A 115343-nucleotide genomic window follows, 5' to 3' on the forward strand; every position below is an offset into this window, starting at 1 on the left:
ACGATGGTGCTGGTACCGACACGTTCAATCGTGTATTCCTCCAGCACACCGTTGTCCAGCAGCGCCACGCGGTTCTCCAACTTTTCACAGTTGATGACCAGGCGGGTGCCGCTTTTGATGTCTTTTTTTCCGGTGATGAACTCTTTGATTCGTTGCACAATTCCAAGGGGCATAAAGATAAGTCGGTTGAAGATAAAAGTTTTCTACTGGCGGAATAGCCGACGGAAAAAACCACCACCGGGGGATGATGGAGAAGATTCGTCCGTGCTGTTTCCACGGTTAAAAAGCGGGGCTCTGCGAACAGGCTCGGCTTTTTTGACCGCACGGTTGGAACTGGCACTGGACGTCCCTTGCTGGTCGGCCTCCCTACGAATGCTTGGCGCACTGCGGATGCGGGGCGCCTCGTCAGTAGATGCATTGGCGGGCTCGTCGGTGCCCGTGTCTCCATCTTCGTCCGCCGCAGCAACAAGCGGGACGCCGATGTCAGAATAAGTGATTCCCTCGATGAGTTTGAAGTTCCCCTCCACCTCTCCGAGCGGCTCCGGGGTGACCTGGTAGCCGTTTTCCAGGGCCAGCGCCTGCTCCATCACACGATGGGCCACCGGGGCGGCAGTGCCGCCTCCGGATTTGCCACCCTGCACGAGGATGCAGATGGCATATTTGGGATTAACGTAGGGGGCAAAGGTGATGAACAGGGTGTGGTTGTCCACCACGCGGACATTTTTCTCATTGCGGCGCCAGTTCTGCGCGGTGCCGGTTTTACCAGCGACCTCCACACCCGGGATGCGCGCGCCACGGGCGGTGCCGCCTGAATCATTGACTACTTTCCACATGCCTTTGCGCACCATTTCCAGGGCCTTGGGCTCGAAGTGCTGGGAGAGGTCCGAACGCAGGACGGGCTTGTGCTCCATCACCAGTTCCTCATGATCCATGACGCGGTGCAGAAGATGAGGGACGAAAGATTTGCCGGAGGCGACGGCAGCGGTCACCGAGGCCATCTGCAGTGGGGAGGCTTCAACCGAACCCTGGCCAATGGAAGTATTGGCGGTGTAGCCGGAACTCCAGCGGTCCCTCGGACTGGTCATCCGCAGCCAGGCCGGGTTGGGAAGAATGCCGGGCATGTCCTCCTCCAGCTCAATCCCTGTCCGCTCACCGAGGCCGAGCAGCTTGCCCACCTTGGTGATGTTATCAATGCCGGCGCTGTTGCCATACTGGTAAAAGAAGCAGTTGCATGAGCGCATGAGCGCATCACTCAGGTTCAGCGATCCATGGGAGCCGCCGCTCTGGCGCTTGATCCAGCATTGCATGGCCTTGCTGCCATAAGTGACACTGCCGCTGCAATTGAAGTTCCGGTTCTGAATCCCGGCCAGGCAGCCGGCCAGGGCGATGGGCACCTTGTAGGTGGAGCCTGGCACATAAGGACGGGTGGCCCGGTTCATCAGGGGCACGGTGAGATTGTTTGTCAGCACATCCCAGTCTGCCTGGCGGATGCTGGGGATGAAACGGTTGGGATCGTAACTAGGTACGGAGGCCATCGCCAGCACATCTCCGGTCTGTGGCTGGATGACCACCACGGAACCCCGTCCGACATTGCCGTCACGCAGCGCTTTTTCCGCGATGTACTGGATGCGGGCATCCAGGGTGAGATAAACATCATTGCCTTTGCGCGGCTCTTCAAAGCTGAGCTCGCCAACGATGCGTCCGCGCTCGTTCACCTGCATGGTGCGCACGCCGGGCTTGCCACGCATGTACTTATCGAAGCTCTTTTCCACGCCAGCACCGCCGTAATCATCCGGCAGGTAGTAGTCCCAGCCTTTGCGCTCCTCCACCGAGACGCGCTGGTCGTCAGGAAGACGGACATAACCCATGATGTGACAGGCCATAGCGCCAAAGGGGTACACCCGGCTGCCGCGCTCTGCCACGGTCACTCCAGGCAGGCCCAGATTGTGCTCGGCAAACTGGCTGAATTCCGAAAAGGACAGACTGTCCTGGTAAACCCAGGGAATGACGCCGCCGAAACTGCGGTAATGAATGCGCAGGGCATCTGAATAATTGGGTGCGGGGAGGCCCATCTCCTCCAGCCGTGCGATGATGAGCTCCTGAAACATGCGGACGATGTCCGGCTCCTGCTTTTTACGCGGCAGGCCGCGATCCATGTATTCAAAAGGGACGGTGGGGATGTCCAACTTCTTGACGCGGCACTGGCGTGCATACTCCTCATACACCTCGCGCAGGTTCACACGCACTTCGAAGCTGGCCTTGTTGGTGGCCAGTACGATGCCGTTGCGGTCCTTGATCTCGCCGCGCACACCCGGGATGCGGGCGCGGAGCTGCTTGGCCTCAGGAACTTTGTTCACGAACTCTTCATGCCGGACGATCTGGAGAGTCCAGAGGCGGTACATGAGAAGGCTGAACCCGCACATCATGGCGAGGGTCAGCAAGTAGAGACGGAAGCGGTATTTAACGACCATCGAATGAGTACCTCAGGCCTTCGTATTTAATTTCGTATCGTGACAGACCCGCCAGGGAATACAGCAAAAGAAAAATCAGGGGGGCTGCCAGCATGGCCAGCAGGGTGTCAGTGATCATCTTGGTCCAGACCATCTGGGGAAAATAGATGCTCCCGCGCAGGAAGGTCATGACGAGATATTCAATGAGCAGCCAGGCAAAGGTGGTGAAGCCCACGAGCAGCACGGGCAGCTCCAGACGCCCGCGCTTGAACAGCGGCCGCACGCCCTGCATAAAGGTGCCCAGCAGCCCGAACAGAAGGATGGAGAGGCCAAAGCCAAAACCACCGCCAGCCATGTCCAGTTCGGGCAGATGAGAGCCCGAACTGATGAATGAATGAACTGCCTGCCCCTGCGGCTCGAAAACGCCTGGCACATACCTGGCATCCCAGATGAAACCTGTGACGAAGGCCATGAACAGCATGACCGGAAACGGTACGGCCACTGAGGCGGCGAAGAAAAACACCGGCGGCAGGAACAGCGTGGCATACTGGGCCATCGGTATCCCCGGAATGAACTCCTGCACCGCAAAGGTGAGCAGCAGCAAAAGGAATGTGACGGGATAAAAAATCATGGCCTCGGGTGATGACGAACCAGACCCGCCGCAGAAGCGGCACAAGCCGCTCCTGGCTGCAGGATCATGTCAGTCTCCAGGTTCATTTTAAACACATCATTGGTTCGGCACAGCCGCCTGCGGTGCGGTTTCAACGGTTGCCTCCGGCTCCGTCACCGGCTGCATCTCCACGACAAAGACATGCTCCAGAAGCGCAAAGTCCACGGCCGGCTCCACAATGGCCTCGCCGGAAAGATCCCGGTTTTCAAAGCGCTTCACACGTCCGATGAGAAGACCGGCCGGGAAAACGCCGCCTTCACCTGTGGACACGACATTGGCGCCGGGATTGAGAAGGATGTTCTTGCTCAGAAACCGGAGGCGCAGATCAGGACGCATGTCCAGCCCGGCCCGCTCACCGGCCAAAATGCCCTGCTCATGGCTGCCTTCAATTTTGGCCGACACCCGGCACATTTCATCCGTCAGCAGAATGATCTCCGCCATGTGCGGAGCCAGCTTGCCGGTCTTGCCGATGAGGCCGGCTGCACTGATGACCGGACTGTCGGTCGCCAGGCCGTCCAGCGCCCCCTTGTCAATGATCATGCTGTTCCACCAGGTAGAAGAGACGCGCTTGATCACCCGTGCGGCGGTCATCTTGAAGGGGGCCGCCTCCTGGAACTGCAACTGGCTGCGCAGTTTGTTATTCTCCTCAAGAGTCTGCGCATACTTTTGGGAGATGATGCGCAGCCGTTCCACCTCGATCTGCAGGCGCTCGTTTTCACGTGCCAGCTCACGAGGGTCCTCCACCGTTGCTGAGGAACCGGTGACACTCTGCTCCACCGCCGCACTCGAATGAATGAAGGGTGAGAGCACGGTCATGGTGCGGCTCTGAATGTCCCGTGTGACCGGGGTGTCCAGAGTAAACACAGATACCACCGCCGCGATGAAGAGCAGCAGCGCCAGGATGTTGAGCTTTTTCATGGTTCAGCCTTTTCCTCCCGTTCAGCCTAACAATGGATTGAACAAGATCAGGTTTGCGCTTCCATCAGTCATCACACTTCCGTGGTGCTCACCTTGCGCAGGAACTCCAGCTCGCTGAGCACACGTCCGGTGCCTTCGCCCACGGCGCTGAGAGGATCCTCGGCCACGTGCACCGGCAGTGCGGTCTCCTCTTGAAGCAGCTTGTCCAGACCGCGCAGCAGCGCACCGCCGCCGGCCAGCATGATGCCGCGGTCCACAAGGTCGGCGGAGAGCTCCGGCGGGCAGCGCTCCAGCGTGGTGCGGACTGCATCAATGATGGCATTCAAAGGTTCAAGCATCGCCTCACGCACTTCCTGGCTGGTGATGGTGATGGTCTTCGGCAGGCCGGCGACCATGTCGCGTCCCTTCACTTCCATGGTGGTTTCCTTGCCCAGAGGAAACGCGGAGCCGATGCGCAGTTTGATCTCCTCCGCCGTGCGCTCACCGATCATGAGGTTGTAGGCACGTTTCATGTAATTGATGATGGCCTCGTCCAGCTCATCACCGGCCACCCGTACGCTGCGGCTGTAAACGATGCCGCTGAGGGAGATGATGGCCACCTCCGTGGTGCCGCCGCCAATGTCCACGATCATGTTGCCGGCCGCTTCCTGCACGGGCAGGCCCACGCCGATGGCAGCAGCCATGGGTTCTTCGATGAGGTAAACCTCACGCGCTCCGGCCTGCTCGGCACTTTCTTTAACGGCGCGCTTTTCCACTTCGGTAATGCCGGAAGGCACGGCGATGACCACACGCGGACCGCGCATGGCGCGGCGGTTGTTATGCACTTTACGGATAAAGTGGCGCAGCATGGCCTCCGTCACACGGAAGTCTGCAATGACACCATCTTTCAAAGGACGGATGGCGGTGATGCCGCCAGGGGTTCTCCCCAACATGCGTTTTGCATCATCGCCCACGGCGACGACTTCATTGGTGCCTGTTTTTACGGCGACCACAGAGGGCTCGCGGAGCACGATGCCATGATCTTTGACGTAAACGAGGGTGTTTGCAGTTCCGAGGTCAATACCGATATCGTTGGCGACGAAGCCAAAAAGTTTGCCGAGCATGATGAGCTGTAGAAATTGTTGAGATTGAAAATGAGCTGCGGACCCTGTGCGGTAGTGGAAGAGATCCCGCTTTTTTCAGTTCACAAAAGCAGCGCCACCCACGGGCTCCTGACAGGCGGCGAGTTTAAGGGCGGCGTTTTTTAGGGTCAAGGAGAGATTCCCCACGGTGGAAAAGAGGTAAACAGCCTGTGAAAGAGGCTTGAATCCAGGCTTTAAGCGCCAAAGAGGATGTCGGGATGACGAATTCCACTCAATTGAACACATGCATTAACTTTGCAGCAATGACCACGGCGCTGTGATCAAAAACTGTGAAAATGGTTACTCCACCAGCTGCACCTTCGCGGCCTCCACCTCATACACCTGCCCAGTCATGACATCCCCCTGCGCCCAGTCCAGATTCGTGGTGGTGATGACCTTCTGGGTGCCTGCCGGAAGAAGCCGCAGGAGGGAGCGGCGGCGATGGGCATCCAGCTCGCCAAAGACATCGTCCAGCAGCAGCAACGGAGGTGTCCCGGCGGCATGTTCCAGGGCGTGCGCCTGGGCGATTTTTAAAGCCAGCGCCAGGCTGCGCTGCTGGCCCTCGGAGGCGTAGGAGGTGGCATCCAGATCATTCAGCATCAGCGTCAGGTCATCCCGATGCGGCCCGGCGGCGGTCTGCCGGTTCCGCTGCTCGTCCTCGCGCAGCTCATTTAGGCGGTCGTGCAGGCTGCCCTCTGCCAGGCTGGGGGCATAGTTCAAAAGCGCCTGCTCACTGCCGCCGCTCAGCTCCCCATGGAGGCGGGACACGTGCGGCTGCAGCATCCCAACCAGCTCACTGCGCCGGGCGATGATGACTTGGGCAAATTCATCCATGACTTTTGCAAAGGCATCCGCCTGCCGCCAGGGGATGACCGCATCCCGCTTCAGCACATGATTCCGCCCGCGTAGCGCCCGGTCATAACCGCGGAGCGCCTTCAGATATTCCGGGAACATCTGGCTGGCAGCAAAGTCCAGGTACCGCCGCCGGTGCTCCGCACTGCCGCGCAGCAGGTTCATGTCCCGGTGGTCCATCCACACCACCCGCCCGCTATGGCTGAGATACTCCGCAGACCGGCCGCACACGCTGCCGTCAATGGCCAGCCGCCTTATCGTGGCCGACTGTGCACAGCGGAGTTTTTTTTCGCCGAGGGTTCCCTCAATGAGCATCGTCTTGGCCCCCAGGCGGATGACTTCCGCCCGGTTGCTGGTGCGCGGCGACTGCAACCGCAGAAGCACGCACACTGCCTCCATGAGGGAGGTCTTTCCCTGGGCATTGCGACCGGTAAACACCGTCATCTCCGGATGCAGCTTGACGCGGCATTCGTCAAAGCAGCGAAAATTTCGAAGCAACAGATCCGTCAGCATGAGTCATGGGACATCGCCTCCGGCCTGAATTTTGGTTGAATTCATTGTGCAGGGGGCCATGTGTCCGCCCTTCTAATGGCCTCCTTCCGCACCGTCAAAGGCTTTCGCGACTTCTTCCCCGAGGAGTGTGCGTTGCGCAATTATATCTTCGACACCTGGCGCTCTGTCGCGCGCCGCTATGGGTTTGTCGAATACGAAGCTCCTGTCGTGGAGTCCACCGACCTGTACCGCAAAAAAAGCGGCGACGAGATCACCAGCCAGCTCTTCTGCTTTTTGGACAAGGCTGAGCGGGAAATCTCCCTGCGGCCCGAGGTCACCCCTTCCCTGGCCCGTATGGCCACGACCCGTCATCGCGACTTTAAAAAGCCGATGAAGTGGTTTCAGATCGGCTCCTGCTTCCGCTATGAGGAACCGCAGGAAGGCCGCTCCCGCGAGTTCATCCAGTTCAATGCCGACATCCTGGGCGATGCCAGCCAGGGCACCGATGCGGAACTGGTGGCGCTGGCCATTGATGTGATGCTGGCCTTCGGCATCCAGGCGGAGGATTTCATCATCCGCCTCAGCAACCGCCAGATCTGGACCACCTTCCTGGCGGACAACAACATCGCCGAAGAGCATACCAGCTCCTTCCTCCAGATCATTGACAAGATCGAGCGGGCGAAGCATGAAGACACGTCTAAAAAACTGGAGGCTATCGGTCTCAGCCTTGATGTGGTGCGCGCCTTCATGGCGGCCACCGACGGCGAGCACCCTGCCTTCGCCACGCTGCGGGCGGACCTCAGTGCCCGAGGCCTCTGGCAGTATGTCAAAATTGACGCCAGCATCGTGCGCGGCCTCGCCTATTACACGGGCACCGTTTTTGAAGTCTTCGACCTGAAACACGGCCTGCGTGCCGTCGCAGGTGGCGGACGTTATGACAAGCTGTGCGCGCTGATGAGCGACGGCAGCGTGGACATGCCCGCCGCCGGTTTTGCCATGGGGGATGTGGTGCTCGGCATCCTGCTTTCCAAGACTCCTGGAGCGCAGCTTGGCATCACGGATTATCTCAATGCCCAGCAGGGCGTAGAGGCCTACGTGGTCATCGCCGATGAAGCCCAGCGGCCGCATGCACTGGCTACTGTGCAGGCCCTGCGCAGCGCCGGTGCGCGGGTGGACTTCAGCTTCAATGCGCAAAAAGTGAACAAGCAGTTTCAAGCGGCCGAAAACCAGAAGGCACGCCTGGCCATCGTCTTCGGCCAGGAGTATCCGCAAGTGGCCCTGAAGAACCTCGTCAGCCGCAGCCAGGAACTTGTCCCGGCTGAGCAGGTGGTGAGCCTGGTGTTGGAGGAACTGAAGAAGCCCATTCAGGGCAAAATGATCGCCTGATACAAAGTCAGGATCGGAATCGGCAAAGCTGCCTGGCTTTGCCGATTCTTGTTTTTAAGCCCGGTTACCGGACGCGCTTCAGCATCTCCAATGTCTGAGCGGTGATCTTGACAGATGCCTCGCGCTCCACGCGGTTGGTTCCGAGCCAGGTTTCATAACCTCCCAAGTCAATGTGCGCAGGAGTGGGAAGGTAACCAAAGCTGCCATTGGCCAGCTCAATGGTGAAGGTGTTGGGAAAAGGGCTCCGGTCTTTGATCTCCAGGCCGATCTCGGTAAAGACCTCAAACGGGATGGCCGCGATGCCGAGTTCACCAATGCTGAAAGCCTGCGTCACGGTCTGGATGCGGTCCGGTTTGTAATCACGTGCAGCCAGAGTCCGCTCCGCGTAGGCCAGTTCGTGGCGATGAACCGGCGTTGTCTCTTTGGGCCGGGCCAGGACAGCTTCAGCGCGCGCAACCATCTCTGGTGTGGGCCGCCGCACCACGAGCTCCAGCTCATCTGCCGCCGCTTTCAAGGGCACCCAGTCCTGATGCTTCAGCGACTTCTGGACCTTGACGACTTCTTTCGCCAGGTCATTGGCCACCAGCTTGATCTTTTCATAGGGACCGTATTTCACTGCGGGGCTCTTGCCGCTGTAGTCATTGTTGTTCACATCTCCACAAGGGCCGTTCGCCAGCAGGCCGACAAACGGAGGCTCCTGCCGCTCCACTTCCAGCAAGTACTCCACCTGACGGCAAAACTCACCAAAATAGTCTGCCGACAGATGCTCACGTGGCACCCCGCCAACATAGTGCAGCCAGTAATTCGCCATCAGGGCAAGTTGCCTGCCATCCAGCGCCTGGACGGATAGGCAATACACCTCTGGATTGGTAGGGCCAGCAGGCTTGAGCAGGCGGGACCGGATCAGACCACCCGGATTCATCACGGCACGATCCTTTTCACCGAAAGGATTCGTCTCTGTCACGCCCTCTTTCAGCAGCCAGCGGCGGTTAAAGACATGCTGGGGCATCTGACCAGAACCCCACGCGATCCGCGCCGGCTCCAGATTCGTCACCGCACGCATGACTCCATCCACAATGCGGCTAATGATGAACTTCCGGTAGTCCAGCGATGTATTGGTATGGGATCCGGAAGAAACGCTGGAATGCGTATGCGTGGCCGAAAACATCATGTTGCTGGTGGGAATGCCTGTGGCGGCCTCAATCTTGGCCTTGGCCTCGTCCCAGTTTTCACGCGGCATGGAAATATTATCCGCCACCGCAAACGCCAGCCGGGTGGTCCCATCATCCAGCACCAGGCAGCGCACATGCAGTTCATCATGCACGTGGCTGGCGATCGGCCGTGGGGCGAAGTTTCCGACAATCTCCAGCCCCAATGGCGGAGTGATATTGCTGGTCGCCGCACCTGCTTTGAACACGCGTGCCGCCCCCGCATCCTGGGCTCTTCCCACGCCTGACCAACCCATCAGCAAAACAGAAACCCAAACATAAGCCGTTATTTTCATCTGACGAATACGCCGGCCCGGAAAAGGATCATTCGGCAAATGTATCCGTCGCTCGCGAAGTTCTGGAAACCTCGCCCACCACGGAATAATGGACGCTTTCACCGCTCTCACTCACGTGTCTTCCGCTCCCCCCATCGCGTCCAAAATCATCCCCTCTTCATTAGGCCGCATCGCCATCATCGGTGCCGGGGCCGTCGGCTGTTATTATGGTGGCAGGCTGGCCCAGCATGGGCATGACGTGCATTTCCTGATGCGCAGTGATTATGAAACGGTGGTCCGTGACGGCCTCCGCATCACCAGCCCTCAAGGGGATGCGCGCATCCAAGTCAATGCCCACCGCACAACCGCTGAAATTGGCCCCTGCGACCTCATTATCATCGCCATGAAGGTCACGTCCAATGCCGCCCTGCTGGATCTCATCCCGCCGCTGCTGCATGAAAACACCGTCCTGCTGACACTACAGAACGGCCTCGGCAATGAGGAGTTTCTGGCGCAGAACTTTGGTATCGAGCGTGTGCTCGGCGGCCTCTGTTTCGTCTGCATCAACCGCATCGCGCCGGGTGTCATTCACCACATTGCCCAGGGCCGCATCAACATGGGTGAGCACACCCGTACTCCCCTGCCCCGGACGCATCAAATCGCCGCTGAGTTTCAGCGCAGCCTCATTGATGCCCATGTCGTGGAAAGCCTGGCCGCCGCCCGCTGGCAAAAACTCGTCTGGAACATTCCCTTCAACGGCCTCTCCATCGCCGCCGGAAGCATTGATACCGAGACCATCCTTGCGGCCCCTGCCCTCGAAGCCCGCGTCCGCGCCCTCATGGCGGAGATCATCCAAACCGCCACCGCCCTGGGCCACACCCTGCCGGACAACCTCATCGAGACCATGGTCGCCAACACCCGGACCATGGCCGCCTATAAACCCTCCTCACTCATTGATTTCCTGGAAGGTCGCGAAGTCGAATTGGAGGCCATCTGGGGCGAACCCATCCGCCAGGCTGCCGGTGCAGGCCTGGAGATGCCGCTGGTGCAAAGTCTGTATCATGAACTGAAGGCACGACTGGGCTGAAAATCATACCTCCATGCAAGACTCTACCCCCGCCCCCAAGATCGCTTTCGACGAAGCCCACGCGGCTGCGTATGACACCAACTTTGCCAAGCTGGCCCCCATCCGCGATACGCTGCATCTGCTCACCGATGCCGTTTTTTCACCTCTGCCTGCCAATGCCCGCATCCTCTGCGCCGGTGCCGGAACCGGAGCGGAGATCATGCATCTGGCGCAAAAAAATCCCGGCTGGCATTTCACCGCCGTGGAGCCCTCCGCTCCCATGCTGGCCGTCTTCCGCCGCAAGGCGGAGGAAGGTGGCATCGCGGCACGTTGCACCTTCCATGAGGGATATCTGGAAAGCCTTCCGCCCATGGACGCCTTTGATGCCGCCACCTCTCTGCTCGTTTCCCATTTCATTCTCTCCCGCACAGACCGTGTTGGTTATTTCCGGGAAATCTCCATTCGTCTCCGCCCCGGCGGCCTGCTGGTCAGCGCCGACCTCGCCTATGACATGACTTCACCTGCTTATCCAGGCCTCCTGGATGTGTGGATGCGAATGATGACCGGTGCCGACGTACCTGAAGAAAAGCTGGAGTCCATGCGGGCTGCCTATGGCCGGGATGTGGCCATGCTGCCTATGGAGGAAGTCAGCGCGATCCTGGTCGCCGGGGGCTTTGAAAATCCCACGCTCGTGATGCAGGCCGGCCTCATCCACTCCTGGTACGCAGCCACCTCACATTGAGGAAGATTTGCATTTCGGTCTGCCAGGGACATTGATCCGCCATGTCCATCGCCGCCCTGGAAAAAGCCTGCCCGGAAACTGCCATCGTGCTCGGCTCCGGCCTGGGAAGCGTGGCGGAGGCTTGGGGCATCGAAGCGGAGGTTGCCTATGCAGACATTCCTGGCCTTAGCGCCTCCACCGTGCCCGGTCATGCAGGCCGTTTTGTCCTCAGCCGGGTTCATGGAAAACCGGTTCTCATCGCCCAGGGACGGCGTCATTTGTATGAGGGGCTTACGGCACACGAAGTGACCGCCGGCATCCGCTTCATGCACACATTTGGTGTTAAGCGCATCATCCTCACCAATGCCGCCGGGGCCATCAATGCCAGCTTCGCCGTCGGTGACCTCATGCTCATCACGGATCATCTGAACCTCCTGGGCAGCACGCCTCTGCTCGGCGGACCGCATTTTCATGACATGAGCGAGGTCTATTCCGCCCCCTGGCGCGCGCGTTTCATTGAGGCCGCCAGCCAGCTCCGCCTGCCGCTGCACCAGGGCGTTTATGCCGCCACGCTCGGACCGCAATATGAAACCCCCGCCGAGATCCGCATGATGCGCACCCTCGGTGCTGACGCTGTCGGCATGTCCACCGTGCCGGAGGCCATCCAGGCTCGCGCGCTCGGCATGGAAGTAGCCGGCATCTCCATGCTCACGAATTGGGCTGCCGGGCTCAAAGCGCAGACCTTGGACCACTCGGAAGTCGTCAGCACCGGCCGAGCGTCCTCCGCAAATCTGGCGGCGTTGTTGAAATCAGTGTTGTGATTTGCCCGCAAATCGCCTGAACTGCGCGCATGAATTTCCACTGGCGTATCCACGGGCTGGACCATGACCTCACCCATCGCGGCCTGGTCATGGGCATCGTCAATGTCACCCCGGACTCCTTTTCCGATGGCGGACGTTACCTGGATACCGGCCGTGCCGTCGAGCACGCTCTGACCCTCGTATCCGAAGGGGCCGACATCCTCGACATCGGCGGCGAATCCACCCGCCCTGGTGCCGATCCTGTGGAAGAGGCCGAAGAGCTAAAGCGTGTGCTGCCCGTCATCCGCGCCGTCCGTTCGCAGACCAAGACCCTCATCTCCATTGATACGATGAAGGCCAGCGTCGCCCGCGCCGCGCTGGAAGCCGGGGCCGACATCATCAACGACGTCACCGGTCTGCGTGGAGATCCCCTCATGCTGCGCATGGCCGCCGATAGCGAAGCCGGGCTCGTCGTCATGCACATGATCGGCACCCCACGCACCATGCAAAAGCAGCCCGAATACCGCGATGTTGTGGCCGAGGTTCAAGATTACTTCACCCAACGCCTGCGAATCCTGGCCGATCTCGGCATAGCCTCCGAGCGTGTCGTGCTGGACCCCGGCTTCGGTTTTGGCAAAACGCTGGAACACAACATTTCCCTCATGCAGTCACTGCCGGACCTCACCGTCCAGGGCCGCCCCGTCCTGGTGGGCGTCTCCCGCAAAAGCATGATCAGCAAGCTGCTGGAAACGGAGGATGTGGAAGACCGCGACTGGCCTACGGTTGCTCTCACCGCCCACTCCCGCGAGCTCGGCGCCCGCATCGTCCGCGTGCATGATGTAAAACCCAATGTCCACGCCATGCGCATGACCGAAGCGATCTTGGGCAACAAGGAGTGAGGCCATCCTGGCCTCAAATTGAGGGCGGGACGCCCTCACGCCTTGCCCTCTACCTCCCCCGCGCCCCAAAAATGGCACTGCCCACGCGCACAATGGTGGCCCCTTCCTCAATGGCCACTTCGAAGTCATGGCTCATGCCCATGGAAAGCACCGGCAATGGCGCTCCTCCCAACTTTTCCAGCTCATCCCGGATCTCCCGAAGCTGGCGGAAATAACGGCGGCTTTTCTCCGCATTGGGATCAAAAGGCGGGATGCACATCACTCCCTGGATATAAAGCCGGTCCAGCTCATACAGTGCCTCCAGTTGCGCCCGGATGGCAGATGGCGTGAAGCCATGCTTGGAGGATTCCGCCGCCAGGTTGATCTCAATGAGCACCTTTGGATGCAGCCCCAGTTCCCCTCCGATGCGGTTGATGTCCTTCGCGATGTCCACCGAATCCACCGCATGGATCATCTGCACCAACGGCAGGACCTTGCGCACCTTGTTGGACTGCAAAGGGCCGATGAGATGCCACTGCAATTTTCCCGGAAGTTGCGGCTGCTTCAGCAGGATTTCCTGCACCCGGTTTTCGCCAAACAGAAGCTGCCCCGCGTCCACTGCTTCATGGATCGTTTCCACCGGATACGTCTTGGAGACGGCCAGCAGATCCACATCGCCCGCCTTGCGGCCTGATCGTTCGGCAGATTTAGTTAGGCGGTCACGGATTTCCTGGAGACGGTCAGCGATGTCAGACATGCCTCGCATCTGAGCGAAGACCCGTCGGGCCGCAAGCGGTCACTTCGCCCCAGGCTTGAGATGTTTGTCAAAAAAGGCCAGCACCAGAGGACGGAGATCTTTCTGTTTCGGCTGCAAATGAAAGGTGTGCGGCGCTTCCGGAATGATCTCCAGATGATGCTCGATACCCTTCTCCGCCAGGGCTTTGGCCAGAATCTCCGACTGACTCACATCTACGGTTTTGTCCGCTGTGCCATGGAGGATCAGAAAAGGCGGATCATTTTTATCCAGGTAGGTGGTGACAGAGAAGGCTTTATAAAGCGCCGGATTCTCCGCCAGGGTGGCGCGCAGCACAGAGAGATCCTTACCTCGTTGCACCAGATCCGTGGGGCCATACATGTCCACCACGCAGCTCACCTGGCAGGAGTATTCCCCATACGGACCCGCCGGATCCAGACCATCCCTGGCTTGTGTCACGCCCACCATGCTGACCAGGTGACCGCCGGCGGAACCGCCAATCACGCCGATGTGATCCGGGTCCACCTTCAGCCGTTCCGCATTGGCCCGCAGCCAGCGCACCGCTGTCTTGCAATCATGCAGGTTCTGCGGCCATGCTGGCTTTTCGCTCTTCGTGGAATGCAGCAGGTAGTCAATGCTCATGCAGACATAGCCATGCCCTGCCAGGGTCGTACCAATGTTGATCTCCCGCTTGGCATCCTTGATCCCGCCCGCCCAACCACCGCCATGGATGATCACCACAGCAGGATGCTTTTTCCCTTCCTGTGCTGCTGGCAGATAAAGATCCGCCTTTTCCGTACGGCCTTCCGCCAGATATGCGATGTCTTTTTCAATGCGGACCTCCGGTTCTGCTGCCGCGACGAGCAGAGTGCCGATGAGGATGGAGAGAATGGTGCTACGAAAAAACATGATTCCAGGAAACGTCACGACGGCTGTTTTTATCTCCTCCGAAATGGAGGAGTGCCGACTTTTTACACGGTCAGTCCCTGCTTACGCGCCCACGCTTCCAGGTCAGCCTCCAGCCGGTCATGGGCCAGATGATGATAGTGATGCACGTCAAAGCCGAGCTTCTGCGCCGTGGCGATGTTTGGCTCCAGATCATCAATGTAAAACGTCTGCGACGGGTCCAGATCCAGTTCCTGAATGGTCACCCGAAAGATCTCCTCCCCCGGCTTGCTGCATTTGGCGGAGTAAGAGTACACCCCGCCGCTGAAGGGACGGAAGATGTCAAACGTGCGCAAAAGGTAGTCCTTGTGCAGGCCGCTGGTATTGGAGAGCAGCTTCATCGGCACCTTTCCCACCAGCGGGGCCAGCGAGCGTTTCATCGCCTCATTCTCCGTGAAAATATCGCACCAGATCGCTTCAAATTCCGCCGCCGTTCCTTCAAACTCCAGCGCCTGGATGGCCGCCCGCACAAAGGTGTCATCATCCATGTCCCCATTTTCAAAAGGCCCCTTGATGTCCTCCAGCCTTTCCGAAAGTGCCTCTGGCGGAAACGGGCAGCGCTCCGACACCCTCAGTGCGGCGACGCTGAAATCAAAGAAAGTGAGCACGTTGCCGATATCAGAAAGGAGGACGGGGGAAGGCATAAAGGCTCTATGGCAAGCCTTGGCCAAAGTTGCAAGCAGCAGGACCGTCACCTCCGCCGCGCCCGTTTACCAATCCCCCTCCTCTCCCCGCGATTCCTCTTGCCTCCCCCCACCGTCTTCATTAACGCTGGTGCTACATGGAATCCGCAGCCCAACCCTTCCGCATCGGCGTCGCCGGTGTCGGTGCCATCGGTAAAAATCATGCCCGCATCATGGCGGAGATCGCCAGCCGCAGTGAAGGCACCGTCACCTTTGCCGCTGTTTATGATGCCGACCCCGCACGCGCCGCCGACTTCGCCGCCCAATATGGCACCCAGGCCGCGAGTGATCTGGCCGACTTCGCCGCCCGTGTGGATGCTGCCACCGTCGCCGTTCCCACCATCTATCACCGTCGCGTCGCCGAGCCGCTCATGGAAAAGGGCGTCCATGTCATGGTGGAAAAGCCCATCAGCGAATCTTATGACGAGGCTCAAGCACTGATCGGGCTGGCCCAGACCAAAAACGTCATCCTCCAGGTCGGTCACATCGAGCGCTTCAACCCTGTGCTGCGCCAGCTCGAAGACCGCATGGACCACCCACGGTTCATTGAGGTCCACCGCCTTTCCCCCTTCCCCAACCGCAGCATGGACATCGGTGTTGTCCTGGACGTCATGATCCATGACATCGAAATCGTTCTCCACTTGGTCAAGTCTCCACTTGTACAGATTGACGCCGTGGGCATCCCCGTGCTGACCAAGCGCGAGGACATCGCCAACGCCCGCTTTAAATTCGCCAACGGCTGCATCGCCAACCTGACCGCCAGCCGCATCAGCCCGGAGAAGATGCGCAAAATCCGCGTTTTCCAGCAGGATTCATATCTTTCGCTCGACTATCAGGAACAAAGCGGGTGGATCTATAAAAAGGACGGCATGCAGATCGTCCGCGAAGCCGTGGAAGTGGAGAAGGACGAACCTTTGAAGCTGGAGATCGCCGCCTTCGTTGAATGCGCCCGCCATGGCAAGCGCCCCGTCGTCACCGGCCAGGAAGGTGCCGAGGCCGTCCGCATCGCCCTGGAAATCACTGACCAGATTGAGAAAAACGCGGCGCTGGGAGAGAAGTGACTCTCCTGATACAACTGGTTGACCACACTTGGGTTACCGATACTTTTTAATCATGACCATAACCGCCAAAGGCCAAGTGACGATTCCTCAATTTCTGAGAAATCGCTACCGTCTGCGCCCAGGAAGTCATGTTGATATTATCCCGCAGGAAGACGGCCTGCATTTGGTCCCGCAAAAAACGCTTCCCACCCAGGGAGAAGTCAATGACTGGCTCTCCAAAGCAACGGGATCGGCTGCAACCACATTGACTACGGACGAACTCATGACGCTCACACGCGGGGAGGATTGATCCATGGTGCTTGTGGATACGAACATCCTGATTGATATCGCCACCAAGGATCTGCAATGGTACGCTTGGTCCAGTGCTCAACTGGCCAGTTTGGTCAGCCAGGGAAAGGCGGCCATCAATCCAATCATCTACGCAGAACTCGCACCGGCATTTGCCAATGAAACGGAACTCGATTCCAAATTGCTGCCGCCGGATCTGATCATCCGTTTGCCCCTTCCCTATTCCGCAGCATTCTCCGCCGCACGCGCGTTCATGAGCTACAGGAAGTCAGGGGGCATTAAAACATCTCCCCTTCCCGATTTTTACATTGGAGCTCACGCCGAGGCCGAAAGCCTCACATTGCTGACACGTGACCCGGTCCGTTACCGCACCTATTTCCCCCAAGTCCAACTCATCACCCCATGACCTCCTTTTACATCATCGCCGGTGAAGTCAGCGGAGACACCCATGGGGCAGGCTTGCTGAAGGAACTGCGGCTGCTGGCGCCGGAGATCAAGGTCGCCGGTCTGGGCGGTCCGAGGATGAAAGAAGCCTCAGGTGCCGGCATTGAGGACTGGGTGGAGACGGCGGGAGTGGTGGGTTTGTGGGAGGTGCTGAAAATGTATGGCTACTTTAAGCAGAAGTTCAATGCCACGCTCACCGCCATTCTGGAGCAGCAGCCCGCTGCGGTGATCCTGGTGGATTACCCGGGCTTCAACCTGCGCGTGGCCAAGGCCCTGCGGGAAAAAGGCTACAAAAGCAAAATATTGTATTACATCAGCCCCCAGGTTTGGGCCTGGAAAAAGGGCCGAGTGAAGACCATGGCCAAGGTGCTGGACCTGATGATCTGCATCTTCCCATTCGAAAAAGAGTTCTATGAAAAAAGCGGCCTGCCCACCGAATTCAGCGGCCATCCCATGGTGGACCGCGTGGTCACCCTGCGTCGCAATTGGGAGCGCGAGCGCGGCCTCGTCGGCTGGTTTCCCGGCAGCCGCCTGAATGAGGTGAAGCGGCTTTTTCCCATCATGCTCCAGGCCGCCCTGGCCATCCGCATGGTGCATCCGCAGGCACGCTTTGCCGTCTCAGCGGCCAATGAAACCCTGGCCGGCCACATGCGCCAGATGGCCGATGCTGCGGGCATGCCCGAGGCCCGGCAGTGGATCGAAACCGGCACCGTCTATGACCTCATGCAGCGCGCCCAGGTCGGTGCCGTGGCCAGCGGCACCGCCACCCTGGAAGCCGCCTGTTTTGGCCTGCCGTATGCCCTGGTTTATCAGGTCAATGGACTCACCTACGCGGTGGCCAAAGCCGTCGTCCGCATCAAGCACATCGGCATCATCAACGTCCTGGCCAAAAGGGAGGTCGTCAAAGAGCTTGTCCAGGGAAGCCTCAATCCCGATGTCCTGGCCGCCGAAATGGTGGACCTGCTGACCAATGATATACGCCGCCGTGATCTGCAAAACGACCTCGCAGAAGTCGTCGCCACGCTGGGCCAGGGCGGGGCTTATCACCGCGCCGCCCAGGCCGTCCTGAACAGCCTCCATCCGTAGCTATGGCCTTTCGGGCTTGCTTTTCCCGCATTTACGCCTAAAACCCTCGCTCTCTATGGCATCAACCCCAGTCATCAACCTCCGCAAGGGCCACGCGGTTCGTTATAACAACGAAGTCTGTCTCGTGTCCGATTTCGAACTCAAGACCCCTCCGCGCATGGCCTCCTATGTGCAGATGTCCGTCCGCACGCTCAGCACGGGCAAGGTTTACAACCTGCGCATGACCTCCAACGAATCCCTTGAGGCCGTGAACCTGAACCGTGAGCCCCATGAGTACAGCTACAAGGACGGCGAAGACTACCACTTCATGCACCCTGAGACGTTCGAAGACGTGGTCCTCATGGAAAGCCAGGTCAAAAACGCCAAGGACTATCTCATCGAAGGCCAGAAGTACACCGTCCAGTTTGCCGACGACATCGTCATCGGCATCGAGCTGCCACCTTCCGTCGTGATGACCGTCACCGAATCCCCTGAGGGCGTCAAAGGCGACTCCGCCAACAACGTTTACAAAGCTGCCAAGCTGGAAACCGGCCTCGTCGTCCAGGTTCCCCTCTTCATCGGCCCAGGCGACAAAATCAGCGTCAAAACCGAAGACAACAGCTATCTCGGCCGCTCCAACTAAGCCGCCTCGCAGCCTCAATTTTCAACCTTTCAAAGCCCCGGTGCAAACCGGGGCTTTTTTTGTTTCATGAAAGGATGCAGTTCACTCCAGAGAAGCCAGCGCCAGCACATTCATCACCGCTTTCGGCACAAAGGTGTCCACCTCCACATACTCCGGCAGCTTGCTGCCATCCGCCGACCGTTCGGAACAATGCGCGTTTCCCCCGCTTGGCCCCATGGCATCCAGGGTCGGTGCCAGGGAGCACAGGTAGTTGGCATCGCTGAGGCCACCGCGGGCCATGCGCAGCACCGGCAGTTGCATGGCCGCCCCTGCCTTTTCCCAGGCATTGAAAAGCGCCTCCGTCTCCGCTCCGCCCGGCCAGGCCTCCGTGCTGCCCAGGCACTCCACCACAATCTTCGCTCCGGCTTCCGTCGGACCCGCCATCGCTTCCAGCGCCGCAGCGGCATCCGCCAGCACCTGCGGTTCAAAGGCCCGCATTTCCAGCTTCACCACCGCCTGATGAGGAACCCTGTTCAGCACCGTGCCGCCATTAAAGCTTGCCACATTCACGGTTAGGCCGCGTTCAGGATCGCTCAGTGCATGAATGCGCGGCAGGATGCGGGCCATTTCCACCACGGCATTGATGCCAAGCGCATGATTGCTCCCCGCATGCGCGCCGCGCCCCTCGCAGGTGATTTTGTACTCCAGCCGTCCTTTTCGCGAAGTCACCACGTGATAACCGGCCGCATCTCGTGGACCGCCTTCAAAAACCAGAACCCCGCGCGCCCCCGCCGGACAGCGCTCCGCCGTGCACCGGGCAAAGTCTGAGCCGATCACCTCCTCCGCAGAATTAGCCGCGATGAGCCAGTGAGTCTTTTCAAACAGTTCCGGCAGCACCTCCTGCATCGCCTTCAGCATCAGCCACATCATTACCGTACCGCCCTTGTTATCCACCGTACCCGGTCCGTAAATCCGCTCTCCGTCCACCTGCCAGCCGAAGTTGTTTCTCTTCTCTTCCTCAGGCGGAAAAACCGTGTCCAGATGCGTCACCAGCACCACCGGCTTATCGGTAGAATCCATGCCCCGCCGACGCAAAAACAAATGCGGCCCGTGCTCCAGATGCTGCGCCGGTACATAGTCCGCCTCGAAACCCAGCTCCGAAAAACACTCCGCCGTCACCCGCCCCACGGATTCGATGCCCTCCAGGTTCGTGGTGAAGCTGTTGATCTCCACCATCCGCCGCAGCCAGTGCAGCGCTTCTGGAAGATAATGCTGAGCACGGGCAGTGAGGTCTTCGATCATATAAATAGGATTACGTTCGCGGACGTGCTCCGATACCACATCTCTGCGGCATGACAACGCGGCCTTGCTCATCAAAAGTGATACCCGTATAATCATCATCCGTCAGATACAGGTGCCCGTCCAGGTCCACAAAATCCGCCCATGGAGCCAGATGCGCTGCCGCCGTTGTGCCCAGGCTGCTCTCGATCATGCAGCCCAAAAGAACGCCCATCCCCAGCCTGCGCGCCTCCGCAATCATCTCAATCCCCCCGCCAAAGGAAGCGCACTTTAGCAGCTTCACATTCACCCCGTCCGCCAGCCCGGCCAGACGCTGCACATCCTCAGCGTTCTGTGCGCTTTCATCTGCATACAGCGGCAGCGCGCCCGCTGGCAGCTTCGCCTTCAGTTCCTTCCAGGCTTCGATGCCCTGTCCATGATGCACCGGCTGCTCGATCATCACCAGCCCATACCTCTTCAGCCGCTCCATCATAAGAACCGTCTCATCCACCGACCAGCCGCCGTTTACATCTGCAAACATCGTCGCTCCAGGTGCCGCCGCACGTGCTGTCGAAACAATGCCTTCGTCATGATCCAGGTCACCGCTGCCCAGCTTCAGCTTCAACACCCGGAACTGCCGCGACGTCTCCCGCACCTTTTCCTCAAAGACCTCCAAGTCAGTCGGGATGCCGAGTGACCGGCACGCATAAACCTCCTCCCAGGGTTTGCCTTTCCCCAAGATCTTCTCCACACTCTGCCACAACGGCTCTGCCTGCTGATCCCAATGACAAAGATCCCGCGCCAGCTGGCCCGCCTTGCTCCCCCCTCCCTCCCTTTCGCCTTTCAGCCAGGACACAGTCTCCTCCGCGTTCTCCCTGTAATAGTACACAATCGGAGCTTCACCCGCCGCCCCACTTTCATGGACCCTCACCACCTGCCGGGTAGAGCTGACCCCATGAGCAATGCGAAACGGCTCTGTCAAATGCAGCGTTTTCAATTCGATTTCTGGCATGATCCGTCAATTTGACCGCGGATTCTGTGCATTGAGAAGTGAAATTTCCGAATCCTGTGCTTATGGTGCCGGTTCCAGCCGAACCGTCATGCCCATGCCCCGTCCCTACCCTTCCCGTTACCCCTCCAATGCCCCCAAGCCGCCACCGCCTGGCAGCGAATCCTGGGTGCGGCCATGGGCACAGATGAAGTACTACTCGTATCACCCCGCCATCTTCCCCAATATGGTCGGCGCGATTTCCAACGACGCAGGCGCAGGCGATCTGGTGAACGTCTATGACAAAGAAGGCCAGCCCTTCGGTGCGGGCTTCCTCAACCCCAAAGCCCGCGTCCCCCTGCGTGTCATCCACCATGGCCTGGCCCCTTTTGGTGAAGCCGAGCTCGATGCCCGCCTCATCCAGGCCGTGCGCCTGCGCAAAGAAACGCTGAAGCTGGACGCCAGCACCGATGCCTATCGTGTCATCCATTCCGATGCCGACGGTATCAGCGGCCTTATTGTGGACCGTTACGATGACACCCTCTCCATCCTCGTCACCACCCTCGGCGTCTGGCGCCGCATCCGCCGCTGGCTGCCTTTGTTGCACAAGGAGTTAGGCACCATCAACCATGTCATCCAAACGGATCCCGACATCTCCCTCATCGAGAGCATGCGCATCAGCGACGTGCCGGAGATTGACGATCCCGCCCCGCCCGTCGTCCGCATCCGTGAAAACGGCGTCCGTTACCTCGTCAACTTTGAGGACGGTCACAAGACCGGCTTCTTCTGCGACCAGCGTGACAACCGCCTGAAGTTCGGCCAGCTCGCCCGTGGCCGTGTGCTTGACCTTTGCACCTACACCGGCGGTTTTGCCCTTGCAGCCAAGCTCATTGGCAAGTGTGAAGACGTCACCGGTGTGGACCTCGATGAAAAAGCCATCGCCCAGGCCAAGCTGAACGCCAACCTCAACCAGACCAAGCTCACCTGGACTCAGGGCGATGCCTTCGGCTGGTCACGCCAGATGATCAAAAATGGCGAGCTTTGGGACACCGTCGTGCTGGACCCGCCCAAGTTTATCCACCACCGCGATACGCAGGAAGAGGGCATCTTCAAATATCGAGACCTTAACGGCCTCGCCATCCAGCTCGTCAAGCGCGGCGGCCTTTTTGTGAGCTGCTCCTGCTCCGGCCTCATCAGCACCGAGGAGTTTGAGGAGCTCGTCATCGGCGTCGCCCACCGCCACGGCCGCAAGCTCCAAATTCTCGATCGTACCGGCCCCGGCATGGACCACCCCGTCATGTCCAACTGCCCCGAAAGCCGCTACCTCAAAGTCATCTGGGCGGTTGTCGTGTGAGGCCGTAGCCCAGTTGCGCCGCAACTGGGCTTTGCACCTTGCCTCAGAACCCGTTGCAGCGCAACGGCTCTACTTTCAGGGTGCCTGCCGGCCAAACTTCCGCTCCAGTTCATTGATGGACATCTGGATCAGCGTCGGTCGGCCATGAGGGCAGCAGTAGGGCATCTCACAGGCAAAGAGATCCTCCAGCAGCGCCTGGATCTCCGGGGTTGCAAGACGGTCGTTCGCCTTCACGGAATGCCGGCACACGGTCGTTGCAATCATGTCCTCACCCAGCCGCAGAGATGAACTTTTGGAGCTGAGGCTTTGCAGTTCCTCAATCACCTGGTCCAACCAGGCCAGCGGATCATCCGTCTTCAAAAACGTCGGCAGCGCCTCCACCTTGAAGGTGTTCGGACCAAAGGGCTCCGCCTCGATGCCCAGTCGCGACAACGCCTCCAGATTCCGCGTCAGCACATCGGCATCACGCGGACTGGTTTGAAGCGTCAGCGGCATCAGCAGCCGTTGCGAGGGCACTCCGCCCTGCTCCATGGCCCGGCGCATTTTTTCAAAGTTCACCCGTTCATGTGCGGCATGCTGGTCCATCAGCACCAGCCCTTCCGTGCTCTCCATCAGCACATAGAGCTTGTGCAGCACACCGATGATCCGGAAGTGCGGCATCGTCTTTTTCACCGGTGCTTCGGCTGGCTGTTCAGCGGACACTTGCGGCATGGCCGGGGCCACTTCATCCGCTTTGGCTGGAGCTGTAAACGTGCGCTCCGCCACAGGCACCGGCATCCGCCTTGCCTCTACCCGCTCCGGCAACGGCGAAAGTGCCGGACCAATGATACCAGGCTCCGCCGGCCGCTCTGGCTGCATCATTCGCGGAGCGGCGGGAGACGCCGGTATAACCAATTCTGCTTGCGTGCTGGCGGGCAGGCTTGCGGGCGCCCTTGGCACATGTCCGGTGGGCAGCTTGCTGCCTGTCTCCAGCGCCTGCTTCACCGCGCGCGCCACCGCTTCGCGGACAGCAAAGCCGTCATGAAAACGCACTTCCTTTTTGGCCGGATGCACATTGATGTCAAAGGACTGCGCCTCCATCTCCAGGAACAGAAACGTCACCGGATACTGCCCCTTCATCAGCGCATTGTGAAAGCCTTCCTTCAGCCCATAGTTGATGGATGGGCTTTCAATCGGCCGCCCGTTCAGAAACGTAATTTGCTGCTGCCTGTTAGACCGGCTCAGCCCCGGTCCGCCGATGTATCCGGACACGCTGATCCCCAGATGCTCCACCTCCGGCAGCCGGATCAGCCTTGACGTCAGCTCTTCCCCCACCAGCCCGCGAATGCGCTCAAGCATGTCACCTGTGGCCGGCAGATGAAACATCACCGCACCATCACGGATGAGCGTGAAAGCCGCCTGCGCATTGGCGATCGCATGCATGCGGAACTGCTGCTCAATGTGCGCATACTCCGTGGCCTCCGTGCGCAGAAACTTGCGCCGTGCTGGAACATTAAAAAACAGCGACCTCACCTCGATGACTGTGCCGTGGTTGCCGCCGTGGTCCTTCACCGCCGTCAGCTTGCCGCCCATGATCTCGATCTCAGTGCCACTCAGCGCCTCCCTTTCCCGTGTAGCCAGGCGGAAGCGTGACACACTGGCAATGCTGGGCAGCGCCTCGCCTCGAAAGCCAAAGGTGCGGATGGCCGCCAGGTCCTCCTTGGTCCGGATCTTGCTCGTCGCGTGCCGCTCCATGCACAGCATCGCATCCTCCCGGTCCATCCCGCACCCGTCATCGGTGATGCGGATCAGCGCCGCGCCGCCTCTCTGTACCTCCACCGTCACGTGCCTGGCTCCCGCATCCAGACTGTTCTCCACCAGCTCCCGAATGACGGCCGCCGGGCGTTCCACCACTTCCCCGGCTGCCACTTGGCTGGCAAGAGAATCAGAAAGAATACGAATTTTTGACATAAGACTGCAAATAGTGCAGGACGAACGCACGTAACCCAATCATGTGACATCATCACACCAGAATGCGACTCCTGGTTTTTTTGATTTTCATCTTAATTTCATACCCTCCATGATTCAAATCACTCCAAATGCGGTCACCGAGCTGTCCAATATGCTTTTGGCACATCAAGCTGAGGAAGGCAGCGGCCTTCGCATCGGCATTGAAAAGGGCGGTTGTGCGGGATTGCAATACGCCATGCGCATTGCCCAGCCTGACCCTTCTGATCATCTTTTTATAAATAACGGCGTCACGGTTATTGTTGATAGTGCCAGTTTGGCATTTCTCGATGGTAGCACAATTGACTACATTGATGCATTGAATGATTCTGGATTCCGTGTAATCAATCCCAATGCCACCCGCAGTTGCGGCTGTGGAACGTCCTTCGAACCAAAGGAAACAGCTTGAGGAACATTTTTTTTAGCTTATTCACAGAAATTGCTTTTCTTTTTGGTTTGAACCAGTAAAATTTTAGCAGTGAATTTTTCCAGTATTTAACAATTTTCTCATATTTGATATGCAAGTCCGATTTCTGAGCGACGGTAGCGAGTACCGCTCTTATGGCGGAGGCAGCCTTTCCCAAAAGAAAGAAGGGGGTGGCATTTTTTGGTGGGCCATCCTTATCACACTCCTTATGGGAGTTGCGACATTCTGTTGGTTTTTCAGCATCATGATCTTTTCCCACCCGGAAAAGCCTTTCCATTATAAGATGCTGGCCAAGTTCAAAAAACTTACGCCGCTTCGTCCATACACGATCTACACCGCGCCAGCCGGCAAGTCATTCGGTCCAAGAGACATCCTGGCCGAATTCTACCCTTACAACCGCGAGCAGCTCGGAGTTCGTAATGATCTGTTCAAACGTTCTTATCTGAAAAACTATCAGCACGAGCAGCCTGTCTATCTGTTGGGCAGCTTTCGTGTTCTAAGTGTGCGCCAGCTCGCCGCCAGTGACGTGTTTACCCGTGGCTGGATCGTCAGGGCACGCTCCAGCGAGCTTGAGGATGTGGACGTTGAACTGGTCATGCCGGGCCTGTCCAAAGATGTGGCCCCATTTGCTTCGGGTGACACCTTCAACCTTCAGAAGCGCAGCTATGCCTCCGCCCTGCATGTGCAGCGGATGGATGAAGACCGCATTTGCATCACCGTTGTTCCTCTGGCCTACCAGGCTGTGGCCAAAGCCGGTGAAGAGGTCCTGACACTCACCCCTCCGGAAATGCTCAACATGGAGGCCTACTGGCCAATCACCCGCGATCCGGGCTCCGAGTTCGCCCTGGAAAACAAGGAAACTGTGGACGTCGCCGTTGCCAAACCATAAGTTTGTCAAAAAACCATTCCTCATCCTTAGTTAGGCACTCTCCCCCGGCATTTTCAAAGACCGCATCTGGAAACGGATGCGGTCTTTTTTGTTAGACTGGCATTCCGCCACATGCCACCAGCTCCACACCCATTGATAACACAAAGTTTGTTAGGCCGGACACTTCCGTGGAAGACCGGCACTGAACGGGTCCGGCTCCTCGGCCCTGTCAGCCGTGCTTGCGGTTAAAGCTGGACACCACTTTTTGAGTCTCCCTCTTCACGGCTTTTTCTTTGAGATCCTCGCGCTGGTCCCCTTTGGTCTTGCCCTTGCCGACGCCGATCTCGATCTTGACCCGGGATTCCTTCCAGTAGGCACGCAGCACCGGCAGCGCCAGCCCCTTCTGCTGGGTGTGGGCAAAGAGCTTCAGGATCTCCCGCTTGTGCAGCAGCAGGCGGCGTGTGCGGCGCGGCTCATGCTGGCTGAAGCTGGCCTTCTCATAGATCTGGATGTCCATGTTGTAGAGCCAGACCTGCCCGCGCTCCACGCGGGCGAAGGCGTCACTGATGTTCAGCTTGCCGAGGCGGATGGATTTCACCTCCGTGCCCCGGAGTTCCACACCCGCTTCATAACGCTCCAGAATGTGAAAATCCCGGAGCGCTTTGCGGTTGGTGGCAATTTCATCGGTCATGTACCTTGACGGCCGGGAAAACCCGCCGACGGAAAAACATTAGGCGTCAGCAGCCACGTGATACTCAGCCTTGATCTTGCCCTGGATGATTTCCAGCAGGGCAGTATCGGCTTCGCGCTGACCGGGACGGCGCTCGACGAGCGGTGCACGGCCGGAGGTCAGCTGCTTGACACGCTTGGAGACCATGTTGATCAGGATCGGAGGATCTTTGACAACGGCGAGGGCTTGTTCAACGAGTTCAGCTTTCATCAGAAATTACAGGGGTTGCCCCCTCGCTCTGTTGAGCAGAAGGGGGAAAATGAATTTAGGGGATGTTTACCGTCTGGCAAGGGGAATTTCAGCCCTCCAGATGCTCAGCTCATCGCTGCACGGAGCTCTTCCAGCGCCTGTTTCGTGCGCTTGATCCCCTCGATTTCGGTATGTTTCACCCCTTCGTATTCAATTCCAATGTAACCTTTGTAGCCGGCTTTGACCACGATCTCGATCAGCCTCTGGTAGTCCAGGGTCATCTCGCGGCCTTCACGCCTGTCCTCGGTGTAATGCTTCCCGGCCCCGGTGTCCCAGTCATAGGCCTTGGCGCTCATGCCTTTTTTCACCCAGGGCATGAACTCACGCAGCCCCTTGTAGGGATTGTACAACTCACCTTTGTTGCGGTCGGTGTAAAAATTGCCGAAGTCGGGAAGAATGCCCACACGAGCGTGATCCGCCAGCTTCATCACCCCCGTCAGCCAGAGGCCGTTGCTGGAAAGTCCGCCATGGTTCTCGACCACGACATAAAGTCCGCGTTTGTCAGCCTCCAGACACAGCGCATGCAGACCGGCGGCCGCGTGCTTCATCTGCTCATCATACGCCAGCTTGGGGTCGCTGGCGGCGTTCACGCGGATGCTATGGCAGCCCAGCAGGGCCGCAGCATCCAGCCACTTCAGATGATTTTCCACGGTCTTCGCCTGCTTGGCTTCATCAGGATCTCCCAGGTTTCCTTCACGGTCCACCATGATGAGCAGCCCCTTCACGCCTTCATCATCCTGGCGTTTTTTCATGTCCTCCAGATAGGCCAGGTCCCCTGCCTTGTCGGCAAACATCTGGTTCACATACTCCACCCCGTCAATGCCAAGGCTGCGGGCGATTTTGCAGAAATCCAGATGCTCCAGCGGTTCGGCACCCTCACGCTTGAACATGCCTTTGTTCAGCGACCACTCCGCCAGCGAGATCTTAAATAGCGGTTCTGCGTCTGCGGCGCGCAGTCCGGTGGCGGAGGCTGCCAGAGCTGCGGTGGCAATCTGGAGGAAATGTCGGCGTGAGTGCGGGGCTGAGGTCATATTAGACCAACACTTCAAACGAAACGGGACCGGCTGGCAATCACTTTCCTTCTGAATGGCCGCCCTCCGGCATTCTCATAGGCAATTCGTCTTTGGCGTGAAACCCTGCCGCCATGGCAGACGTTCTGTCAGCCCATGAAAGTTTTATCCACGCTTCTCGCTCTCGCCGCCTGTGTCACCACAGCCACCGCCGCCACCCTTTACGATGTCCCTCTCAAAGACATTGACGGCAAGGAAACCACACTCAAACCTTACAAAGGCAAGGTGATGCTCATCGTCAACGTCGCCTCCAAGTGCGGCAACACCAAGCAGTACAAAGAGCTCCAGGCCCTCCATCAGGAGTTTGAAAAAGAAGGCCTGGCCGTGCTCGGTTTTCCCAGCAACGACTTCGGCGGACAGGAACCCGGCACCAATAAGCAGATCAAAGAATTCTGCTCCACCAAGTACAATGTCAGCTTCCCCATGTTCGACAAAGTGGTGGTCAAAGGAGAGAGCAAGCACCCGCTTTACCAGGAGCTCAGCGGCAAAGAATCCCCCTTCCCTGGCGATGTGAAGTGGAACTTCGGCAAGTTCCTGGTGGGTCGCGATGGCAAAATCATCGCCCGCTTTGAGCCTAAAACCAAGCCTGACGACATCAAGGTGACCACGGCCATCAAAGAAGCACTGGCCAAGAAGTAAGCTGGAACACAGAAAAAGGGCGCACGGCCAATGCGGCGGTGCGCCCACGAAGCCCGGCCATCCGGTCACACATCAGGCCCCAAAAGGGAAGACCGGGTTATGAGGTCTGCTGGATGACGACCTCCGGTAAGTACCAGAAGGACCCCTGCCGACACGATCCCGGTCATAACGGTCACGGTCATTATCCCGGCGGTCCCGGTCATGATCGTGGCCACGATGATTATAGCCGCCTCTGTTATTGTTGTAAGGCCCGCCCGCTGGCGTGACATAGCAGGAGGTCAAAAAAAGCGCCGGCACCAGGGCCAGCAGTAAGGTGGTTGTTTTCATGAGAAGAGTAAACCGGTTGCTCTGTAACCTTCGTTTGCCACAGACTTGTTGGACTCATTGCATTCTGTTGTATTCACTGATTCCCTCCAGACGTAGAAAGGGACGGGCCGCAGCTTTCGTTTGACTGCTCCCCGGTCCGACCTCTTTTCTCTCCCACCATCATGACCCCCGAAGAAGCCCAAGCCCAACTCGACCAGCAAGTCCGTGAAACCATCCAGTGGCATTTCAGCCCCGAAACCGGCTGCCCTTTCTGGCTTGACTGGGCCAAAAAGAACTTTGACCCCCGCGACAGCGTCAACAGCTTTGCCGACCTGATCGCCAAGTTCGACCACTTCCAGGACGAAAACCTCCGCGATCTCCAGCCTGAAGTCTGGGTGCCTGCAGCTTTCAAAGGCAAGCCTTTCAATATCTTCGAAACCGGCGGCACCACCGGCATGCCCAAGCAGCGCATTGGCTGGAACGACTACAAGACCGATTACGAAGAGTTCAGCGGCAAGATCAGCGACGACCACTTCCCGCCTGGCGGTGCCTGGCTCATGGTCGGCCCCACCGGCCCGCGCCGCCTGCGCCTGGCCATTGAACACCTGGCCAATTTCCGTGGCAGTTCCTGCTACTTCATTGACCTGGATCCCCGCTTCGTGAAAAAGCTGATCTCCAACAAGCAGTTCGATGTCGCCCGCCAGTACATGGACCACGTGGTGGACCAGGCCACGCTCATTCTGAAAAACCGCAAGGTCACCGGCCTCTTCACCACGCCAAAACTTCTGGAAGCCCTGGCTGAAAAAGTGGACCTCTATGATGCCGGCATCCGCGGTGCCTTCGTCGGCGGCACCACCATGACCCCGCAATACGTGCGCTTCATGATTGAGGAAGTGCTGGAAGGCCGCATCGGCTTTTACCCCACCTATGGTAACACCCTCATGGGCCTGGCCGCAAGCGTGCCGATCACGGCCGAAGACCAGTTCTCCGTCACCTATTATGCACCCCAGCCCCGCGCCGTGCTGCGTGTGGTGGACCCGAAAAACACCTCCGCCGTGGTGGACTATGACTCCTGGGGCCGGGTGGAACTGACCACCCTCACCAAGGAGTTCTTCATGCCCCGCTTTCTGGAGCGTGATGAAGCCATGCGCCGCCGCCCGCGTGCCCCTTATGCCTGGGATGGCGTGGCCGATGTGCGCCCCTTCGGTGCCATGGAGAAGACCATCGTCGAAGGCGTGTATTAAGTCAGTGGCCGCGCTCGCCAGAGCGTGGTTCCCCGCCGAAACTCGGGTTCCCATCATTCCACCAAATCAGGCCGAGGGCACTTCAGCCCTTGGCCTTTTTTGCGGCTTTTCTCTGCGCGGGCACTGGCTCGGATACATCCAGTTCCTCCAGCTCCTGTTTAAGCTCAGCCGCACGCGCCTCCAGCGCCGCCAGTTTCTCCTTCTTGGCCTCACGTGCTTTCAAGATGCGCCGCAGCTTCGGCCACAGCTCTTCATCCAGGATGTAGCCAATGCATCTCGGCTTGCCGCAGCGGCAGGGATGGTCTTCCCAGGTATCCATGCCGAAGCCGTAATTGAAAGACAGCTCCTCCCCGGCAGGGATGTCGTGCTTGGCATAAATCCAGATGCGCCCCCGGCTGATGAAGGCCTCGCAGTTAGGCTCACAGGAGTGATTGATCAACCGGGCGGTGTTGGAGGCAGTGCTGCCGTCCAGGTCATGGGTCTTGTTCAGCGTGAAGATATACACCGCCGCCCCCCCCGTCTTCGCGGCGCGCGCGGCCAGCGCATTGCCGCGCCGCTCGCTCTCCGCCTTGGTGATCTTCTCACCCGTGTATTCAATGATGGGTGTTCCTTTGGGGATGTCCGCCCTGGCGAAGATGCCGCGCTGATGAATGGCGGAGCGGCGGACGATCCACCATTTTTGAGGAGTAGTTTCGGGCATGGCGTTGTTTGCAGCGGATGTGATGCCGATGCCACCAGGAAAGTCAAGCCAGGCTCATTAAGCCCCAGCTAAACAATTTATGACGCAGCACCTGCCCCTGGCTGCGCCGCCAAGGCCGCCGCAGCGCGTGCTTTGGCCACTTCGGATTTGCGCAGAATCTCATCCGGGCTGGGCAGGGAGGCCAGCACATCCATAGGGATGAAGCCGTCGTTCACCAGTTTGGTGAGGCATTTTTTTCGCTCATCCAGCGCCTTGTCCGGACTGCGCTCCTTACTGAACCGGCTCTTGGCGGCCGCACTGCGGTCCTTCAGTGCTGAGTAGATGTCGCCGCCGAGGAGGGAGGAAATGTCCACTTTCATCTTTTCACGGCCATGATCCGCAGCACTCACGTCATCGCCATTGATCGGCCCGGCCTGATACTTGGGAAACATGATGGCCACCTCCGGGCACACACGGGAGCAGGCCGGGCAGTTGGTCTTGCAGTTGTCATTATTCTGCACCTGGATCTTGTTCTCCTCGCTCACGCCATAAACATCGAAGAGGCAGAAACTCAGGCACTGCATGCAGTTGGTGCAGCGGGAGTAGTCAATCACCGGGAACCATGGCTTCCATTTGCCCGGCTCGTTCATCGGCTTTTCACCGCGCGTCTTGTCCACCAGCGCCACGATGCTTTCCGCATCCAGATCCGTGATGTCCCGCGCCTCGATCTTCACACGCCCCGTCACATCCTCCAGCGCCGGAGCCTGGCGCTCAGGAAAAGACCCCAGCAGCAGCAGCGTATGGTCATCCTGCGGAGGCGAGGTCTGCGTACCCGTGGCCGTGACCCGCGCCACGGCATAGCCCTTGTCCAAAAGCGCCGTCATCACCTTCAACCTCGCCTCGGCGGGCAAAGCGATGGCACCTTTTCCCTCATACAGGACGACTTTTAGCGGACGGGCAGTGTGGGTGATCATAACGTCAGAATTTCAGATTAAAGCATCAGGCATTCGCAACCGCAGGCGCGGCCTCATCTTCCGTGCGCAGCATCTGCTGGGCGATTTCATCCGCCGTCAGGCTGCGCATGTTCAGGATTTCCGTCCCTTCTGGCAACGGAGCCCCCGCCTGTTGAAACAGACCGGTGACCGCGCGTGGATAACAGGCCGCAATGCGCAGTTTCCCGCACTGCGCCAGCTCCTGCAGCCGGGGATCCCGGTGTGCCGTCATCTCACAGAGGTCGGAGACGGTTTCAAAACTGGCCCCGGAATCACATAACTGCTGTAGCACGGCATTCTTTACCCCGGATGGAACAACCTGGGCGTAGGCGCAGCGGCAATAGAGGAGGGTCGGGGTCTCAGGCATCTTAAGGGGGGACAAAGGTAACGCAGGAAATCGCAGAATATAGCCTTCATTCTTGCCCATTTGCACCCGGTCCCGCAACCCTCCATTCATCCAGGCCTCCGGTTTAAAACCGGATCGTCGCCCCGGCCACCAGGCCAAAGCCCGGTTCATTGCTCCCGGACCCGGCGTAGCGATATTCTTCATCCAGCAGGTTTTCCAGGGCCAGCGTCACGCCAATGTTTTCGGTGATCTGCCAGCCGCCACGCAGGGTGACGATGTTAAAGCTCGGATTGCCATCCGCAGGCACCCGCTGAGTGTCGCGTTTGTCGCCGGAAGTCAGATTGTCATACTGGGAGTGCGACAGGCTAACCAGCTCCGCCCAGACCCGGCGGTTGCTGCTGTTCCAGCGGATGCCTGCACGGCCCATCCAGGGCACCACACGGCTGGCGGGTTCACGGCGCACCGTGGGGTCATTGGCGCGCGGAAACTGGTCCACCTCCCCTTCCGTCCAGGTCACGTGGCCAAAGACAGACCAGTTGTCGTTGAAGCGGACTTCACCCGCCAGTTCAACGCCGTGGATGAACCCTTCCCCTGCATTGGACTTGATCGCCGCATTTCCCCCGATGGGACGCCGGATGATCATGTCATCAATCTGGGTGTAGAAATAGCTCAGGCTGCCGCTGAAGTGCCGGGTGTCCGCCTTCAGCCCCATTTCATAATTAATGAACTGCTCAGGATCGAGGCCCGGAGAGGGCAGTTCCGTCTCGCCACTCAGGGCAGTGTCCAGGCGTGAAAGATCAGACAGGTTGGGCGCACGGAACCCTTGGGAAACACCGGCAAAAACCTTGAACTGGTCCTTCGTATCCAGATCCACCACGATACGGCCACTGGCGGAGAAGTTGCTCCAGCTGTCGTCGTATGAATCCACCCTCTGCGGTGTGGATGGGTCTGCGTAGCGGCCTATGTCAGCCGCAGCATACGTTTGCCGTGCACCCAGGAAGAGGTGAAAGCGTGAGCCCAGATCAACCTCGTAGTTCAGATAGGCCCCGAGGAGATCATAGCTGGAGTCATCGCCCACGGGTCCTTGGACACCGATGGAGTTCAGCGTGCCATTCACATTATATCGCTGGCTGCCGCTGCTGACGTCATCCCGATAGTAGTCCACCCCATAGAGGAATCGCCCCAAGGGGGTCTGGCTTTCGAACTGCAGATCGAAGCCAAGCGTCCGCAGCTCGACCTGAGAATAGTCAGTCCGGTTGGTGCGGATGCGGTGTTCATACTCATTGGCACTCTGCAGGGAGACGGTGAAACTCGCGGCATCAATAAAGCCCAGGAGATTGTCCAGATCCTGCCCTTCCAGGCGGACATAGGAAAGACTGCGCTCCTGGTCATAGGCACGCTTGAGATCTGTCCCCACCGTAGTGCCATGCCAGGACACGCCTTTGACGGTCTGGTGAGTGCGCCAGGCATCATTCTGGCGGAGCTGCTGGTGGACGGCGGTGAGGGTCCAGTTGGCATCCAGGGCGACATCCAGGCGCATATCATAGGCCCACTCATCATACCCCGTTTCCGGCTGGTCACCCAGGCCGGCAGCGTGCACATCGCCAAAGGATTTCAGGCTGGCCCCCAGATGCAGCCCCCAGCGGCCGCCTTCACCAAACTGGAACTCCTGACGCCCGATGTTGCTCTCCTCAGCGGTGGCGCCGCGGTAGGCGCTCAGCCCATGGAAGAAGAAACCCGCAGCTTCATCACGGAAGCCGGAGCTTTTGGTGAAGAGGTTCAGCGTGCCGCCGATGGCATCGCTCCCGTAAAGCACAGACCCCTGCCCCGGCACCAGTTCAATGCGGTCAATGGCATAGGAATCAATCGTGTTCCAATATTGGTTAGGCCCCTCCCTGAACGTGGAGTTGTTAAAACGGATGCCGTCAATGAGGGCCAGGTTGCGGAAGCCGGTGAAACCGCGGATGTAAGGAGACCCCTGGGCATTGGCCGTTTTTTGCACATGCACACCCGGCAGTTCCTTCAATGCCTCCGGCAGGGTGCGCACCTGCCGCTCTTGAAGTTCCACCCGGCTAAGCTGGCGGACCTGGGACGGCACCTTGATGGCTTCCGTCGCACTGCGTGTTGCCGTCACGACCACCTCTGGCAGGACGGGCGGGTCATTGTTTTGTGATGCAGCGTTTTCAGCTCCAAGTGGCAGCGAGGGGGCGGCTGGAGCCGGTTCTGCTGCCTGCAAATGCAGAAGTCCGGCAAGAAGCAAAAGCGAGGTTGCAAAAAATGTCTTTTCCATAGGGCGGGAGGCTTTCAAAAAATGAAATCCTCCTGCCCTTGTCACCCTTCTCCAGACTCTTTTCCCGCCCCAAAAAAGACCTTGGACAAATGTTGGCCGCTCATGTGCCTCAAGGAACCCTTTTGAAGCATCAGACGCTGCCCCAAAGCCTGTCAGCCATTACAGCGGACGGTCGTAGATCTTTTCAAACACCGCATCCACACCGTCGGCGAAGCGGTTTGGGTCCACAATGGTGATGCCATCATCACCGAAGCGTGCCGTCACTGTGGCTCCCTTCCCTTCGTTCAGATACTTAAAGTTCAGATCACGCACTTTCGCCGCCGCATCCACCAGGGCACAAGTGATGCGCGCTTCTTCCGCAGTCGGATAAAGTTCCGCCACCGCATCGCGGCTCTCACCCGCAAACTTGATCCGGCTGATCGCCACCAGGCCGACGGTGAGGCTGTCCACGCCATAACCGATGTAGCCCTTGCTGCCGTCCGGGCGGGTCACATCACGGGTGAAGTGGTTGTTGCTCGTCCGGGAGCCGCCGCCCTGGTTCCACCAGCGGAAGCCGCGGTACTGCTGGTCGCTTTCCACCTTACCATCGGCTCCCACGATCTCATGGCCCTGGTTCACCGGGCCTTCAAAGTCCGCCGGCGTGATCCAGTTGTTGTTGAAGCAGATGCTCATGCCGTTTTCAAAGTCCACCCGCACCTGCACCGCATCATAAGCATTGATGCCGTCGCGGATCAGACGCTTCTTCTGCCCAACAGCGGTCAGGCTCACAGGCTTGGATTTATAATAGGACCAGATCAGGTCCGTCCAGTGCGGGCCCACATAGCTGAAAGGATCGGAGGACTCCACCCACTTAAACGTGCTCGTGCTCACCTCCAGCGGCTCTTCCAGATAGGCGGTGCCATAAAGCGGCTCGCCAATGCGGTTTTGGATGTCATCACGGATGCGCAGATGATCCGGGTCATAGCGCTTGTGCATGTCCACCGCCACCACGCAGTTCTTCTCCTTCGCCGCCGCGATGATCTCATCGGATTCCTGGATGCTCAGGCACATCGGCTTCTCCGTCAGCACATGCACTCCCTTGGCCAGCGCGGCCAGGATCGGCTGCGTATGCAGATGGTCCGGGGTGGCTACCGCCAGCACATCCAGATCTGGAAAGTCCCGCAAGATATCGTCCCAGGGAGCATCGCCAAAGTACGCCTTGGGTTCATGCCCCGTCCATTCTTTAAAGGCCGCCGCCGATTTATGCGCCGATTTCTCAGACCGGGTGGCCACCGCCACCAGGTCAAATTTCACTGGAGCCAGATCACGCGCATGCTTGTCCAGTCCCACCCGCGCCAGCTGCCCGGCGATGCCGAAGCGTTGCAAATCAGCGTAAGCACGTAAATGGACATCTCCGCCGAACATACCGGCACCGACGAGGGCAATCTGAATGGTTGGTTGCATCCGGCAGAGTCAAAGCAGGCAAAGGCTCTCTGCAAGAGAGGACCTCAGTATCGAAATGACCAACATCCGCGCTCGGGTGACCCTCCCCAGAAGGCATTCTGCCTGACTCAAGCCTTAAAATCGGACTCTGAATGTCACAATTGGGTCATTTATCATAAAAAATGTCAGCAATTTGTGAAAAATATAAAAATTCAGATTGCCGAGTTTTTATGAATGAATTATAAATACCATATTCCAAGCGCGAATTTCTCCGGAAGTTCAGATGGAAGACAACGAAATCCAACAGCCCAAACAAGAAACAACAGCACTATGAAAAACGTCAATCTGAAATCCTCCCTCAAGGCTGGCTTCTCCCTCGTGGAAATGCTCGTCGTGATCGCCATCATCGGCATCATCGCCGCAATCGCCATCCCGAACATCGGTTCCATCAACGACAGCGCCAAGCAGGCCACCGCCCAGCGTAACGCCCAGTCCGTTGCTTCGATCATGAACGCCGCCATCGCTGCCGGTTATGACCCTTCCAGCCTCACCACCCCAGCCAGCGTCGTCAGCGCCGCTGTCACCGGTGTTGAGCCGCCTAGCGGCCCCTTCAAAGGCAAGAAGTTCATCGTCCCAAACATCTCTGCTGAAGACCAGACCGCCGCTGCCGTGTACCTCGAGTACAATGACGCAGACAAGGCAGTTCTCTACAAGGCTGACGCTCTGGCGGAATAAAGAATCCTGCCGCCCCCGCGTTTGCCCGGGAGACAGTGTATTCCTGAATACCTGACTCCCAGTTAAGCAATCCAGATCCGTCGGGGATTCGATTCCCCGGCGGATTTTTTTAGCCTCCTCTATGAAATTCAGGTCTTCCCACTCCCGGAATATCGGCTTCACTCTTGTGGAAGCTATATTTACCATCGCTATTATTGGCATCATGGCATCTCTTGCGATCAGTGCCATTTCAAATGGAGCCCGGGATTCCTTTCGCATTGTCGCCCGGCAACAGCAGGCTGCGGTGCAAGAAGCCCTCAATGCCTGGGTGATGTCGCAATCGCGAGTCACCGTCAACGGAGTAGAAACCGCCCAGGTGCAATCCCTGGAATCCATCCGCAACACTTACAATTCCCTTAAAGTCACCTCTGCCCGCTTTGATAAAATCAAACAAGCAGGCTTCCTGGATCCAGCCACCATCGAACATTTTGATGTGTATAGCAAAGACCAGGGAACTGACCGTCTCAAAACAGCAGCTCTGGAAGGTTCCAGACAATATCTGTCCATGCCCGACTGGCAGCCCAATGCCGAACCACGTGTGGAATTGATTGATGAATAATCCCCTGCCCTTCTTCTCATGACCACCTGCCTTTCAACTCATGTGAACCGCACCTGGAAAAAGCTCTGGGGCGGTTTTTCTTTGGTGGAGATGATGGCCTGCGTTTCCATCATCGGCATCATTGCCTTCATGGCCATTCCGTCCATTACCCGGATGAGGTCGGATGGTGAGCGCAATCTGGCCATCACCCGGGCTGAAGCCCTCAACCTCGCCCAGTCCACTTTCATTCAGGTCAAGGGCCGCACTGAGGCGGCCGCGCTCTGGAACAGCGCCAATAATGAAGCCCGCTATAACATGCTCCGGGACTACATGAGCTATGCCGAGCCCAGCCTGACCCAATACCTGCCTTCCGGTTACACGCTGACTTTTTCTCCCAATATCACCTCCATGCAGAAAGCTGCTTTAAACGGACCCTCCGGCAAAATCGCCTACTGAGGAAAAATCATGAGTCAATCTGGGAACATCGCAGGCCAGAGTCTGGCTGCCCCCTCGCTCTTTGTCAATGGAGCCGGGCAGGCGGTCATGCCCTTCTACAGGCTTTCGCGTGTTTCCAAGGGCGGACAAGAAATGCCCCGCCGTCATTCTTATGATGCCAGAGGCTTCTCAGTAACCGAACTGGTCATCACGATCGCCATTCTTGGGGTCCTCGCTGGAGTCGTCATTGTCAGCATGACCGGCACCTTTGGCGCCAGCCAGGAGACCCTGGCCAAAGCCCGTGTGGAAATGCTGAACTCCGCCCTCCACCGCTGGGCCATGGCCTACCCGGAGATGTATTTCCCGGCCAGTGCAGGCAGTATCAATGACGAGCTGTATGTCCTGCGGGCGCTCCAGTTCCGGGACCCGGATGAGAACAAGGCCGCTATCGGATCCCCCTTCATGCCGCCGGAATACAACCCGCGCGATTCGTCCTCCACGGAGGATTACCGTATCCGTTGGAACGGCCGCATCTTTGAACTGCTGCGCCCCGGCCAGCAGGGCACCGGCCTGCTCATGGTCTTTGATGCTTCTGACATCACAGATCCGGTCACCTTTGCTGAGGATTACAAACCTGGCAGTTTCTAACTGCTGCGCCGCCTATGTCTGCCCATCTTCTAACACCGCAAGAACCAGCTTCCCAATCCTTTGGAGAAGCAAGTAATCTGACTAGCACGACAATCGACGCCAGGCTGGCAGCGATCATCTCCATCGAAGGCATGGCTCTGCAGCACAATATGCTGCCGGTGAACCTGCTGCGGGAGAGCTGCTCTCCGGAAGCCGAGCGCATCGTCAGAAAACTCGGCCGCGTCCCCTATGTGGCGGACCCCTGGCTGCCGGTCACCATGGTCGGCCCACTTCTGGTGATGGCCCACCACAACCCGCGCGCAGGGGATACCTGGGGCGTGCCAGGCTTCCTGACCCTGCGCATCCTCATCACCCCGGAGCAGTATCAGAAGACCCGGAAAGACCTCGTTCAGCGCTTCGGCCAGCTCCCCATTGCGCAACAAAACGCCCTGGAAAATGTCCAGCCGCCCCGCTTTCCAGAGCTTGGTCTGGAAGGCACTTTTGAATGGCTGCTGGAGCATTATCCTTTTGATCCGGCGGAGGTGACGAAGATGCGCGGCTTTTACGAAAGCCAGAAGGAAAAAACCGCCACGCTTGAGGCCTCCCACTTCAACTCCATTCAGCGGAACCTTGGCCCCGCCCTTCAATACATGGTCAGCGGCGGCCGCAGCCTTTGCTTTGCCGCCAGTGAAGCACAGCGCCAGACCTTTTTCCCGCTCCCTCTGCTGGAGCGCCACACGGTTTATCCCCTGTACATCGGCAAAAACGCCGTGTTCCTGCTCTCCGAACACACGGATTGTTATTCCTTTGAAGATGAGTGGCTGTCCATGGGAAATGCCGCCGTCAAGATCATCCCCGTGCTGGCTGATCCTGCAGCCATCCGCGATGCCATCAACCGGGCAGGCGCCACCTTTGATCCCAGCGGCGTGGTCAAGATGGACAAGACCACTCTCACCGCCTCCGTCACGGGGAATGAGAACGTTGTGGACATCATGGCCGAGGACATGGCCCGCATCAATCCGTCCAACCCCAACCACACCGCAGAAGAGCTCGTCCAGTGGGCGCTCTTCACCGCCATCCGCTGCCGCGCCTCAGATCTTCACCTGGAGAAGTTTTACAACCTCGCCCGGTTCCGTGCGCGCATGGACGGCAACATGAAAACGATCCTGACGGCACCGGAAACCCAGCTTAACCGCTTCGTTGCCCTGCTGAAAAACTATGCCGGCATGAACCAGAACCGGCAGGAATGCCAGGATGGCCGCTTCGGCCTCAGCATCGGCCGCCGCCGGGTGGACGTGCGTGTTGCAGCCGTTCCCACACGCCGGGAATTTCAAAAGGTCATCATGCGCTTTTTGGACAAGCAGGACGGCGTCAAACGGCTGGCCGATTTCAACCTCGGTCAACGCCAGATTGACATCCTCACCCGCACCATGACGCGTGACCAGGGCCTCATTCTCGTCACCGGTCCCACCGGATCCGGTAAAACCACCACCCTCTACGCCCTCCTCAACAGCGTCAATGATGACAGTGTCAACATCCAGACGATTGAGGACCCCATCGAATACGAAGTGGAAGGCATCAACCAGACCCAGACTAACTCCCATGTCGGACTGGACTTTGCCAACGGCCTCCGCTCCCTCCTCCGTGCTGACCCGGACATCATCCTCATCGGTGAATCACGGGATGCCGAGACTGCCAATGCAGCGGTCAATGCCGCCCTCACCGGCCACCTTGTTCTCACCACCCTCCACGCCAATGACAGTCTGCGGGCGGTCTCACGGCTCATGAGCATGGGTGTGGAAAAATACCTGCTTGCAGATTCACTGGCCCTTTCCCAGGCCCAGCGCCTTGTGCGCCGCCTCTGCACATTTTGCAAACGTCCGATGGCCGTCCCCCCGGATGTCCAGGATCTGCTGGCCAAGCAAAACGTCATCACCCATCCTCTCACCCAGCCCATTTACAGCCCTGTCGGCTGCCAGGAATGCCATGGAACAGGTTATTCGGGCCGGGTCGCCCTCATGGAACTTTGTGAAATCAGCACTGAGCTGCGCGACCTCATTGAAGAGGCTGCTCCCATGTCCGCCATGCGCTCATGTGCTTTCAAACACGGTTTTTTCTCCCTTTATCAAGAAGGTCTCATGCAGGTCATCGCCGGCAATACCAGCCTGGATGAGATCAAATGCCTGGCCTACACCGCCGCCTGACAACCGATTGTATTCCCGTTATGTTCCCTTCTTCACCTGCCCAAACCCACCGCGCCCATGGCCGCATCCTGGTCGTGGATGACGAGCACCAGATGCTCGCCGTCACCAAGGCCATTCTCAATGCCCACGGCATGGAAGTCGTCGTCACTGACTCGGGGGCACAGGCCCTTCAGCTCTTTGCAGACTGTCTGCCCAGCCCTGAACGGTTTTCTGTCGTCGTGCTGGATCTCACCATGCCCGGCGGCCTTTCCGGGTTCGAGGTCATGGAACAGCTCCATAAGCTGGACCCTGACATCTGTGTCATCGCCTGCAGCGGCTTTTTTCAGGAGGATGCCCGTGATCTCTGCCAGGCCATCGGATTTACCGATGTACTGCAAAAACCCTATACCCTGGAACATCTGGTAGCCACCGTGAGGCGGGGCCTCGCACGTGACCGTGCCATGCATGACACCCTGGCATGAACATGCGCTTTCCCATCGCCACCCGTTTCATGCTGCTGGGTGTCCTCGCAGTGCTCATCGGCGTTTTGGTCACCGCTACGGCGTTTCTCTGGCAGGATTTCCAGATCCTGCGCATGGTCCAGCGTTCCTACCTGGGATCGGTCGTTCAGGCTGCCCAGTCAGAGCTGCGCGCCCAGGGCCACTCCCCGGAGACCCTCGTCAGCCGGACTGACCACAGCCGCGAATCCATCATTCATTTGAAGATGCGCCTCCAGATCGTGGATGTGCCCCCTCATGTGCAGGACCTGGGACTGCGCGTAGAAATTGTCGGCCCCAATGCCGCCCAGGGTCTGCCGCCAACCCATAAATCCCCTTTTGTCATCGTGCATGACACCCCTGTGGAGCTTCTCCCCACTGAGCCGGACGATGCCCAGCTTCAGGACATCGTTTACCGCGTTATGGCTGGCTCTGCCGTCGTCATTGGCCAGTCTCCCGTTTCCATCAAAACCAGCCTGGACGAGCCGGCCGGATGGCTGATGGCCGGTGCCCCGCTGATGAATGAAGAAGGCCGCATCGCGGGTGTCGTCATTGCACGCCAGCCTCTCGTCCAGTTCCGCCATTTGCTCAATGTTCCCCGCCTCATGGTCCCCATTCTGGGCACATGCATCGGCCTGCTCCCCGCCATCCTTGGTTTCTACCTGGTTGGCCGCAGCATCAGCCGCAAGACCGCCGCCCTGAAAGACGGTTTTGACGCACTCCGCCAGGGCCACCTGAATTACCGCCTGCCCGCCGGCGGCATGGATGACCTGGACGCCCTGCACCGGCAGTTTAACGAAGCCATCACCGGCTTCCAGCAGGAGGAATCCCGCCGCCAGCAGCTCGTCGGTGAATTCCAGGCCGCCCGCAAACAGGCAGAAGTCGCCACGGCCGCGAAAGGTGATTTCCTGGCCAACATGAGCCATGAGATCCGCACCCCCATGAACGGCATCATCGGCACCACCTCCCTCCTCATTGAGATGGGCCTGGATAACGAGCAGGAGGAGCTCGTCCGCATGATTCGCAGCAGTGGCGAATCCCTCCTCCACCTCATCAATGACATCCTCGATTTCTCCAAAATCGAATCCGCCAAAATGGAGATCGAGGACATGCCTGTGGAGATGGAAAAGCTTCTTGCTGAAGTGGCGGATGTCTTTTCCTACCGCGCCGCCGAAAAGAACGTCGAGATCAATTTTCACATGGATCCGGCCCTCCCACGCATGTTTCGTGGTGATTTCCAGCGCATCAAACAGGTCCTCGTCAACCTTGTCGGCAATGCCATCAAGTTTACCGAGCAAGGGGAGATCCTCATCCTCGCCCGGCAGGTCAGCCGCAAGACCCCGCAGGGTGACATTCCCCACCTCCACTTTTCCGTGCGCGATACCGGCATCGGCATCTCTCCGGACAAGATCGGCAGCCTGTTCCAGGCTTTCACCCAGGCAGACAGCTCCACCACACGCAAATATGGCGGCACCGGTCTCGGACTCGCCATTTGCCGCAAGCTGTGCCGCCTCATGGGCGGGGAGATCAGCGTCATCAGCGAAGAAGGCCATGGCTCCGACTTCTTCTTTGAACTGCCTCTCCGCATCGCCCAGGATGAGGCCGGACGTGAGGAGGAAATCGGCTGGCAGGACACCATCCGGAACTCCCGCATTGTTTATCACAGCCCTCACACCACCACCCAGCAGATCCTCAGCCAGACCCTCCAGCAATGGGCCGTCTCTGCCATTGCCCTGCCGCAGCTTCCTGAGCCCCCTTCCGCCCTTTCCCGTGAGCTGGATGACGCCCCAGTGTTTATTTTCGATGCAAGCGCCCACACGCCCGAATCCGCTGCGCCCTTGATGAAAGCGGCCACCGGGCAGGGCACCGGCATTCTGGTTCTGCTTCCGCTCACGCTCTGGAAACTGCGCGACCAGTTTGCCCCGCCAGGATATGCCCGGTTCATCAAATTGAGCAAACCGGCCAAACGCCGTGAGCTTCTCCGCAGCCTGGCGGAGCTGGTGAAAATGCCCCGGGTGCTCCCTGCTCCACCGACGCCGCCCGTGCTGCAGCAGCCCACTCTGCGCCCCCCCACACATCCCTTTTCAGCGCCCCTCGCCTGGGGTGCACCGCCCGCCAGTCCACCCCTCACTGCCACCCAGCCTGCCATGTCACTGCCAAACTCCGATCCTGTCTGGTTGCAGCCGGCACCGCCTGCTCCCCCCACACCTCCATCCCTCACCAGCGTGTTCCAGCCGCCAGAACCTGCCCCCTTTAACAGCCGTGCTGGCGAGGCCGGGCATGATGCCCACATTTCCAAAGAAACTAACCGCGCCATCTCCGCCGCCGCCAATGCCAATGGGGACAGCTTTGCCAAGCTCAATCCCGCCCGCATTCTCCTTGTCGAAGACCAGCCGCTGAACCAAAAGATCGCCACCATGTTGCTTCAGCGCCTGGGTTATGCCCAGGTGGATGTCGCCAACAACGGACAGGAGGCAGTGGAAATGGTCTCCACTGGCAGCTACGACCTTGTCTTCATGGACTTGCAGATGCCGGTGATGGGCGGCATTGACGCCGCACGCGCCATCCGCACCAACTTCCACCTCAAGAACCAGCCTGCCATCATCGCCATGACCGGCCATGCCCTCACTGGCGTCAAGGAGGAGTGCAAAGAAGTTGGCATGAACGCCTTCCTGACCAAGCCTGTCAGCCTGGATGACTTCCGCAAGGCCATCCCTCCCTGCCTGGAAAAAGAAGCCGCCCTCCGTCCCATGGTCATGTAACCGCCTGCGCAAGCAGGTGGTCATAGGGATAGATTCTGGTTCACCCAAACATCAGCCGGCCTAAAATCACCGACATCATCAGCCCCACCACGTCAGCCGTCAGCCCTGCCGCCAGGGCATGCCGGGTATTGCGGATGCTGACGGACCCAAAATACACCGCCAGCACATAAAACGTCGTCTCGGTGGAGCCAAACATGATGGCAGCCGTGTACTTCAGGTATTCCAGGATGTCATTGCGCACCAGAAGCTCATTCAGGATCCCCAGGGAACCGCTGCCGCTCAGCGGCCTCATCAGCGCCATAGGCAGCAGTTCCACCGGAAACGAAACCAGATTCAGGAGCGGCGTCAGCACATGCTCCAGCAGCAGCAGAGCGCCTGAGCTGCGAAAGATGGCCAGCGCCGCCAGCATCGCCACCAGGAAGGGCATGATGCGCGTGGCCACCGCAAATCCCTCTTTGGCCCCTTCCACAAACTCCTCATAAACCTTCACGCGGCGCGCCAGGGCAATGCCCATGGTGATGACCAGCAGCAGCGGGATGGCCACGCCGGAGGCTCCGTTCATCAGGCGGCGGATCAGCCCCGCCGCCGCATCCGGCTCCTCTTCCCCCGCTGCCTGGGCGGTCGCTTTAGCCTCGGCTGCACGGGCGTCCGCAGCCTCCAGCACCTGCGTCATCCCCGTCGCATCCAGCACTCCCTGGCGCACGCTGGGCGCGGCCAGCTCCAGCACCACCCCGCCGGCGAAAAGGACCAGCAGCACCGTCAGCAGCAGCTTCGCGCGTGAGGTCATCCTTGAGTTCTCTTCCGGCGCAGCATCCGATGCAGACTCCCCCATGCTGTCCACGGCCCTTTCAGGCGCTGCGGGCCGGAGGCGAAAAGCAGGCAGATTTTGCAGCGTCTTTGCAGCAAGAATGGCCGTCAGCGTTGTGCAGGCCGTGGCAACAATCGTCGGCACAATGATCTGATAAGCCCCCTTCACCCCGGCCGCGCTCAGGTAGTTGATCACCGTCATCGGGATCAGAGTGAATGCCGCCGTGTTCAGTGCGAGGAAAGTCACCATCGCATTGCTGGCGGTGTCCTTGTGCGGATTCAGCTCCTGCAGATGCGTCATCGCCTTCAGTCCCAGCGGAGTGGCATTGTTCCCAAGCCCCAGCATGTTGGCCGCCAGGTTCATGATCATGGCGCTCATTGCCGGATGGTCGCGCGGCACATCCGGAAAAATACGCCTCATGATGGGTGACAGCGCACGTGCGGCAAATTCCAGCAGCCCGGCCTTTTCCATCAGCCTCATCACCCCCAGCCAGAACATCATCATCCCCGCCAGCGGCAGTGCGATATCCATCACCGCCGTCTTGGACATGCTCAGAGCGGACGTAATCACCCCGTTTTCACCCGTGAAGCGGCCCAGCAGTCCGGCCACCAGCAGTCCGATAAGTATGAGGGAGGCCCAGATATAATTCAGCATGGACTGGAAAAGAACGCTCCCCAGTGAACAATCAACCGGGATTCCGCAGATGTGATATTTTGACCAGCCTCCTGTTCCCCTTCCCGCCCCTGCGGCGTATTCCCCTTCGATTATGCTTTCTACGATCCAGGCCGCCAGCATCCGCAGCGGATTGAGCCCCCATGTCATCCGCATTTGGGAACGCCGCTATGAGGCCCTCACCCCCTCACGCACCGGTACCAACCGCCGCATGTATTGCGATGAGGAAATCGAGCGGCTCAAGCTCCTCCGCGAGCTCACGGAAAACGGCCACCGCATCGGCAACATCGCCCGCCTGGACAAGGGCCAGCTGGAGCAGATGCTCAAGCAGACCCTCACCCGGCCTACCTCCGGCACCGCCAGCTTCAGCGTGGATGCCACAGCTCTTCTGGAAACGGAAGAGCACTTCATCAAACAGTGCATTGAGGCCACCATGGCCTACGACTCCGAGCGTCTTCGCCGCCTCCTGCAGCGTGCCCGCATTCTCTTTGGCCAGCGCTGCATGGTCCACCGCGTCATCTGCCCGCTCATCCAGCAGGTGGGGGATTCCTGGCAGGCCGGCCACATCAGGCCCAGCCACGAGCACATCGCCACCTCCGTCATCCGGGAGGTTTTGATGACGCCCGTTCCCGGCAGCCAGGTCGCCCAGTCCGCACCGGAAGTCGTCATCTCCACCCCCGTGGGGGAGGTGCATGAGCTGGGTGCCCTTCTAGTCGCCTCCTCTGCCCGCGACCTCGGCTGGAGGGTCACCTACCTTGGCCCAAATCTGCCCACGGAAGAAATCGTCGCTTGTGCCCGTGCCCGGAAAGTTCGCGCAGTCGCCCTTAGCGTTGTTTATCCGGACCGCTGCCCCGTCATCCAGGAAAAGCTGCGCAAAATCCGCAACCTCATGCCGGAGTCCATGGCCCTCATCGTTGGTGGGCGTGCCGCTTCCGGCTATGCTGAAAACCTCACCGACCTTAAAATCCATTGGGCCCATGATCTCAGCGGACTTGACCAGCTCCTGGTCAAGCTTTCGTCCGGCACCGCAGTCTGAGGTTTGACACGGGAAGGCCAGCCGCTACGCTCGCGGACCCACCATGCACCTCTATCGGACCACCCAAGGCATTTACCTCCACAAGGCCAATTACTGGTACCGCCTTGCTGATCTGGACTGGGATTCACTCTTCAACCACGAATCCCTCCTCAGCCACCTGGCGGAGATTGCCTCCACCTACACCGCCGTCCCGCCTCCCACGCCGGAGACCCTCCTTGCTCCTCTCGACACCCAGGAGGTCTGGGCCGCAGGTGTCACTTACTACCGCAGCCGCACCGCCCGCATGGAGGAAAGCAAGGACGCTGGTGGCGGCACCTTTTATGACCGCGTTTATGCAGCGGAGCGTCCGGAGATTTTCTTTAAAGCCACTCCGCAGCGCGTTGCCCATCCGGGCCAGGCCATGCACCTGCGCAGTGATTCCCAATGGATGGTCCCGGAGCCGGAGCTCACCCTCGCCATCAACAACCGTGGCGAAATCATTGGTTATACCATCGGCAACGACCTCTCCTGCCGCGACATCGAAGGGGAAAACCCCCTGTACCTTCCCCAGGCCAAATGCTTCAAACTCTGCGCTGCCATCGGCCCCTGCATTTACGTCACTGACAAACATCTGTCCTCGGACACCGTCATCGCCGTCAAGATTGAGCGTGCCGATACCGTCGTCTTCGAAGGGGGCACCACCCTGGACCAGCTCAAACGCACCCCGGAAGAGCTCGCCGGCTTCCTTTATCGCGACAACACCTTCCCCACCGGCGCCTTCCTCATGACCGGCACCGGCACCGTCCCAGGCGACGAATTCACCCTGCACAGCGGGGACGTCGTCAGCATCACCATTGACGGCATCGGCACGCTCGCCAACCCCATGGGCTGACCAGCCCCCTTTTCTCCAGTCTGAACACTGTAAACCGAATACTCCCTTCCCCCACCATGATCACAGGCCACCAATTCATCGCCGGACGCGAAGCCCCTTGCGACCACGCCCCTTTCCACGCCGTCAATCCCGCCACCAGCGAGCGCCTGGAGCCCGCCTTCTGCGATGCCACCCCTGCCCACGCAGATGAAGCCCTCCGCGCAGCCGACGGAGCCTTCGATGCCCTGCGCGGTGCCACTCCTGAAACCCGTGCCCAGTTCCTCGATACCCTGGCCGCTGAAATCCTCGCCCTGGGCGATGCCCTCCTTGAACGCGCTCATGCCGAGACAGGTCTTCCCATGGCCCGCCTCACCGGTGAGCGTGGCCGCGCCATGAACCAGTGCAAAATGTTCGCCGCGCTGCTCCGCGAAGGTTCCTGGGCCGAGGCCAGCATTGACCGCGCCCAGCCCGACCGCCAGCCTCTGCCCAAGCCCGATGTCCGCCGAGTGCTCCTGCCCGTCGGCCCCGTCGTCGTTTTCGGTGCCAGCAACTTCCCCTTCGCCATCGGTGTCGTCGGCACGGACACTGTCTGCGCCCTCGCCGCAGGCTGCCCCGTCGTCGTCAAAGCCCACCCTGCCCACCCGGGCACCTGTGAGCTGCTGGCCCACGCCGTCTTCAAAGCCCTACGCCAGACCAAACTGCCCGATGCCTGCTTCTCCATGCTTCATGGCCGTGGCACCGAGATTGGTATCGAGCTTGTCAAGCATCCCCTCACCCAGGCCGTCGCCTTCACCGGTTCCCTGCGTGGAGGCCGTGCCCTCATGGATGTTGCCGCCGCCCGGCCCACCCCCATCCCCTTCTATGGTGAAATGGGTTCCATCAATCCCGTCTTTATCCTCCCCGGTGCCATCCAGGAAAACAAAGCCAAGCTTGCCGAAAACTACGTCGGCTCCGTCACCATGGGCGTTGGCCAGTTCTGCACCAATCCCGCCATCGTTCTCGGCCTCCAAGGCTCAGACCTATCCAGTTTTGTCGAAAGCGCTGGCGAGTTTGCCCAGAAAGCAGCTCCGCAATCCATGCTACATCGCGGCATCTGCGAAAGTTACGAAGCCGGCACCGCCGTCTGGTCCACCATCAAAGGCCTCCAGCTCGCCGGCCAGTCCTGCACGGAAGCCAACAGCGATGCCACCCAGGCCCCCTGCCGCATTTACACCACCACGCTGGATGTATTGGAGTCTAACGAAGAGTTGCGTCGTGAAGTCTTCGGCCCCTGCTCCATCATCGCCCAGTGCCCCACGATGGAAGACATGCTGAACTTTGCCCGCAACCTCGAAGGCCAGCTCACCGCCGCCGTCCATGGCACCGCCGATGACCTCCGCGAGTATGCTCCGCTCATCCGCGTGCTGGAGCGGAAAGTCGGCCGCATCATCTTCAACGGCTTCGGCACCGGTATCGAGCCCTGCCCCTCCATGCATCATGGCGGCCCCTACCCTGCCGCCAGCCACAGCTTCTTCACCAGCATCGGCACCTCCAGCATCTACCGCTTCGTCCGTCCCGTCTGCTATCAGGGCTTCCCCGACGACTGCCTGCCCGAGCCGCTCCAGAACGCCAACCCCGCCAAGTCAATGCGCCTCCTGGATGGCAGCTACACCCGCGATCCTGCTTGAAATATCTTCATCCTTGTCTTGTTCCTTGTCTTCATCTCATCCGAAACCAAGGAACAGGCATTGATGAAAAAAGGGCACCATCACTGGTGCCCCCAATTCAATCTGATGAGGTGATTCACACCCGCCTCACTTGGTAGATCCAGCCGCAGGCTTGCCATCCTCACCCAGCCGCCCCGTGGTCCACAGCAGCGCCCGGGTGATCAGGTCCAGATAACGTCCGTCCGCCACCGTCTCATTGTTATGGCCCAGCGTCGTGCTGAAGATGCGCGTCTTCTTCGGACCGTATTCATTCGTCCAGGCCACCACCGCATTAGCTTCCGTCGCCGTTGCATTCGGGTCCTGCTTCTGGCCCTTCTTCACCCTCGGCATCTGCATCTGTTTGCCGCTGGCCAGCGGCTTGGCGCCCAGCATCTGCAGGTTGTTGTAAAGCTCTTCATTCACCGTTGTCCAGTTCTCCAGACCCTTGGTCAGCGGGTGTGCAGCATCCGTAAAAGAGATGTCAATGGGTGACTGCGGGCCATGGCTCGTGGACTGGATACCGATGAACTCATACCAGCCCGCATTGTCCGCCCCGGCTGTCACCGGCTCCTTGAAGTTGCCCCAGCGGTAGCTGTGCATCGCGCAGTGCAGGTTAACCGCCGGCACACCCTCTTTGTGCGCATCCAGGATATTGGACACATAGGCCGGGTCCGTTACATCAGCAGAGCACTCGTCATGAATGATGACGTCAAAGTCCTTTGCCCAGTCCTTGGCCTTGTAGATTTCAAAGGTGGCCTTGGTCGTCTTGTCCGGATTGAAGGCCACATCCACCACCGCATTAAGGCGGGCTTCAATGCCTTCCTTCAGGATGGCCTGCTGGTTTTCATAATCATGGCAGCAGCCGCCGGCCACAATCAGCACGCGCAGCGGCTTTGCTGCTGGATCCGCAGCCCGGGCAAAAAAGAGACCCGCAGCGAGCGCGACCGTCAAAAGGGGAGCAATAAGTTTCTTCATGGTTACTTGGTGTAGCCACTCTCCAACGTCGAGTCGAGAGCAAACTTGCAGTACAGTACCCATCACTCTCCGAGTGATGCGATCCACCCAAACGACCTCACTCCACTCCATTCCTTTCTTTCAATCATCCTTCCCCCCATTCACTTAAACTCCGGATAAAACGGATTGTGCCGCTTCTCCTCGCCCACCGTCGTCATCGGCCCATGCCCAGGGCACAGCACCGTCTCATCCGCCAGCGTAAAAATCTGCGCCCGGTTCGTCGCCAGGGCCTCCTCATACGAAACCATCCCACCGCCCATCGAGCTGGCAAAGATTGCATCACCCACAATCGCCACCGGCTTCGCCAGCCCCTCGATCACATAAGTCGTCGCCCCTTTGGAATGCCCCGTCGTCACCCGGGTGCTGATCGTCAGCCCGCCCAGCTTCCATTGGGTCCCCGGTGCAAAAGACTGTGCCTCCGGATGCGGCTCCAGTTCGCTGATGAGCACAAACGGCGCCTGCAAGCTCCCAATGTCCGCCACATGATCCGGATGCGTATGCGTCAGGAAAAGATACCTCAGCTTCAGCTCCAGCGAGCGGATCTTGTCCAGCATCGGCTGCGCACTCGCACCCGTATCAAAAGCCGCCGCCTCTTTCGTCGCCGGATTCCACACCAGATAGGCATTCACCGTCATGTCATGAAACGGTGTGTTAAACTGCGCCAGTCCGTCCACCTCCACCGGTTCAGGATACCACGCCTGGTCGGACATCTCCGCCAGCGACGGCCCATGCAGCCCCAGCCCCGCCGCCAGCTTCATCAAGATGGAGGTATCCGTCGCACCTTCCTTTGTCGCCTCCACGGAGGCCGCACTCACCCCCACCTTGTCGGCCAGGCTTTCATTGCTCAGCCCAAGCCCGCGCTGGGCCTTGCCGATGACATCATTGAAAAGATCTTCGAGGGGAATGTTCATGGCGATAGAGGGGATAACGGAATACGTTTCTGCAATCAGGCCGCGCGCGCTTTCTTCGCGCTGCGCTCCTGCCACCAGAACCACAGGCAGGCCAGGGCAAAGAGGCCCTTGATGCTGTAGCCCGTATTCAGCGCCATCGTAATCCCGGCGGTGAAACCATAGCTGTGCAGCCCGATGCTGAGCTGGTTCACACCAAACCAGCTAAACAAGGTGATGGCTCCCAAAATCAGCGACAGCGCATGCAGGCCGATCTCGCGGATGTAGCCGCCCATGCGTGCATGCAGGATGATCAGGCCCATGAGCACAATCATCAGCGCCCCGTTTTCCTTCGGGTCCCAGCCCCAGAACCGGCCCCAGCTGTCATTCGCCCAGATCCCCCCGAGCACCGTCCCAACCAGGGCAAACAGCAGGCCAAAGCAGACGATGCCATAAGTGATGCGGGTCAGCAGCCGGCGGAATTCCACCGCCTTCTCCCCTTTGGCCAGGAAGCGGTAGATCACATACACCATGGACACCACCGATCCCAGCATCGCCCCGGCATAACCAATATTGATAATGGTCACATGCGTGGCCAGCCAGAAGTTGGTGATCAGCACCGCTTCCAGCGTCGGCATCGTGTCCTGTCCGTCCAGCGCCATGAAGCGGTTGGAAAGAAACATCCCCAGCGCGCCCAGAAAACCCGCCACCACCAGGCCGATGCCCTGCTTCGTCACCCGCTCGATAAACAGACCCACAATGGCCATGGACCCGGTAATGAAAAGGATCGTCTCATACAGCGTCGCAATCGGCGGCCGCTCATTGATGATACAGCGCACCGTGATGCCCCAGACGTTGTAGCCCACCGCCAGGATAAGAGTCACCCACGAGATCCGTGCCGCCCATTTGGCCCAGCCCGTATTGGGTGCCACCAGCCCGGCCAGCCCCACCAAAAAGCCCAGCAGATACCAGACCAGCGCATTCGTGAAATAGTCCTTCTTATGATAGCTCACCTCACGGTCAATATGCTTCAGTTCATCCCGCTTCTCCGCCTGCGCACGTACATCGTCCACAAAGGTCTTCACCGCCGTTTTAAAACCTTCCGGCTTCAGGCTGGCCGCATACACTGCATCCTTGCCACTGGAGAGGCGCAGATCCCCCTCTGACAAAGAGCCCTGCATCAGCGCCGTGATGGTCTGCTCCACCGTCATCCAGGTATCGTTCTCCACATCCTCAGGCGGGATAAAGGCCAGCGTCTTGCCCGGCCTCAGTGTCGTGTTGATGAACAGTTCCAGGATCTTTCCGGCCACATCCTGGCCCATCGCCTGCAGCCTTTGGTCACGGATCATCGGCCCCAGCCGGGTCGCCAGATCCCACACCGTCAGATCCACTTCCCCCGTCAGTTCCCGGGCTGCATCCGCAGGCAGGATGGCGGCGACTTCCTTCTTCCAGTCCGTCCGCGCCGCCGTCATGAAATCACTCACCGCATCGTAGTCGAAAAAATTCCGCGCCAGGTCAATCACATTGCGCTGCACCCCGGTGCGGTCCGCGCTTTCGATCTCGCTGTAGCTCTGCGCCCGTTTGATCAGTTCCTCCTTGCCCTTCACAATCTCATTCCAGGAATACCGGTCACGCAGATCCTTCGGATCCACATTGATCTCCCCGACCGCCTGGGAATTGTCCACCACAAACAGCGGCAGATCCCGCGCGATATCCGGCCGGAACCAGCTCAGCAGCAGCCACTCAATCGCCTTCAGCTTTTTCACATCCGGCAGCTTGGGATGGTCCACTTTCATGCTCTGCTTACCGTGCAGGCGGAGCAAAAGGAAGCGCGCATACGTATCCAGCGGCTTCACCCGTCCGCCTTCCTGCACCGGCAGCGACTGAAACAAAGCCACCACCTCCGAGTCCAAAAACACCTTCGGAGCCGGCAGCGCCGCCGCCTCCCCTGTTGAAGATGCAGCCGCTGCCACAGGAGCAGCCACAGGGGTTGTCTCCGGCTGCTGCGCATTCAGCAGCCCGGTCATTAACGCGATGACAAAAAGAAAATTTTTCATGATACAATTAATAGTTAGACCACAGCAGGCTGGGGCTTCTTCTTCATCGCCCTGCTCAGAAAGCGGACCAGATGCATCAGGAAATGCAGGGTCAGGCCAAACGCCACCGCCACACAGCTCCACAAGGGCCATTGGTCCGAAGGATTGCTCGCCACCGTAAACACTGACTGCTCACCGCTCGTCCCAGTGCTGAAGCTGGCCTGATAAACCACAAAACCCGAATCCCGCACCGGCACGTTCATCGTCACCACCATCGGATCCTCCTTGCCGTCTTTGATCTTCGTCACATGGCTGGTGTACCTCTTCGCCTTCATCGTGCCGGGATGCAGCTCACGCTGGAAATCCTCCAGCCGGATGGCAAACGGCAGCTTCCACTTCATCCGCGCCAGCGCCAGCGTATAAAAACCGTCCCCCGCCTTCACCGTGTAAGGCGCAAACGCCCCCTCCCATAGGATGGCCTTTTGCGGCGCTCCATCCTTCGTCTTCACGGTCACTTCCACCGCCGTGACATTCGCCTCATCTTCCTTGGCATGTTTCACTGGCTGGATGCGGTATCCATCAATCACACCCACATCCCCTTCTTCCGCCTGGACGATGTTTGCATTGCGCTGATACCCCGTCACCTGGAGGTCAAACGGCAGGTCCTTGCCAAAAAACTCCCGCGCCTTGCCCGGTGCCAGATCCGCAAAATGGTTCATCGGGATCACCATCGCCGTCTCCTCCCCCTTGCCGGAGGCATCAAACTTCCGCACTTCAATGATGCGCTCATGGTAGCTTTGGTACTGATCGCTCGCCTGGCCTTCAAACAGCGGCATTGCCCCTTCCGTCTTGTACAGAAAACTCACAAACCCCGCCACCAGCATGAACATAATGGCCAGGTGTGAAATCAGCACGCCAATGTTCCGCACACCCTTGCGCATGCGGATCACCGCCCCACACAGCATATTGATGAAAAGCAGCACCATCAGCAAACCGCCGCCCGGCAGCGGCACCGGCAGCACCATGCGGCCAATGGTCAGGTCATGGATCAAGAACCACGAATCAAAATAAATCCGCTGGCTGTCCAGCAGGCCCATGTCCTTCTGGGCCAGCGTGCCCAGAAAAGTGATGAGCAGCAGAAAGCTGAGCACAATGATCGCCAGTCCAAAGGACGAAAGAATGGCGAACACGCGCGCCGGAAAACTGGTGGGAGGGGCAGACATGGGATGAAAAAATAAGATCCAAAAACTACTGTTGCGGCATTCTCAGGCTGAGCGAGCTGACGAACTGGTCAAAGGCCGGTGTATTGGCCTCCACCAGCTCCTTCGGACCCACCATTTTCACAAACAGACCCGCCTCTCCCAGAGCCGCCACGATGCCCAGCATCCGGTGGTCCGGCCTGGCCTCCGTCTCGCCCACATTGGTATAGGCTCCGTCCACTGTGACAAAGACACCCTGGATGCCCATCAGTGTTTTTTGCGGCAGCTTGGCCATCTCCTCTTCGGTGATCTCCGGCTGGCCCATCTGCTTGCGCCAGCGGTTCACATTCGCCAGCACACCGCCAGCTCCGCCCGGTAGCATGGCCAGGTAGCATTCACCCTCATTGTTAGGCCCAAAGGTCAGGTTCACCGGCCGCATCTGCGTTCTCTCCGCCCGCGTCCAGCCTTCCGGCGTCTCCCACTGCAGCCGCTCATCGCCAAACCGCTCCTGCGAATAGGCATTCAGCTTGGGCTTCGCCTCATAGGAGGAGATTTCGCGGGTCTGCGTGATCTCCATGCGCTCGGTCACCCGCTCACAGCAGACAAGCATGGAGGAACAGGCGGCAATGGCGAGCGCGCAACGGACGTGGCGTACCCTGGGGGTGGAATCAATCATGGGGTTGTAGTATAAACGAACGAAAGCCGTCCGGCCTTGGATCGCACAGGCACGGCTTTCAATTTAAATAGGTGGACTCAAATGTCCAACAGACCTCAGTCTGCTTTTGGGGCTGCCGGGGCAGGTTTCGCCTTGGCTTTCTCCGCCGCCGGAGCGTCCGCCTTCTTGGCAGCCTCAGGCTTTGCAGCAGGAGGTGCATCCGCTTTCTTCGCCTCAGCCTTGGACTCAACTTTTTTGGCTTCCGGCTTCGCCGCATCTTTCTTCGGCTCCTCTTTCTTGGCAGGGGCTGGAGCAGGGGCTGGCGCTGGCGGCGCGGCCGGAGGCGGAGCGGTCAGTTTGGCGATCTCAGCCTCGCTCAGCCCCACATTCACTTTCAGTCCAGGAAGCTTGCCTTCCAGGGCAGTTGCGCCTGCCTTGGTCACACCCGTCTGCCAGACGAACAGCTTCTTCAGCCCTTTGGCCCCGGCCAGAGCCGCAATGCCAGCATCCGTCGTCTTCGTGCCATACAGGTTCAGGTATTCCAGCTTCTGCAGCGTGGCGATTTTGGCCAGACCGGCATCGCTCATCTTGGTGTTCTCCAAGTGCAGACGCTCCAGGGCTGTCATCTTCGCCAGCGTCTCAGCCCCCGCATCCGTCACCTTGCTGCGGGCAAGATCCACCCAGATCACATGCTTGGCAATGGGCTCCAGCAGCGCCAGCTCCGCATCCCCAAACTTGTCCGTCGCATTGATCACGCTCAGGCGCAGCTGCTCCGTATCCTGCGCCAGCGGCATCAGGGACGCATTCAGCGCCTGGATCTTCGCGGTGATCTCAGCCACCTGCTTTTTCTCAGCATCCGTCAGCGGCGCAGGCTTGCTGTCATCCACCTTGGCCACCTTAGCGCCAGCTTTTGGCAGACCTTTGCCCAAAACCAGAGCCAGAGCAGACTCCACATCCGGCGTCGCTTTCACAGAGGCCACCGTCGCCGTTTCAGAGGCGCCGTTGGCGATCCACCACTTCAGCAAAGCCAGTTCTTCCTTCGTCACCTGCGGCTCATCGCTCGGTGGCATGTGGTCATCGTCATCCACTGGTAGATTGATGCGCTCCAGCAGCAGGCTCTCCTCCGGCTTGCCCACCACCACATTCACATCGCCCTCGCTGCCGCCCTTCATGATCGAGGCAAAATCATGCAACTGCAGCTTGCCCTTCTTCTTCTCGGCACCGTGGCAGCTGACGCACTTCGCTTCCATGATCGGCGCGATCACGTCCTTATAAATCACCGCCTTCGCCGCAATCGCCGGGTCAAGCTTGCCCTTCGCCGCCACAGGGGCTGCCGCTTTCGGCTTCGCCGCCGGGGCCTTCGCCACCGCCGCTGGCTTCGCCGCCGGAGCCTCCTTGCCCAAAAGCACCGCCAGCGCAGGCTCCACTTCTGGAGTTGGTTTTGCCGCAGCCACCGTCACCGTATCCGAGGCACCACCGGCGATCCACCAGCGCAGCAGCGCCAGTTCTTCCTTCGTCACCTGCGGCTCATCGCTCGGTGGCATGTGGTCGTCATCGTCTTCCGGCAGCTTGATGCGGCCGATCAGCAAACTCTCGTCCGGTTTGCCCGGCACCACATTCACATCGCCCTCGCTGCCGCCTTTCATGATGGAGGCAAAGTCATGCAATTGCAGCTTGCCCTTTTTCTTTTCAGCACCATGGCAGCTCACGCATTTCGCTTCCAGGATCGGAGCGATGACATCTTTATAAACCACCGCCTTCGCAGCCACCGCCGCATCCAGCTTGCCAGCAGGCTTTGCCGCCGCCGGAGCCGCTTTCGCCGCAGGCTTGGCCTCCGCCACCACCGGCGTTGCCGCCACAGCCACCGGCTTCGCATCATCCTCAGCCGTCCAGCCGGTATTGATCTGTGCCCCCGGGAGCTTGGCCTTCAGCTGCGCCACACCCGCCTTCGTCACTCCGGTCTGCCACAAATACAGCGCTTTCAGCTTCGTCAGTCCGGCCAGCTTCTGCGCCCCGGCATCCGTCACCTTCGTGTTGTACAAATTCAGGTATTCCAGCGCTGCCAGCCCCTTCAGGTGATCCAGCCCCGCATCCGTGATGCCGGTATTCTCCAGATGCAGTTCCGTCAGGTTCTTCATCGGTGCCAGCGCAGCCAGCCCGGCATCCGTCACCTTCGTGCGGGCCAGATCCACCGAGGTGATCTTTTCCGCCGCAGGTGCCAGCGCAGCCAGCCCCGCATCGTTAAAATCCTTGGCCACATTCAGCGCGGTAAACCGGTAGGCCTTGCCATCCGCAGCCACTGGCATCAGCGATGCCCCCGTGGCATTCACCTTGTCCACGACCGCCTTAAAGGCTGGGTCAGGCGCAGGTTTGTCGGCAGCCGTGGCAAAGGATGCCAGCGCCAGAAGGCAGATCAATGAGTGACAGAATCGCATACGTAAATGGTGTGGGTGGTATAGAACGCAGAAAGTTCGTTGGAATTACGGCTGTCCTTTCAAAAGAGCATCAACCGCCGTCTTCGTCTCAGCAGGAAACTCCGCCTCGGCGACCTTCAGGGTATTCGAGGCCCCCTGCTGCACCCACCAGCGGATGAGCATCATTTCTTCTGGCGTGAGCTGCTCTTTGCCCTCAGGCGGCATGTGCTCGTCATCATCCTCCGGCAGGTCAATTCGCTGGATGCTCAGGCTTTCTGCAGGTTTGCCCGCCACAAAATTGGCCCCGTTCTCGCCGCCCTGCATCGCCAGTTCATAGGTGTCCATTCGTAGATCTCCCTTGGACTTGTCTTCATTGTGGCACTGGTTGCACTTCGCTTCCAGGATCGGCAAAATCACATGCTGGAACACCAGTTTCTCCTTCGCCGCCTCGGCGATTCCGCCCAATACCGGAGCAGGTGGCTGCACCGGTACCGTATCCGATGTTGTGGGCGTCATCGGCTCCACGGGCTTGCCCGCCGTTTCACCAGCCGCAGGCGTCACCACAGGCACCTGTCCAGGCGGCGGATTTGGCAGCGGTGCGGGCGCAGGATCAGGCAGCGGCGCAGGCTTCACCGGCTTCGGTTTTTCCACAAAGCCCAGCATCCACTTCTCCATCGCCACCGTCTGGCTCTTCATCGGTTCCGGCATGTGTTCGGTCAGAAACTTGCTCCCATGGGACATGTTTCCGCCAAAGTGCGCGCCCAAGCCCATCACGCCAAACGACAGGAAAAACACCGCCCGGTAGCCATGCAGCATGTCAAAGCTCCCCTTGCCCATCGCCAGCAGCCGGATCACCAGCGCCACCAGCACCCCCGTCGTCCCCACCAGAGCCAAAGTCTGGTGCAGGGTAAAATTGCCCCCCTCATACCCGCCCTCACGGCTCAGCATGATCCCCGCCAGCACCGCCAGCACCGATCCCGCCGCGCCGATCCACAGGATAAACAGAGCCGAAAGCCCCATGGATTCCTCCCCCTTCCTGGTCAGGCACATCAGCTCCATCAGGCATAGCACCAACAGCGCGCCCACGGGCAGGTGCAGCAGGATCGGGTGGAACCTGCCCACAAACAGCACCATCGTCTCCGCCTCCGCTGCGGGTTTTTCATACATCGGTGGAAATGCCACCAGCCCGGCGATGAAACCGGCGATCAGCAATAACGTCGCCACCCAGGTGCCTGTGAAAGACCTGGGGGTGCCGAAATCATTGGAGGAATAAGACATGGTTGGTTGGAATGAATGCTCGCTGTGTCCAGGATTATCAACGCCGTTCTCACGCAGATTCGATCAGTTTAGTCATGCCTCATCGTGCAGTTTTCATGTCCAATGCACGCCTTTCCGCCCGCGTTCACAAAATTGGAACATCCTGGCACAGTCCCCGCGCACAGATCGCCCTTTGTAAAAGTCGCCTTCCGTCCGCACCTACCGCATCGTCCAGATCATGGACACCCAAGAATCCCTCTATGAACGGCTGGGCGGTTCCGCAGGCGTTGAAACCCTCGTCGAAGCCTTCTACATCCGCGTCCTCGCCGATCCCGAACTCGCCCCCTTTTTCCGCGACTCTTCCATTGAGCGGCTGCAAAAAATGCAGACCGAGTTCTTCAATCGCGCCCTCGGCGGCCCCATTGCCTACTCCGGCCGCCCCCTTGCCCACGTGCATCATGGCAAAGGTATCACCCGCCGCCACTTCGCCCTTTTTGTCGGCCACCTGCTGGAAACCCTCAAGGACTACGGCTGCGAAGACCGGGAGACCGATGAAGTCATCGAGCACATCAACACCTTCGCCAACGAGATCACCGGCACCTCCTACTGACGCCCCAGCCGCACATCCATCCACACCGCAGCCAGCAGTACACTGCCCCGTACCACCAGCTTGTACTCGGGTGAAACTGACATCAGCGTCATCCCATTGAGCAGCGTCGCCATGATCAGAGCCCCCGCCAGCACCCCCAGCACCGTTCCCCTTCCCCCGCGCAAACTGACCCCGCCGATCACACACGCCGCCACCGCGTCCAGCTCCATCCATTCGCCAATGTCCGTGGTCGAGTTTCCCGTATAGGATGTGATCATAAACCCAGTGACCGCCACAATCGCCCCCATCATGGCAAACGCGCCGATGACCACCTTCCCCACCGGCACACCGGAGACCAGCGCCGCCTCCGGATTTCCCCCGATGGCATAGAGATAACGCCCAAAGGCCGTGTGCTGCGTCAGCAGATACACCCCCAGCGCCACCATTCCAAAAATCACCGCTGGCAGCGGAATTCCCCGAAACTGGTTCGTCACGATCACGAACAGCATCACCGCCTGGGCCGCGATGAAGACCTTCATAAAAGCTGTCTCGCCGCTCTCTGTTTCGAACCCGTTCGCCCGCCGCTGCCTGCGTCCAAGCACCGTCGCCACCGCCAGCACAGCCACCACACCAATGCCCAGCGCATACCCCGCCATTGGCGGCAGATAAAAAGTGCTGATCAGCGAATACACATTCGTCTGCCCGCCCGCCACCACCGGCACCGTCTGGTTTTGGATCACCAGCCAGAACAGGCCTCGATAGACCAGCAAACCGGCGAGTGTCACAATGAAAGCCGGGATGCGCTCCTTCACAATCAGCACCCCTTTCCCCCACCAAATGAGAAGGCCCGCAGCCAGCCCGATCCCCAGCCCCACTGGCGCAGGCAGTCCCGCCTTCGTCGTCAAAACCGTTGCAATCCCGCTCAGCAGCGCCAGTCCGCTCCCCACGGACAGATCAATGTGCCCCGGCAAAATCACCAGCAGCATCCCCATCGCCAGCGTCGCCGTGATGGACAGCTCCGTCATCAGCAATGACAGGTTCCGCGAGCCGAGAAAATTCGGCTCCGCCACGGCAAAAAAACCGCAGATCCCCAGCAGCGCCAGGGCAATCGAAAAATCGCGTATGGAGGACGTGCGCGTCATGGAAAAGCGTCGGAAAAACGGATTAACTACCCGTTTCTTCGACGCACTCCAAGACAAACCTCACTCCCGCCATTAACCTGCGGACTCGATCTCAGCCTCGGTACGCTTGCGCTCACGCTGGCGCTGGTTGGAATCCAGCGTGCGCTTGCGCAGGCGGATGTTCTTCGGCGTTGCTTCCACCAGCTCATCCGGGGCGATGTATTCAATGGCGCGCTCCAGGCCAAACTTCACCGGAGGGGTCAGCTGGATGCCTTTGTCACCGCCCGCTGCACGGAAGTTCGTGAGCTGCTTGCTGCGGCATGGGTTCACCGGCAGGTCGTCCGTGCGCGGGTTTTCACCAATGATCATGCCATCATAAACCAGGTCACCAGCCGTGACAAAAAGCTTGCCGCGTTCCTGGATGGTATCCAGCGCATAGGAGGTGGCTTCACCCGCCTCCGTGCTCACCAGCGTACCCGTGCTGCGGGTCTGCATGTAACCAGCGTGCGGGGCATATTCGCGGAACAGGTGGCTGTGAATGCCGTGGCCGCTTGTCAAGTTCATCAATTCAAACTCAAAACCGATCAGACCACGCGTCGGGATGTAAGCCTGCAGCGTCGTGCGGCCGTTCTGGGCGTTCATGTCTTCGATGCGGCCTTTGCGCTCGGAGATCGTCTTCATCACACCGCCCAGATAATCATCCGGCACGTCAATGTAGAGCGTTTCAAACGGCTCACAGATCACGTCGTTGATACGTTTCGTAATGACCATCGGCCGGGAAACCAGCACTTCGAAACCTTCACGGCGCATCTGCTCCACCAGCACGGCGATCTGCATCGCCCCACGGGCGCTCACGTCAAAAATACCCGCCGTGTCGGTATCATTCACCGACAGGGTCACGTTCATCTTCTGCTCGCGCTCCAGGCGGTCCTTGATCTTGCGGGAAGTGACGTGGTCACCTTCGCGGCCGGCCAGCGGGCCGTCATTCACCGCGAATTGCATCACAATCGTCGGAGGGTCAATCGCCACAAAAGGCAGTGCAGGCGCATCTGCGGCACCGGTCACCGTCTGGCCGATGTCCACATCTTCAAAGCCGGAGATACCCACGATGTCACCCGCTCCGCCTTCCACAGAGTCACTGGTCGTCAGAGTCGTGTATTGGAAAACCTTCGTCACCTTGATCGGCGTCGGCTTGTCACCAGGCTGCTTGCCCTGAAGGAACACCCGGTCACCCATCTTCACCGTGCCACGGGTCACCTTGCCGATGGCCACACGGCCCACAAAATTGTCCCAGTCAATGTTGGAGACCAGCATTTCAAAGCTGCCTTCCAGTTCCGCTTTTGGTGCCGGGATATGCTCCACGATCTTCTCGAGCAGGAACGTCATGTCCTTCTTCTCGCTTTCCGCCGTTTCGCTCACCCAGAGGGCACGGGCGCTTCCATAAACGAAAGGTGCATTGAACTGCTCTTCAGTGGCTTCCAGCTCCATCAGGAGCTCCAGTACCTTGTCATGAACTTCATCAGGCTTAATGTGAGGGCGGTCCATCTTGTTGATGAACACGATCGGCTTGATGCCCTGCTGCATCGCCTTTTTCAAAACGAAACGGGTCTGCGCCTGCGGGCCTTCATAGGCGTCCACCACGAGCATCACGCCGTCCACCATCTTCATCACGCGCTCCACTTCGCCGCCGAAGTCGGCATGGCCTGGTGTGTCAACGATGTTGATGATGTTCTCACCCCAGTGCACGGAAGTGTTTTTGGCCTTGATGGTGATCCCCTTTTCCCTTTCGAGGTCCATGCTGTCCATCGCGCGCTCCGCGATGGCCTGGTTTTCACGGAAGTTGCCGCTGGCACGAAGGAGGGAGTCCACAAGTGTCGTTTTACCGTGGTCAACGTGGGCGATGATGGCGATGTTCCGGATCTTTGAAGGAGGGGTCATTAGAAGGGCGTATGGGGGAAGGGGCGCGGAGACTAGCAGGTTTCAGGCCTTTGGCAAACGTACGTTTCGTTTCATTCCCCCTGGAATCCGCCCAACCACCTTTCCAACAAGCCCAAAAGCCACTCTCCCTTCTAAAAAAATCTTCCTCCCCCCAGTCTCTCTACCCCTTTCCAATCCCCCGCATACTAGACACTTCGCCATTCGTTTCCGCTCGCAGGATCATTCGTCATTCGTCATTCGTCATTCGCCCCCATGCTCCTCCCCCTTCAGCAAGACGCCCCCCTCCTCCACGACATCGCCAGCGTCCCTTCGGATCAAAACCGCCTCGATCTCTGGTGGCTCGGCCAGAGCGGGTTCCTCATCAAATGGGCAGACCATTCCTTCCTCTTCGATCCCTACCTCTCCGATTCCCTGACGAAAAAATACGCCACCACGGACAAACCCCACGTCCGCATGACCGCCCGCTGCCTGGATCCCGCCCATCTCACAGGCCTCACCCTCGTCACCGCCAGCCACCTCCACACGGACCACCTCGACGCCGAAACCCTCATTCCCATCGCTCACTCCCATCCCGGACTCCCGCTCTTCCTTCCCGGCCCCATCATCCCCGATGCCCAGGCCCGCCTCGGCGATGCCCCTTTCACCTACCTCCCGCTCACCCACGGCCAGCGCCATCAGGAAAAAGACTGGTCCATCGAAGGCGTCGCCGCCGCCCATAACGACCTCAAGACTGATGACCAGGGCCGCCATCACTACATCGGCTTCATCCTCCGCTGCGGCCCCTTCACCCTCTACCACAGCGGCGACACCCTCTGGCACGACGGTCTCATCGAAACCCTCCGCCCTTTCGGGTGCGACCTCATGCTCCTGCCCATCAATGGCAACAAGCCCGAGCGCCGCGTCGCCGGCAACCTCAACGGCACCGAAGCCGCCGCCCTCGCCAAAGCCTGCCGCGCCCGCCTCGTCGTCCCCTGCCATTACGACATGTTCGAATTTAACACCGTCACGCCCGAGGAATTTCAGCACGCCTGCGCCCGCCTCCATCAGCCTCATCGCATCCTTCAGAATGGCGAAAAACTGACCCTGTTCAGGCAAACAGATGCGTCAGTGGTTGCCCCTTGTCTGCCACGGTAAAGGGCCGCTTTGTGGGCGAATAAATCACCTGCTCCAGCGGCAGGCCCAGCGCATAGGCAATCGTCGCATTCAGGTCCGGCGGGGACACTTTGTTCTCCGTGACCGCCGCACCGTCCTTGTCCGTGGCCCCATACTTCTGCCCGCCCTTGATCCCACCGCCGATCAGCACTGAGCTGAATACCGGAAAGTGGTCACGTCCTTGATTCTGGTTGATCTTCGGCGTGCGGCCAAACTCCGAACTGACCACAATCAGCGTGCTTTCCAGCAGGCCGCGTGCATTCAGGTCCGCCACCAGCGCGCTCAGCGCCGTGTCCAGCACATCACAGAGGCGCGGCGTATTGATAAAATTCGCCGTGTGGGTATCCCAGCTTCCCAGAGAAACCTCCACAAAACGCACCCCATGCTCCACCAGCCGCCTGGCCAGCAGGCAGCCCTGGCCGAAGCTCTCCTTGCCATAGCTCTGCCGCACAGCCTCGCTCTCCTGCGTGAGGTCAAAGGCGCGCAGGTCATCACTCTTCATCAGCCGCACCGCATCATCATACATGTCTGCATAGGCCTTCACATTGCGGGTCTGCCATTCCGCCTGGAAGGCCTCATCCATGGCGGAGGCCAGATCCCGGCGCATGGCAAAGCGCTCATCCGTCACCCCTTTGGCCGGGCGCACATTTTGCAGTCCGGCCTCGGGATTGCTCACCATCAGCGGCCCGTGCTTCTTGGCAAAAAAGCCCGCTCCCGGATGGCGGCTGTCATTGCCGATGAAAACATACGGCGGCAGTGACGGATTCCCCGCCCCCTGATAAAAGCTCAGCCAGGCACCCAGGCCCGGATGCCGGATCGTGCCGCGCAGACCAAAGCTCGTGTGCATGTAGTAGTTCGCCTGCTCATGCGCACCGGTGTTCGTGGCCATGGAATTGATCACACAGGCATGCTGCATCTGCCTGGCCATGCGCGGCAGATATTCGCCGATCTGGATGCCGTCCGCCTTTGTCTTGATGGCCTTTGTCGCACCCATTACCTCCTTGTTCTCCGGCTTGGGATCCCAGGTGTCCAGATGGCTCTGGCCGCCCGTCATGTATAAATAAATCACATTGCGCGCGGTCGGCACCTGGCTGGCCGAAGCGGCCCCGGCACCCAGCGCCTTTTGTCTGAACAGGTGCTCTGCCGCTGGCAGAAGCCCGACGCCTAACAAACTTTTAGCCGTGCCCGCCATGAAACGGCGGCGATCCAGATCCGAATGAGAAGAACGAAGAGCATTCATGGCGAGTAATGACAGTTGATTGATTGAAATTAAAAGAAGGCCACAGGACTTATTGGATGAACAAAAACTGCTGCGTGCTGAGAGCGGCGAGCGCCATGTCCTCCCACAGGTTTTTGTTGCTGGCGTAACTCTCGACTCGCTGGTTCATCATCTGCCTTTCCTGGGGAGTAGGCAGGCGGGAAAACAGGGTCAGATAAAGGGTGTCAATCTTCTCGTTTGCCGTCTTGGCCTGCCGCAGGTTCATGGACAGCACCGACCAACCGCCGGTGATCTGGTTGGCCAGGGAGCCGTTCATCATTGCCAGAGCCTGCGGCACCGAAGCCTCGTCGCTGGAGTTCTCGATCACATCCCGGTCTGACTGGCCAAATTCACGCAGGAAATGGCCACGCGGTGCAGGTGAGGTCAGCTCCGCAGCGCGGCTCCAGCTCTGGTGCAGCCCTTTACGATATTTCTCATAACTGGCCAGGGACTTCTTGTCTTTGATCCCCAGCAGGCCGGTTTCTTTCTCCAGGTTTTCGGCCATCGGACCTTCCACCGGCATCTCCATCACGTCCACGCGGGCGCTTTCCATTAGGTTCATCATGGCCATCTCCATCGGCCCTTCGCCGCTGATGGCGGCCAGCTTCGCCTGCACCTCCTTATTGTTAGACTTTGCCGCCGCTTCATAAAAGCAGCGGGAGACCTCCTGCCGCAGTATCCGCTGGCTCTGGCCCAGACGGCGCTGGATGTCTTTGGCCGTTTCCTTGTCATCCTTGGCACGCGCCACGTCTAGATCCTTGCGCATCTGGTCAAAGGCCTTGTTCTGCTCCCGCATCGCCACCGCCACCTGCGCTGCGGCTTCGAAAAGCAAGGGTGCCTCCGTGCTGTCCAGCAATTCCGCCAGCCGGCGGCGGTTCTCCAGCTCGCGCTTCTCACGCTCGCGCGCCGTCCAGTTGATCTGGTCCGGTTCAGGGTTCACCAGCGTCACCAGGGAGTCCCAGGCCTGCTCGGAAGTCATGCGACGGAAGACTGGACCGGGGAAGTAATACATCTCCCCCAGCCCCACCTCAGGCGTGCTGGCACGGGCAAAGGTCTGCGTGTTCAGCAGCATCTTCAAAAAGCCCTTCATGTCATACTTCATCGCCACCATCTGCCTTTCCAAAAAGGCCTCCAGCTCCGGGTTCGATGCCACACTGCCGTCCATCAGCTCATCCAGCGGCTCGATCAGGGCCAGTCCAAAAACCTTCTTCCAAAGCCGGTTCACAATCACCGTCGTGAACCGTGGATTCTCCTTCGATGCCAGCCACTCGCTAAACGTCCGTGCCGTGTTCGTCTCCTTGTTCACCTTCACCGGTTTGCCAAACATCACCGCCGCTTCCACCACAGATTTCGGTTTGGCATCGGGGTATTTGTAATCATGCGGCAGCTTCAGCGCCGCCTTGTTCTGCACCACCAGCGTATCGCGCAGTGGCCGCGTCACCTCGGTGATCGCCTGGCGCATCAGATCCTGGGTCTCTTTGTCCAGGGACTTATCCGCGCGGATCATTTTTTGTGCCTCCTCCGTACCGGGCGAGCGGTAGGCCGAAGACGTCATGTTATGCGTAAATGCCGCCATCTCGAAAAACTGCTTCTGCGTCCATTTGTCGAAGGGGTGGTCATGGCACTGTGCACACTCCATGCGCGTGCCCAGGAAGACCCGCGTGGTGTTGGAAAGATTGTCCAGCGGCATGCCCCGGTCACGCATGTAATAACCGATGGCACCATTGTCGAAACAGGCTCCCTCGCTACTCACCAGCTCACGCGTCAACTGGTCATAAGGTTTGTTATCCCGCAGCGCTTGACGGATGAAGTTCAGGTAATTTTGCGCCGTCGTGCTGTCCGCCACGCCCTGGCTCTGCGCCCGCAGCACATCCGCCCAGTAATTGAAAAAGTGATGCACATAACCGTCCGAGGCCAGCAGCGAATCCACCAGTTTCTCCCGCTTCGCCGGGTCCTCATAGGCCAGGAAGCGCCGCGTTTCATCCAGCGTCGGGATGCGACCCACCACCGTCAGGTAGGCCCGCCGCAAAAACACCTCATCCCCCACCGGCGCATTCGGCTGGATGTTGTGCTTCTGCCAGCCCCGGGCCAGCAGTTCATCAATGCGTTTGGAGGCGGCATCCGTCTCTCCCGCAGGAAGAGCCGTGACCACCATGAGAACCGGTGCAAACAGGAAGAGCAAAGTTGCTTTCATGAGGCAACCAACGCCCCCCAAATTGCCCCCCTGTCACCCCAATCCCGCTATGACAAACCAAGCCCATCCATCCCCAATTCACGCACAGCTCGAGAGAAAAAGAAGCTTGTCTGCTGCCGCTAAAAATATCAGTCCCGGCATTACGCCAAAATATCCTTCACCACATGGCCATGCACATCCGTGAGGCGGAAGTCGCGGCCGGCGTAACGATAGGTCAGCGCTTCGTGATCCAGGCCCAAAATGTGCAGAATGGTGGCGTGGAAGTCGTGGATGTGGATCTTGTTTTCGGTGGCGAAGTAGCCGTAGTCATCGGTGGCTCCGTAGGCCATGCCGCCTTTCACACCGCCGCCGGCCATCCACATGGTGAAGCCTTCTGGATTGTGGTCGCGGCCGTCGCCGCCCTGGGCGGTCGGGGTGCGGCCAAATTCACCGCCCCAGATGACCAGGGTGTCTTCCAGGAGACCGCGTGATTTGAGATCGTGCAGCAGACCGGCGATGGGTTTGTCCACCTCGGCGGCATTTTTTGTGTGGCCTTTGATCAGGTCGCCGTGCTGATCCCACTGCACGTTGGCATCGCTATGAGTGACCTGGATAAAACGTACGCCGCGCTCGGCAAACCGGCGGGCCATCAGGCACTGACGTCCGAAGTTTTGCGTCACCGGATCATCCATGCCGTAAAGCTTACGCGTGGCCTCCGTCTCACCGGAGACATCCTGGAGTTCAGGCATGGCCGACTGCATGCGGAAGGCCAGTTCAAAGGAATTGATGCGGGCCTCCAGGGCGGCATTTTCACCGGTCACGTCCAGGTGGTTTCGGTTCATGCGGCTGGCCAGGTCCAGTTGCAGACGCTGCAAAGAGGGCGACTTCAGCGGACTGTGGATGTGCCTCACCACGGCCTGGTCCGCCGGCACACTCGCATTGCCCATCGGAGTCCCCTGGGCCCAGGCCGGCAGGAAAGCGGCCCCCCAATTGTTCACTCCACCGTGCGCCAGGGTGGGACAGATCGTGACAAAGCCGGGCAGATCTGAATTTTCCGTGCCCAGTCCGTAGCTGACCCAGGCGCCGAGGCTGGGCCGCACAAAGGTGTCACTGCCGGTGTGCAGCTTCAAAAGCGCACCTCCATGGGCGGGATTGGTGCCATGCAGGGAGCGCAGGATGCACAGGTCATCCACGCAGCGGGCCACATGCGGAAACAGCTCGCTCACCGGCAGACCGCTCTCGCCATAATTTTTAAATTTCCATGGCGATTTCAGCAGTGTGCTGGTCTTGGCAAAAGTCACGCGAGGCAGGGCAAAAGGAAGCTGCTTGCCGTGGTCCCGGTCCAGGAGCGGCTTCGGATCAAACGTGTCCACATGCGAAGGGCCGCCCTTCATGAAGAGAAAAATCACCCGCTTGGCCCGCGCCGGGAAATGCGGCTTTTTGGCCAGCAACGGATTGTCAGACTGCGCCGCCGCGTTCAGAATTCCCTGCAATGCCACGGCACCAAAACCGGCCGCAGACCGCTGGAGCAGGGCGCGGCGGCTGAAATGATTCTCAAATGCGGGGGGCATGACCATAAGCATATTACGGTCCGAAAAGTTCCTTTTATCTCCCGCAGGGCGCAAGACTTCCATTTGAGCACAGGACGATGTCTTGCCATCATCCCGGTATGCCTTCCCTGACACACCTGGACGATGCTGGAAAAGCCAGCATGGTGGACATCTCTGACAAAACGCCCTGCCTGCGCGAGGCCATCGCCGCTGGCAGCATCCAGATGAGCCCTGAGACGGCGCAGTTGATCCGCGAAAACGGCCTCAAAAAAGGCGATGTGCTCGCCGTGGCCCGCATCGCCGGCATCCAGGCGGCCAAGCAGACCCAGCACCTCATCCCCCTCTGCCACCAGATTCCCCTCAGCAAGGTGGCCGTGGATTTTGAAGTGCAGGAGCGGGAGGTGCAAATCACTGCCACCGTCAAGACCACCGCCGCCACAGGTGTGGAAATGGAAGCCCTGACCGCCGTCAGCATCGCCGCGCTGACCATCTATGACATGTGCAAAGCCGTGGACAAAAGCATGTGCATCACAGATATCCGTCTGCTTTCCAAAACCAAGACTCCCCTGCCCTGATCTGCCCATGTCCGCCAGCACCGCCTCCATCCCCACCGGCATCATCACCATCTCCGACCGCGCCAGCCAGGGCATCTATGAAGACCTGGGCGGCCCCGCGCTGCGCACAGCGGCAGAAGGTTACGGCTGGCAGGTCGTGGCCGAGGTCATCGTGCCCGATGACCTGGAGCGCATCCAGGCCGCCATCCGCTCTTTGATTTCCCAAGGCTGCGGCCTGGTCCTCACCACCGGCGGCACCGGCGTGGACGCACGCGATGTCACCCCGGAGGCCATCCGTAGCATCATGCGGGTGGAGATTCCCGGTTTTGGCGAGCTGATGCGCATGCGCTCCGTGGAGATCACCCCCAATGCCATCCTCAGCCGCAGCCTGGCCGCGATTGTGGATTCAGCGCTGGTCATCGCCCTGCCGGGAAAACCGCAGGGCGCCGTGGAATGCCTCAGCTTCGTTCTCGGAGCCATTCCTCATGCCGTCAAACTGGCCATGCGAGTCCCAACAAGTTGTTAGGCCAATAACTGAGCGCTCAGTTCAGCGGCTTCAGCTCTGGCAGGACAAACTGGCCGTCCTTGCGGATGAGCTGCCCGTCGAAGTGGATCTCCCCGCCGCCATAATCCGGCCGCTGGATGTTTACCAGATCCCAGTGGACCTGGCTGCGGTTACCATTGTCCGCAATGCCCTCATAGGCCTGCCCAGGTGTGAAGTGGAAGCTTCCCGCGATCTTCTCATCAAACAAAATGTCCCGCATCGGCTCGCGGATCTCCCGGTTAAAGCCGATGGCAAACTCCCCGATGTACCGGGCGCCTTCATCACTGTCGAAGATCTTGTTAATCGCCGCCGTGTTGTTCGCCGTCGCATTCACAATCTTGCCCTTGGAAAACTCCAGTTTCACCGTGTCAAAAGCGATACCCTGGTAAATCGTTGGCGCATTGTAGCTGATCACGCCTTCCACGCTGTCCTTCACTGGCGCGCTGAAAACCTCCCCGTCCGGAATGTTGTGGCCGCCGCCGCAGACGATGGACTTCAGCCCCTTCAGGCTGAACCGCAGATCCGTCCCCGGACCCGTGATGTGCACGTCCTTCGCCTTGTCCATCAGCTTCTTCAGCGCATTCATCGCCGGCAGCAGCGCCGCGTAGTCCAGCAGGCAGACCTTGAAATAGAAGTCCTCAAACGCCTGCGTGCTCATCCCCGCCTGCTGCGCCATGGCACTCGTGGGCCAGCGCAGCACACACCAGCGCGTGTTATTGACACGCTCGTTCTGCAGCGGCCGCAGCTTGGCCATCACCATCTTCATCTTCTCCGCCGGCACATCGCTGTTTTCCGTGATGTTATGGCTGCCGCGCACCGCGATGTAGCAGTCCATCTTCTTCATCAGCGCCAGCTCGCTCTCCGCGATGATGTCGTACTGCCCCTCATCTGCGTGGACCATCATCTCACGCGTCACCGTCGTGTCATGCAGCTTCACCACCGGCTTCGCCTTCGCATCCACCACCGCTCGGATCAGCGCCTGGGCCACATAGTTGGGAACATCAAAACAGTCTATCCAGACCATGTCCCCCTTCTTCACCTTGGTGGAATAACGGACAAGTTGGCGGGCAAGCTGGTCAACGCGTGGATCGTGCATGCCCCCGATATAACGGGGACATCGCCTTTGGTAAAGACCGACTTTAACCTGACGCTACCGCCCCCCGTCCTTCGTTCCCGCAACCGAGATCATTCGTCATTTCCCCGCTCCCCCGGCCGCCATTCGGACCCGGTATTCTCGCGGATGTCCACCGCCGCAATGCCGGGATTCGTAAATCGGATGCGCCTCTGCCGGAACAGCGCCCCCAAGGCTTGTTTAAAGGCCTTTTTGCTGCAATCGAAGTTCCGCCGGATGTCCTCCGGCGAGCTGTCATCGTCAAAGGCCAGCGTCCCGCCCTTCGCCTGCAGCACGCCCAGGATCTGGTCCGTCAGCGGTGCCACGCGTTTGTAGCCCTTCGCATCCAAGGTCAGGTCTAGCTTGCCGCCGGGCCGTATGGCACTGATGAAGCCCTTCAATTTTTGGCCTACCTCCAGCTTCGCCCCCACGTTGCTGTGATACAGCAGGCCCTGGTGGGTACCCTCCACCACCGCATTGTAGCCCAGCGGCGTCTCCGCCAGGATCACCAGCGCCACCTGCTGCCCAGGCTTGAATTCCACCGGCTGCTGTTTGTTGAGGTGCTTGTTGAGTTTTGTTGTGGCAATGATGCGGTCGGTTTTCGCATCCAACATCGCATGGGCGATGACCGTCTCCCCCGGATACACCGGCTCCGCTTGCTGGCGGAAAGGCAGCAGCAGATCCTTCGGCAGCCCCCAGTCCAGAAAGGCTCCCACATTCCGGTTCACACTCACGACTTTCAGCGGGGCGGATTCCCCCACCATCACCAGAGGCGTCTCCGTGGTGGCGATCACCCGGTCCTCGGAATCCCGGTACACAAAGACCTCCAGCACGTCATCTATCTGCGTCCCCCGGGGCACATAGCGGTTTGGCAGCAGGATCTCCCCATGGTCCCCTCCTCCCAGGTAAATGCCGTGAGGAGCGCTGTAGAGAACGGGAAGCTGATTGAGTCTGCCAAGGTCTGCCATGTATCCCCCAGCCTAACCCATCCCGCCCGCTGCGAAAGAGCTTGTTGCATTCAGTTTCCGGGAGCTGCCCACTCTAAAGGGCACCGTCGAGAGCATGATCCAGCCTCAGTCTTCCGGAGGCGGGATGCATTCCGGGGGCTGCCTCATAATCTGCATCCGCGTAGTGCCAGTCCAGGTCGCCGTTATGATGAAGGCAGGGGGGAAGCCGGTCAGGATAATAGACGTGCCGGAGACCGCAAGCGACGCCGAGACTGAGATGATGCTCAGCGATGGCTTCAGGCGTCAGCAGGCAGCGTACGCACATGTCTTTGCCGTTCCATCTGCAGCGCAGATGACAAGGATCATTATGGGATAGTCCTGACATAGAATAGGCCTCTTCACGTTGTTGATACGGGGTATCCACAACTTCAGGAAGGGACAGAGATGCTCGGGAGAGCAGCCGCCAGAAGGCTTTAGCACAGGTCTGAAGCTCCCAGAAGGGGTGAATTTCTGGAATTAACTTATTGTTAGCAGAATCAGGAAAGACACGCAAGGAGACACGTGCAATTTGCACAGTTTAAGACAGCTTAATCACCCGTATAAAGTGGAAAAACACGCGAAATGGAATCTAGGTGAAAATTTTATCGCCATCCGTGAATGCTGGGGGTAAAAAGGCATTTCACTCTTAGTTTATGCTTATGTCTTTCAAGGCACCCTTCTATAGCTGTATCGCCCTGCTCCTTGCCGTCACGAGCGGGTCAGTCTGGGCGCAGGTGCCAAGGATCAGTGTAAGCCAGGTGGGGCTGCACTTTATCTGTACGGCAGATGGGCAGCCGGACATGTATAGCTGGAGAAATCCGGTGCCTGATTACAGCGATTGGGGACCAGATGGAAATTATAAAATCCCGAATTTTGATCCTCTTGATCCTGGAGTTAGCGGGGGACGCACGGCGCTTAAGGTGAATGAAAACATTGCGCAGGAATTTGCAATCGAGCATATCTATCCTGAGGATTTTGGCGGTTTAAATTCCCGATTTCGTTTGACGAATTTGCAGCAAATTCATTGGAGCACAGCGGAAGAAGCATCTTCAGGCCGGATGAAGGCACGATATTACTCGAACTATCCTCCTCTGAGCAACTTTCAGCCCGGGAGATATAACACTGTCGCAACTGATAGTGACGATAATTTTGGCAGATACTACGTGAGGCATCCAGGGTATGACTTCAGGAACTGGAACTGGACGTTGCCATACGACACGCCTTTACACATGAACCAGAAACGCATCCAGGCGATGCTGCATCTGGAGCTACGCCTTCCGGAGGGCGGTAGCGGCGAGGGAGACTTTAATCTCTCGTTTGTCATTTCGGGTGTGGATATGAGTACCATCCAGGTCAATGGCGAACAAGTCTTCAGCAGAAACACGTCATTGGTCGTTAAAACGCAAAAGTCGCTGTTTCTGACAAGTCCCAGCACTGAATTGCATACCTTTGCAGATGCAAGAAGGCTAGTGCAGGGACGACGGGCTCCCGCTGTTTCAAACAAGCCGGCGGACGCGGGATATTCTGACGCTCCCAACTCCGCCACCATGAACCTTAACCTGGACCTAGTTTCGAGATATTTCACGGTCTCAGATCATGCAGATCTGGTCTTCAATTCAGATCTGATAACGATCAAAATTTATGACATGCACGTGGCAGCTAACACGACCGAGATGCCGGTGCAGACGGTAGCGTTTAGACTTCCGATGGGAAGAGCCCCCTCGCCTGATTTAGTGGTGGCCGGTTCAGGGCAGGTCCATTACATCACCCCAAGTGGTACGGCTTATCGACATCCGGCCATTCAGGCAATCCGTTGGTGGAGTTTTAGCCGTGATGGGAATGTCGGGCGTTACGAGGAAGGTTTTCCCGGTCAATATGACGCCATAAAAGGACGCTTTTCTGAATGGAGGGTTGCCATCAGCAACGACAGATCGGCGGTGAACAACCTGTCTTTTATAACCAACAAACAAAGAGTGCCTGGAGCGCGTGCGCTGGTCTATGGGTATGATGCCAGCTTTTACCCAGATGTGGGGAATGTCAGTGTGTCTGAACTGATGACGGACCCGGCGAGGCGAATTGAGTATCAGGGACCGGACTATGACCGGCCAGTCCACTATGGAACGGATACGCTGCGCCTGCTGAAGAATGTCAATCCCCTGGTGGCCCGCACGCACCTCAGCGAGAGCGAATTCGAACCTGAAGCAAACTATGCCAATCCAAATCTTCATATGGCTGAGGGATTTGCCGAGGAGCAGCCAAGGTTCGCCCTGCATCCGGTGTCAGCGGTGCTGGAAAGGGGAGAAGAGGTGAGACTTAGTGTTGGAGTAGGGAATGGTCCTGTAACTTATCAATGGCGGTTCAAGGGGGAGCCGATTGATGGCGCGACTAACTCCAGCTTCCTCGTAACGGACATGTCGCCGGAGAAGTCGGGAGCTTATGATGTGGTGGCGACGAACGGGAAAGGAAGTACGCCATCCAAGCCAGCGATATTAAGCGTGCCTGGGCCGGTGATTATTTTGCAGCCAGCGGACATCGTGGCAAACGGAGGCGCGGAGGCTGTCTTCACCGTGACTGCGGAGGGGGACGGGCTGAGCTATCAATGGCGGCGGAACCGGCTGGTGATTGATGGGGCAAACACTTCGACTTTGACCTTGAAGAAGGTGAAGGCGGCCGATGAAGGGAGCTACGATGTATTGGTGGTGAATGTGGATGGCAGGGTGGTGTCTGAGCCGGCGGAACTGAGATTGAAGAGGTCTTTGGCGATCATCAAACAACCGGTTGGCGGGAACCTGCGTGTGGGCGGAAGGGTGATTTTGCAGGTGCAGGCGGTTGGTGAAGGGGCGATGAATTACCGCTGGCGGCGCAATGGCGAGGTGGTGATGAATTCAACGGAGGACCGGCTGATACTGACGTCGGTGGAGGGCGATAACTTCGGCGGGATGTATGACGTGGTGGTCACCGATGAGAGCGGCAGTGTGACCTCTCAAAAGGTGAAAGTGACGGATGTGGGGATGCCACCAATGATCACGCTGCACCCCATGAACCAGACAGCCAGTATGGGCGGGCAGGCGACCTTTAGCGTTCAGGCCCAGGGCGGGAGCCTGACCTACCAGTGGCGGCTGAACGGGGCCAATGTGGCCAAGGGCAAAGGGGCGAGCCTGGTGGTGAGCGGGGTGAAGGAGAAAAACCTGGGGCGCTATGATTGTGTGGTGGAAAACGAGCATGGGAGGACGCTTTCGCAGATGGCAACTCTGAGCCTGAGCTCGGCCCTGAGTTTTACCATGCTGCCGGAAAACGTGACGGTGGCACCGGGTGACGAGGCTGCCTTTACCAGCGAGGCGGCGGGAGAGGGATTGACGCCAAGTTATCAATGGTCATTTAAAGGCAAGGAAATACCGGGCGCGATCTATCCGGACCTGGTCATTCCCAAGGCATCGGTGAGCCAGGCAGGACTTTACAGTGTGACGGCGATCAGTGGTGCTGACAAAGTCACGACCACAGTGATGCTGGGCATTCTGGAACCGGGAGTGCTGGTGTACAAGCTGAGCGGAACGGGTGTAACGACGACGGGGGCGACGCCGACGCGGATGGCGCTGAAGGGATATTTGCTGGTGAACCGCAGTGAGCAGCCGCCGCAAGGGACGCTGCTGCTCGTAAGCAAGGACGGGAAATACAGCCGCTATCAGGAGCAGAACCTGGCCGGGCTGCGGGTGGACTCCACGGGACCTGCGCTGAAGACGCAGACGGCCATCAGTGCTGTCACGGATGAGACGGGGGAACCGCCATTCCGTTCACAACTGTGGCTGCAAGGGGCGGACAGTGTGGTGAAGCTGTCCAAGACGGACCAGACGCTGGCACCGAAGACTCTGTCTGGCAGCGCGCATCAACTGCTGATCGAGAATGAGACAGGCGAGGTGACTTTGGAGACGGTGAGTTTCAAGGCGGCGATGGACATGGCCAGTTCGGCGAGAGCCCGTCAAAACAGAGAGACCTTGTACGAGACGACTGCGCGCCTGACTGCGGACCTGCAAGTGGCCGGGAGTGTGGCGGCGCCGGATGTGGAGCCGTGAAAAAGAAGGCCTGAGCGGGGCGGATCAGAGAAAGCGGCGGCTTTCCTCACAGAGCTGGTTTCGGCGGTTTCGGCGAAGGTGGATTTCCTCCTTCTTGGGGCTGGTGTAACCGGGGGCTCCGTATTCAACCACCACCACGACGTGCTGCGGAGCGGCCTCCAGGGTGACGATGCGGAAGATGGGCACACGCTTGCTACGGAAGAAGGCATGCAGGGGAATGTGCGGGTGACCTGCATTCCATAACCAGCGGCCTGGTGGAAAGTCAGACATGTCGGCGAGAGCCAGGAGGACTTCGCGGATGAGGGGCTCTTCGTGGCGTTTCAGCAGCTTGGAGGCGGCACGGCGGGAGAGCATGTGCTCCAGCAGGGCGGCGGCGGGATTCAGGTGGTCTTCCTCCATCTCCTCAATGGCTTCTTTGGCATGAAAGGCCATGGCCTCGCGGAACTGCTCCCGCGTGATGCGGCCGCTGTCGAGCTGTTGAAACAATTGACGGGGGCTGGGGGGGATTTCAGACACGCGCTTCATTGAAAAGAACGCGCCGGGCGGCTGCAAGGATGTTTTGTACTTTCTGCGGGGCCGCAGCAGAGAAATCCGGGGGAGGAGTTCCCGCTTGCCCTCTGCGGAGAATGTGGAGATGGTACCTGATGTGCGTGCCGGATGCGGCAGGCATGAACCTGTGCCCCATGCCATGAAGACTGTTTCCAAATTCCCTCTGCGCCTCTGCCAGGGTGCCTGTGCCCTGCTGGCGATGGCGGCCCTGACCGGCTGTGAAATGCCGCCGAGAGATGCCTGGCGGATCATCCAGCGGGACGGGTTACTGACGTATTGGGACCGTGAATACAATCCGCAGATCGCCCCGAGCCGGTACTTGTATCCCACGGGAAGGCCGCTGATTCGGGGAGGTGGCACAGTGGCTCCGTATCAGCCAGCTTATTCAGAAAACCGCTATCTGGCCTCAGGCAGCGGGGTGCCCTACCGCCGCCCTGCACCCCGTGTAAGTGAGTGGCAGACGAGCGAAAGCCGCGTGATCGAACCGAAGGCAACAGTGACCCAGGCACCTGAACCGAAACAAAGAATCCCGCTGGAGCCATCGCGGAAGACGAATCCAGTTGCCGTGACGCCGCCAGCGGCAGCTAAACCTGCGATGGACAATCTGCCCTTTGGCACGCCAGTGCCTGGCAGGCCAGGAATGGTGAACAGCCCCTTTGCCACCAAGCAGCAACTGGTGGATGTGACGGGGATGGCGGCTGGCGAGGCGGTGAAGGATCCCTACAGTGGAAAACTTTTCCGTGTGCCGCCTGCTCAGGAGGCTGCAGCAAAGAAAACGGAGCCAGAGCCTGCCGGTGCTCCTGCTACTGAGGCTCCTGAAGCACCAGAAACGTCGCCGGAAGAGGCTAAACCGCAGCCTTGAACGCGCCTTTGGAGGCAATCCGGGTGTTTCATGTGACATTCGGGCTTGATTCCCCCCGTGATGGTGCCACTCTCCGCACCCCGCTTTTAGCATTCCAATACCTGCCACCATGGGCCAGCAACTCAATAAAATCGTCAAACGTCGCCGTCGTAAACTCTATGTCGCCCGCAAGAAAGCTCTTGCAAAGGCCGGCCTGAGCCGCAAGCCCCTTGTCCGCGAGCCGAAGGCCGCCAAGAAAACGGTGAAGAAGGCAGCCCCCAAGAAGGACAAAGCCCCAGCGAAAGCCAAGGCCGCTCCTGCTGCTGAAGCGGTGATCGCACCGGTGGTGGCTGAGACCGCTGCCCCTGCTGTGGAAGAAACCGCGCCAGTGGTTGAAGAGACTGCTGCTCCAGAAGCACCTGCCGCTGAAGAAAAATCGGCCGAGTAATATCGGGCTGAGTTTTTTAACGATCCTTTTAAAAACCCCGCGCAGACTCTGCGTGGGGTTTTTGTTTTTTGGGAGGATGTATACCGATTTCCAAAAAGAGTGTCCGAAATTCGTCTGAGCTTTACTTGGCTCCCTCAGCCCGAAGGGCTGCCTATGAATAGCCGGAGGTCAGGCGAGTCTTGACGAGCTGGACCTCCGGTAACGGGTGACAATGTTTCCACGGTGCCGCCTACTCCAAAGGAGTAGTCCCATCGGCCACGCCCCGGTCATTCTGGCTGCGGCGTGATGGGGCAACCCTGCGGGTTGGTCTTCAAGACGGGTCGTGCTTGCCTGACCGGAGGTTAGCTCGCCGAGGCTCGCGTCACCTTCCGGCTACTCATGGGTTAGCCCTTCGGGCTAGAAAAACGGGCCACACAGAGGCTTGCCTGCGCTCTGGCGAGGTTGCGGAAACCCTGCGGCTGGCAGGAGCCACACGCTTGTCCAACACACGCCGGACACCGGAGGGATAGGACCGCATGCGGAGGAGCTTCAGGCGGGCTTTGGATTGGATGAGCCCCATTCGCTGGCACGGACTTTTTAGACAACCTTTTTGGAAATCAGTATAATTGTTGGCCTAACGGGATATGTAACTGAATCGGGTCGTGTGGCCAGGGCCATTCTGGCACGTGGATTCTAGCATGCGGCTCCAGGGCTTCGGCGTAAGCGGCGCTGCCGAGGCAATGACTTGCGTCTTGCCTCTCTGCTCCGCACTCCGGGACGCTTTGCGGCTGCGGAGATCCTGAGCGGCGCGGAAGCGTCCTGCCCTCAGCATGAGGCCGGGACAGCCTCAAACCTTGGGGGGAAAAGAAACCATCCAGGCATAAAAAAACCCGCTCATTTCTGGGCGGGACTTTTTATGAAACTCACTGGCGGAACGGACGGGACTTGAACCCGCAACCTCCAACGTGACAGGCTGGCGCTCTAACCAATTGAGCTACCGCTCCAGGGCCTCGTGAGTGGACGGAGATACTAGATGATGACGGCGGGCTGGCAACTGAAAAGTGATGTTTTTGTGAAGAAATTTCACTTCGTTTCAGCAGGCAGTTCGATAGCCACTTCGATGTCATCAAAGTAGATGGGTGTCTGCGAATAAGGAGTGGCCCAGATGCTGGCTTTCCCCTGCCCTTTCAGGCCTTTATCGGTATGCGATATTTGGGGTTCGGCGGGCTCGGTGGCATCGGCGGCCCAGGTCTTGCCGGTGATGGTCCACTCATCGCCGTTCTTGCGGGCTTCGAGCTTGATCCAGAGCCAGGCATCGCTGGTCCAGGTAAAGGGGATGCTGGCGTGGGTTTCATCGCTCTTGACGATTTCCAGGGTCTTCTTCGGTGCATTGACAATGAGACGGTAGCCGCTCATGCCGTGCACCGCGATGCCGAAGCGCGGATTGCTGCGGCCCTGCTTGCTGGCGAAGACGCGGGCTTTGATGACGGACTCGCCAGCAGCCGAGGTGGCAAACTGGGCGCTGGCATCCACCAGATTATCCGGGGCGACCATGATGGCTTTATTGCCGTCTTTGGCGGCGACTTTGATGGTGCCATCCACGACGAAGACTTCCTTTGGAGGATCGCCTTCCGGCCAGTCATCGGAGGTGAAGGTGAAGGAGGTGAGGTCGGCGCTGAAGGCCTGGGTCAGCAACAGCAAAGATGAGGCGAGGAGGGCGGGCTTTTTCATCATGGCGGTCTCTTCGTAACTCGTTTAGCGGAGGGGTTCTTTCATGAGGGCCAGCGCCTCCAGGGCGGAGACATCTTCATGCACGATGGCGGAGAGGCTGCGGGCGATGGCGGCGGGGTTCTGGTGCTGCCAGACATTGCGGCCGATGGCCACGCCGGAGGCTCCGGCTTCCATGGCGTCCTCGGTCATTTTTAGCAGGGCGGCATCGTCATTGAGGGAGGCTCCGCCGAGAATGATGACGGGCACCCAGAGCTGGTCTACGACCTTGCGAAACTCGCCCGGTTTGCAGTCAACGGGATAGGGGACTTTGACAACATCGGCTCCCAGCTCAGCAGCGAGGCGAGCAGCGAAGGCGACGTTTTCCAGGGTGTATTTGTCCGTCTGGCCGAGGCCATAGGGGAGGGCTTCAATGATGACCGGGATGTCCAGGTCCATGCTGCTGCGGATGATGTCGGCGCATTCCTGGAAGTTGACGCGCTCGCTGATGGAATTGGGATACAGCATGTTCATGACGGCATTGGCACCGACGGCCTCGGCCTCCTCCACGCCATAGACATTGATGCTGCCTGCGCCGTCGCCGGTCATGCGGGTGTTATAGACATCCGTGCGGAGGCAGATGCCCTTGCCCGCCATGGAATCTGCCGCGCGCATGGCGACGCCCAGGTTCATGACATACCCGTCCACATAGGGGCTGACGGCATCAATCAAAGCGAAGGGATTTTCCATGCCTGGAACCGGGATGGCCACGCCGTGGTCAATCGGAAGAATGACGGTCTTGCCGTCGCGGAAAAAGATTTCGAGATTTTCTTGGCGGTTCATAGCTAGAGACTACGGATGGCGGCGGATGCGCGGGGTGTAAAGAGAGGAAAAGGATCCTCTTTGACAGTGTTGCCGCGGAAGCGATCGTCATAGACAGGGCGTTCGTGCCCGAATATCCGGATTTACTGTAAAGACAGGTCGAAGTAGAGGAGGCCGTTAACGAGGCGGATGTTGCGAAGGTTAACCGGGAAGTTTCTCCCCTCACCGGGCAGGATAAAATCCTTGATGGTTCCATTTGGCCAAGCGACCCAGCGCTTGTTAAGATCTATGCCCGGTACATCGGCAGGGCCGGGCAATTTCAGTTCATAGCGTGGCAGGTCACTGGTGCTCAGGAGACGCTTGATACGCCAGATGAACAAGCCTGCCTGCCCTTCGGCGTCATTGCCCGCAGTGGATCTGTTTTCCAGCATCAAGAACTCTGCACCGACCCCGTCAAGGCTGTTCAGGGGTATGATGAAGGCGTCGTTGGGGTGGTCCTGGATGGGTCTTAACACCAGCTTTTGTGGCGTCCCGGCATCCACGATGGTGGGGTCACACCATCCAAGCCGTGTTTTTGTCCATACACAAAAGCTTCTGGGGTAAATCCCCCGATAACCACCGGCCATGGAGCACCAGGGACCAAAGCTTTCGCGAACGTCTTTTTTTGCGTAGAGGTCTGGCACGCCGAGTATGTGCCCCCATTCATGGCAGAAGACGCCGATTCTCTCGATCTCTCCCGTCGTGAAGTATCGTTTGCTTTCGATCGTGCTTGCGTGCGACCAGAGGATGTTACTGGAAGGTCCAGTGATTGGCCCCGCATGAATGAAGGCAAAGACATCGTAGCCATCCAAGGCGTGGGCTCCTTCCCGCTCACGCAAGAGGTCAAGGGCGGTTTGGAAAAGGCTTTTCTTCGCGGCCTTGAATTCCATGTCATGGATGGCTTGGAATGTATTATCCACACTGAGCCAGTCGAAGACTTTGCCAGTGAGCACGAAGCGCCCGTTTGACTGGATACGATACCAGTCTGCAAGGCTGCCAAAAGAGGGCTTGCCATCTGGCTGCTGGTGATACTCGTCACGCGAGAAGAGCATCTTTTCATAAAACGCTGCGCTGTGGACGGCCTGGTGTTTCTGATCTGCGAACTCAATCAGCAAGGTGGCTACACGGAGCGGTTGCTTTTGCCAGTCACGATCAGCTCCGAAGACGTGGCGCGGAGGCACGGGATTGGGCCGGGTGGACACTTGTGCGCCCGAGACCGTGAAGTGTCCTGCAATGCTGGGAGGCGTGCCGGCCGGCGCTTCTGCGAACAAGGCTGATGCTGTGATGAGCGCCAGTGAGAGCATGGCACAGATGGGGTGCCTCAGACGGCATGGTTTCATAAATGGAATAGATGGCATCCTAATCTGTGTGACCTGCTGGATACGTCCGCTGAGGGGGAGTTCTTGAACGGGGGCGGAGGGAATGTTGGGCTTGCTGACTAAAGCAGTGGAGTCATTGGTGGGATTGGGTTTTGATTGGGAATGCCAGATCCTGTCCCCTTCTCTGCTTTCATGGCGCGTGCTCTGTATGATCCGGAGCGGGGATATTATGCGCGGCAGATCCGGACGGTGGGGGCGAGGGGGGATTTTTCGACTTCGGCGACGATTTCACCGGTGTTTGGCCAGGCGGTGGCGGGGTGGCTGAAACAGGAGTCGGTTTTGCAACCGAAGGTCCGGCATATCATCGAGATCGGCGCGGGCAGCGGCGTGCTGATGGAGCGGGTGCAGAAGAGCCTGGGGTGGTGGCAGCGGCGGAGATTTCAGTGGCACATTGTGGAAACGTCAGATGTTTTGCAGCAGCGGCAGCGGGAATTATTGGGGGCCGGGGTGACCTGGCATAAAGATTTAAAGGCGGCCCTGGAAAAGACTGGAGGTAAGGCTTTCCTTTATCACAATGAGCTGCTGGATGCTTTTCCTGTGACTCTTTTGCAGTGGCATGAGGAGGCCTGGCATGAGGTGCATGTGACGGATGAAGGGCGTGAGGTGTGGGTGCCACTGGCCCGGGATGAGGCTCAAAGGGCGCCGTTTTCAGCGCTGCAAAACTGGCCTCAAAAACAGCCCAGGCAGCGGGTGGAGCTACATGCGACGGCACGAGAATGGATGCAGCACTGGGCACCGGTCTGGCAGGTCGGGGCGATGCTGACGGTGGACTATGGGGACGTGTTTCCAGCGCTTTATTATCGGCGGCCCGGGGGGACCTTGCGGGGGTATTTGCACCAGCAGCGGCTGGAGGGTGCTGAGATCTATCAGAACCCTGGCAGGCAGGACCTAACCAGTGATGTAAATTTCACGGATTACCGTGCCTGGGCGGAGGAGCTGGGTTGGCAGGAGGTGGGCTACGGAACCCAGGCGGAGCTGATCCGAAAGCATGTAAAGAATCCGCCAATAGATAAAGGCGCTTCATTCATCCTGACAGAGGAAGGAGCGGGAGGAGCTTTTAAATATGTGGTGCATCGTTTGTCCAAAGAAGGTCATTTGCACATATGAATTGCCGCGCGGCTGCGTAAATACAATGACTGCGCCTTGAATGCCCTGGCTTGCAAGGCAGTCCCAATGAAAGCGGTGGTTGGTGCGTTTCTGATGAGACCCATCATGACTGCTTGTGAATTTTGCTGATCTATTTCCCACATGCGCTATCCCCCCACGCTATTGGCGATACTCAGTCTGGCGCTCGGCCTGACTGCGTGTTCGCCGTCGAAAGAAGCTGACTCCAAAGCAGGCAAACGACCGCCGCCGTCAGTGCCGGTCGTGGTGGCGACGGTGGAGCAAAAGGATGTGCCGGTGAAGCTGCTGGCCATCGGCAATGTGAGACCAAGGGCTACGGTGGCGGTGAAAGCGCGGGTGACGGGACAAATCTCCGAGGTGCTATTTACGGAAGGGCAGGATGTGAAGGCCGGGGATGTGCTGGTGAAGATTGACCCGGAACCTTTTGAGGTGACGCTGGCGCAGGCGAAGGCGCGGCTGGCGCAGGCCGCAACCCAGGCGGACATTGCAAGGAAACAGGCGGACCGTTATCGCAACCTGTCGCAAAGCGGCGGGGTGTCCCGTGAGGAGGTAGACAACTTCATCAGCACGGCGGATGCTGCGGATTCCAATACGGTGGCGGCAGCGGCGATGGTCAAAGAGGCAGAACTGCAGCTCAGCTATTGCACGGTGATTTCCCCGATCACGGGACGTGCGGGAAGGCGGGCGGTGGATGCGGGGAATGTGGTGAAAGAGGATGAAACGGACCTGGTGGTGATCAACCAGCTCAGGCCGATTGAGGTCATTTTTTCGGTTCCTGAGCAGTATTTCGGCGACATCCAGCGCTACACGAACCTGGGTGAGCTGAAGGTGACCATCACAACGAGCGGCAGTGAGAGCCAGGTGATTGACGGGGTGCTGTCCTTTGTGGACAATGCCATCAAACCTGCCACCGGAACGCTGGAGATGAAGGCGACGATGGCGAATGAAAACCTGACTTTGTGGCCGGGGCAATATGGCGAAGTGGCTCTGACGCTGACGACGCAGCCGGATGCCCTGGTGATACCGGCGACGGCGGTGCAGACAGGACAGGACGGGCAGTATGTTTTCCTCGTCAAGGATGACAGCACCGTGGATGTGCAACCCGTGACCATTGAGCGGACGCTGGGTGCGGAAGCCATCGTGAGCAAGGGACTGAAAAAGGGGGATGTAGTGGTCATTGACGGCCAGTTGCGCCTGGTCAGGGGCAGCCGGGTGGAGATCAAGCCGCCGGTGGGGATGACACCGCAGGCGGATGAAGCGGCAAGCAAACTGTCCCAGGCCCAAATCCAATGACCCCGGAACGCTGCATCCACCGGCCGGTGATGACCACACTGGTCATGGCCGGCATTCTCGCCTTTGGCATGCTGGCTTTTCAAAAGCTGCCGGTCAATGACCTGCCCAACGTGGACTTCCCGACGATTTCCGTCACGGCCAGCATGCCAGGGGCGAATCCGGAGACGATGGCGGCCTCCGTGGCGACGCCGCTGGAACGGCAGTTTTCGACCATTGCGGGCATTGACTCCATGAGCAGCACAAGTGCGCTGGGGACGACGAACATCACGATCCAGTTCAATCTGGACCGGAGCATTGACGGAGCCTCGCTGGATGTGCAGTCGGCCATTTCATCGGCGCTGCGCTACCTGCCGGATGACATGCCGAGCATCCCGTACTTCCGCAAAGTGAACCCGGCGGATTTCCCCATCCTGATCATGCAGCTGGGATCTGACACGCTGCCCATCTCCACCGTGGATGAGTACGCGCAGACGGCACTGGCGCAGCGCATCAGCATGGTGGAGGGGGTGGCGCAGGTGCGTGTCTTTGGCTCGCAAAAATATGCCGTGCGGGTGCAGGCGGATCCGCTGAAACTGGCCTCCAAGGGCATCAGCCTGGATGAGGTGAGGGCGGCCATTGAGGCAGGCAACAGCAACCTGCCAGCCGGGACCCTGCAAGGGGATGAGCAAAACTTCACGGTGCAGACGAGCGGCAAGCTGACCACCGCGGAAGAGTTCCGGCCATTGATTGTTGCTTACCGGGAAGGCGCACCCGTGCGCCTGGAGCAGGTGGCCAATGTGCTGGACAGCGTGGAGGACAACCAGATCGCCAACTGGTCCAGCAAGGGCAAGCGTGCCATCTTGCTGGCGGTGCAAAGGCAGCCAGGGGCCAATACGGTGGCGGTAGTGGACGCAGTGAAGGAGCTGCTGCCATCTGTGAGTGCGCAGATGCCGGCGGGCATGGACCTGGAGATCCTCATTGACCGCTCCCATGCCATCCGTGAATCCGTGCATGATGTGCAGCTCACGCTGGTTCTCACCATCGGCCTGGTGGTGGTGGTGATTTTCATGTTCCTGCGCAACCTGCGCGCGACCATCATCCCCAGCATCGCCATCCCACTGTCCATTGTGGGGACGTTTGCGGTGATGCACCTGCTGGGCTTCAGCATGAACAACATCTCCCTGATGGCGCTGACGCTGAGCGTTGGCTTCATCGTGGATGACGCCATCGTGGTATTAGAAAACATCGTCCGCCATATTGAAAAGGGGGAGTCCGTCTGGGAGGCCGCGCTGAAAGGATCCAAGGAGATCACCTTTACGGTCATTTCGATGACGTTGTCTTTGGCAGCGGTGTTCCTGCCGGTACTGTTTATGGGCGGCATTTTGGGACGGTTGCTGAATGAATTCGCCATCACCATCGGGGTGGCCATTTTGATCTCCGGCTTTGTCTCGCTGACTCTGACGCCGATGCTGTGCAGCCGCTTTTTAAAACCTCACCAGAAGCAGGAAAAGCATGGCTGGTTTTACCGGGTAACAGAACGGTTTTTCGACGGGCTGCTGAAGGTGTATGATGTCACGCTGAAGTTCAGCCTGCGGCACCGTGTGAGCATGATGGTGGTGACGCTGGGCACAGTGGTGGGGACGGCGTGGCTGTTTATGCATCTGCCCAAAGGATTCATCCCGACCGAGGATACCGGCCAGGTGATGGTGATGACAGAAGGGGCGCAGGACGCCTCTTTTGAAACGATGGTGCGGCATCAGCAGGCGGTGGCAGAAGTGCTGGCCAAAAATCCGCATGTGAAGACCTTCAGCTCCAGCGTGGGGGCCAGCGGCTCCAGTTCCACAGCCAACAGCGGGCGCATGTTTGTGAGCCTGAAGCCCCGCAGCGAGAGGCCCTCCGCTTATGAAATTGTGGACACGCTGCGACCGCAACTGGCGGCGATCCCCGGCATCCGCGCCTTTCCCCAGGTGCCCACCAGCATCCGCATCGGCGGGCGCAGCACCAAGAGCCCCTTCCAGTTTACCCTGGCCGGGGTGGACCTGAAGGAGCTGTTTGAAGTGGCTCCGAAGATCGAGGCGCAGATGGCCGCGCTGCCGGAGCTGACGGATGTCACAAGCGACCTGCTCATCACCAGCCCGCAGGTGTTTGTGCAGGTGAACCGCAACAAGGCGGCCTCCCTGGGGGTGACGGCCACGCAGATCGAAAACGCCTTATACAATGCCTATGGCTCGCGCCAGGTGTCTTCCATCTACACGCCGACTAACCAATATTATGTACTTCTGGAGGTGGACCCGGCCTACCGCGCGGACATGGAATCCCTGGGCCTGCTTTACATCCGGGGGGCCAACAGCGAACTGGTACCGCTGTCCAGCGTGGCCACCATCAGCCGCACAGTGGGACCGCTGACGGTGACGCACTCCGGCCAGCTTCCAAGTGTGACGATCAGCTTTGCCACCAAGCCCGGAGTCTCCCTGGGACAGGCCGTCACGGCCATCAATGAGGTGGTGGGCAAGGATCTGCCAGCGGGCATCACCACCGCCTTCCAGGGGGAGGCGGAGGCGTTTCAATCCTCGCTAAAGGGCCTGGGCCTGCTGCTCATCATGGCGGTGGTGGTCATCTATCTGGTGCTGGGCATTCTGTATGAGAGCTTCATCCATCCGCTGACCATTCTCTCCGGCCTGCCCTCCGCAGGGATGGGGGCGCTGGTGACGCTGTGGGCCTTTGGTTATGAACTGAATCTGTATGGCTTTGTGGGCGTGCTGATGCTCATCGGCATTGTGAAGAAGAACGCCATCATGATGATTGACTTCGCCCTGGAGGCGGAAAGGACGGAGGGCAAGAAACCTGCGGAGGCCATTTATGAAGCCTGCCTGGTGCGCTTTCGCCCCATCATGATGACCACCTTTGCCGCCATCATGGGCGCGCTGCCCATCGCCCTGGGCCTGGGTGCCGGAGCGGAGGCCCGGCGGCCGCTGGGTCTGGCCGTGGTGGGCGGGCTGCTGCTTTCGCAGTTGCTCACGCTGTACATCACCCCGGTATTTTACATCTATATGGACAAGCTGAGCCATCTTTTCCGCAAGGAGAACAAGGTGGGCCATGTCGAGGAGGGCACGCCTGCCCCCGTGGCGGCGTGAAGTTTTAAAGGAGATCCACCGTCTTCGCAGTCGCACCTTCATGGAGGGAAAGGGCAGCGTGGCCGTTGTCGCCGAGGGTTTGGCGTTGGGCGGGGTCGTCTAACAAATGATTGAGTGAGGTTTCCAAGGCGACCACATCGGGGACTTGAACGGCGCCTTGGCGGACCAGGAGGAGGTCAATGAGGGCCTGGAAGTTTTCCATATGGGGGCCAAAGAGGACGGGCTTGCGGGCCATGACAGCTTCAGCGGGATTTTGACCGCCGGTGGCGAGGAAGCTTTTGCCGACGACGACGAGGGTGGCCAGTTCCTGCCAGGCACGGAGCTCGCCGGTGGTGTCAATGAGGAGGTCCAAGGTGGGGGCCTGGATATGGCTGCGGCACTGGGGCTGAAGACCGGCGGCGGTGAGCTCCTGCATCAAGGCGGCGGCGCGCTCGACATGACGGGGCACGATGAGCAGCGCGAGTGAAGGATGCTTTTGGCGGAGACGCAGAGTCATCTGCGCCAGCAGGATTTCCTCCCCCGGATGGGTGCTGGCGAGCAGGAGCGTGGGCTGATTGGACGTGATGCCTGCGGTTTCCAAAACAGCACGCAAGGCCTGCACCTGGGCGACATCCGGGGCGGCTCCCTGGGGATCAAACTTGATGCTGCCCGTATGATGCACACGCTCCGGTGGCAGGCCGAGACCGGTCCAGCGGCGGACGTCTTCCGGCTCCTGCACGAGCACCTGGTGCAGCAGCCCAAAGATGGGCTTGATGAAGAAACCGAACTTCAGGAAGCGGCGCTCCGAGCGGGGCGAAAGGCGCGCATTGACCAATGAAACCGGAATGCCGCGATGCACGGCGGAGGAGACGAGATTTGGCCACACCTCAGCCTCCACCAGGATGAGTTGTGCGGGAGTAAGCTGGCTGAGAAAGCGTGCGCCCACGCCGGGAAGGTCCAAAGGGGAGTACAAAACGACGACTTTGCCTGCCTGACTGGCTGCAAACCCAGCGGCCTGTGCATAGCCGGTGGGCGTGGTGGTTGTGAGGATGATGCCGGTCTGCGGACGAGTTTTTAAAAGCAGGGCGATGAGCTTGGTGGCGATGCCCACCTCCCCGACACTGACCGCATGGATCCACAGGCGGTCTTTGCCCCCAGGCAGGGCGGCGACGGCCTGAAGCTGCGTCTCGGAAAAAGAGCCGAGCCTTTGTGCCAGGTCCCGCCAGTGGCCGCCGCGCTGGCGCATCTTGCGGATGGCTCCCGGCAGCATGCAGAGCACGCCGATGGGGAGGACAAGATTATAGAGGCAAAGGCTGAGAATTTTAGACATGCGGCAGAGGGCGGCCTGATAACGGCGGAAAATACGATGGTGGATTCCATGCCATCGCCCGGCGCGGACGCTACCGCTTTCTCAACCAGAGAATGCGGGTGCTGCCGTATTCACGGTCCCGCACCATCTCCCAGGGGCTCCAGTCCTCAAGCCCATGGCGTGTGGCCCGGCACTCCAGGATGAGGCTACCGCCGGGCGCAACGAGGCTTTGCAGATCCGGCATCTGGGCGAGCTTTAAACTGAGGTCTTCCTCCCCCGGTTTGTTCGCATAGGGCGGATCGGCAAAAACGAGGTCAAACACGGCACTTCCCTGCCCTGCCATTTGGGGCAGCATTTTGAAGACATCGCCCTGCCTCACTGCAGCGCTTTCAAGCCGGGTCTTGGTGATGTTTTTGCGGATGACGTCACAGGCCGCGCGGTCCTGCTCGATGAGCAAGGCGCTGGCGGCCCCTCGGCTGAGGCATTCCAGGCCCAGGGCACCGGAACCGGAGAAGACATCCAGCACACGGGCATCCGCGACGAGGTCCCCCAGCATGTTAAAAATGGCCTGTTTCACCCGGTCCTGGGTGGGACGGGTGACGTTTTTGGGGACTTCCAGGGGGATGCCCCCGGCACTGCCTGAGGTGAGCCGCATGGGGGAGAATAGAAGATGGATGCCGATTGGACAATCCGTGACTTTTGAAATAGGCGATTTGTGGAAAGTCAGCCGCTTATGAGGAAGTCGGGGCAGCGACCTCGGAGATGGCCATGCGCAGGGCCTGGACCATAGTGGTCAGCTCCACATGGGTGGCTGCGAGCGGGGGCATGAGGACAAGAGTATCCACCACAGGCCGCGTGAGCAGGCCGTGCTGGCGGGCGGCCAGGCAGGTCTTCACCCCCATGAGCCGCTCCGGGGCATAAGGACCGATCTCGATGCCGGCGATCATGCCGCACTGGCGGATGTCCATGACAGAAGGCAGATCGCGAAGGGTGGTGAGGAGGTGAGTGAAGTGGGCGACTTTTTCCGGCAAATGCTCCAGCACACGTTCCTCACGAAAGACCTGGAGGCTGCCCAAGGCGGCGGCGCAGCCGAGCTGGTTGGCGGTGTAGCTGTGCCCGTAATAGAAAGCGCGACCAGGGCCAAGGAAGCCTTCGAAGACACGCTCGGTGGTCAGCGTGGCGGCCAGCGGCAGATAACCACCGGTTAGGCCTTTGGCCAGGCAGAGGAAGTCCGGAATCACGTCCTCATGCTGGCAGGCGAACATTTTGCCAGTGCGGCCGAAGCCGGTCATCACTTCATCCAGGATAAGAAAGATGTCGTGCTGGCGGCACCAGTCGCTGAGAGCTTTTAACATGCCTTTGGGCCAGAGGCGCATCCCGGCGCTGCCTTGGATCAGCGGCTCGATGATCACAGCAGAAAGACGTTTTATTTCATCTCTTGTTAGGTCATCCAGAGCCTCCAACGTGGGCACGCGCTGGACCCGATAACCAAAGTCATTGCCACTGCCTTTGAAGATGGGAATGCCTCCCACACTCGCCGCACCTAGGGTATCCCCGTGATAAGCGCGATCAAAAGCCAGGATGGTATCGCGGGACGGATGGCCGTTTTGCTTCCAGTATTGCAAGGCCATGCGGATGGCGCATTCGATGGCCGTGGAGCCATTGTCCGAATAGAAGACGCGGCTGAGGTCGCTGCCAGGCAGCAGGTCCACGAGTTGTTTGCCCAACTGGATGGCGGGTTCATGGGTGAAGCCGAGAAAAGACGTGTGGGCCACCTGGTCCAATTGCGCACGGATGGCGGCATTGATCGTCGGATGTCCGTGCCCGTGGATGTTGGTCCAGATAGAACTGTTACCATCCAGATATTCCCGGCCGTGCTGGTCCTTCAAATAACAGCCGTGACCGGAGACGAGCATCAGCGGTTCATGCCCTTCCTCACACCACGCCTGCATCGGCGTGAAGGGGTGCCAGAGGTGGCGTTTTTCGGTCTGAAGGAGGGAGGTCATGGAAGCAACGAAGATCCAGGGACGAAGTCCTGCGGGACGCAGGACTTAGCACGCGGGACGCGTGCGCTCCAGTTACATCCCTCAAGCCGCGTCCAGCCCAAACGCCGTATGCACGGCGCGGGATGCATTTTCAATGTCTGCTTCCTGGACGATCACGGCGGTCTTGATCTCGCTGGTGGAGATCATGAGAATGTTCACGCTGACATCGGCCAGGGCTTTGAACATCTTGGCCGCGACGCCGCTGTGGCTGCGCATGCCGATGCCGACCACGCTTAGCTTGGCCACGCCGGATTCCGTCCGCAGCGCCACGTTTTCCCCCAGGCTTCCCAGAATCTCACGCAGGGCTTTTTCTGCTTTTGGCAAATCGGCTGCACTGAGGGTAAAGGAAATGTCGGTCTCGCCGTCGAAGGACACGTTCTGGACGATCATATCAATCATCACATTGGCACCGGCGATGGCGCCGAAGATGATGGATGAAATGCCCGGGCGGTCCGGCACATCGTCAATGGTGATCTTGGCCTGGTTGCGCTCAAGACTGACGCCGCGCACGACGACGGATTCCATACCGGGGGTTTCTTCTTTCACAAGGGTTCCTGGGTTGTTGTTGAGGCTGCTGCGCACTTCAAAGCGCACACCAAATTTCTTGGCAAATTCCACACTGCGGCTCTGCATCACCTTGCTGCCGCTGCTGGCCATCTCCAGCATTTCATCATAACTGATCTCTTCGATCTTCGTGGCACACTTCACCACGCGCGGATCACAGGTATAGACGCCGTCCACATCCGTATAGATCTGGCACAGGTCAGCCTTGATTGCTGCGGCCATCGCGATGGCTGTTAAATCGCTACCGCCACGGCCCAGCGTGGTGATCTCGCCACTCGCCGTTTCCCCCTGGAAACCGGCCAGCATGACGATGTTGCCTTCATCCAGCATCTTGTGCACGGCATCCGGCGTGATATTCACGATGCGGGCCTTGGTGTGCATCCCGTCCGTGGAGATGCCGGCCTGCGCGCCCGTCAGGGACACTGCCTTGCCGCCCAGCGCATTGATGGCCATGGCGGTCAGCGCGATGGTTGTCTGCTCACCTGTGGAAAGCAGCACGTCCATTTCACGCTCGCTCGGCTCCTGCTCAGGGGAGACTTCCTTGGAAAGCTTGATCAGCCCGTCCGTGACCCCGGACATGGCGGAGACCACGGCCACCACCTGGTTTCCAGCGCGCTGCGTCTCCAGGATGCGGCGGGCGCAGTTACGGATGCGTTCTGGGTTACCAACGGATGTACCGCCGTATTTCTGGACAATGAGAGCCATGGCTGGGAAAGGGCGGCGAAAGTGGCACGCCCTGCCCCGCGTGCAAATGGGAAATCACGCAGAGTATCCGTAATCCATCCCATCCCTGCCGGGGGACAACCGAAGGATACATGCGGGAATTGAATTCTAAAAATTCCCTCTCCGATCATTTCTGCCCCTTGAAAAAGAGGGTTAGAAAGACATTGTGACGTGATTGGAGAGGTTTTTGGACCGTTGATGGACCACCCTCACCTCACTTTTCCCAGCCAAACTCCTTGCCGTTCGTCCTGCCTCTGATAAAAAAGGCCGTTCGTCTCAAGCAGCAGGCACGTCTTTTTATATGAAGTTCACGATCAGCAAGGAATCTCTCCAGCAGGCCATCCAGCAGGTACAGCACGTCGTCAGTGCCCGCACCACCCTGGCCATTCTCTCCAACGTCCTGCTCCGCGCCAAGGATGGCGTCCTGGAACTGACCACCACCGACCTGGATGTTGGTGTAACCTGCAGCGTCGCCGCTGAGGTGGAAGAGGAAGGCGCCACCACTCTGCCAGCCCGCCGTCTGGCGACGATCATTCGTGAACTCCCCTCCGAAAACATCGAGATCAGTGTGGACGAAAAAAACGTCGCCTCCATCCGCAGCGGCCCGTCTTTCTTCAAAGTGCTGGGCCTTACCAGCGAGGAGTTCCCTGCCCTGCCACGCTTTGACGACGCCCGCGAGTTCCGCATTGACCAGCAGATCCTGCGCGACTGCCTGAAAAAGACATCCTATGCCATCTCCACGGACGAAACCCGTTATGTGCTCAACGGCATTCTGTTCTCCTTCAAAAACAACACCCTGACCATGGTGGCCACGGATGGCCGCCGTCTGGCCATGGTGGAGCAGGAGCTGGAATTTCCCCAGAGCCAGGAAGTGGACATCATCGTCCCAACGAAAGCTGTGAACGAACTGGCCCGCCTTCTGGGCGACCTGGGCGAAGTCATCATCCGTGTCACCAATACCCAGGTCGGCTTTGATCTGGGCGATGGCCTGCTGATCAGCAAGCTGATAGATGGCAACTATCCGAACTACCGTCAGGTCATCCCTGGCGAGGCTAAGGAACGCATCGCCCTGGAGCGTGAAGTCTTCCTGAAGGCCATCAGCCGCGTTTCCTTGCTGGCCAGTGAGAAGTCCAACTCGGTGAAGTTCCAGTTCACTCCCGGCCAGGTGGAGATCATTGCCAGCAGCCCGGACATTGGTGAGGCGCGTGAAACCATCGCCATCAATTACAAAGGCGCCTCCATCACGATCGCCTTCAACCCCGAATTCACCATGGCTCCCCTGCGCAACCTGAGCGCAGACGAAGTCCATCTGCATCTCATTGACGAAATCAGCCCCGGCGTCCTGCGTACCGGGACCAACTTCCTCTATGTGCTCATGCCCATGCGTGTGAACAGTTAATAACCAAACCTCCCCCTTCCCCGATGCAGCGCTTCACGCATCTTCTCCTCCTCACGGCGGTCACCGCCGGTCTTGCCAGTTGCTATGGTCCCGAGCCACGCCCCTTCGCCGGACGTGGACGTTCCCTGGACGCGCCGCCACGGTATGGCGATCCCAACCGCTATGTTGAGCCTGTTCCCCAGGGGCCGATTGACCAGCCCATGGGACCGCAGGTACCCCAGCCGAGCCTGGATCCTTCCGGTGCTCCTGTCGTGGACCCAGGGCTGAGCCTGAGCCCCACTACTCCTTCCGTACCAGGGGGTCAGGAAACACCTCCCCCTGTGGTGGTAGTACCCCCGCCTGACACCAGTACACCCACTGCTCCGGTGACTCCTCCGCCTCCAAGCGATGTCCCTTATGCACGTGCTGTCCCAGGCAAACCCGGTTTCGTTTACAGCCCCAAGGACCCCAAGAAGATCATCAGCGTCGAAGGTCTGCGCGCCGGCCAGAAAGCCCGCGACCCGGAAACGGGTGACATCTTCCGCGTGCCATATTAAGCCAGGCACGTGAGTTCTGAGACAACCATCGCCATTTACGGACCCGGCCTCCTCGGCGGGTCGCTGGCTCTTGCCATCCAGGAGCGGATGCCAGGAATAGCGTTGCGGCTCTGGGCGCGCAGGGATACAGCAGAAGCCGGCATTCGTGACCGGGGGATCCAGGCGGAATTTTTTACCGATGCGACTGCTGCCGCCCAAGGAGCCAGCCTCATCATTCTCTGCACCCCGGTGGAGACGATGCCTGCCCAGGCAGCCCAGATCGCCAAGGCGGACCTGTCAGCGGATTGTCTCATCACCGATGTTGGCAGTGTCAAAGGCAGCGTCGTACGCGCCCTGGAGCCCATCCTCGGCTCACGCTTCATCGGCAGCCACCCGATGGCCGGTTCTGAAAAAGCAGGCATCGAAACCGCCCGCTCCTGCCTTTTCCAAAATGCCACCTGCCTGATTACACCAGGAGCACGGACGCCCCCGTCCACATCCAAACTTCTCCTCCGCCTCCGCACCTTCTGGCAAGCCCTCGGCTGCAACGTCCTCGAAATGTCCCCTGAGGAGCATGATGAAAAAGTGGCCCGCATCTCCCATCTGCCCCACATGATGGCCGCTATCACCACCCTGGCCGCCCTGCGCACAGATCCCGCTGCCGTCGCCTGCGTAGCCAATGGCTTCCGCGATACCACCCGCGTCGCCGGGGGCGACCCGGGTCTGTGGACCGGCATCGCCCTCGAAAACCGGCAGGCCCTCCTGGTCCAGCTTCAGACAGCCTCAACCACACTGACAGAGCTTCTTGAAATCCTCGGCAAGCCGGACGAAGAAGAACTCCGCCGATTTCTTGCCGAAGCTCAAAGCCTCCGCAGAACAGTCCCGGCGGCCGTCTCCTGATATGGCCACACTGAAAGTCCGAAAACTCAAATCCTTCCCCGCAGAAATCTCCGTTCCAGGAGACAAAAGCATCAGCCACCGCGCCGCCATGTTTGCCGGCATGGCCACCGGCACCACCATCATTGACGGCTTCCTGCCCAGTGAAGACTGCCTCTGCTCCGTCAAGGCCATGGAGGCCATGGGAGCCACGGTGGAGCCGCTGGAAGAGACCGGCGGCATCGGACTGACCAAGCTGGCCATCACCGGCCACGGCCCCCAGCTCAAAGCCCCCTCAGGTCCTGTGGACTGCGGCAACTCCGGCACCACCATCCGCCTGCTTTCCGGCATCCTCGCCGGCCAGAACTTCACGACCGAGATGTTCGGGGATGCCTCCCTTTCCAAACGCCCCATGAAACGAGTGGCGGATCCTCTGCGCCTCATGGGTGCCCAGGTGGAAGGCCAGGGTGAGAAAATTTGCGCCCCCCTGAAGGTCACCGGAGGTTCCCTCCAGGCCATCACTTACACCCTGCCGATGGCCAGCGCGCAGGTGAAGTCCGCCATCCTGCTGGCGGGTCTCTTTGCCCCTGGCAAGACCACCGTCATCGAGCCGGTGGCCACGCGTAACCACACGGAGCGCATCATGTCCCACTTCGGCATCAAATGGCTGCGTGAAGGCAATGCCATCTCCGTCTATGGCGGCCAGTCCGCGCGCGCCACCGACATTGTCGTGCCCGGCGACATCTCCAGCGCCGCCTTCTGGATGGTGGCCGCCGCCGCCAGCCCCGGCCAGCAGATCACCCTGAAAAACGTCGGCCTTAACCCAACTCGCACAGGCGTCATCAATGTCCTCCTGCGCATGGGTGCCCACATCCACAATTCTGAGGAAACCACCGCTGGCGAGCCTCGCGGCAATGTCACGGTCAAAGGAGGAGAGCTGAACGCCACCGTCATTGGCGGAGCGGAGATCCCCAACGTCATTGACGAGCTGCCCATCCTGGCCGTCGCCGCCGCCCTGGCCCGTGGCACAACCCGCATCCAGGATGCCCATGAGCTGCGCGTCAAAGAGACGGACCGCATCGCGGCAGTCGCTGAAAACCTCCGCCGCATGGGCGTCACTGTCACCGAGTTTGACGACGGCATGGAAATCCAGGGCGGAGCCAAACTCCACGGTGCCACCATCAGCACCTACCACGACCACCGCATCGCCATGGCTTTCGCCATCGCAGGCCTCTTTGCCGAAGGTGAAACCGTCATCGAAGGCTCCGAATGCATCGGCACCAGCTACCCCGGCTTCGAGCACGACCTCGCCCTCTTCCAGAAAAACGAAACCGGTGAATCGCCCATTCCGGTGATTTCCCGAGCGCCACGAAAATTGAAATGATGAATATTGTCATCACCATCGACGGCCCCGCCGCCTCGGGCAAAAGCAGCGTCGCACGCATCCTCGCCCAACGTTTGGGATACATTTATGTCAATACGGGCAACATGTACCGGGCCATGACCTGGGCCGTTTTACAGACGGACATTGACCCTAATGACATGGATGCCGTGCGAGAAACAGCAAAGAAGATTCTGATTGAATCCCCGGTCTTAGAAGGCCAGACGCAAGTATCCGTGAATGGCAAACTGCTCACAGCGGATGACCTGAATAGCGATCCCGTCAACCGGGGTGTCTCACTCGTCGCGCGGGTGCCGGAGGTCAGGTCGCGGCTGGTGGCGGATCAGCGAGCGCTGTCCAGCCTTGGCCCTCTGGTCATGGAAGGGCGGGACATCGGCAGTGTGGTGTTCCCCGAAAGCCCGCTGAAGTTTTATATTGATGCCAGCGAGGAAGTCAGGGCCGCCCGCCGTCAGGCCCAGGGCCATACGGACCAGGTGGCCGAGCGTGACCGCCTGGACTCCACCCGCAAGACCTCTCCTCTGGTCATCCCGGAGGGCGCTATCGTGATTGATAACAGCCACCTTACCCTCGAAGGTGCCGTGCAGGCCGTTCTTGACCGTCTGCCGGCAAAGTGAAGCGGGCACTCCTGCCTGCTTGCTAGAAAACCTCGCTGATTGATCTCCATGATGTCCATCACTTCCGCCACCTGGCATCCGGGGCCTCTGTCACCTCATCGGCCTTTCAGCCTCACTTTGGCAGGCAGGAGTGCCCACCTCACTTCCCACCCTGAGTTCGCATGAATCTTTCTTACCGCATCGGTCACATCATGTTCCGCGCTTTCGCCCGGAGCTTTTATGACTTTCGTGTCATTGGCGAGGAGAACCTCAAGCTCCCGGGTGCCGCACTGGTGGTGGCCAACCACGTCAGCTTCATGGACCCGCCCTTCATCGGCCAGGCCTTTGACGAAGCCATCTACTTCTTCGCCCGCAAGTCCCTCTTCGATCATCCCATGGCAGGCAAGCTTCTGCGCAGCTGGCACTCCATCCCCATTGACCGTGATAAGCCCGATGCCTCCAGCCTTAAGACCACCATCCGCCTGCTGAAGAGCGGCAAAAAGGTGCTCATGTTTCCTGAAGGTACCCGCAGTTATGACGGCCAGCCCATGAAGGCCGAGGCGGGCGTGGGCCTCTTCATTGCCAAGAGTAACGCCCCTGTGCTGCCCGTGCGCATCCATGGCACCTTTGAGGCCTACCCGCGCGGTGCCAAATTCATCCGCCCCGCCCGCATCCGCCTCGTCGTCGGCAAATCTTATCAGCCCGATCTCAAAGCCCGCGCCGCCGCTGAAGGCCGCGACCTCTACCAGTCTCTCGCCGATGAGGTCATGGACCGCATCAGCGAGCTGACGTTGTAAAGGCTGATACCTTAGCCTGATCAGGCCTTCTTTTTCTCCTTGCCTGCCTCCACATTTTCCGGCTTCTCCGGTTCAGGAAGCTGGAACTTGGTCACGCCCGGCATCGGCATCGGAGTCGGTGTGAAGCTGTCGCCCCATTTCAGGTCATCCGGTGCCAGATCCTGCGTGCAGGCCAGCATATGGTCCCAGGTGATGAGCTGCCCCGTGTAGGCGGCCTCACGACCCATGATGCCCACCAGGGTGGAGAGCATCATGCGCTCGCCGTCATTGATCACTTCGCCTTTGCGGATGGCATTGAAGAGGGCTTCATGCTCCAGATCATACATGTTTTTCTCGCTGCCACGGAAGCGCCAGCGCTTGGGTCCGTCAATAAAGGGAGCCGATCCTTTGCCAATGATGAGTACGCCTTTTTCACCACGCACCACATCCTGGTTATGCCCGGCGCAGCCTTTGATCTGGCGGTTGGCCAGATGGCACATCAGGCCGTTGCCCCATTCAAAAGCGGCATGAAAGTGGTCGTAAATATTGCCGCCTTCCGCCGGGATCTGGCGGCCGCCTGTGGCGATGCAACTGACGGGCGGTTTGTCCCCCATGGCCCAGCAGATCTTGTCAATGCTGTGCACGGCCTGCTCGGCGATGCTGTCGCCGCTGAGCCAGGAAAAGTTATACCAGTTGCGTATCTGCCACTCCACATCGCTCATCGCCGGCGTGCGGGCGCTGGCGGGCGGCATGGGCTTCACCGGACCGGTGTGATAGGTGGCCAGCACGCTCGTGACTGCGCCAATGTCGCCATCCTGTACACGCTTGAAGGCCTCCGAGCGGGAGGTGCTGTAGCGCCAGCAGAAGCCGGCTACCAGGTTCAGTTTTTTCTCCGCCGCCTTCTTCACCGCCGCCATGGCCAGGTGATAACCTATGGTGTCCACGGCCATGGGTTTTTCGGCAAAAATGTGCTTCCCGGCATCCACTGCGGCCATCAAATGAACCGGACGGAATCCCGGAGGGCTAGCCAGGAGCACCACGTCCACGCCGCTGTCAATGAGCTTCTGGTAGGCATCCAGGCCGATGAAACGCTTGTCCGGCTGCACGTCCACCCGGTCCGGATATTTTTGGGACAGACTCTTGATGCTGTTCTCAATCTGGGCGTCATCAATGTCCGCCATTGCCACGATTTTGGCATTGTAATCCGCCCCCAGCGCCTGTGAAGCCGCCCCCGTGCCACGCCCGCCACAGCCCACTAGGCCGATGCGTAGCGTTTCCATAGAGTCCACTTTCTGCTGCGCACGGAGGGTGCCAGCAGCGGTGAGAATGGCGGCAGAGCCGGTGGTCTGGGCAAATTGACGGCGGGTAAACACGGAGGTCATAGAAAAGGAGTAATCGTGCAGGGCACTGCCATCCTTTCGCGGATTGGTAATGCGAAATGGATGAAATGTGCCCCAAATGCCTTTTACTTCCCGCTAACATCAAAGCAAAATAGCAGTTCCTGGTCACGGAGGAAGAGGTGGCCGCCGCTGACGACGGGGTGGGTCCAGATCATGCCCTTGGCATTGCGCTGGGTGGTCTGGGGCTGGAGGGTGAAGCGGCCTTTCTCTTCCCATTCTTTGGGGTTGGCCTCGATAAGGACGGCGGTGCCGGTTTTTTCCTCCAGCAGGTAAAGCATGCCGTCGGCGCTGTGGATGGCTCCCTTGCCCAGAGCTTTCTTTTCAGCCCACTGCACCACGCCCGTTTTGAAATCCAGACAGCTCCAGCCGGCTTTGTCGGAATAGCCATAAAGATGATCTCCCACCAGAACCATGCCGCCGTGATGGTTCACCATGTCGGTGCTGTCATACAGAGGCTCCAGTACGTTGTCCGGACCGATTTTGAAGGACTTGCAGCCGACTCCGTATCCGGCGGCGACGAAGACCTGGCCATCTTTAAAAATGGGCGTGGGGATCACCGCTGTTTTGCCAGGGAATTCAGTCTTCCAGAGCAGCTTGCCATCGGCAGCGTTCACGCCCCCGACACTCTGCATGGTGAGCTGGATGAGCTGACGGGTGCCGTTGTGGTCCACGGCGATGACGGAGGCGTACTGGGCCGGATCGGTCCATTCAGCGGACTGCCAGACCTTGGCCCCCGTTGTTTTGTCAAAGGCAGCCAAAGTGCCCTGCGCACCGCCAGGGGTGACGATGACCAAGTTTCCTTCCACCAGCGGGCTTTCACAATAACCCCAGCCGGGAACTTTGCCGCCCAGGCTTTCCATGGTCACACGCCACAGTTCTTTGCCATCCACAGCACTCAGGCAGACCAGAGTTCCTTTGCCGCTAAGCGCATAAATTTTGTCGCCATCCACCGTGGGGGTGCTGCGGGGGCCATCGCCCCAGTTGTTCGTCAGCAGGGCACCGGCCTCAGCGGACCACTTTTCTTTCCCCGTGGCCGCATCTATGGCGATGACATACTCCACGGCATCCCGTGCACCCAGGGTATAAAGCGTGCCGCCAACGATCGAATATCCGGCATAGCCCAGCCCGGCGTCTTCGTTCATCCAGACTTTCTTGGGGCCATTGCCCGGCCACTTTTTCAGCAAGCCGGTTTCACTGGAGATATCCGTGCGGTCTGCCCCGCGAAAGGTGGGCCAGTCGGCCGCCTGGGTGGAAAGGCTGAAGAGAACAATGGCTGGGATATAGAATGGTTTCATGAAATGGAAAATCGAATACAAACTAAACGAAACGAAATTGAAGACGTTGCGATTGAGCGGGATAAGACGAGAAAATGCGAGGAAAATCTGAGCCTGCCTTTTGCCTTATGCATCCGACCAGACACCCGAGGCCCGCAGGACGGTCTCATGCAGCGCGATGTCATGGGCAGCATCCCAGGCCAGCTTTTTCTCTCCTCGGACGACTTGAGCCAGATCCATAAATTCCAGATCGTAGCGACCTTTGGGCACCTCCAACTGGAAGGACTGGCTGCCTTTTTTATAGCTTCCACGGGCCTGGGTGAGGGAAAGATTTACCTTTCCTGATTCCAGCGGCAGGATCTCAAAGGTGCCTTCGGTGCCGGTGACGTTGAAGCGGCGGCGCGGCCCGCCAAAAGGATCGGTGTGGTTGCAGCGGATGACGGCGGTGGCCTTGGGATACTGGAGCACGGCCATTTGATTGTCCTTCACTCCATCGCTGCCATGAGGCGTTGAAAACGGATGCACGGACTCAGGCTTGCCCATGAGGGTCAGGACGATGTCCATGACATGACATGCCAGCTCAAACATGCCTCCGCCAGGGAGCGCGCCGATCTCCTTCCGCGTGGCCTCATTGGCCAGTTTGCCCATGGCAGCATCAATCTCTGTGATCTCCCCCAGCCAGCCTTCATTGACGGCCTGGATGAGCAAGGTGAAAGCGGGATTGTAGCGAAGCATGTAGCCCATCTGAACGGTCAGAATTCGCTTTTCCGCCTCCAGGCGCATGGCTTTGAATTCGGCATGGTCCAGGGAGCCGGGCTTGTCCAGATGCACGTGCTTGCCTGCCTGCAGGCAGCGCAGCGCGGTGGCGCAGGAGGATTCCACCCGAGTCTCCACCGCCACCGCTTTGAGGTCGGGCGTGGCGAGCAGTTGCTCCTCCGTCATCAGGGTGAGGCCGTCGTAGGGGGCCTTTTTCGTGACCGTGGACTGAAGCGAGGATTCAGGCTCCACAAGGCCCACCACCTGCCAAAGGTCAGGCAGGCTGCGGATGGCGGCCATCTTTCCGGCGGCATGGGCATGGCCGCTGCCGATCTGACCGATGAAAAGCCGCTTGTTGTCCTCTGCGGCCACGCTGGCATTGACGGCAATTGCGGAGGCGGAAGCAGCAAGAAAATGGCGGCGGGTCATGGCATGAATAAACGTGATTGGCGTCCCTTCATTTCACCGGCCGGATCTTGCCGCTGCCAGGGAGGGCGCTGAAGAGGAAAAAACGCGGGGATCGCAGGATATCGCCGACCTCCTTTAAGGCCACACGGGAAAGGTATCCGGAGAGCCGCTCATGAGCATCAGGATAACGTTCCAGATGATTTTCAAGAAAGCGGCGCAGGCGGGCATTGGCATTGTGCTCCACGGCCAGGGTGCCGAGATTCAGCAGCAACAGGATGACGCAAATGGCAATGAATGCAGCAATGGCAAAGCGGGGTGGGAAGCGCATGAACAACATTCCTCCAACGCCCAGCAGGCCAAAGATAGGGCCATAACGGTTCAGCCGGATGACGTTTTGCCGCCACTTGAGATCTCCCAATGCACCCTCAGTCTGGGTGGCGTGGGCGGCCTCGTGCAGGGCGATCGCCCAGGCTCCCATGGAACTGCCCTGCGACACCTTCGGGTCCAAAAAAAGACGGCGGCGGCGCGGGTCGAAGTAATTGGAGGCCATGCCGTCATGCTCAACGATCTCCACATCCGTTACCCCTTCAAAGGCCAGGAAGAGCTTCACAACCTCCTCGGCCGTATGAGCCGTTGGCGCACGCTCCTTCATCCCCGGTCCCGTCACCTGCGCAAAGCGGCCCGCCGCCCACTGGCAGACGCCAAAGCCCAGAAGGATGATGATGATAAAAATGGCCAGCATGCCGAAACGTGGGGCTGATGCGGAGAGAGGCAAGGAGCAGATGCGGGTATTCACTGCTTCACTTGATGCCCGGCAGCGGGCGCGGGCATCGCCTTATGCCACATGGCCCAACAACAAGTGCAGCAAAATATTTATCTCCCGCTCCTTATTTGCCTTTCTTCCACTGCCACGATTCGTCAAAGAATCCGGCATCGGTTATGCCGCCGGGGGCACGGCTGGTCTTCGGCTGGGCCAGGTCCACAATGGCCCAGTCGGGCAGCTTGGCCACCTGGCGGGCGTTGTTGAGATAGTCGTATTCGCGATAAGTGAAGCTGCTGTTGATGACGACGTAGCGTTGTGGATTCAGCGGATTCGGATACACCAGCACCGGGGCATGGGTTTTGACATCATAGGTCTTGCCATTGGCCACCAGCTTGTCAGCGGTCCATTCGATGGGCAGCTTGTCAATAATCCTGGCCAGCATGGCATTGCTCTTTGGATCGCCCCAAAGGATGAGGTTGCTGGAGGCAATGTCGGCATCGCTGATCTCCTTGTCGGCCTTGCTGGGAGCAATGCCCCGGAACTGCCGCTGCCATTCGAAGGCGGCTCGTTCCATCTCAGCCTGGGTCCAGACGGCGACCTTTTCATTCATCGCCATGCCCGTGGGGCTGACGTGAAGGAAGCTGTCCATAAAAGCATCGTCAATCGGGCCGGAGAGACCATGATGTTTGGCCAGCTTGCCCTCTTCCTGCGCCGTGGCCACCTGCGCCCACTGGCCGTTTTGCTTGCGAAAATGGACCCGCCAGGAGCGGTCGGACTTCGGCTTGGGCGCGGTGATTTCCTTGCCGTCAATCTTCACCACCGGCGCTTCCTTCACGCTGAAGGGAGAATGACCCGCTGGCATGTCAATGCTCAGCGCGGTGACGTTGCTGGTCGTCAGGGTGACTTCCTTTTCACCAGTGATCCTGGCATGCACTCGCGCACGCTCCCAGCTTTCCTCCAAGCCGTTCACCGTGATCCAGTGCATCTTGTGATAACGCAGGAAATACGTGGTGAAGTGAATCTCCTCCGGCGTGCGGTTGCGGCCCAGCGCAGCGATGTCCGCCAGGCGCTTCTCAATCTCGATCAAGGAATCCGGATGGATCTTGTGAGCCGTCTGCGGGCCGATGAGATGGATCATGTCAATACCCTCCTCCTTCAAATATCGCTCCATGATGTCAGCGGCCTGCTTCTGTTTATCAATCTCGCCGCTGTAGGCGATGGTCGGTGTATTGAAAAGGTTCACCGCACTGTCCGTGGCGTTATACCAGCGCCAGAGCGTCTTTTCATAGGAGGGCACCTTGGACACATCTTCCGTCTGGAAAACATTCAGGAACTCCGGCGTCTCAGAAAACCCCGCGCCAGGGCTGATAGCGCACCATTGATCCGAATAGTTCACCCCGAACTGCCAGGCCGCCGCGCCCCCCATGCTGAAGCCGCGCATGATGGTGCGGTCCTCGTCCACATTGTAAAATTTCTTCGCATGCGCCAGGGCCTCGAACAGGTCAATCTCACCCGCAAACTTGTTGGCGCAGCAATAGCGTCCATAGGGATGCAGGACGATGGCATTGGCAGGTGACACATTGCCCGTCTGCTTGCGCCGCTGGTCCACAAAGGCCAGCTCGCTCAGCGTTTCCCCACGGCCATGACACCACACATCCAGACGGGTGGCGGCCCCGCTGTAGCTTTCAGGAATGACCAGGCCATAGGGCTGGATGGAACCGTCAATCTTGGAGCGGTAAGCGCGGACGACGAGGCCCTTTTGCGTGGTCCAGGGGTGCTCGCCCTTTTTGAGCTGTTCGGCGCGCAGCTTGCCTTCGGCCAGCGTTTCGGCAGCAGCCTTCAGCTCCGTCAGTTTGTTGATCTGGTTGTATTTCAGCGCCCAGTCCACCGCCTTGTAAAAGACCTCCACATCCGGCAGCAGGTCTGCCAGCTTCGGGTTTTTCGCCTGCGCTTTGGCAGCGGCATCAATGGCGCTGCGCAGCTCGGCGAGCCCCTGGATCAAAGGCTTGGCATCAGCCTCTGGCACTTCCACGCCGAGAGGCGGAATGGGCCGCACATTGTCGGCCAGGTTATCCTTGGGCCCATCGGCAAAGGCCAGAGCGGGGATCAATAAAAAAGGGAGGTATTTCATGGTTGGAAAACAGAAGAGGGCTACGCTTGGCGACGGGTCTTTTTGGCAGCCTTGGTGGCTTTTGCGGACTTAGCTGTCTTGGCAGGCACGATGAGATCGCAGGAATGGATTTCAAAAGGCGCACCTGTCGCGCTGTCGAATTCCGCCGAGGCCTGAAGCCCGGCTTTGACGATGTCCACCACGTCATCGCACTGGTCATAGGCAGTGTGCATGGCCCCCAGCGCAAAATCACGCCCGGAGCCTGCCGCCCAGAATTTATGAAACTGCTGCGCACTGCGATAGGAATACAGCGCAAAGATGCCATGCGGATTGGCGATGAGACCGTAAAACTGCGTCGTCTCATACTCCTCCCCCTTGTCCGGCATCGTGGACATAAAATACTCCGTCTTCATCCAGTGGTGCGCATGCCGGAAGGTCTCGAAAATCATGTCCGTGGAAGAGAAATCACGCGGACGTTCCGGATTGGCAAAGTAGCTGTTCATCACCACCAGGCTGGTGGAGGTACCCGTGAGCCCGATGTAAGTATCCCCCAGCTTGGTGATCTTGCTCTTGTTGGCGATGTGGTGGGCCTTCTGCCGCAGTGAGCCCAGACAGCTCATGGTATCTGCGCCGATGCAGGCGACTCCGTTCTTTTGGGCGACGACGATGGTGGACATGTGGAACGCGGAGTGTGGCAGAGCCCGGCGCACGCGCAAGGCGGCGTGCTGGCATTTTTGGGTATCTGCCAGTCTTGCCAATCACTGCGCCTATCCTGCGCGCCGCCTGATCCACTGCGAGAGATCTGCCAATGTGGCCGTATTCATCCGATGTCCAAATTCATCACCCTTTTCAGCCTCTACCTGCTGGTCCTCAGCAGCCAGGCGGAAGATGCAGGGCAGGTGCTGTTTCAATCCGTCTGCGCGGCCTGCCACGGTGCCAAGGGAGAGGGCAAGGACGAATTGAAAACCCCGTCCATCGCCAGCCTCCCCAACTGGTATGTGGAAAGACAGCTCACCAATTTCCACGATGGCAAACGAGGTGCCGATGTCCAGGTGGACCCGCAGGGAGCCATGATGGCCGCCATCGCCAAGGCCCTGAAGCCGGACCAGATCTCCGCCGTGGCCAATCATGTACATTCCCTGCCCCTGGTGGTGCCCAAAGACCTCACCCTGGCCGGTGCCGATGTGAAGGCGGGATCTGAGCTCTTTTACGAACGCTGCATGGAGTGCCACCGCTACAATGCCAGCGGTGAGCAGCTCTTCGGCAGCCCTCCCCTGGTCGGCAGGCAGGGCTGGTATCTGCTGGCCCAGTTAAAAAAATTCAAGAGCCTGCATCGTGGCAATGCCAAGGGGGATGAAAAAGGGGCCAAGATGGTCATGATGACCACCCTCTTCGTTGAGGATGAGCAGACCATGAAAAACCTCGTCGGCTACATCCTCACCCTCAATCCGGCCCCGGCCGGACAGGATTAAATGTCTATTATCCTGGCTTTATGGCCGTTGTAAGGGGTAGAATCCTTTGGGTTAGCCACCCACACCACCGCCATGCACCCGCCCCTTTTCTCCAGACGCCAGGCCCTGCAGACCTGCTCCTCCGGCATCGGCTGGCTGGCCTTTTCCGCCCTGGCCCAGCAGGCCGCAGCGGCCGGTGGGGATGCCTTGAGCCGTCAGGCCCCGCATTTCCCCGCCCGGGCCAAGCGCGTCATCTTCCTCACCATGCGCGGCGGCCCGTCCCATGTGGATCTGTTTGATTACAAACCGGAGCTCATCAAACGTAGCGGCCAGACCGCCAGTTTGGGGCGCGATTCGGTCGGGGCCAAGCTCCTCGGTTCCATCCAGCCCTTTTCCCAGTACGGCCAGTCCGGCCAGTGGATCGGCGACAGCTATCCGCACTTGGCGAAGCATGCCGATGACCTGTGCATCATCAATTCGATGAACACGGACCTGCCCAACCATGCGCAGGCCTTCTGCCAGATGCACACCGGCAGCTTCCAGTTCGTCCGCCCCTCCATCGGTGCCTGGACGCTTTACGGCCTGGGTAGTGAAAACGAAAACCTGCCAGGCTTCATCACCCTGAATCCGCCAGCGGACAATGGCGGCGCCCAAAACTACGGCAGCGCCTTCCTTCCCGCCATCTGCCAGGGCACCAAGATCGGCGGCAGCCAGCTTCCCGATCTTTATGCGGCACTTTTTAAAACCGATGCAGCGCCCGGCCCGCCGATGAAAAACATCGCCAACGCGCAGACCGGCCCCGCCCTGCAGCGCGCCCAGCTCGACCTCATCCGCGGCCTGAACCAGCACAAGCTGGAGCGTGAAATTTACCACCCGGAGATCGAAGGTGCCATCCAGTCCTTTGAGCTCGCCTTCCGCATGCAAAGCCAGGTCCCGGAGGTGCTCGATATGAAAAGCGAACCTGCCCACGTCCTCAAGCTCTACGGCATCGGCCAAGGCAAGGACCAGTTCGCCCGCCAGTGCCTTCTCGCCCGCCGCCTGGCCGAGGCCGGCGTGCGCTTCATCGAAATCGCCTCCCCCACCAACTGGGACCACCACAACCTGCTGAAGGACAACCTAACTAAAAGTTGCGCCGCCACCGACAGGCCCATCGCCGCCCTGCTCACGGACCTCAAAGCACGCGGCATGCTCAAGGACACCCTCGTCGTCTGGGCCGGTGAATTCGGCCGCACCCCCTATGCCCAGGGCACCGACGGCCGCGACCACAACCACAAAGGCTACTCCATCTGGATGGCGGGCGGCGGTGTCAAAGGCGGCCTCACCTACGGCGCCACCGACGAGATCGGCCACAAAGCCGTCCAGGACCCCATGCACATCCACGACTGGCACGCCACCATCCTGCACCTCCTCGGCCTCGACCACACCCAGCTCACCTACCGCTACGGCGGCCGCGACTTCCGCCTGACGAATGTGTCAGGGAATGTGGCGAAGGGGATTTTGGCGTAAAGGCATCCGTACTTTTAGCCCTCAACCTCATCGAAGGCGCGTAGGCACCCTTTCCCGCAGCCTAACCGAGAGGAGCGTGGGCACTCCTGCCCGCACCTTTCATAGTCGCGGCTTCGCCGCCAATTTAATTCAGCGGACAAGAGTGTCCGCGCTCCTCTCACCAGACTTCCCGTAGCTCGATTTTCCAAAATCGAGAAGGCTCGCCAGGTATTCAGTAACCGAGCTGTCTTGCGTCTCCAAGGAGTGAGGCCATCCTGGCCTCAACCTGACGGCAGGATGCCGTCACACCTTGCGTCAAGCATCCTCATTTCGCCAGGAACTGACGCAGATTTTGAGCATCCTGGCAGAAGTCTTCGATGCTGTATTCCTGATCGGGACCAAGCTGCAAAAGGAACTGCTCGGTTTCATTGAACCCGAGATCCAGCATTTCGCTAACCTGCCCGCGAGACAGCTTGCCTTCCTGATACCCTTCCAGGGCAAGCATTTCCAAAGCACGTCGGCTTGAGCTTGGGCCGTCGAGCCGCAAGCTGTGGGCGATCACATCTGGAAGTTCCAGGGAGAGATGCATGGTGCCATGCTTAACTGGAAAACCCCGCAAGTGACAAGCGGGATGGATCGAGAGGGCTTCGCAGTGGAAAGCAATCGGTCTGGCAGTTCTCCGCACTATACAAAGCGTGGCCTTCCCGCTCACTTCTTCACAAACCCATCCTTCAGCGCCACCGTCCTGTTAAACACTGGCTTGCCGGGCTGGCTGTCCTTCGGGTCCGTGTAAAAATACCCCACACGCTCAAACTGGTAATGGGCACCCGGCTGGGCCTCCGCCACGGAAGGTTCTAGCTTGGCGGTGATGACCTCCAGGGACTGCGGATTGATGAGCTGGGTGAAGTCACCGTCCTCACCGGCGGCTTCTTCGGGCTGCTCGTCTAAGAAAAGCTTGTCATACAGGCGTACTTCCACATCCAGCGCATGAGCAGCGCTGACCCAGTGGATGGTGCCTTTCACCTTGCCACGGCCCACGGGCTTCACGCCGTGGCGGGTGGCGTCGTCATAGGTGCAGCGGAGTTCCACGATGTTTCCGGCATCGTCCTTGATGACCTCCTGGCAGATGATGCAGAAGGCATATTTCAGCCGCACCTCGCCCCCAGGAACCAGACGGTGAAAACCCTGGATCGGTGTTTCCATGAAGTCATCGGCATCAATGTAAAGCTCCCGGCTCAGCGGCACCAGGCGTTTGCCATCGGCCTCGTTTTCCGGGTTGTTGGTCAGCTCCACATGCTCTACCTGGCCTTCGGGATAGTTGGTCAGCACGACCTTGATGGGCCGCAGCACACCATACACACGCTGGGCGTGTTTGTTCAGATCTTCGCGCACGCAATGCTCCAGCAGTCCCAGTTCCGTCAATGAGGGATACTTGGTCAGGCCGATGGTTTTGCAAAACGTGCGCACCGCCGCCGGGGTATACCCACGGCGGCGGATGCCGCTGATCGTTGGCATGCGCGGGTCATCCCAGCCATTGACGAGACCTTCCTTCACCAGGCGCAGCAGCTTGCGCTTGCTCATGACGGTGTTAGTCAGGTTCAGCCGGGCGAACTCGCGCTGATAAGGCTGCCCCGGCAGGCCGCTGACATTGGCCACCAGCCATTCATACAGCGGGCGATGATGCTCAAACTCCAGGGTGCAAAGGCTGTGCGTGATGCCCTCCAGCGCATCGCTCAGCGGATGTGCATAGTCATACATCGGGTAGATGCACCAGGCATCGCCCGTGCGGTGATGATGCGCATGCAGGATGCGGTAGATGGCCGGGTCGCGCATGTTCATGTTCGGCGAGGCCATGTCAATCTTGGCCCGCAGCACCCGCTCACCTTCCTTGAACTCCCCTGCCCGCATGCGGGCAAAGAGGTCCAGGTTTTCCGCCACACTGCGGTCACGAAATGGGCTGGCCGTGCCGGGGCTCGTCAGCGTGCCACGGGTGGCCCGCATCTGCTCCGGCGTCTGGTCATCCACATAGGCCAGGCCTTTTTCGATGAGCTGCACGGCAAAGCCATACAGCTTTTCAAAGTAGTCGCTGGCATAGAAAAGATGGTCACCCCAGTCAAAGCCCAGCCACTTCACATCCTCCTGGATGCTGTCCACATACTCCACCTCTTCCTTCGTGGGATTGGTGTCGTCAAAGCGCAGATGGCAGCGCGACTTCGGCGCATTTTCCAGGCTCAGGCCAAAGTTCAGGCAAATGCTCTTGGCATGGCCGATGTGCAGGTACCCGTTCGGCTCCGGCGGAAACCGGGTGATGACCCACCCGTCATTGCGCTGCGCTGCCACATCGGCAGCGATCATTTCGCGGATGAAATCCAGGGAGGCAGGGGCGGCAGCAGGGGCGTCAGACATGGGAGGCGGAGTTTCAGCCGAATCCCCCCGTAGTCAAGCCGGCCCCGCAAGTACAATACTCATCACTTCCTGTCCCGCGACTGCAGTGATCCGAGTGATGCGAGCATCTCCCGACACCGCCCGGCCCCAATATCTCCTCACTTCTTAAAATATCCCCGCTGCTTCTCACTGACCGGCAGACCCACCTTCTCCATCACCTGCAGCATGTCCTCCCACACCTGGCGCTTGGCCACCTTGCCGCCATCGGCCAGCTTTTCCTCCCGCAGAATGTAGCTGGGGTGGAAGGTCACCATCGTCGGCAGCCCCTGCACGGTGTAAAACTGGCCACGCAGCTTGCTCACCGGACCGCTCAGGCCCAGGCCTTCCGCCGCCGTCTTGCCCAGCGCCACGAGGATCTTCGGCTGAATGATGGCGATCTCGGTAAAAATATACGGCAGGCAGGTCTGCATCTCCACCGGCGTAGGCGGGCGGTTGCTCCAGCCCTGGTTCTCCATAGCGGGGCGAAATTTGCAGATGTTGCTGATATAAACCTCACTGCGATCCAGGCCCATGGCCTTGATGATGCCCGTGAGCTTTTGTCCCGCCGGACCCACAAACGGCTCCTGCTGCCGCTCCTCCTCGGATCCAGGGGCCTCACCGATGAACATGATCTCCGCATCCGGGCTGCCGACGGCGAAGACCATCGTCTCCCGCAATGTCCCCAGCGCCCTGGCCTCAGGCGAATGCTCCGCCATCTGCGCCAGCGCGGCCAGTTTTTCCGCCTTCGTGCTCCCCGGTACCTCCAGAATCGTCGGCTCCAGGCGGCTCCTGGCCGCAGGTGCGGCCGCAGGCCGGGTCGGAGCGGGAGCGCTCGCCGGTGCCGTCGCCGCTTTGAGCGAGGACAGCATGGCCGCAGCCGCCGGTGCCGCCGCTTCTTCAAATCCTGCCGCTGGCGCAGCCGAGCGAACCGGCCGAATTTCAGCCACCCGCTGCGTCTGAGGCGCGAGCCCCCGCCGGTGCAAAAGCCGGTTCACCATGCCAGGCCGCAGCCCCACATGCGTCTGCCCCGCCACCTGGCGTTGTTCCAGGTAATGTTTAAGGAGTCCGGCAGCTTCGGTTTGGGAGGACATGACGATAAGGAAAATGAATGACGTGATCTGGAAACGAGACCGCTATTTTTTACGCCCGCCCTTGGGCTCCGTGCCCGCCAGGATGCGGCCAATATTGGCACGATGCCGCACGATGACCAGCACCATGATCAGCACGCCAAAAGCCAGCATCACCCAGTCCCAGCGTCCCTCGCGGGCCATCACCACCACCATCGTGGCCACCACCCCCACCCCGGCCATCATGGAAGCCAGGGAAACATAACGCAGGGTGAAAAAGAACAGCAGCCACACGACCAGCCCACCCAGCATCGCCACTGGCGCAATGCCCAGCAGCACGCCTGCCGTCGTGGCCACCCCTTTGCCCCCTTTAAAACCCAGCCAAAAGGTAAACATGTGCCCCAGCACCGCGGCCAGCCCCGCCACCACCGCGCCGGCGGAGACGATCTCCTGCGCGACATTCTGCTCTCCCAGAAAGGACGCCACCAGCCACACTGGCAGCCAGCCCTTCAGCGCATCCAGGATGAACACCGGAATGCCGATCCCCTTCCCCAGCACCCGGATCGCATTTGTCGCGCCGATGTTGCCGCTGCCATGCTGGCGGATGTCCAGGCCCTTCAATTTGCCAGCCCAATACCCAAAAGGCATCGCGCCGCTGAGGTAGCCGCCAACTGCTGAGATCAAAATTGCCACTGCGGGAGTCATTGCCCGCTATGTATCCAGAGCTTGCCCCTTTGCGCCAAGAAAAAAGTCATCCCTTCCACGCGCAGCCCAGTTCCTGAGCCGCTTCCTTCAAGCGCCGGTCATGCGTCCACAGGGGTACCTGATGGATCAGGCAGCTCGCCAGGAGCTGGATGTCATTCCAGCCGATGCCCCTGCCATATAAACGGCGGTTTTCGATAAGCACCAGCGCCTCGCGCTCCGTGGCCGGCTCCACCCGCTCCAAAGCGCGCAGATCCGTCAAAAACGACTGGCGGTCGGCCACGCTGCGCACCGCCAGCTCGCCAATGACGATCCAGTGCGTAACGATTTCCCCCGCCCACAGCATCTGCCCCAGCTTCTGGTCATTGTTTTTCCCGTTCAGGAAATAAACCCAGACGTTGGTATCAGCGAGCACCATAAGGCGTTGGATCTTCGGCAGCTCTGAAGCTCAGGTGAGATGCATCCAGCGTCTCTTCCACCGGCCGTGTCCGGGGCGGAACAGTCAATTCTGGCATGGATCCGCCCAGGGCAGCGAGCCGACGTGAGGATTCACGGGTGATGAGTGCTTCGAGTCCCATATGCACGAGTTTGGTTTTTTCGGTGATGCCGGTCAGCCGTCCGGCCTTGGCGATGAGGTCTTCATCCAGGATTAATGTCGTTCTCATGCACGAATATATGCATCTTGATATGCATTTCAAGTGTTTTCGCATTTACAGGCCAACTTTTCATTTTGGCTAATGATGTCATCCAGGCTTGTCAGGCCTTCTTTTGATCATCATTTTCGTTCACTGCCAACCTTCCTGCTTTCCAAGCTTCGTGTGAAAGGATCGACCTGCCTTCTTCAACTCATTATTCACTTTCCTGCTCGAAATTGGTATTTTAGCACGATTCTCTCCGCCGTCCTTTTCCCATGCTCCGCCACGTCCTTCTTTCCCTCCTGCTGCCCTTGTCTCTCGTCGCCCAGGCAGCGGAAATCCGCCCGCTAAAGGCGCTTCTCGTCGCTGGTGGTTGCTGCCATGATTACGCCCAACAGCACGTTATCCTCAGCCAGGGCATCCAGTCCCGGGCCAATGTGCAGGTGGATGTCGTCTGGACCGATGACAAATCCACCAACCCTCCCCTGTCCCTATATAACAACCCGGACTGGGCCAAAGGCTACGACATCGTCATTCACGACGAATGCGCCGCCGGAATGAAGGACTTCGGCGCCATCAAGCGCATCCTGGACGTCCACAAGACCGTCCCCGCCGTGCATCTGCACTGCGCCATGCACAGCTTTCGGCCCGGTAACGACTCCTGGTACAAGCACCTCGGACTCCAGTCCAATTCCCACGGCCCGCAGCTCCCCATCGCCATCACCTTTGTGGACCGGGACCACCCCATCACCCAGCCCCTCGCCGACTGGACAACCATCAAAGAGGAGCTGTATAACAATGTGAACCTCTTCGATGCCCACCCCCTGGCCATGGGCAAACAGACGGTGAAACAAAAGGACGGGACGATGCAGGACGTGGAATACATCGTCGCCTGGACGAACGAGAAGCAGGGCGCGCGCAGCTTTAGCACCACCCTCGGTCACAACAGCGAAACCGTCGCCGATGCCCGCTACCTGGACCTCATCACCCGTGGCCTCCTTTGGGCCTGTGACAAACTCACGCCAGAATACCAAACTGCCTTCAAGGGCCAAAACAAAATCACCTTTGTCAAAGGCGATCCCTCCCCACCCAAGCCCCAGCCAAAACCCGCCACAGCAGCAGCCACCCCACCCCCCGCCGCCAAAGACGCCACCCTAGTCACAGTCACCGCCAGCAGCGAGGAAAGCGGCAAAAACAACTTCGCCTGGCGCGCCGTGGATGGCGACGAATCCACCCGCTGGTGCGCCAGCAATGCCACCTACCCGCAGTGGCTCCAGCTTGAATTTGAAAAACCCCAGTCCCTCACCGGCATCACCACCACTTGGGAAAACACAGGTGTCTATCGCTACAAGATCGAAGCCTCCCCAGATGGCCAGGCCTGGACCACCCTTGTAGATGCCTCCGCCAACACCCAAGGCGCACCTTACAATAACGACTTCACCAAAACGGATAACATCAAGTTCCTCAAAATTCATGCTCTCAGCAAAAACAGCGGCGGCTGGGCCAGCATCCGCGAAGTGAAGCTGAAAGGCGCAGGCATCAAATCCCTCGCCCCCAAAATGAGCGCCCAGCAGCAGGTCACTGCGGCAAAGGTCGTGAAGGAAGAATCCGACCCCTATAAAAACGCAGGCAACACCCCGCCCAAGATCGTCAAGCTCACCGCCGAAGAAGAAGCCGCCATTCTCAAGGACGTCAAAGTGCCCGAAGGTTTCGAAGCCACTCTCTTCGCCAATTCCGCCGCCGCCAACTACCCCGTCTTCGTCGCCGCTGCACCCGATGGCACCCTTTATGTCAGCAGCGATGGCAACGGCTCCCTCGGCCGCAATCCCAAGCGCGGCCGCATCATCCGCCTGCGCGATCTGGATGGCGATGGCCGGGCCGATGAAGCCAAGGTCTTCTGCGAGGTGGACAGCCCGCGCGGACTCGTCTGGGATCACGACCGCCTCTATCTCGTCCACCCGCCGCACCTCAGCGAGTTCATTGATGCCGATGGCGACGGCGTCGCTGAGAAGCAAAACATCCTCGTCAAGGACATTGCCTTCGGATTCAAAGACCGGCCCGCCGACCACACCACCAACGGCCTCAGCCTCGGCATAGACGGCTGGCTCTACATCGCCGGCGGTGACTTCGGTTTCATGAAGGCCATCGGCACCGATGGCCGCACGCTTCAGCATCGCGGCGGCGGCGTCATCCGCGTCCGCCCTGACGGCACCGGATTGGAAATTTATTCCACCGGCACCCGCAACATCCTGGAGGTCGCCATCAGCCCCCTCATGGACATCTTCGCACGCGACAACACCAACGACGGCGGCGGCTGGAACGTCCGCTTCCATCACTTCACCGGCCTGGACGACCACGGCTACCCGCGCCTTTACAAGAACTTCAATGACGAGTGCATCCAGCCCCTGGCCGACTACGGCGGCGGCTCCGGTTGCGGAGCCGTTTACATTGACGAGCCCGGCTTCGGCGAAGCCTGGAACAACGCCCCCTTCACCGCCGACTGGGGCACCGGAGCCATTTACAAACATTCTGTTAGGCCCAAAGGCGCCACCTTTGAAGAGGTCAAAGCCCCCGAGCCCTTCCTCAAAATGACCCGCCCCACCGATGCCGACGTGGACGCCATGAGCCGCGTCTATGCCGCCAGCTGGAAAGGCGCCACCTTCAATTGGGCCGGGCCTGATGTGGGTTTCATCGTTCAGGTGAAACCCAAAGGCTTTAAACCCGAGCCGCTCCTGGATTTCGCTAAGGCGGCTGATGCCGAACTGGTGAAGGAACTTGAATCTCCGAGCAACCGCCGGAGGATGGAAGCGCAGCGGACGATCATAAATAGGCAAAGCTATTTTGGTGGCATTGAAAGCCTAGCTAGTCTTGCAAAAGACAACTCGAACAACTGGTGTACAAGGATTGCGGCGCTTGATATCATCGCCCGTCTAGACCTGTCAATTGCCGGCTCGCTCGCGCAGGATCTATATATTGAGTCTTTTGATGGTGCCAGACACACTCTTTGGCTTCTAACCGAACACCCAGCAATCATTCCCGAAGGTTTAGAAACCATTGATATTCCCGAAACTGTTGGCGCTCCTGGACCTGCTTTAGCACTGGCCAAGTTTGCGAATAAACACCCCAAGCTAAATCGACAAATCTTGTCTTCTGTCGCACGCATCTCAATACTTTTTGGAGATTCCGTTGCACAACATGCAGCGGCTCAAGCAATTGGGCGATCCAACAATTTTGCCACGGTGTTCGATATGCTAGATAAGGACAAAACGAAGGAGTCATTAGATGTGATCGCGCTCCGCGCCCTCGCCATGATGCACCAACCCAAGGTCGTCACCGGCCTCATCGAGCGCCTCACCAAAGCCACCGATCCCGCCCTCCGCCAAGGCATCCTCGCCGCCCTCTGCCGCCTGCACTTCACCGAAGGCGAATGGAAAGGCGATTCCTGGGGCACGCGACCCGACACACGCGGCCCGTATTACCAGCCCGAACCCTGGAGCGAAACCCCCAAGATCGCCGCCGCCCTCAAAGAAGCCCTGGCCAAAGCTGGTCCCGAAGAAGCCGCCTTCCTCGTGAAGGAGATGAACCGCAACCGCATCCAGTCGGATGACGCACTCCAGCGCATCCTCACCCTCGCCAAGCAGGACCCCAAAGTCATCCCCGATGCCGTCTCCCAGCTCGCCGCCGCCGAGACCATCCCCTCCGAAGCCATCCCCATGCTGGTGCAGGTCGTCAGTACTGCGGGCACTCCAGCCCGCAAAGCCGAGGGGAGCGCGGACACTCCTGTCCGCCCGAAAAACAATGGCGGCGAAGCCGCGAAGCCAGACGATGCGGGCAAGAGTGCCCACAGTACGACCCTCTCCCAAGCCATCATCGCCCTCACCAAAACCGACAGCGCCGAAGGAGCCGCCGCCACCCTCGCCGCCCTTGGCCCTCTCAAGAAAATGGAAGGCGCTTTCAAAGACTACGAAGCCGCCTCCACCGCCTTCTTCACTTCCCCCAAGCTCGAAAACCATCACCAGCTCATCGAAGACATCGCTGGGAAACTGGATGGACAAACTTCCGGTTATGCCGATGCCGCCCTCCTCCACCTTGCCGCCCGCACCACCGGCAGTCCGGAATCCCGCGAGCTCTCCCAAAAGGCCCTCGACCGCGGCTGGCAGGAACCCAAACGCCGCATCCAGATCATTGACGCCATCGCCTCCCTCAAGCACCAGGCCTCCGCTCCCAAAATCCTCTCCGCCTTGGACGACCCCGATTCCAAAGTCAAAGCCGCCGCCGAACGCGCCGCCAAGACCATGAAGCTGACCCGCGTCGTGGACACCACTCCCAAGCTGGCCACCTTGACCCCGGAGGCCGCCATCGCTGCCGTTCTCAAAACCAAGGGCGACATCTCCCTCGGCGAGCAGGTCTTCACCCGCGCCACCTGCATGGCCTGCCACACCGTCAAAGA

102 protein-coding genes and 1 tRNA gene (2 of these 103 only partly in view) are annotated in these 115343 nt (G+C 59.3%); 44 read left to right on the forward strand and 59 right to left on the reverse strand.

Annotation, left to right across the window (positions count from 1 at the left end; translation table 11 throughout):
• From WJU23_RS05965 to recF, 6 genes are all read right to left on the reverse strand, one after another.
• Positions 1-173 carry the start of an Rne/Rng family ribonuclease gene (locus WJU23_RS05965; RefSeq protein ID WP_346331627.1) on the reverse strand. It extends 1420 nt beyond the left edge of the window, so 173 of the gene's 1593 nt are visible here — the first part of the coding sequence; the start codon lies at positions 171-173; its stop codon lies off the left edge, out of view.
• Positions 174-203: 30 nt separating this feature from the next.
• On the reverse strand, positions 204-2471 hold the full coding sequence (gene mrdA / locus WJU23_RS05970) for a penicillin-binding protein 2 (RefSeq protein WP_346331628.1): 2268 nt from the start codon (positions 2469-2471) through the stop codon (positions 204-206).
• Positions 2461-3081, reverse strand: a complete 621-nt coding sequence (locus WJU23_RS05975) for a hypothetical protein (protein WP_346331629.1) — start codon at positions 3079-3081, stop codon at positions 2461-2463. Before WJU23_RS05975 ends, mrdA begins: the two co-directional genes overlap by 11 nt.
• 96 nt (positions 3082-3177) lie before the next feature.
• A complete protein-coding gene (mreC, locus tag WJU23_RS05980; RefSeq protein ID WP_346331630.1) occupies positions 3178-4038 on the reverse strand; it encodes a rod shape-determining protein MreC in 861 nt (286 codons plus the stop codon).
• A gap of 71 nt (positions 4039-4109) precedes the next feature.
• Entirely contained in the window at positions 4110-5141 is a 1032-nt protein-coding gene (locus WJU23_RS05985) for a rod shape-determining protein (protein WP_133796388.1), read from the reverse strand.
• A 318-nt stretch (positions 5142-5459) separates the two neighbouring features.
• Positions 5460-6524 (reverse strand): DNA replication and repair protein RecF, encoded by a 1065-nt coding sequence (recF, locus tag WJU23_RS05990; protein WP_346331631.1) that lies wholly within the window; start codon positions 6522-6524, stop codon positions 5460-5462.
• Between the two features lie 60 nt (positions 6525-6584).
• On the opposite strand from recF, the gene hisS reads away from it, so the two are divergent.
• Positions 6585-7889, forward strand: coding sequence for a histidine--tRNA ligase (gene hisS, locus WJU23_RS05995; RefSeq protein ID WP_346331632.1), 1305 nt, complete (start codon positions 6585-6587; stop codon positions 7887-7889).
• 64 nt (positions 7890-7953) lie between these two features.
• Here the strand turns inward: hisS and WJU23_RS06000 are convergent, their stop codons facing one another.
• Positions 7954-9339, reverse strand: a complete 1386-nt coding sequence (locus WJU23_RS06000) for a neutral/alkaline non-lysosomal ceramidase N-terminal domain-containing protein (RefSeq protein ID WP_346331633.1) — start codon at positions 9337-9339, stop codon at positions 7954-7956.
• Positions 9340-9508: 169 nt separating this feature from the next.
• Between WJU23_RS06000 and WJU23_RS06005 the strand changes: the two genes are divergently transcribed.
• Genes WJU23_RS06005 through folP form a run of 4 tightly spaced genes read left to right on the forward strand, consistent with a single transcriptional unit; the run spans position 9509 to position 12858 of the window.
• A complete protein-coding gene (locus WJU23_RS06005) occupies positions 9509-10459 on the forward strand; it encodes a 2-dehydropantoate 2-reductase (protein ID WP_346331634.1) in 951 nt (316 codons plus the stop codon).
• A 13-nt stretch (positions 10460-10472) separates the two neighbouring features.
• Positions 10473-11180, forward strand: a complete 708-nt coding sequence (locus tag WJU23_RS06010; RefSeq protein ID WP_346331635.1) for a class I SAM-dependent methyltransferase — start codon at positions 10473-10475, stop codon at positions 11178-11180.
• A gap of 41 nt (positions 11181-11221) precedes the next feature.
• The gene (locus WJU23_RS06015) at positions 11222-11980 is read left to right on the forward strand and encodes a purine-nucleoside phosphorylase (RefSeq protein WP_346331636.1); all 759 of its coding nucleotides are present in this window, start codon (positions 11222-11224) and stop codon (positions 11978-11980) included.
• Positions 11981-12009: 29 nt separating this feature from the next.
• A complete protein-coding gene (gene folP / locus WJU23_RS06020) occupies positions 12010-12858 on the forward strand; it encodes a dihydropteroate synthase (RefSeq protein ID WP_346331637.1) in 849 nt (282 codons plus the stop codon).
• Positions 12859-12907: 49 nt separating this feature from the next.
• Here folP and WJU23_RS06025 read toward each other — a convergent pair whose 3' ends face one another.
• The 3 genes from WJU23_RS06025 to WJU23_RS06035 form a co-directional block, all read right to left on the reverse strand.
• The gene (locus WJU23_RS06025) at positions 12908-13594 is read right to left on the reverse strand and encodes a YggS family pyridoxal phosphate-dependent enzyme (protein ID WP_346331638.1); all 687 of its coding nucleotides are present in this window, start codon (positions 13592-13594) and stop codon (positions 12908-12910) included.
• Positions 13595-13633: 39 nt separating this feature from the next.
• Entirely contained in the window at positions 13634-14500 is an 867-nt protein-coding gene (locus tag WJU23_RS06030) for an alpha/beta hydrolase (protein ID WP_346331639.1), read from the reverse strand.
• A 62-nt stretch (positions 14501-14562) separates the two neighbouring features.
• Complete coding sequence (locus WJU23_RS06035; RefSeq protein ID WP_346331640.1) at positions 14563-15180, reverse strand: HAD-IA family hydrolase; 618 nt, start codon at positions 15178-15180, stop codon at positions 14563-14565.
• A 137-nt stretch (positions 15181-15317) separates the two neighbouring features.
• Here WJU23_RS06035 and WJU23_RS06040 point away from each other — a divergent pair, with 137 nt between their 5' ends.
• Genes WJU23_RS06040 through efp form a run of 5 tightly spaced genes read left to right on the forward strand, consistent with a single transcriptional unit; the run spans position 15318 to position 18720 of the window.
• Positions 15318-16280: a Gfo/Idh/MocA family oxidoreductase gene (locus WJU23_RS06040; protein ID WP_346331641.1), complete on the forward strand. Its 963-nt coding sequence runs from the start codon at positions 15318-15320 to the stop codon at positions 16278-16280.
• A 52-nt stretch (positions 16281-16332) separates the two neighbouring features.
• Complete coding sequence (locus tag WJU23_RS06045; protein WP_346331642.1) at positions 16333-16569, forward strand: AbrB/MazE/SpoVT family DNA-binding domain-containing protein; 237 nt, start codon at positions 16333-16335, stop codon at positions 16567-16569.
• 3 nt (positions 16570-16572) lie between these two features.
• Entirely contained in the window at positions 16573-16974 is a 402-nt protein-coding gene (locus WJU23_RS06050; protein WP_346331643.1) for a type II toxin-antitoxin system VapC family toxin, read from the forward strand.
• The gene (lpxB, locus tag WJU23_RS06055; protein ID WP_346331644.1) at positions 16971-18098 is read left to right on the forward strand and encodes a lipid-A-disaccharide synthase; all 1128 of its coding nucleotides are present in this window, start codon (positions 16971-16973) and stop codon (positions 18096-18098) included. The genes WJU23_RS06050 and lpxB overlap by 4 nt, the downstream gene beginning before the upstream one ends.
• A 55-nt stretch (positions 18099-18153) precedes the next feature.
• Positions 18154-18720, forward strand: coding sequence for an elongation factor P (gene efp / locus WJU23_RS06060; RefSeq protein ID WP_346331645.1), 567 nt, complete (start codon positions 18154-18156; stop codon positions 18718-18720).
• 81 nt (positions 18721-18801) lie between these two features.
• Here efp and WJU23_RS06065 read toward each other — a convergent pair whose 3' ends face one another.
• Together WJU23_RS06065 and WJU23_RS06070 are read right to left on the reverse strand one after the other, a co-directional pair.
• The gene (locus WJU23_RS06065) at positions 18802-20001 is read right to left on the reverse strand and encodes a M20/M25/M40 family metallo-hydrolase (RefSeq protein ID WP_346331646.1); all 1200 of its coding nucleotides are present in this window, start codon (positions 19999-20001) and stop codon (positions 18802-18804) included.
• Positions 20002-20011: 10 nt separating this feature from the next.
• A complete protein-coding gene (locus tag WJU23_RS06070) occupies positions 20012-20989 on the reverse strand; it encodes an enolase C-terminal domain-like protein (protein WP_346331647.1) in 978 nt (325 codons plus the stop codon).
• A gap of 94 nt (positions 20990-21083) precedes the next feature.
• Here WJU23_RS06070 and WJU23_RS06075 point away from each other — a divergent pair, with 94 nt between their 5' ends.
• Complete coding sequence (locus WJU23_RS06075) at positions 21084-22319, forward strand: class I SAM-dependent rRNA methyltransferase (protein WP_346331648.1); 1236 nt, start codon at positions 21084-21086, stop codon at positions 22317-22319.
• A gap of 75 nt (positions 22320-22394) precedes the next feature.
• On the opposite strand, the gene mutL is transcribed toward WJU23_RS06075, so the two are convergent.
• Positions 22395-24269, reverse strand: coding sequence for a DNA mismatch repair endonuclease MutL (mutL, locus tag WJU23_RS06080; RefSeq protein WP_346331649.1), 1875 nt, complete (start codon positions 24267-24269; stop codon positions 22395-22397).
• 109 nt (positions 24270-24378) lie between these two features.
• Here mutL and WJU23_RS06085 point away from each other — a divergent pair, with 109 nt between their 5' ends.
• Together WJU23_RS06085 and WJU23_RS06090 are read left to right on the forward strand one after the other, a co-directional pair.
• Positions 24379-24714 (forward strand): iron-sulfur cluster assembly accessory protein, encoded by a 336-nt coding sequence (locus tag WJU23_RS06085; protein ID WP_346331650.1) that lies wholly within the window; start codon positions 24379-24381, stop codon positions 24712-24714.
• Positions 24715-24976: 262 nt separating this feature from the next.
• The gene (locus WJU23_RS06090; protein ID WP_346331651.1) at positions 24977-25621 is read left to right on the forward strand and encodes a hypothetical protein; all 645 of its coding nucleotides are present in this window, start codon (positions 24977-24979) and stop codon (positions 25619-25621) included.
• Positions 25622-25829: 208 nt separating this feature from the next.
• Here WJU23_RS06090 and smpB read toward each other — a convergent pair whose 3' ends face one another.
• From smpB to WJU23_RS06105, 3 genes are all read right to left on the reverse strand, one after another.
• Positions 25830-26291, reverse strand: a complete 462-nt coding sequence (smpB, locus tag WJU23_RS06095; protein WP_346331652.1) for an SsrA-binding protein SmpB — start codon at positions 26289-26291, stop codon at positions 25830-25832.
• Positions 26292-26330: 39 nt separating this feature from the next.
• Positions 26331-26540, reverse strand: a complete 210-nt coding sequence (locus tag WJU23_RS06100) for a DNA-directed RNA polymerase subunit omega (protein ID WP_346331653.1) — start codon at positions 26538-26540, stop codon at positions 26331-26333.
• A 104-nt stretch (positions 26541-26644) separates the two neighbouring features.
• Positions 26645-27610 carry a sugar phosphate isomerase/epimerase family protein gene (locus tag WJU23_RS06105; RefSeq protein WP_346331654.1) on the reverse strand — a complete coding sequence of 322 codons (966 nt, stop codon included), beginning with the start codon at positions 27608-27610 and terminating at the stop codon, positions 26645-26647.
• A gap of 135 nt (positions 27611-27745) precedes the next feature.
• On the opposite strand from WJU23_RS06105, the gene WJU23_RS06110 reads away from it, so the two are divergent.
• The gene (locus WJU23_RS06110; RefSeq protein WP_346331655.1) at positions 27746-28288 is read left to right on the forward strand and encodes a glutathione peroxidase; all 543 of its coding nucleotides are present in this window, start codon (positions 27746-27748) and stop codon (positions 28286-28288) included.
• A 72-nt stretch (positions 28289-28360) separates the two neighbouring features.
• Here the strand turns inward: WJU23_RS06110 and WJU23_RS06115 are convergent, their stop codons facing one another.
• A complete protein-coding gene (locus tag WJU23_RS06115; protein WP_346331656.1) occupies positions 28361-28615 on the reverse strand; it encodes a hypothetical protein in 255 nt (84 codons plus the stop codon).
• Positions 28616-28776: 161 nt separating this feature from the next.
• Between WJU23_RS06115 and WJU23_RS06120 the strand changes: the two genes are divergently transcribed.
• Positions 28777-29838, forward strand: a complete 1062-nt coding sequence (locus tag WJU23_RS06120; RefSeq protein ID WP_346331657.1) for a hypothetical protein — start codon at positions 28777-28779, stop codon at positions 29836-29838.
• A gap of 82 nt (positions 29839-29920) precedes the next feature.
• Here the strand turns inward: WJU23_RS06120 and WJU23_RS06125 are convergent, their stop codons facing one another.
• From WJU23_RS06125 to WJU23_RS06145, 5 genes are all read right to left on the reverse strand, one after another.
• A complete protein-coding gene (locus tag WJU23_RS06125) occupies positions 29921-30538 on the reverse strand; it encodes an SET domain-containing protein-lysine N-methyltransferase (RefSeq protein ID WP_346331658.1) in 618 nt (205 codons plus the stop codon).
• Between the two features lie 77 nt (positions 30539-30615).
• Positions 30616-31491: a ferredoxin family protein gene (locus tag WJU23_RS06130; RefSeq protein ID WP_346331659.1), complete on the reverse strand. Its 876-nt coding sequence runs from the start codon at positions 31489-31491 to the stop codon at positions 30616-30618.
• 25 nt (positions 31492-31516) lie between these two features.
• Positions 31517-31876: a hypothetical protein gene (locus tag WJU23_RS06135; RefSeq protein ID WP_346331660.1), complete on the reverse strand. Its 360-nt coding sequence runs from the start codon at positions 31874-31876 to the stop codon at positions 31517-31519.
• Positions 31877-31979: 103 nt separating this feature from the next.
• Complete coding sequence (locus WJU23_RS06140; RefSeq protein WP_346331661.1) at positions 31980-34145, reverse strand: TonB-dependent receptor; 2166 nt, start codon at positions 34143-34145, stop codon at positions 31980-31982.
• 159 nt (positions 34146-34304) lie between these two features.
• A complete protein-coding gene (locus WJU23_RS06145; protein WP_346331662.1) occupies positions 34305-35588 on the reverse strand; it encodes a Gfo/Idh/MocA family oxidoreductase in 1284 nt (427 codons plus the stop codon).
• Positions 35589-35897: 309 nt separating this feature from the next.
• Here WJU23_RS06145 and WJU23_RS06150 point away from each other — a divergent pair, with 309 nt between their 5' ends.
• The 7 genes from WJU23_RS06150 (at position 35898) to WJU23_RS06180 (ending at position 43383) form a co-directional block, all read left to right on the forward strand.
• A complete protein-coding gene (locus tag WJU23_RS06150; RefSeq protein ID WP_346331663.1) occupies positions 35898-36302 on the forward strand; it encodes a prepilin-type N-terminal cleavage/methylation domain-containing protein in 405 nt (134 codons plus the stop codon).
• Between the two features lie 121 nt (positions 36303-36423).
• A complete protein-coding gene (locus WJU23_RS06155; RefSeq protein WP_346331664.1) occupies positions 36424-36900 on the forward strand; it encodes a type II secretion system protein in 477 nt (158 codons plus the stop codon).
• Positions 36901-36918: 18 nt separating this feature from the next.
• Positions 36919-37335, forward strand: coding sequence for a type II secretion system protein (locus tag WJU23_RS06160; protein WP_346331665.1), 417 nt, complete (start codon positions 36919-36921; stop codon positions 37333-37335).
• Positions 37336-37344: 9 nt separating this feature from the next.
• The gene (locus WJU23_RS06165) at positions 37345-37962 is read left to right on the forward strand and encodes a prepilin-type N-terminal cleavage/methylation domain-containing protein (RefSeq protein WP_346331666.1); all 618 of its coding nucleotides are present in this window, start codon (positions 37345-37347) and stop codon (positions 37960-37962) included.
• Between the two features lie 131 nt (positions 37963-38093).
• A complete protein-coding gene (locus tag WJU23_RS06170; RefSeq protein ID WP_346331667.1) occupies positions 38094-40145 on the forward strand; it encodes a GspE/PulE family protein in 2052 nt (683 codons plus the stop codon).
• Positions 40146-40165: 20 nt separating this feature from the next.
• A complete protein-coding gene (locus WJU23_RS06175) occupies positions 40166-40606 on the forward strand; it encodes a response regulator (protein WP_346331668.1) in 441 nt (146 codons plus the stop codon).
• Positions 40603-43383: an ATP-binding protein gene (locus WJU23_RS06180; RefSeq protein WP_346331669.1), complete on the forward strand. Its 2781-nt coding sequence runs from the start codon at positions 40603-40605 to the stop codon at positions 43381-43383. Before WJU23_RS06175 ends, WJU23_RS06180 begins: the two co-directional genes overlap by 4 nt.
• Before the next feature lie 40 nt (positions 43384-43423).
• On the opposite strand, the gene WJU23_RS06185 is transcribed toward WJU23_RS06180, so the two are convergent.
• The gene (locus WJU23_RS06185) at positions 43424-44845 is read right to left on the reverse strand and encodes a nucleoside recognition domain-containing protein (protein ID WP_346331670.1); all 1422 of its coding nucleotides are present in this window, start codon (positions 44843-44845) and stop codon (positions 43424-43426) included.
• A 112-nt stretch (positions 44846-44957) separates the two neighbouring features.
• Between WJU23_RS06185 and WJU23_RS06190 the strand changes: the two genes are divergently transcribed.
• The 3 genes from WJU23_RS06190 to WJU23_RS06200 are packed head-to-tail and all read left to right on the forward strand — an operon-like array spanning position 44958 to position 48416.
• On the forward strand, positions 44958-45899 hold the full coding sequence (locus tag WJU23_RS06190; RefSeq protein ID WP_346331671.1) for a MerR family transcriptional regulator: 942 nt from the start codon (positions 44958-44960) through the stop codon (positions 45897-45899).
• A gap of 43 nt (positions 45900-45942) precedes the next feature.
• Positions 45943-46770, forward strand: a complete 828-nt coding sequence (locus WJU23_RS06195; protein ID WP_346331672.1) for a fumarylacetoacetate hydrolase family protein — start codon at positions 45943-45945, stop codon at positions 46768-46770.
• Between the two features lie 56 nt (positions 46771-46826).
• The gene (locus WJU23_RS06200) at positions 46827-48416 is read left to right on the forward strand and encodes an aldehyde dehydrogenase (NADP(+)) (protein ID WP_346331673.1); all 1590 of its coding nucleotides are present in this window, start codon (positions 46827-46829) and stop codon (positions 48414-48416) included.
• Between the two features lie 126 nt (positions 48417-48542).
• On the opposite strand, the gene WJU23_RS06205 is transcribed toward WJU23_RS06200, so the two are convergent.
• The 7 genes from WJU23_RS06205 to WJU23_RS06235 all read right to left on the reverse strand — a co-directional run bounded on the left by WJU23_RS06205 (position 48543) and on the right by WJU23_RS06235 (position 57917).
• A complete protein-coding gene (locus WJU23_RS06205; RefSeq protein WP_346331674.1) occupies positions 48543-49409 on the reverse strand; it encodes a ThuA domain-containing protein in 867 nt (288 codons plus the stop codon).
• Positions 49410-49549: 140 nt separating this feature from the next.
• Positions 49550-50359 carry an MBL fold metallo-hydrolase gene (locus WJU23_RS06210; protein ID WP_346331675.1) on the reverse strand — a complete coding sequence of 270 codons (810 nt, stop codon included), beginning with the start codon at positions 50357-50359 and terminating at the stop codon, positions 49550-49552.
• A 35-nt stretch (positions 50360-50394) separates the two neighbouring features.
• Entirely contained in the window at positions 50395-52392 is a 1998-nt protein-coding gene (gene ccsA / locus WJU23_RS06215; RefSeq protein ID WP_346331676.1) for a cytochrome c biogenesis protein CcsA, read from the reverse strand.
• Between the two features lie 14 nt (positions 52393-52406).
• A complete protein-coding gene (locus tag WJU23_RS06220) occupies positions 52407-53594 on the reverse strand; it encodes a cytochrome c biogenesis protein ResB (RefSeq protein ID WP_346331677.1) in 1188 nt (395 codons plus the stop codon).
• 25 nt (positions 53595-53619) lie between these two features.
• Positions 53620-54246, reverse strand: a complete 627-nt coding sequence (locus WJU23_RS06225) for a hypothetical protein (protein ID WP_346331678.1) — start codon at positions 54244-54246, stop codon at positions 53620-53622.
• A 95-nt stretch (positions 54247-54341) separates the two neighbouring features.
• Positions 54342-56660 carry a c-type cytochrome domain-containing protein gene (locus tag WJU23_RS06230; protein WP_346331679.1) on the reverse strand — a complete coding sequence of 773 codons (2319 nt, stop codon included), beginning with the start codon at positions 56658-56660 and terminating at the stop codon, positions 54342-54344.
• A 45-nt stretch (positions 56661-56705) separates the two neighbouring features.
• Positions 56706-57917 carry a c-type cytochrome domain-containing protein gene (locus tag WJU23_RS06235; RefSeq protein ID WP_346331680.1) on the reverse strand — a complete coding sequence of 404 codons (1212 nt, stop codon included), beginning with the start codon at positions 57915-57917 and terminating at the stop codon, positions 56706-56708.
• A 217-nt stretch (positions 57918-58134) separates the two neighbouring features.
• Here WJU23_RS06235 and WJU23_RS06240 point away from each other — a divergent pair, with 217 nt between their 5' ends.
• Positions 58135-58506: a group 1 truncated hemoglobin gene (locus WJU23_RS06240; protein ID WP_346331681.1), complete on the forward strand. Its 372-nt coding sequence runs from the start codon at positions 58135-58137 to the stop codon at positions 58504-58506.
• Here WJU23_RS06240 and WJU23_RS06245 read toward each other — a convergent pair.
• Together WJU23_RS06245 and typA are read right to left on the reverse strand one after the other, a co-directional pair.
• Positions 58500-59627, reverse strand: coding sequence for an ATPase (locus WJU23_RS06245; protein ID WP_346331682.1), 1128 nt, complete (start codon positions 59625-59627; stop codon positions 58500-58502). The two genes, WJU23_RS06240 and WJU23_RS06245, sit on opposite strands and share 7 nt — an antisense overlap.
• A 72-nt stretch (positions 59628-59699) precedes the next feature.
• Positions 59700-61544, reverse strand: coding sequence for a translational GTPase TypA (gene typA, locus WJU23_RS06250; protein WP_346331683.1), 1845 nt, complete (start codon positions 61542-61544; stop codon positions 59700-59702).
• 252 nt (positions 61545-61796) lie between these two features.
• Between typA and WJU23_RS06255 the strand changes: the two genes are divergently transcribed.
• Entirely contained in the window at positions 61797-62678 is an 882-nt protein-coding gene (locus WJU23_RS06255) for an MBL fold metallo-hydrolase (RefSeq protein ID WP_346331684.1), read from the forward strand.
• Here WJU23_RS06255 and WJU23_RS06260 read toward each other — a convergent pair.
• From WJU23_RS06260 to WJU23_RS06270, 3 genes are all read right to left on the reverse strand, one after another.
• Positions 62632-63936, reverse strand: a complete 1305-nt coding sequence (locus WJU23_RS06260) for a DUF1501 domain-containing protein (RefSeq protein ID WP_346331685.1) — start codon at positions 63934-63936, stop codon at positions 62632-62634. The genes WJU23_RS06255 and WJU23_RS06260 overlap by 47 nt on opposite strands.
• A gap of 49 nt (positions 63937-63985) precedes the next feature.
• A complete protein-coding gene (locus tag WJU23_RS06265; protein WP_346331686.1) occupies positions 63986-66148 on the reverse strand; it encodes a DUF1549 domain-containing protein in 2163 nt (720 codons plus the stop codon).
• Positions 66149-66288: 140 nt separating this feature from the next.
• Positions 66289-67698 carry a DUF1501 domain-containing protein gene (locus WJU23_RS06270; RefSeq protein WP_346331687.1) on the reverse strand — a complete coding sequence of 470 codons (1410 nt, stop codon included), beginning with the start codon at positions 67696-67698 and terminating at the stop codon, positions 66289-66291.
• A gap of 98 nt (positions 67699-67796) precedes the next feature.
• Here WJU23_RS06270 and moaC point away from each other — a divergent pair, with 98 nt between their 5' ends.
• Positions 67797-68252, forward strand: coding sequence for a cyclic pyranopterin monophosphate synthase MoaC (gene moaC / locus WJU23_RS06275; protein WP_346331688.1), 456 nt, complete (start codon positions 67797-67799; stop codon positions 68250-68252).
• Between the two features lie 7 nt (positions 68253-68259).
• Entirely contained in the window at positions 68260-68757 is a 498-nt protein-coding gene (locus WJU23_RS06280; protein WP_346331689.1) for a MogA/MoaB family molybdenum cofactor biosynthesis protein, read from the forward strand.
• Positions 68758-68773: 16 nt separating this feature from the next.
• Here WJU23_RS06280 and WJU23_RS06285 read toward each other — a convergent pair whose 3' ends face one another.
• From WJU23_RS06285 to WJU23_RS06295, 3 genes are all read right to left on the reverse strand, one after another.
• On the reverse strand, positions 68774-69871 hold the full coding sequence (locus tag WJU23_RS06285; RefSeq protein ID WP_346331690.1) for an aminopeptidase: 1098 nt from the start codon (positions 69869-69871) through the stop codon (positions 68774-68776).
• A gap of 89 nt (positions 69872-69960) precedes the next feature.
• Positions 69961-70854, reverse strand: coding sequence for a S1-like domain-containing RNA-binding protein (locus WJU23_RS06290; RefSeq protein ID WP_346331691.1), 894 nt, complete (start codon positions 70852-70854; stop codon positions 69961-69963).
• Positions 70855-70927: 73 nt separating this feature from the next.
• On the reverse strand, positions 70928-71158 hold the full coding sequence (locus WJU23_RS06295) for a hypothetical protein (protein ID WP_346331692.1): 231 nt from the start codon (positions 71156-71158) through the stop codon (positions 70928-70930).
• 373 nt (positions 71159-71531) lie between these two features.
• Between WJU23_RS06295 and WJU23_RS06300 the strand changes: the two genes are divergently transcribed.
• Positions 71532-74942 carry an immunoglobulin domain-containing protein gene (locus WJU23_RS06300; RefSeq protein WP_346331693.1) on the forward strand — a complete coding sequence of 1137 codons (3411 nt, stop codon included), beginning with the start codon at positions 71532-71534 and terminating at the stop codon, positions 74940-74942.
• A gap of 24 nt (positions 74943-74966) precedes the next feature.
• On the opposite strand, the gene WJU23_RS06305 is transcribed toward WJU23_RS06300, so the two are convergent.
• On the reverse strand, positions 74967-75458 hold the full coding sequence (locus WJU23_RS06305) for a hypothetical protein (protein WP_346331694.1): 492 nt from the start codon (positions 75456-75458) through the stop codon (positions 74967-74969).
• 172 nt (positions 75459-75630) lie between these two features.
• On the opposite strand from WJU23_RS06305, the gene WJU23_RS06310 reads away from it, so the two are divergent.
• Both WJU23_RS06310 and WJU23_RS06315 read left to right on the forward strand, forming a co-directional pair.
• The gene (locus WJU23_RS06310) at positions 75631-76353 is read left to right on the forward strand and encodes a hypothetical protein (RefSeq protein ID WP_346331695.1); all 723 of its coding nucleotides are present in this window, start codon (positions 75631-75633) and stop codon (positions 76351-76353) included.
• Positions 76354-76462: 109 nt separating this feature from the next.
• A complete protein-coding gene (locus tag WJU23_RS06315; protein ID WP_346331696.1) occupies positions 76463-76780 on the forward strand; it encodes a hypothetical protein in 318 nt (105 codons plus the stop codon).
• Positions 76781-77686: 906 nt separating this feature from the next.
• On the opposite strand, the gene WJU23_RS06320 is transcribed toward WJU23_RS06315, so the two are convergent.
• The 4 genes from WJU23_RS06320 to WJU23_RS06335 form a co-directional block, all read right to left on the reverse strand.
• Positions 77687-77763: transfer RNA gene (locus WJU23_RS06320), tRNA-Asp, on the reverse strand.
• 79 nt (positions 77764-77842) lie between these two features.
• Positions 77843-78493: a hypothetical protein gene (locus WJU23_RS06325; RefSeq protein WP_346331697.1), complete on the reverse strand. Its 651-nt coding sequence runs from the start codon at positions 78491-78493 to the stop codon at positions 77843-77845.
• Positions 78494-78514: 21 nt separating this feature from the next.
• Entirely contained in the window at positions 78515-79309 is a 795-nt protein-coding gene (locus WJU23_RS06330; RefSeq protein WP_346331698.1) for a deoxyribose-phosphate aldolase, read from the reverse strand.
• Positions 79310-79431: 122 nt separating this feature from the next.
• Positions 79432-80631: a M6 family metalloprotease domain-containing protein gene (locus tag WJU23_RS06335; protein ID WP_346331699.1), complete on the reverse strand. Its 1200-nt coding sequence runs from the start codon at positions 80629-80631 to the stop codon at positions 79432-79434.
• 207 nt (positions 80632-80838) lie between these two features.
• Here WJU23_RS06335 and WJU23_RS06340 point away from each other — a divergent pair, with 207 nt between their 5' ends.
• The 3 genes from WJU23_RS06340 to WJU23_RS06350 all read left to right on the forward strand — a co-directional run bounded on the left by WJU23_RS06340 (position 80839) and on the right by WJU23_RS06350 (position 86237).
• A complete protein-coding gene (locus tag WJU23_RS06340; protein ID WP_346331700.1) occupies positions 80839-81813 on the forward strand; it encodes an SAM-dependent methyltransferase in 975 nt (324 codons plus the stop codon).
• Positions 81814-81954: 141 nt separating this feature from the next.
• On the forward strand, positions 81955-83124 hold the full coding sequence (locus WJU23_RS06345) for an efflux RND transporter periplasmic adaptor subunit (protein ID WP_346331701.1): 1170 nt from the start codon (positions 81955-81957) through the stop codon (positions 83122-83124).
• Positions 83121-86237 (forward strand): efflux RND transporter permease subunit, encoded by a 3117-nt coding sequence (locus WJU23_RS06350; protein WP_346331702.1) that lies wholly within the window; start codon positions 83121-83123, stop codon positions 86235-86237. Before WJU23_RS06345 ends, WJU23_RS06350 begins: the two co-directional genes overlap by 4 nt.
• 4 nt (positions 86238-86241) lie before the next feature.
• Here the strand turns inward: WJU23_RS06350 and WJU23_RS06355 are convergent, their stop codons facing one another.
• From WJU23_RS06355 to WJU23_RS06370, 4 genes are all read right to left on the reverse strand, one after another.
• Positions 86242-87546, reverse strand: coding sequence for a glycosyltransferase N-terminal domain-containing protein (locus WJU23_RS06355; RefSeq protein WP_346331703.1), 1305 nt, complete (start codon positions 87544-87546; stop codon positions 86242-86244).
• A gap of 70 nt (positions 87547-87616) precedes the next feature.
• Positions 87617-88180, reverse strand: coding sequence for a 16S rRNA (guanine(966)-N(2))-methyltransferase RsmD (gene rsmD, locus WJU23_RS06360; RefSeq protein ID WP_346331704.1), 564 nt, complete (start codon positions 88178-88180; stop codon positions 87617-87619).
• A 76-nt stretch (positions 88181-88256) separates the two neighbouring features.
• Positions 88257-89531 (reverse strand): adenosylmethionine--8-amino-7-oxononanoate transaminase, encoded by a 1275-nt coding sequence (gene bioA, locus WJU23_RS06365; RefSeq protein WP_346331705.1) that lies wholly within the window; start codon positions 89529-89531, stop codon positions 88257-88259.
• Positions 89532-89612: 81 nt separating this feature from the next.
• Positions 89613-90839 carry an aspartate kinase gene (locus WJU23_RS06370; protein WP_346331706.1) on the reverse strand — a complete coding sequence of 409 codons (1227 nt, stop codon included), beginning with the start codon at positions 90837-90839 and terminating at the stop codon, positions 89613-89615.
• A gap of 319 nt (positions 90840-91158) precedes the next feature.
• Here WJU23_RS06370 and dnaN point away from each other — a divergent pair, with 319 nt between their 5' ends.
• The 6 genes from dnaN to WJU23_RS06400 all read left to right on the forward strand — a co-directional run bounded on the left by dnaN (position 91159) and on the right by WJU23_RS06400 (position 96439).
• The gene (gene dnaN, locus WJU23_RS06375; RefSeq protein WP_346331707.1) at positions 91159-92256 is read left to right on the forward strand and encodes a DNA polymerase III subunit beta; all 1098 of its coding nucleotides are present in this window, start codon (positions 91159-91161) and stop codon (positions 92254-92256) included.
• Between the two features lie 23 nt (positions 92257-92279).
• The gene (locus WJU23_RS06380; protein ID WP_346331708.1) at positions 92280-92792 is read left to right on the forward strand and encodes a hypothetical protein; all 513 of its coding nucleotides are present in this window, start codon (positions 92280-92282) and stop codon (positions 92790-92792) included.
• 9 nt (positions 92793-92801) lie between these two features.
• On the forward strand, positions 92802-93671 hold the full coding sequence (locus tag WJU23_RS06385) for a prephenate dehydrogenase/arogenate dehydrogenase family protein (RefSeq protein WP_346331709.1): 870 nt from the start codon (positions 92802-92804) through the stop codon (positions 93669-93671).
• A 1-nt stretch (position 93672) separates the two neighbouring features.
• Entirely contained in the window at positions 93673-95031 is a 1359-nt protein-coding gene (aroA, locus tag WJU23_RS06390; RefSeq protein ID WP_346331710.1) for a 3-phosphoshikimate 1-carboxyvinyltransferase, read from the forward strand.
• A complete protein-coding gene (cmk, locus tag WJU23_RS06395) occupies positions 95028-95663 on the forward strand; it encodes a (d)CMP kinase (RefSeq protein ID WP_346331711.1) in 636 nt (211 codons plus the stop codon). Before aroA ends, cmk begins: the two co-directional genes overlap by 4 nt.
• Before the next feature lie 161 nt (positions 95664-95824).
• A complete protein-coding gene (locus tag WJU23_RS06400; protein ID WP_346331712.1) occupies positions 95825-96439 on the forward strand; it encodes a lysophospholipid acyltransferase family protein in 615 nt (204 codons plus the stop codon).
• A 20-nt stretch (positions 96440-96459) separates the two neighbouring features.
• Here the strand turns inward: WJU23_RS06400 and WJU23_RS06405 are convergent, their stop codons facing one another.
• The 6 genes from WJU23_RS06405 to WJU23_RS06430 form a co-directional block, all read right to left on the reverse strand.
• Positions 96460-97800, reverse strand: coding sequence for a Gfo/Idh/MocA family oxidoreductase (locus WJU23_RS06405; protein ID WP_346331713.1), 1341 nt, complete (start codon positions 97798-97800; stop codon positions 96460-96462).
• Between the two features lie 83 nt (positions 97801-97883).
• Positions 97884-99113: a PQQ-binding-like beta-propeller repeat protein gene (locus WJU23_RS06410; protein WP_346331714.1), complete on the reverse strand. Its 1230-nt coding sequence runs from the start codon at positions 99111-99113 to the stop codon at positions 97884-97886.
• 105 nt (positions 99114-99218) lie between these two features.
• Positions 99219-100277: a Gfo/Idh/MocA family oxidoreductase gene (locus WJU23_RS06415; RefSeq protein ID WP_346331715.1), complete on the reverse strand. Its 1059-nt coding sequence runs from the start codon at positions 100275-100277 to the stop codon at positions 99219-99221.
• A gap of 28 nt (positions 100278-100305) precedes the next feature.
• Positions 100306-100998: a zinc metallopeptidase gene (locus tag WJU23_RS06420; protein ID WP_346331716.1), complete on the reverse strand. Its 693-nt coding sequence runs from the start codon at positions 100996-100998 to the stop codon at positions 100306-100308.
• A gap of 145 nt (positions 100999-101143) precedes the next feature.
• On the reverse strand, positions 101144-103150 hold the full coding sequence (locus tag WJU23_RS06425) for a hypothetical protein (protein WP_346331717.1): 2007 nt from the start codon (positions 103148-103150) through the stop codon (positions 101144-101146).
• A gap of 20 nt (positions 103151-103170) precedes the next feature.
• Complete coding sequence (locus WJU23_RS06430) at positions 103171-103806, reverse strand: MFS transporter (protein WP_346331718.1); 636 nt, start codon at positions 103804-103806, stop codon at positions 103171-103173.
• Positions 103807-103956: 150 nt separating this feature from the next.
• Between WJU23_RS06430 and WJU23_RS06435 the strand changes: the two genes are divergently transcribed.
• Positions 103957-104601: a c-type cytochrome gene (locus WJU23_RS06435; RefSeq protein WP_346331719.1), complete on the forward strand. Its 645-nt coding sequence runs from the start codon at positions 103957-103959 to the stop codon at positions 104599-104601.
• Between the two features lie 72 nt (positions 104602-104673).
• A complete protein-coding gene (locus WJU23_RS06440) occupies positions 104674-106086 on the forward strand; it encodes a DUF1501 domain-containing protein (RefSeq protein WP_346331720.1) in 1413 nt (470 codons plus the stop codon).
• A gap of 304 nt (positions 106087-106390) precedes the next feature.
• Here WJU23_RS06440 and WJU23_RS06445 read toward each other — a convergent pair whose 3' ends face one another.
• The 6 genes from WJU23_RS06445 to WJU23_RS06470 form a co-directional block, all read right to left on the reverse strand.
• The gene (locus WJU23_RS06445) at positions 106391-106654 is read right to left on the reverse strand and encodes a UPF0175 family protein (RefSeq protein ID WP_346331721.1); all 264 of its coding nucleotides are present in this window, start codon (positions 106652-106654) and stop codon (positions 106391-106393) included.
• Between the two features lie 119 nt (positions 106655-106773).
• Positions 106774-108471 carry a glutamine--tRNA ligase/YqeY domain fusion protein gene (locus WJU23_RS06450; protein ID WP_346331722.1) on the reverse strand — a complete coding sequence of 566 codons (1698 nt, stop codon included), beginning with the start codon at positions 108469-108471 and terminating at the stop codon, positions 106774-106776.
• A gap of 137 nt (positions 108472-108608) precedes the next feature.
• On the reverse strand, positions 108609-109580 hold the full coding sequence (locus WJU23_RS06455) for a uracil-DNA glycosylase (protein WP_346331723.1): 972 nt from the start codon (positions 109578-109580) through the stop codon (positions 108609-108611).
• Positions 109581-109622: 42 nt separating this feature from the next.
• The gene (plsY, locus tag WJU23_RS06460; protein WP_346331724.1) at positions 109623-110249 is read right to left on the reverse strand and encodes a glycerol-3-phosphate 1-O-acyltransferase PlsY; all 627 of its coding nucleotides are present in this window, start codon (positions 110247-110249) and stop codon (positions 109623-109625) included.
• Between the two features lie 58 nt (positions 110250-110307).
• Entirely contained in the window at positions 110308-110676 is a 369-nt protein-coding gene (locus tag WJU23_RS06465; protein ID WP_346331725.1) for a type II toxin-antitoxin system VapC family toxin, read from the reverse strand.
• Positions 110663-110923: a type II toxin-antitoxin system VapB family antitoxin gene (locus tag WJU23_RS06470; protein WP_346331726.1), complete on the reverse strand. Its 261-nt coding sequence runs from the start codon at positions 110921-110923 to the stop codon at positions 110663-110665. Before WJU23_RS06470 ends, WJU23_RS06465 begins: the two co-directional genes overlap by 14 nt.
• A 245-nt stretch (positions 110924-111168) precedes the next feature.
• Between WJU23_RS06470 and WJU23_RS06475 the strand changes: the two genes are divergently transcribed.
• Positions 111169-115343: the 5' portion of a discoidin domain-containing protein gene (locus WJU23_RS06475; RefSeq protein ID WP_346331727.1), read on the forward strand. Its footprint extends 349 nt past the window's final position; only the first 4175 of its 4524 coding nucleotides appear in the window; its start codon is at positions 111169-111171; the stop codon falls past the right edge of the window.

This window comes from Prosthecobacter sp. SYSU 5D2 (genome assembly GCF_039655865.1).
Lineage (GTDB): Bacteria > Verrucomicrobiota > Verrucomicrobiia > Verrucomicrobiales > Verrucomicrobiaceae > Prosthecobacter.

Bases quoted from the DNA above. Each gene is read 5' to 3' on its own strand.
- folP (WP_346331637.1), top strand. From the start codon at position 12,010: ATGAATTTCCACTGGCGTATCCACGGGCTGGACCATGACCTCACCCAT.
- ccsA (WP_346331676.1), bottom strand. From the start codon at position 52,392: ATGAAAAATTTTCTTTTTGTCATCGCGTTAATGACCGGGCTGCTGAAT.
- WJU23_RS06130 (WP_346331659.1), bottom strand. From the start codon at position 31,491: ATGATCACCCACACTGCCCGTCCGCTAAAAGTCGTCCTGTATGAGGGA.
- WJU23_RS06075 (WP_346331648.1), top strand. From the start codon at position 21,084: ATGCCCCGTCCCTACCCTTCCCGTTACCCCTCCAATGCCCCCAAGCCG.
- smpB (WP_346331652.1), bottom strand. From the start codon at position 26,291: ATGACCGATGAAATTGCCACCAACCGCAAAGCGCTCCGGGATTTTCAC.
- WJU23_RS06125 (WP_346331658.1), bottom strand. From the start codon at position 30,538: ATGCCCGAAACTACTCCTCAAAAATGGTGGATCGTCCGCCGCTCCGCC.
- efp (WP_346331645.1), top strand. From the start codon at position 18,154: ATGGCATCAACCCCAGTCATCAACCTCCGCAAGGGCCACGCGGTTCGT.
- WJU23_RS06045 (WP_346331642.1), top strand. From the start codon at position 16,333: ATGACCATAACCGCCAAAGGCCAAGTGACGATTCCTCAATTTCTGAGA.
- WJU23_RS06115 (WP_346331656.1), bottom strand. From the start codon at position 28,615: ATGAAAACAACCACCTTACTGCTGGCCCTGGTGCCGGCGCTTTTTTTG.
- WJU23_RS06195 (WP_346331672.1), top strand. From the start codon at position 45,943: ATGCACCTCTATCGGACCACCCAAGGCATTTACCTCCACAAGGCCAAT.
- WJU23_RS06405 (WP_346331713.1), bottom strand. From the start codon at position 97,800: ATGACCTCCGTGTTTACCCGCCGTCAATTTGCCCAGACCACCGGCTCT.
- WJU23_RS06165 (WP_346331666.1), top strand. From the start codon at position 37,345: ATGAGTCAATCTGGGAACATCGCAGGCCAGAGTCTGGCTGCCCCCTCG.
- lpxB (WP_346331644.1), top strand. From the start codon at position 16,971: ATGACCTCCTTTTACATCATCGCCGGTGAAGTCAGCGGAGACACCCAT.
- WJU23_RS06050 (WP_346331643.1), top strand. From the start codon at position 16,573: ATGGTGCTTGTGGATACGAACATCCTGATTGATATCGCCACCAAGGAT.
- WJU23_RS06070 (WP_346331647.1), bottom strand. From the start codon at position 20,989: ATGCCAGAAATCGAATTGAAAACGCTGCATTTGACAGAGCCGTTTCGC.
- WJU23_RS06415 (WP_346331715.1), bottom strand. From the start codon at position 100,277: ATGACCCGCCGCCATTTTCTTGCTGCTTCCGCCTCCGCAATTGCCGTC.
- WJU23_RS06030 (WP_346331639.1), bottom strand. From the start codon at position 14,500: ATGTTTTTTCGTAGCACCATTCTCTCCATCCTCATCGGCACTCTGCTC.
- rsmD (WP_346331704.1), bottom strand. From the start codon at position 88,180: ATGCGGCTCACCTCAGGCAGTGCCGGGGGCATCCCCCTGGAAGTCCCC.
- WJU23_RS06455 (WP_346331723.1), bottom strand. From the start codon at position 109,580: ATGTCCTCCCAAACCGAAGCTGCCGGACTCCTTAAACATTACCTGGAA.
- WJU23_RS06255 (WP_346331684.1), top strand. From the start codon at position 61,797: ATGCTCCTCCCCCTTCAGCAAGACGCCCCCCTCCTCCACGACATCGCC.
- WJU23_RS06270 (WP_346331687.1), bottom strand. From the start codon at position 67,698: ATGCCCCCCGCATTTGAGAATCATTTCAGCCGCCGCGCCCTGCTCCAG.
- moaC (WP_346331688.1), top strand. From the start codon at position 67,797: ATGCCTTCCCTGACACACCTGGACGATGCTGGAAAAGCCAGCATGGTG.
- mutL (WP_346331649.1), bottom strand. From the start codon at position 24,269: ATGTCAAAAATTCGTATTCTTTCTGATTCTCTTGCCAGCCAAGTGGCA.
- WJU23_RS06260 (WP_346331685.1), bottom strand. From the start codon at position 63,936: ATGAATGCTCTTCGTTCTTCTCATTCGGATCTGGATCGCCGCCGTTTC.
- WJU23_RS06265 (WP_346331686.1), bottom strand. From the start codon at position 66,148: ATGAAAGCAACTTTGCTCTTCCTGTTTGCACCGGTTCTCATGGTGGTC.
- bioA (WP_346331705.1), bottom strand. From the start codon at position 89,531: ATGACCTCCCTCCTTCAGACCGAAAAACGCCACCTCTGGCACCCCTTC.
- WJU23_RS06230 (WP_346331679.1), bottom strand. From the start codon at position 56,660: ATGCGATTCTGTCACTCATTGATCTGCCTTCTGGCGCTGGCATCCTTT.
- WJU23_RS06190 (WP_346331671.1), top strand. From the start codon at position 44,958: ATGCTTTCTACGATCCAGGCCGCCAGCATCCGCAGCGGATTGAGCCCC.
- WJU23_RS06400 (WP_346331712.1), top strand. From the start codon at position 95,825: ATGAATCTTTCTTACCGCATCGGTCACATCATGTTCCGCGCTTTCGCC.
- WJU23_RS06220 (WP_346331677.1), bottom strand. From the start codon at position 53,594: ATGTCTGCCCCTCCCACCAGTTTTCCGGCGCGCGTGTTCGCCATTCTT.
- mrdA (WP_346331628.1), bottom strand. From the start codon at position 2,471: ATGGTCGTTAAATACCGCTTCCGTCTCTACTTGCTGACCCTCGCCATG.
- WJU23_RS06140 (WP_346331661.1), bottom strand. From the start codon at position 34,145: ATGGAAAAGACATTTTTTGCAACCTCGCTTTTGCTTCTTGCCGGACTT.
- WJU23_RS06170 (WP_346331667.1), top strand. From the start codon at position 38,094: ATGGCTCTGCAGCACAATATGCTGCCGGTGAACCTGCTGCGGGAGAGC.
- WJU23_RS06135 (WP_346331660.1), bottom strand. From the start codon at position 31,876: ATGCCTGAGACCCCGACCCTCCTCTATTGCCGCTGCGCCTACGCCCAG.
- WJU23_RS06335 (WP_346331699.1), bottom strand. From the start codon at position 80,631: ATGCTCTCACTGGCGCTCATCACAGCATCAGCCTTGTTCGCAGAAGCG.
- WJU23_RS06110 (WP_346331655.1), top strand. From the start codon at position 27,746: ATGAAAGTTTTATCCACGCTTCTCGCTCTCGCCGCCTGTGTCACCACA.
- WJU23_RS06420 (WP_346331716.1), bottom strand. From the start codon at position 100,998: ATGCTGGCCATTTTTATCATCATCATCCTTCTGGGCTTTGGCGTCTGC.
- WJU23_RS06410 (WP_346331714.1), bottom strand. From the start codon at position 99,113: ATGAAACCATTCTATATCCCAGCCATTGTTCTCTTCAGCCTTTCCACC.
- WJU23_RS06200 (WP_346331673.1), top strand. From the start codon at position 46,827: ATGATCACAGGCCACCAATTCATCGCCGGACGCGAAGCCCCTTGCGAC.
- WJU23_RS06025 (WP_346331638.1), bottom strand. From the start codon at position 13,594: ATGTCTGACATCGCTGACCGTCTCCAGGAAATCCGTGACCGCCTAACT.
- WJU23_RS06105 (WP_346331654.1), bottom strand. From the start codon at position 27,610: ATGACCTCAGCCCCGCACTCACGCCGACATTTCCTCCAGATTGCCACC.
- WJU23_RS06315 (WP_346331696.1), top strand. From the start codon at position 76,463: ATGGGCCAGCAACTCAATAAAATCGTCAAACGTCGCCGTCGTAAACTC.
- WJU23_RS06240 (WP_346331681.1), top strand. From the start codon at position 58,135: ATGGACACCCAAGAATCCCTCTATGAACGGCTGGGCGGTTCCGCAGGC.
- WJU23_RS06380 (WP_346331708.1), top strand. From the start codon at position 92,280: ATGCAGCGCTTCACGCATCTTCTCCTCCTCACGGCGGTCACCGCCGGT.
- WJU23_RS05985 (WP_133796388.1), bottom strand. From the start codon at position 5,141: ATGCTCGGCAAACTTTTTGGCTTCGTCGCCAACGATATCGGTATTGAC.
- mreC (WP_346331630.1), bottom strand. From the start codon at position 4,038: ATGAAAAAGCTCAACATCCTGGCGCTGCTGCTCTTCATCGCGGCGGTG.
- WJU23_RS06445 (WP_346331721.1), bottom strand. From the start codon at position 106,654: ATGCATCTCTCCCTGGAACTTCCAGATGTGATCGCCCACAGCTTGCGG.
- WJU23_RS06465 (WP_346331725.1), bottom strand. From the start codon at position 110,676: ATGGTGCTCGCTGATACCAACGTCTGGGTTTATTTCCTGAACGGGAAA.
- WJU23_RS06180 (WP_346331669.1), top strand. From the start codon at position 40,603: ATGAACATGCGCTTTCCCATCGCCACCCGTTTCATGCTGCTGGGTGTC.
- WJU23_RS06065 (WP_346331646.1), bottom strand. From the start codon at position 20,001: ATGATCGAAGACCTCACTGCCCGTGCTCAGCATTATCTTCCAGAAGCG.
- WJU23_RS06280 (WP_346331689.1), top strand. From the start codon at position 68,260: ATGTCCGCCAGCACCGCCTCCATCCCCACCGGCATCATCACCATCTCC.
- cmk (WP_346331711.1), top strand. From the start codon at position 95,028: ATGATGAATATTGTCATCACCATCGACGGCCCCGCCGCCTCGGGCAAA.
- WJU23_RS06425 (WP_346331717.1), bottom strand. From the start codon at position 103,150: ATGAAATACCTCCCTTTTTTATTGATCCCCGCTCTGGCCTTTGCCGAT.
- WJU23_RS06310 (WP_346331695.1), top strand. From the start codon at position 75,631: ATGAAGACTGTTTCCAAATTCCCTCTGCGCCTCTGCCAGGGTGCCTGT.
- WJU23_RS06205 (WP_346331674.1), bottom strand. From the start codon at position 49,409: ATGAAGAAACTTATTGCTCCCCTTTTGACGGTCGCGCTCGCTGCGGGT.
- WJU23_RS06150 (WP_346331663.1), top strand. From the start codon at position 35,898: ATGAAAAACGTCAATCTGAAATCCTCCCTCAAGGCTGGCTTCTCCCTC.
- WJU23_RS06225 (WP_346331678.1), bottom strand. From the start codon at position 54,246: ATGATTGATTCCACCCCCAGGGTACGCCACGTCCGTTGCGCGCTCGCC.
- WJU23_RS06340 (WP_346331700.1), top strand. From the start codon at position 80,839: ATGGCGCGTGCTCTGTATGATCCGGAGCGGGGATATTATGCGCGGCAG.
- WJU23_RS06010 (WP_346331635.1), top strand. From the start codon at position 10,473: ATGCAAGACTCTACCCCCGCCCCCAAGATCGCTTTCGACGAAGCCCAC.
- WJU23_RS06015 (WP_346331636.1), top strand. From the start codon at position 11,222: ATGTCCATCGCCGCCCTGGAAAAAGCCTGCCCGGAAACTGCCATCGTG.
- WJU23_RS06450 (WP_346331722.1), bottom strand. From the start codon at position 108,471: ATGTCTGACGCCCCTGCTGCCGCCCCTGCCTCCCTGGATTTCATCCGC.
- WJU23_RS06040 (WP_346331641.1), top strand. From the start codon at position 15,318: ATGGAATCCGCAGCCCAACCCTTCCGCATCGGCGTCGCCGGTGTCGGT.
- aroA (WP_346331710.1), top strand. From the start codon at position 93,673: ATGGCCACACTGAAAGTCCGAAAACTCAAATCCTTCCCCGCAGAAATC.
- WJU23_RS06355 (WP_346331703.1), bottom strand. From the start codon at position 87,546: ATGTCTAAAATTCTCAGCCTTTGCCTCTATAATCTTGTCCTCCCCATC.
- WJU23_RS06440 (WP_346331720.1), top strand. From the start codon at position 104,674: ATGCACCCGCCCCTTTTCTCCAGACGCCAGGCCCTGCAGACCTGCTCC.
- WJU23_RS06370 (WP_346331706.1), bottom strand. From the start codon at position 90,839: ATGGCTCTCATTGTCCAGAAATACGGCGGTACATCCGTTGGTAACCCA.
- WJU23_RS06090 (WP_346331651.1), top strand. From the start codon at position 24,977: ATGATCTTTTCCCACCCGGAAAAGCCTTTCCATTATAAGATGCTGGCC.
- WJU23_RS06435 (WP_346331719.1), top strand. From the start codon at position 103,957: ATGTCCAAATTCATCACCCTTTTCAGCCTCTACCTGCTGGTCCTCAGC.
- WJU23_RS06470 (WP_346331726.1), bottom strand. From the start codon at position 110,923: ATGAGAACGACATTAATCCTGGATGAAGACCTCATCGCCAAGGCCGGA.
- WJU23_RS06345 (WP_346331701.1), top strand. From the start codon at position 81,955: ATGCGCTATCCCCCCACGCTATTGGCGATACTCAGTCTGGCGCTCGGC.
- WJU23_RS06155 (WP_346331664.1), top strand. From the start codon at position 36,424: ATGAAATTCAGGTCTTCCCACTCCCGGAATATCGGCTTCACTCTTGTG.
- WJU23_RS06430 (WP_346331718.1), bottom strand. From the start codon at position 103,806: ATGTCCACCATCGTCGTCGCCCAAAAGAACGGAGTCGCCTGCATCGGC.
- recF (WP_346331631.1), bottom strand. From the start codon at position 6,524: ATGCTGACGGATCTGTTGCTTCGAAATTTTCGCTGCTTTGACGAATGC.
- WJU23_RS06120 (WP_346331657.1), top strand. From the start codon at position 28,777: ATGACCCCCGAAGAAGCCCAAGCCCAACTCGACCAGCAAGTCCGTGAA.
- WJU23_RS06300 (WP_346331693.1), top strand. From the start codon at position 71,532: ATGTCTTTCAAGGCACCCTTCTATAGCTGTATCGCCCTGCTCCTTGCC.
- WJU23_RS06295 (WP_346331692.1), bottom strand. From the start codon at position 71,158: ATGTGCGTACGCTGCCTGCTGACGCCTGAAGCCATCGCTGAGCATCAT.
- WJU23_RS06145 (WP_346331662.1), bottom strand. From the start codon at position 35,588: ATGCAACCAACCATTCAGATTGCCCTCGTCGGTGCCGGTATGTTCGGC.
- WJU23_RS06085 (WP_346331650.1), top strand. From the start codon at position 24,379: ATGATTCAAATCACTCCAAATGCGGTCACCGAGCTGTCCAATATGCTT.
- WJU23_RS06175 (WP_346331668.1), top strand. From the start codon at position 40,166: ATGTTCCCTTCTTCACCTGCCCAAACCCACCGCGCCCATGGCCGCATC.
- WJU23_RS06235 (WP_346331680.1), bottom strand. From the start codon at position 57,917: ATGTCTTATTCCTCCAATGATTTCGGCACCCCCAGGTCTTTCACAGGC.
- WJU23_RS06035 (WP_346331640.1), bottom strand. From the start codon at position 15,180: ATGCCTTCCCCCGTCCTCCTTTCTGATATCGGCAACGTGCTCACTTTC.
- WJU23_RS06350 (WP_346331702.1), top strand. From the start codon at position 83,121: ATGACCCCGGAACGCTGCATCCACCGGCCGGTGATGACCACACTGGTC.
- dnaN (WP_346331707.1), top strand. From the start codon at position 91,159: ATGAAGTTCACGATCAGCAAGGAATCTCTCCAGCAGGCCATCCAGCAG.
- WJU23_RS06185 (WP_346331670.1), bottom strand. From the start codon at position 44,845: ATGCTGAATTATATCTGGGCCTCCCTCATACTTATCGGACTGCTGGTG.
- WJU23_RS06285 (WP_346331690.1), bottom strand. From the start codon at position 69,871: ATGCACGATCCACGCGTTGACCAGCTTGCCCGCCAACTTGTCCGTTAT.
- WJU23_RS06290 (WP_346331691.1), bottom strand. From the start codon at position 70,854: ATGGCAGACCTTGGCAGACTCAATCAGCTTCCCGTTCTCTACAGCGCT.
- WJU23_RS05975 (WP_346331629.1), bottom strand. From the start codon at position 3,081: ATGATTTTTTATCCCGTCACATTCCTTTTGCTGCTGCTCACCTTTGCG.
- WJU23_RS06160 (WP_346331665.1), top strand. From the start codon at position 36,919: ATGACCACCTGCCTTTCAACTCATGTGAACCGCACCTGGAAAAAGCTC.
- typA (WP_346331683.1), bottom strand. From the start codon at position 61,544: ATGACCCCTCCTTCAAAGATCCGGAACATCGCCATCATCGCCCACGTT.
- WJU23_RS06330 (WP_346331698.1), bottom strand. From the start codon at position 79,309: ATGAACCGCCAAGAAAATCTCGAAATCTTTTTCCGCGACGGCAAGACC.
- WJU23_RS06325 (WP_346331697.1), bottom strand. From the start codon at position 78,493: ATGATGAAAAAGCCCGCCCTCCTCGCCTCATCTTTGCTGTTGCTGACC.
- WJU23_RS06245 (WP_346331682.1), bottom strand. From the start codon at position 59,627: ATGACGCGCACGTCCTCCATACGCGATTTTTCGATTGCCCTGGCGCTG.
- WJU23_RS06210 (WP_346331675.1), bottom strand. From the start codon at position 50,359: ATGAACATTCCCCTCGAAGATCTTTTCAATGATGTCATCGGCAAGGCC.
- WJU23_RS06100 (WP_346331653.1), bottom strand. From the start codon at position 26,540: ATGAAAGCTGAACTCGTTGAACAAGCCCTCGCCGTTGTCAAAGATCCT.